The organism is Albimonas marina, assembly GCF_029223255.1.
Taxonomy (GTDB): Bacteria; Pseudomonadota; Alphaproteobacteria; order Rhodobacterales; family Rhodobacteraceae; genus Albimonas.
Genome location: NZ_JARHUC010000005.1, coordinates 112,286 through 225,219, shown reverse-complemented (window position 1 = coordinate 225,219; position 112,934 = coordinate 112,286). Strand labels below are relative to the sequence as shown.

Annotated in this window: 94 protein-coding genes and 1 other RNA gene (1 of these 95 cut by a window edge); 55 read left to right on the top strand and 40 right to left on the bottom strand. The window is 73.3% G+C overall.

Annotated features, from left to right (window positions below):
* Positions 1-98: 98 nt before the first annotated feature.
* Positions 99-728 carry a hypothetical protein gene (locus P2H44_RS15730; protein ID WP_275764860.1) on the bottom strand — a complete coding sequence of 210 codons (630 nt, stop codon included), beginning with the start codon at positions 726-728 and terminating at the stop codon, positions 99-101.
* Positions 729-812: 84 nt separating this feature from the next.
* Between P2H44_RS15730 and P2H44_RS15725 the strand changes: the two genes are divergently transcribed.
* The 20 genes from P2H44_RS15725 to P2H44_RS15630 all read left to right on the top strand — a co-directional run bounded on the left by P2H44_RS15725 (position 813) and on the right by P2H44_RS15630 (position 23,571).
* Positions 813-1,775: an N-acetylmuramoyl-L-alanine amidase gene (locus P2H44_RS15725; protein WP_345799004.1), complete on the top strand. Its 963-nt coding sequence runs from the start codon at positions 813-815 to the stop codon at positions 1,773-1,775.
* A gap of 71 nt (positions 1,776-1,846) precedes the next feature.
* Positions 1,847-2,258: RNase P RNA component class A (gene rnpB / locus P2H44_RS15720), an RNA gene on the top strand.
* Between the two features lie 599 nt (positions 2,259-2,857).
* The gene (locus tag P2H44_RS15715) at positions 2,858-3,334 is read left to right on the top strand and encodes a division/cell wall cluster transcriptional repressor MraZ (RefSeq protein ID WP_275764859.1); all 477 of its coding nucleotides are present in this window, start codon (positions 2,858-2,860) and stop codon (positions 3,332-3,334) included.
* Positions 3,331-4,422, top strand: coding sequence for a 16S rRNA (cytosine(1402)-N(4))-methyltransferase RsmH (gene rsmH, locus P2H44_RS15710; RefSeq protein WP_275764858.1), 1,092 nt, complete (start codon positions 3,331-3,333; stop codon positions 4,420-4,422). Before P2H44_RS15715 ends, rsmH begins: the two co-directional genes overlap by 4 nt.
* Entirely contained in the window at positions 4,419-4,940 is a 522-nt protein-coding gene (ftsL, locus tag P2H44_RS15705) for a cell division protein FtsL (protein ID WP_275764856.1), read from the top strand. Before rsmH ends, ftsL begins: the two co-directional genes overlap by 4 nt.
* A gap of 14 nt (positions 4,941-4,954) precedes the next feature.
* Positions 4,955-6,961, top strand: coding sequence for a peptidoglycan D,D-transpeptidase FtsI family protein (locus tag P2H44_RS15700; protein ID WP_275764854.1), 2,007 nt, complete (start codon positions 4,955-4,957; stop codon positions 6,959-6,961).
* Positions 6,958-8,487: a UDP-N-acetylmuramoyl-L-alanyl-D-glutamate--2,6-diaminopimelate ligase gene (locus P2H44_RS15695; RefSeq protein WP_462976302.1), complete on the top strand. Its 1,530-nt coding sequence runs from the start codon at positions 6,958-6,960 to the stop codon at positions 8,485-8,487. The genes P2H44_RS15700 and P2H44_RS15695 overlap by 4 nt, the downstream gene beginning before the upstream one ends.
* Complete coding sequence (locus tag P2H44_RS15690) at positions 8,484-9,950, top strand: UDP-N-acetylmuramoyl-tripeptide--D-alanyl-D-alanine ligase (protein WP_275764850.1); 1,467 nt, start codon at positions 8,484-8,486, stop codon at positions 9,948-9,950. Before P2H44_RS15695 ends, P2H44_RS15690 begins: the two co-directional genes overlap by 4 nt.
* Complete coding sequence (gene mraY, locus P2H44_RS15685) at positions 9,950-11,038, top strand: phospho-N-acetylmuramoyl-pentapeptide-transferase (protein WP_275764848.1); 1,089 nt, start codon at positions 9,950-9,952, stop codon at positions 11,036-11,038. The genes P2H44_RS15690 and mraY overlap by 1 nt, the downstream gene beginning before the upstream one ends.
* A gap of 7 nt (positions 11,039-11,045) precedes the next feature.
* Positions 11,046-11,606, top strand: coding sequence for an AAA family ATPase (locus tag P2H44_RS15680; RefSeq protein ID WP_275764846.1), 561 nt, complete (start codon positions 11,046-11,048; stop codon positions 11,604-11,606).
* Complete coding sequence (gene murD / locus P2H44_RS15675) at positions 11,603-13,036, top strand: UDP-N-acetylmuramoyl-L-alanine--D-glutamate ligase (RefSeq protein ID WP_275764845.1); 1,434 nt, start codon at positions 11,603-11,605, stop codon at positions 13,034-13,036. The genes P2H44_RS15680 and murD overlap by 4 nt, the downstream gene beginning before the upstream one ends.
* Entirely contained in the window at positions 13,033-14,196 is a 1,164-nt protein-coding gene (locus P2H44_RS15670) for a peptidoglycan glycosyltransferase FtsW (RefSeq protein WP_275764844.1), read from the top strand. Before murD ends, P2H44_RS15670 begins: the two co-directional genes overlap by 4 nt.
* Entirely contained in the window at positions 14,193-15,290 is a 1,098-nt protein-coding gene (locus tag P2H44_RS15665; protein ID WP_275764843.1) for a UDP-N-acetylglucosamine--N-acetylmuramyl-(pentapeptide) pyrophosphoryl-undecaprenol N-acetylglucosamine transferase, read from the top strand. Before P2H44_RS15670 ends, P2H44_RS15665 begins: the two co-directional genes overlap by 4 nt.
* A gap of 68 nt (positions 15,291-15,358) precedes the next feature.
* On the top strand, positions 15,359-16,798 hold the full coding sequence (gene murC, locus P2H44_RS15660; protein ID WP_275764842.1) for a UDP-N-acetylmuramate--L-alanine ligase: 1,440 nt from the start codon (positions 15,359-15,361) through the stop codon (positions 16,796-16,798).
* 160 nt (positions 16,799-16,958) lie between these two features.
* On the top strand, positions 16,959-18,242 hold the full coding sequence (locus tag P2H44_RS15655) for an APC family permease (protein ID WP_275764841.1): 1,284 nt from the start codon (positions 16,959-16,961) through the stop codon (positions 18,240-18,242).
* 43 nt (positions 18,243-18,285) lie between these two features.
* The gene (gene murB, locus P2H44_RS15650; RefSeq protein WP_462976301.1) at positions 18,286-19,248 is read left to right on the top strand and encodes a UDP-N-acetylmuramate dehydrogenase; all 963 of its coding nucleotides are present in this window, start codon (positions 18,286-18,288) and stop codon (positions 19,246-19,248) included.
* Between the two features lie 495 nt (positions 19,249-19,743).
* Entirely contained in the window at positions 19,744-20,664 is a 921-nt protein-coding gene (locus tag P2H44_RS15645) for a D-alanine--D-alanine ligase (RefSeq protein ID WP_275764840.1), read from the top strand.
* Between the two features lie 49 nt (positions 20,665-20,713).
* Positions 20,714-21,652 (top strand): cell division protein FtsQ/DivIB, encoded by a 939-nt coding sequence (locus P2H44_RS15640; RefSeq protein ID WP_275764839.1) that lies wholly within the window; start codon positions 20,714-20,716, stop codon positions 21,650-21,652.
* Positions 21,649-22,983: a cell division protein FtsA gene (gene ftsA, locus P2H44_RS15635; protein WP_275764838.1), complete on the top strand. Its 1,335-nt coding sequence runs from the start codon at positions 21,649-21,651 to the stop codon at positions 22,981-22,983. Before P2H44_RS15640 ends, ftsA begins: the two co-directional genes overlap by 4 nt.
* A gap of 123 nt (positions 22,984-23,106) precedes the next feature.
* Positions 23,107-23,571, top strand: coding sequence for a hypothetical protein (locus tag P2H44_RS15630; RefSeq protein WP_275764837.1), 465 nt, complete (start codon positions 23,107-23,109; stop codon positions 23,569-23,571).
* A gap of 46 nt (positions 23,572-23,617) precedes the next feature.
* Here P2H44_RS15630 and msrB read toward each other — a convergent pair whose 3' ends face one another.
* The gene (msrB, locus tag P2H44_RS15625) at positions 23,618-24,013 is read right to left on the bottom strand and encodes a peptide-methionine (R)-S-oxide reductase MsrB (protein ID WP_275764836.1); all 396 of its coding nucleotides are present in this window, start codon (positions 24,011-24,013) and stop codon (positions 23,618-23,620) included.
* Positions 24,014-24,119: 106 nt separating this feature from the next.
* Here msrB and P2H44_RS15620 point away from each other — a divergent pair, with 106 nt between their 5' ends.
* Complete coding sequence (locus tag P2H44_RS15620; RefSeq protein ID WP_275764835.1) at positions 24,120-24,884, top strand: GNAT family N-acetyltransferase; 765 nt, start codon at positions 24,120-24,122, stop codon at positions 24,882-24,884.
* A 295-nt stretch (positions 24,885-25,179) separates the two neighbouring features.
* On the opposite strand, the gene P2H44_RS15615 is transcribed toward P2H44_RS15620, so the two are convergent.
* A complete protein-coding gene (locus P2H44_RS15615) occupies positions 25,180-26,814 on the bottom strand; it encodes an alpha-D-glucose phosphate-specific phosphoglucomutase (protein ID WP_275764834.1) in 1,635 nt (544 codons plus the stop codon).
* A gap of 537 nt (positions 26,815-27,351) precedes the next feature.
* The gene (locus P2H44_RS15610; protein WP_275764832.1) at positions 27,352-28,218 is read right to left on the bottom strand and encodes an NYN domain-containing protein; all 867 of its coding nucleotides are present in this window, start codon (positions 28,216-28,218) and stop codon (positions 27,352-27,354) included.
* Between the two features lie 293 nt (positions 28,219-28,511).
* Between P2H44_RS15610 and P2H44_RS15605 the strand changes: the two genes are divergently transcribed.
* Complete coding sequence (locus P2H44_RS15605; RefSeq protein WP_275764831.1) at positions 28,512-29,939, top strand: alanine/glycine:cation symporter family protein; 1,428 nt, start codon at positions 28,512-28,514, stop codon at positions 29,937-29,939.
* A 193-nt stretch (positions 29,940-30,132) separates the two neighbouring features.
* Here P2H44_RS15605 and P2H44_RS15600 read toward each other — a convergent pair whose 3' ends face one another.
* On the bottom strand, positions 30,133-31,263 hold the full coding sequence (locus P2H44_RS15600) for an S-(hydroxymethyl)glutathione dehydrogenase/class III alcohol dehydrogenase (RefSeq protein WP_275764829.1): 1,131 nt from the start codon (positions 31,261-31,263) through the stop codon (positions 30,133-30,135).
* Positions 31,264-31,481: 218 nt separating this feature from the next.
* On the opposite strand from P2H44_RS15600, the gene P2H44_RS15595 reads away from it, so the two are divergent.
* Positions 31,482-33,422: a methyl-accepting chemotaxis protein gene (locus tag P2H44_RS15595; protein ID WP_275764827.1), complete on the top strand. Its 1,941-nt coding sequence runs from the start codon at positions 31,482-31,484 to the stop codon at positions 33,420-33,422.
* A gap of 411 nt (positions 33,423-33,833) precedes the next feature.
* Here the strand turns inward: P2H44_RS15595 and P2H44_RS15590 are convergent, their stop codons facing one another.
* The 11 genes from P2H44_RS15590 to argE form a co-directional block, all read right to left on the bottom strand.
* Positions 33,834-36,047: an adenylate/guanylate cyclase domain-containing protein gene (locus P2H44_RS15590; protein WP_275764825.1), complete on the bottom strand. Its 2,214-nt coding sequence runs from the start codon at positions 36,045-36,047 to the stop codon at positions 33,834-33,836.
* Positions 36,044-36,685 (bottom strand): FecR family protein, encoded by a 642-nt coding sequence (locus tag P2H44_RS15585; RefSeq protein ID WP_275764824.1) that lies wholly within the window; start codon positions 36,683-36,685, stop codon positions 36,044-36,046. The genes P2H44_RS15590 and P2H44_RS15585 overlap by 4 nt, the downstream gene beginning before the upstream one ends.
* Before the next feature lie 115 nt (positions 36,686-36,800).
* Complete coding sequence (locus P2H44_RS15580) at positions 36,801-37,769, bottom strand: branched-chain amino acid ABC transporter permease (protein ID WP_275764823.1); 969 nt, start codon at positions 37,767-37,769, stop codon at positions 36,801-36,803.
* The gene (locus P2H44_RS15575; RefSeq protein ID WP_275764822.1) at positions 37,766-38,647 is read right to left on the bottom strand and encodes a branched-chain amino acid ABC transporter permease; all 882 of its coding nucleotides are present in this window, start codon (positions 38,645-38,647) and stop codon (positions 37,766-37,768) included. Before P2H44_RS15575 ends, P2H44_RS15580 begins: the two co-directional genes overlap by 4 nt.
* A 16-nt stretch (positions 38,648-38,663) precedes the next feature.
* Positions 38,664-39,368 (bottom strand): ABC transporter ATP-binding protein, encoded by a 705-nt coding sequence (locus P2H44_RS15570; protein WP_275764820.1) that lies wholly within the window; start codon positions 39,366-39,368, stop codon positions 38,664-38,666.
* Positions 39,361-40,113 (bottom strand): ABC transporter ATP-binding protein, encoded by a 753-nt coding sequence (locus P2H44_RS15565; protein ID WP_275764818.1) that lies wholly within the window; start codon positions 40,111-40,113, stop codon positions 39,361-39,363. Before P2H44_RS15565 ends, P2H44_RS15570 begins: the two co-directional genes overlap by 8 nt.
* On the bottom strand, positions 40,114-43,383 hold the full coding sequence (locus P2H44_RS15560; protein ID WP_275764816.1) for an acetyl-CoA carboxylase family protein: 3,270 nt from the start codon (positions 43,381-43,383) through the stop codon (positions 40,114-40,116).
* A 138-nt stretch (positions 43,384-43,521) separates the two neighbouring features.
* Positions 43,522-44,724, bottom strand: a complete 1,203-nt coding sequence (locus P2H44_RS15555; RefSeq protein WP_275764814.1) for an ABC transporter substrate-binding protein — start codon at positions 44,722-44,724, stop codon at positions 43,522-43,524.
* A 64-nt stretch (positions 44,725-44,788) separates the two neighbouring features.
* Positions 44,789-46,369 (bottom strand): fatty acyl-CoA synthetase, encoded by a 1,581-nt coding sequence (locus P2H44_RS15550; RefSeq protein WP_275764812.1) that lies wholly within the window; start codon positions 46,367-46,369, stop codon positions 44,789-44,791.
* Positions 46,370-46,591: 222 nt separating this feature from the next.
* Positions 46,592-47,416 (bottom strand): TetR/AcrR family transcriptional regulator, encoded by an 825-nt coding sequence (locus P2H44_RS15545; protein ID WP_275764810.1) that lies wholly within the window; start codon positions 47,414-47,416, stop codon positions 46,592-46,594.
* Between the two features lie 135 nt (positions 47,417-47,551).
* Entirely contained in the window at positions 47,552-48,724 is a 1,173-nt protein-coding gene (gene argE, locus P2H44_RS15540; protein WP_275764808.1) for an acetylornithine deacetylase, read from the bottom strand.
* A gap of 283 nt (positions 48,725-49,007) precedes the next feature.
* On the opposite strand from argE, the gene P2H44_RS15535 reads away from it, so the two are divergent.
* From P2H44_RS15535 to P2H44_RS15515, 5 genes are all read left to right on the top strand, one after another.
* On the top strand, positions 49,008-50,057 hold the full coding sequence (locus P2H44_RS15535; protein WP_275765095.1) for an ABC transporter ATP-binding protein: 1,050 nt from the start codon (positions 49,008-49,010) through the stop codon (positions 50,055-50,057).
* Complete coding sequence (locus P2H44_RS15530; RefSeq protein ID WP_275764806.1) at positions 50,054-51,073, top strand: ABC transporter ATP-binding protein; 1,020 nt, start codon at positions 50,054-50,056, stop codon at positions 51,071-51,073. Before P2H44_RS15535 ends, P2H44_RS15530 begins: the two co-directional genes overlap by 4 nt.
* Before the next feature lie 70 nt (positions 51,074-51,143).
* Positions 51,144-52,853 (top strand): peptide ABC transporter substrate-binding protein, encoded by a 1,710-nt coding sequence (locus P2H44_RS15525; RefSeq protein ID WP_275764804.1) that lies wholly within the window; start codon positions 51,144-51,146, stop codon positions 52,851-52,853.
* A 160-nt stretch (positions 52,854-53,013) separates the two neighbouring features.
* Positions 53,014-54,024, top strand: a complete 1,011-nt coding sequence (locus P2H44_RS15520) for an ABC transporter permease (protein ID WP_275764802.1) — start codon at positions 53,014-53,016, stop codon at positions 54,022-54,024.
* Positions 54,017-54,973: an ABC transporter permease gene (locus P2H44_RS15515; RefSeq protein ID WP_462976298.1), complete on the top strand. Its 957-nt coding sequence runs from the start codon at positions 54,017-54,019 to the stop codon at positions 54,971-54,973. Before P2H44_RS15520 ends, P2H44_RS15515 begins: the two co-directional genes overlap by 8 nt.
* Positions 54,974-55,043: 70 nt before the next feature.
* Here the strand turns inward: P2H44_RS15515 and P2H44_RS15510 are convergent, their stop codons facing one another.
* Entirely contained in the window at positions 55,044-55,949 is a 906-nt protein-coding gene (locus tag P2H44_RS15510) for an acyl-CoA thioesterase (protein WP_345799002.1), read from the bottom strand.
* Positions 55,950-56,197: 248 nt separating this feature from the next.
* On the opposite strand from P2H44_RS15510, the gene P2H44_RS15505 reads away from it, so the two are divergent.
* The 8 genes from P2H44_RS15505 to P2H44_RS15470 all read left to right on the top strand — a co-directional run bounded on the left by P2H44_RS15505 (position 56,198) and on the right by P2H44_RS15470 (position 64,777).
* Positions 56,198-56,797 carry a TetR family transcriptional regulator gene (locus P2H44_RS15505; RefSeq protein ID WP_275764800.1) on the top strand — a complete coding sequence of 200 codons (600 nt, stop codon included), beginning with the start codon at positions 56,198-56,200 and terminating at the stop codon, positions 56,795-56,797.
* A gap of 179 nt (positions 56,798-56,976) precedes the next feature.
* Complete coding sequence (locus P2H44_RS15500) at positions 56,977-58,119, top strand: acyl-CoA dehydrogenase family protein (protein WP_275764799.1); 1,143 nt, start codon at positions 56,977-56,979, stop codon at positions 58,117-58,119.
* 167 nt (positions 58,120-58,286) lie between these two features.
* A complete protein-coding gene (locus P2H44_RS15495; protein ID WP_275764797.1) occupies positions 58,287-59,858 on the top strand; it encodes a long-chain-fatty-acid--CoA ligase in 1,572 nt (523 codons plus the stop codon).
* 74 nt (positions 59,859-59,932) lie between these two features.
* Positions 59,933-60,838 (top strand): crotonase/enoyl-CoA hydratase family protein, encoded by a 906-nt coding sequence (locus P2H44_RS15490; RefSeq protein ID WP_275764795.1) that lies wholly within the window; start codon positions 59,933-59,935, stop codon positions 60,836-60,838.
* A 54-nt stretch (positions 60,839-60,892) separates the two neighbouring features.
* A complete protein-coding gene (locus P2H44_RS15485) occupies positions 60,893-61,672 on the top strand; it encodes an enoyl-CoA hydratase-related protein (protein WP_275764793.1) in 780 nt (259 codons plus the stop codon).
* 38 nt (positions 61,673-61,710) lie between these two features.
* Positions 61,711-62,871, top strand: coding sequence for an acetyl-CoA C-acetyltransferase (locus P2H44_RS15480; RefSeq protein WP_275764791.1), 1,161 nt, complete (start codon positions 61,711-61,713; stop codon positions 62,869-62,871).
* Positions 62,872-62,875: 4 nt separating this feature from the next.
* Positions 62,876-63,655 carry an SDR family NAD(P)-dependent oxidoreductase gene (locus P2H44_RS15475; protein ID WP_275764789.1) on the top strand — a complete coding sequence of 260 codons (780 nt, stop codon included), beginning with the start codon at positions 62,876-62,878 and terminating at the stop codon, positions 63,653-63,655.
* 132 nt (positions 63,656-63,787) lie between these two features.
* On the top strand, positions 63,788-64,777 hold the full coding sequence (locus tag P2H44_RS15470) for an NAD(P)H-dependent flavin oxidoreductase (protein ID WP_275764788.1): 990 nt from the start codon (positions 63,788-63,790) through the stop codon (positions 64,775-64,777).
* A gap of 107 nt (positions 64,778-64,884) precedes the next feature.
* Here the strand turns inward: P2H44_RS15470 and P2H44_RS15465 are convergent, their stop codons facing one another.
* Positions 64,885-66,588 (bottom strand): putative bifunctional diguanylate cyclase/phosphodiesterase, encoded by a 1,704-nt coding sequence (locus P2H44_RS15465; RefSeq protein ID WP_275764786.1) that lies wholly within the window; start codon positions 66,586-66,588, stop codon positions 64,885-64,887.
* Positions 66,589-66,825: 237 nt separating this feature from the next.
* On the opposite strand from P2H44_RS15465, the gene P2H44_RS15460 reads away from it, so the two are divergent.
* The 6 genes from P2H44_RS15460 (at position 66,826) to P2H44_RS15435 (ending at position 72,976) form a co-directional block, all read left to right on the top strand.
* Positions 66,826-68,127 carry an extracellular solute-binding protein gene (locus tag P2H44_RS15460; RefSeq protein ID WP_275764784.1) on the top strand — a complete coding sequence of 434 codons (1,302 nt, stop codon included), beginning with the start codon at positions 66,826-66,828 and terminating at the stop codon, positions 68,125-68,127.
* Positions 68,128-68,302: 175 nt separating this feature from the next.
* Complete coding sequence (locus P2H44_RS15455; protein ID WP_275764782.1) at positions 68,303-69,184, top strand: ABC transporter permease subunit; 882 nt, start codon at positions 68,303-68,305, stop codon at positions 69,182-69,184.
* Between the two features lie 139 nt (positions 69,185-69,323).
* On the top strand, positions 69,324-70,112 hold the full coding sequence (locus P2H44_RS15450; RefSeq protein ID WP_275765091.1) for an ABC transporter permease subunit: 789 nt from the start codon (positions 69,324-69,326) through the stop codon (positions 70,110-70,112).
* On the top strand, positions 70,109-71,233 hold the full coding sequence (gene ugpC / locus P2H44_RS15445; RefSeq protein ID WP_275764780.1) for a sn-glycerol-3-phosphate ABC transporter ATP-binding protein UgpC: 1,125 nt from the start codon (positions 70,109-70,111) through the stop codon (positions 71,231-71,233). Before P2H44_RS15450 ends, ugpC begins: the two co-directional genes overlap by 4 nt.
* Positions 71,230-71,940 carry a DUF1868 domain-containing protein gene (locus P2H44_RS15440; RefSeq protein WP_275764779.1) on the top strand — a complete coding sequence of 237 codons (711 nt, stop codon included), beginning with the start codon at positions 71,230-71,232 and terminating at the stop codon, positions 71,938-71,940. The genes ugpC and P2H44_RS15440 overlap by 4 nt, the downstream gene beginning before the upstream one ends.
* Before the next feature lie 91 nt (positions 71,941-72,031).
* Positions 72,032-72,976, top strand: coding sequence for a 1-phosphofructokinase family hexose kinase (locus P2H44_RS15435; RefSeq protein ID WP_275764777.1), 945 nt, complete (start codon positions 72,032-72,034; stop codon positions 72,974-72,976).
* Between the two features lie 75 nt (positions 72,977-73,051).
* Here the strand turns inward: P2H44_RS15435 and P2H44_RS15430 are convergent, their stop codons facing one another.
* Positions 73,052-73,801: a tyrosine-protein phosphatase gene (locus tag P2H44_RS15430; RefSeq protein WP_275764776.1), complete on the bottom strand. Its 750-nt coding sequence runs from the start codon at positions 73,799-73,801 to the stop codon at positions 73,052-73,054.
* 331 nt (positions 73,802-74,132) lie between these two features.
* Here P2H44_RS15430 and P2H44_RS15425 point away from each other — a divergent pair, with 331 nt between their 5' ends.
* The 3 genes from P2H44_RS15425 to P2H44_RS15415 are packed head-to-tail and all read left to right on the top strand — an operon-like array spanning position 74,133 to position 76,131.
* Positions 74,133-75,338 carry an adenylate/guanylate cyclase domain-containing protein gene (locus tag P2H44_RS15425; protein WP_275764775.1) on the top strand — a complete coding sequence of 402 codons (1,206 nt, stop codon included), beginning with the start codon at positions 74,133-74,135 and terminating at the stop codon, positions 75,336-75,338.
* Entirely contained in the window at positions 75,335-75,757 is a 423-nt protein-coding gene (locus tag P2H44_RS15420; RefSeq protein WP_275764772.1) for an ATP-binding protein, read from the top strand. Before P2H44_RS15425 ends, P2H44_RS15420 begins: the two co-directional genes overlap by 4 nt.
* Before the next feature lie 35 nt (positions 75,758-75,792).
* Complete coding sequence (locus P2H44_RS15415) at positions 75,793-76,131, top strand: STAS domain-containing protein (protein ID WP_275764771.1); 339 nt, start codon at positions 75,793-75,795, stop codon at positions 76,129-76,131.
* Between the two features lie 52 nt (positions 76,132-76,183).
* On the opposite strand, the gene P2H44_RS15410 is transcribed toward P2H44_RS15415, so the two are convergent.
* The 5 genes from P2H44_RS15410 to P2H44_RS15390 form a co-directional block, all read right to left on the bottom strand.
* A complete protein-coding gene (locus tag P2H44_RS15410) occupies positions 76,184-77,491 on the bottom strand; it encodes an alanine racemase (protein WP_275764770.1) in 1,308 nt (435 codons plus the stop codon).
* Positions 77,488-78,243: a hypothetical protein gene (locus tag P2H44_RS15405; protein ID WP_275764768.1), complete on the bottom strand. Its 756-nt coding sequence runs from the start codon at positions 78,241-78,243 to the stop codon at positions 77,488-77,490. Before P2H44_RS15405 ends, P2H44_RS15410 begins: the two co-directional genes overlap by 4 nt.
* A 102-nt stretch (positions 78,244-78,345) precedes the next feature.
* Entirely contained in the window at positions 78,346-79,377 is a 1,032-nt protein-coding gene (locus tag P2H44_RS15400; RefSeq protein WP_275764766.1) for an ABC transporter substrate-binding protein, read from the bottom strand.
* A gap of 3 nt (positions 79,378-79,380) precedes the next feature.
* Positions 79,381-81,396 (bottom strand): MFS transporter, encoded by a 2,016-nt coding sequence (locus P2H44_RS15395; protein ID WP_275764765.1) that lies wholly within the window; start codon positions 81,394-81,396, stop codon positions 79,381-79,383.
* A 208-nt stretch (positions 81,397-81,604) separates the two neighbouring features.
* Positions 81,605-82,246 (bottom strand): hypothetical protein, encoded by a 642-nt coding sequence (locus P2H44_RS15390; protein ID WP_275764764.1) that lies wholly within the window; start codon positions 82,244-82,246, stop codon positions 81,605-81,607.
* Between the two features lie 431 nt (positions 82,247-82,677).
* Between P2H44_RS15390 and P2H44_RS15385 the strand changes: the two genes are divergently transcribed.
* The 3 genes from P2H44_RS15385 (at position 82,678) to P2H44_RS15375 (ending at position 87,992) form a co-directional block, all read left to right on the top strand.
* Entirely contained in the window at positions 82,678-83,418 is a 741-nt protein-coding gene (locus P2H44_RS15385; protein WP_275764763.1) for a hypothetical protein, read from the top strand.
* Between the two features lie 251 nt (positions 83,419-83,669).
* Positions 83,670-85,856, top strand: a complete 2,187-nt coding sequence (locus P2H44_RS15380) for a hypothetical protein (protein ID WP_275764762.1) — start codon at positions 83,670-83,672, stop codon at positions 85,854-85,856.
* A gap of 3 nt (positions 85,857-85,859) precedes the next feature.
* Positions 85,860-87,992: a SpoIIE family protein phosphatase gene (locus tag P2H44_RS15375; protein ID WP_275764761.1), complete on the top strand. Its 2,133-nt coding sequence runs from the start codon at positions 85,860-85,862 to the stop codon at positions 87,990-87,992.
* A gap of 318 nt (positions 87,993-88,310) precedes the next feature.
* Here P2H44_RS15375 and P2H44_RS15370 read toward each other — a convergent pair whose 3' ends face one another.
* From P2H44_RS15370 to P2H44_RS15335, 8 genes are all read right to left on the bottom strand, one after another.
* On the bottom strand, positions 88,311-89,144 hold the full coding sequence (locus P2H44_RS15370; RefSeq protein ID WP_275764760.1) for an enoyl-CoA hydratase-related protein: 834 nt from the start codon (positions 89,142-89,144) through the stop codon (positions 88,311-88,313).
* Positions 89,145-89,291: 147 nt separating this feature from the next.
* Positions 89,292-90,140 (bottom strand): enoyl-CoA hydratase, encoded by an 849-nt coding sequence (locus tag P2H44_RS15365; protein WP_275764759.1) that lies wholly within the window; start codon positions 90,138-90,140, stop codon positions 89,292-89,294.
* An 82-nt stretch (positions 90,141-90,222) separates the two neighbouring features.
* Complete coding sequence (locus tag P2H44_RS15360; protein ID WP_275764758.1) at positions 90,223-91,395, bottom strand: acyl-CoA dehydrogenase family protein; 1,173 nt, start codon at positions 91,393-91,395, stop codon at positions 90,223-90,225.
* 11 nt (positions 91,396-91,406) lie between these two features.
* On the bottom strand, positions 91,407-92,630 hold the full coding sequence (locus P2H44_RS15355) for an acyl-CoA dehydrogenase family protein (RefSeq protein WP_275764757.1): 1,224 nt from the start codon (positions 92,628-92,630) through the stop codon (positions 91,407-91,409).
* Positions 92,631-93,095: 465 nt separating this feature from the next.
* Positions 93,096-94,388, bottom strand: coding sequence for an NAD(P)/FAD-dependent oxidoreductase (locus P2H44_RS15350; RefSeq protein ID WP_275764755.1), 1,293 nt, complete (start codon positions 94,386-94,388; stop codon positions 93,096-93,098).
* Positions 94,389-94,704: 316 nt separating this feature from the next.
* Positions 94,705-95,820 carry an NAD(P)/FAD-dependent oxidoreductase gene (locus P2H44_RS15345; protein ID WP_275764753.1) on the bottom strand — a complete coding sequence of 372 codons (1,116 nt, stop codon included), beginning with the start codon at positions 95,818-95,820 and terminating at the stop codon, positions 94,705-94,707.
* A 9-nt stretch (positions 95,821-95,829) separates the two neighbouring features.
* Positions 95,830-97,188 (bottom strand): aminotransferase family protein, encoded by a 1,359-nt coding sequence (locus P2H44_RS15340; protein ID WP_275764751.1) that lies wholly within the window; start codon positions 97,186-97,188, stop codon positions 95,830-95,832.
* Positions 97,189-97,594: 406 nt separating this feature from the next.
* Positions 97,595-98,296, bottom strand: a complete 702-nt coding sequence (locus tag P2H44_RS15335) for a glutathione binding-like protein (protein ID WP_275764750.1) — start codon at positions 98,294-98,296, stop codon at positions 97,595-97,597.
* Positions 98,297-98,554: 258 nt separating this feature from the next.
* Between P2H44_RS15335 and mscL the strand changes: the two genes are divergently transcribed.
* On the top strand, positions 98,555-98,992 hold the full coding sequence (gene mscL, locus P2H44_RS15330; RefSeq protein ID WP_275764749.1) for a large conductance mechanosensitive channel protein MscL: 438 nt from the start codon (positions 98,555-98,557) through the stop codon (positions 98,990-98,992).
* Between the two features lie 186 nt (positions 98,993-99,178).
* Here mscL and P2H44_RS15325 read toward each other — a convergent pair whose 3' ends face one another.
* Positions 99,179-99,655: a hypothetical protein gene (locus tag P2H44_RS15325; protein ID WP_275764748.1), complete on the bottom strand. Its 477-nt coding sequence runs from the start codon at positions 99,653-99,655 to the stop codon at positions 99,179-99,181.
* A 245-nt stretch (positions 99,656-99,900) separates the two neighbouring features.
* Between P2H44_RS15325 and P2H44_RS15320 the strand changes: the two genes are divergently transcribed.
* Positions 99,901-101,433 (top strand): arylsulfatase, encoded by a 1,533-nt coding sequence (locus P2H44_RS15320; protein WP_275764745.1) that lies wholly within the window; start codon positions 99,901-99,903, stop codon positions 101,431-101,433.
* A gap of 135 nt (positions 101,434-101,568) precedes the next feature.
* Here P2H44_RS15320 and P2H44_RS15315 read toward each other — a convergent pair whose 3' ends face one another.
* The 5 genes from P2H44_RS15315 to P2H44_RS15295 form a co-directional block, all read right to left on the bottom strand.
* Positions 101,569-102,681 carry a zinc-binding dehydrogenase gene (locus P2H44_RS15315; protein WP_275764743.1) on the bottom strand — a complete coding sequence of 371 codons (1,113 nt, stop codon included), beginning with the start codon at positions 102,679-102,681 and terminating at the stop codon, positions 101,569-101,571.
* Positions 102,682-102,942: 261 nt separating this feature from the next.
* On the bottom strand, positions 102,943-103,833 hold the full coding sequence (locus P2H44_RS15310) for an HpcH/HpaI aldolase/citrate lyase family protein (protein ID WP_275764742.1): 891 nt from the start codon (positions 103,831-103,833) through the stop codon (positions 102,943-102,945).
* 10 nt (positions 103,834-103,843) lie between these two features.
* Positions 103,844-104,314 (bottom strand): MaoC family dehydratase, encoded by a 471-nt coding sequence (locus P2H44_RS15305; protein ID WP_275764741.1) that lies wholly within the window; start codon positions 104,312-104,314, stop codon positions 103,844-103,846.
* A gap of 34 nt (positions 104,315-104,348) precedes the next feature.
* A complete protein-coding gene (locus P2H44_RS15300) occupies positions 104,349-104,687 on the bottom strand; it encodes an AtuA-related protein (protein ID WP_275764740.1) in 339 nt (112 codons plus the stop codon).
* On the bottom strand, positions 104,684-106,078 hold the full coding sequence (locus tag P2H44_RS15295) for an acyclic terpene utilization AtuA family protein (protein ID WP_275764738.1): 1,395 nt from the start codon (positions 106,076-106,078) through the stop codon (positions 104,684-104,686). The genes P2H44_RS15300 and P2H44_RS15295 overlap by 4 nt, the downstream gene beginning before the upstream one ends.
* Positions 106,079-106,520: 442 nt before the next feature.
* On the opposite strand from P2H44_RS15295, the gene P2H44_RS15290 reads away from it, so the two are divergent.
* From P2H44_RS15290 to P2H44_RS15270, 5 genes are all read left to right on the top strand, one after another.
* Positions 106,521-107,702 (top strand): acyl-CoA dehydrogenase family protein, encoded by a 1,182-nt coding sequence (locus P2H44_RS15290; RefSeq protein ID WP_275764736.1) that lies wholly within the window; start codon positions 106,521-106,523, stop codon positions 107,700-107,702.
* The gene (locus tag P2H44_RS15285) at positions 107,702-108,817 is read left to right on the top strand and encodes an acyl-CoA dehydrogenase family protein (RefSeq protein WP_275764734.1); all 1,116 of its coding nucleotides are present in this window, start codon (positions 107,702-107,704) and stop codon (positions 108,815-108,817) included. The genes P2H44_RS15290 and P2H44_RS15285 overlap by 1 nt, the downstream gene beginning before the upstream one ends.
* A 279-nt stretch (positions 108,818-109,096) precedes the next feature.
* The gene (locus tag P2H44_RS15280; RefSeq protein ID WP_275764733.1) at positions 109,097-109,312 is read left to right on the top strand and encodes a hypothetical protein; all 216 of its coding nucleotides are present in this window, start codon (positions 109,097-109,099) and stop codon (positions 109,310-109,312) included.
* 149 nt (positions 109,313-109,461) lie between these two features.
* Positions 109,462-110,382, top strand: coding sequence for a PAS domain S-box protein (locus P2H44_RS15275; RefSeq protein WP_275764732.1), 921 nt, complete (start codon positions 109,462-109,464; stop codon positions 110,380-110,382).
* Positions 110,379-110,873 (top strand): protein-tyrosine phosphatase family protein, encoded by a 495-nt coding sequence (locus P2H44_RS15270; RefSeq protein WP_275764731.1) that lies wholly within the window; start codon positions 110,379-110,381, stop codon positions 110,871-110,873. The genes P2H44_RS15275 and P2H44_RS15270 overlap by 4 nt, the downstream gene beginning before the upstream one ends.
* A 25-nt stretch (positions 110,874-110,898) precedes the next feature.
* Here the strand turns inward: P2H44_RS15270 and P2H44_RS15265 are convergent, their stop codons facing one another.
* Both P2H44_RS15265 and P2H44_RS15260 read right to left on the bottom strand, forming a co-directional pair.
* Entirely contained in the window at positions 110,899-111,342 is a 444-nt protein-coding gene (locus tag P2H44_RS15265; RefSeq protein ID WP_275764730.1) for a DUF3830 family protein, read from the bottom strand.
* A 435-nt stretch (positions 111,343-111,777) separates the two neighbouring features.
* Positions 111,778-112,934: the 3' portion of an amidohydrolase family protein gene (locus P2H44_RS15260; protein ID WP_275764729.1), read on the bottom strand. The gene runs 82 nt beyond the window's last position; the window shows 1,157 of its 1,239 coding nt (coding positions 83-1,239); the start codon falls outside the window, past its right edge; its stop codon occupies positions 111,778-111,780.

The window sequence follows — 112,934 nt, the reverse complement described above, 5'->3', positions numbered from 1 at the left end:
GCCGCCCGCCCTGGATGTCCCCCCATCCGCCCAAGCCCGCCCGCAGGCGCCTGCGTCCGGGCTGGAGGCGCGCGCGCCTTGCGGGAGATGCGCGGCGCTCAGGCGCCGGCGGAGGGATGCAGGCGGGGACGCCAGCCGGCCGCGAGCACGCCTAGGATCGCGGGGGGCGTCAGCGTCTCGACCTCGCCGCGGGGCAGGGGAACGGGGGCTGCGTAGCCCTCCCATCCCCAGGGCAGGGCGGCGTCGGCGAGCTTCAGGGCCGGGCCCTCTTCCAGCCGCAGCATCGCGCCGTCGGGCAGCGCGCGGGCCTCGGCGCGCCGGCGCGGGCCGAGGCGCTGGGGGTGCAGGATTGCGTCCACCTCGGGGGCGCGGGGCCGCGCGGGCAGGGCGTGCGCGTCGGCCCAGGCCTCGGCGAAGGCCAGCGCCTCGGCGCGGCGGCACTCGAAGCAGGGGCGGTGCCCGGCGGCGAGCGCGGTGGCCTCGTCGAGGAAGAACAGCTCCGTGTACCCCGGCCCCATCACCTGCCGCCGTCGGCCCTTGAAGGACAGCACGCAGCAGATCCACTGGCGCGAGGCCCACCGCCGGCGCCCCAGCCGTGGGCCCTCGCCCGTCTCGGGATCCGCCGCCAGGTGGATGCGCCCGCCGCGGTTGCCCATCAGCGTGCCGCGCGCGCGAACCGCCCGGATCTCGCCGGACGGATCGACGCGGTTCTCGAGCGGTCTCGACATCGGGGCGCCCCGGTGATGTTCTCCCCCCTCGGGGGAACCGGAGCCGATCATGCCTGCCGCGCGCCATCGCGAAAAGACCGCCCGATGATGGATCACGACCGCCCGGACGAGCCGGGGCGCGACGACGACCGACCCGCGACCCGCCCGGGGCGCGAGGACGAGGCCCCCGCCGCGGGGAGCCCGCGCGCGCCCCTGCGCCGCGCCCCGACCCCGCCCGAGATCGTCGAGATCGCCTCCCCCAACCACGGTCCGCGCCGGGGCGTGGCCGCGCCCAACATGGTGGTGATCCACTACACCAACATGAGCTCGGCCGCCCTCGCGCTCGCGCGGCTGTGCAACCCGGCCGCGGAGGTCTCGGCCCACTACCTGATCGACGAGACCGGCGGGACCTTCCGCCTGGTCTCGGAGATGCGCCGCGCCTGGCATGCCGGCGTCTCGGCCTGGGGGCCGGTGGAGGACGTGAACTCCCACTCCATCGGGATCGAGCTCGCCAACCCCGGCCCCGAGGCGGGCCTGCCGCCGTTCCCCGAGGCGCAGATCGAGGCGCTGGAGCGGCTGCTGTTCGCCGTCCGCCTGCGCTGGGCGATCCCGCCGGCGCGGGTGCTGGGCCATTCCGACGTGGCGGTGGGGCGCAAGATCGACCCGGGCGAGAAGTTCCCCTGGGCCCGCCTCGCGCGCGCCGGCCACGCCATCTGGTCCGACGCCGAGGCGCCCGTCCCCGCCCCCGCTTTGCCGCCCGAGACCCTGCTGGGCGTCCACGCCCTGAAGCTCGGCTACCGCTGGGAGGAGACGGCCGAGGGCTTCGCCGACCTGGTCCGCGCCCTGCAGATGCGCTTCGCCCCCGACGAGACCGGCGCCCCCGCCAGCCCCCGCCTCGCCGCCCGGGTGGCCGAGATGGCCGGGCGCTTCCCGGTGGCGGACGGGGAGCGCCGCTCCTCCTACGCGCCGCCGGGGCCGTCGGGGCGGGTCCACGTGGCGCCGCCGCGGCCCGACGAGGCGCCCGACGACGACGGCTTCGGCCCCGACTTCGACCTCGACACCGAATAGCGCGGTCCCGCCCGGCCCCGCCCCTCGCGCGCGCTTGCGCGGCGGACGCGGCGGCGCCATAAGCGCCCCCGGCGGATGGCCGGGCGACCGCGGTCCTCAAAGGGGAAACCCAGGGGGCCGAGGAAGGTCCGGGCTCCACGGAGGCGCGGCGCCGGGTAACGCCCGGCCGGGGAAACCCGAGGGAAAGCGCCACAGAGAACAGACCGCCGTGGACCTCCCCCCTGGTTGGGGGAACGAAGCGGCAAGGGTGAAACGGTGGTTTAAGAGACCACCGCGCCCCTGGCGACAGGGGCGGCACGGCAAGCCCCGCCGGGAGCAAGATCAAGTTGGGCCGATCGCGCGCATCGACGCGCAGGGGGTCGCCTCCGCCCCCTCGGCCGTGGTGGATCGCGAGAACCCGCGCGCGAGCGCGGGTCCAGATGAATGGTCGCCCAGGGGTCTTCGGACCCCGGACAGAACCCGGCCTACAGGCCGTCCGCCGCCAAGCTCCGCCCCCGGGGTCCGCGTTCCGCGGCTTCGGGGGCGTTTCGGCCCTCCTGGGGCGCCGAATCCCGCGTCTTCGGCCCCGCCGCGCGTCGAATCGCAGTTTCCGGGAAATCGTGGGAATGGGCCGCTCCGACTCGTGGGGATTCGTCCCACCGGCCGGGGAAATCATGGAACACCTGCCCAGATTCCCGGGAATTCAGGGGGCGGAGGCCCCCGGCGTGTCCTGGGCGCCACGGCCGGAAAGCGCGTTCAGGGCCATATCTGGCGTCCGGACGGCGATTGCGCACCAGATTTTGCGGATGTCACGGATCGGTCCCAAAGTGGCGAGAGGTGGGTGAGTTTCCCGTTGCCGCCCATGGAATCCCATGTTAGAAAAATTTCCAGAGGCAGAGAGAACAAACAAAGAGCCCGCAAGCAGGTTCATACAGGCAACTCTCTAAAACAAAGTACTCAACCGGCGCGTGACACGGCGCACCAAAGTGACGGCGCGAAGCTGGAAGAACACCCGAGGGACGACGGGGCGGGCCGCGCGACAGGCAAGCGCGGCCCGCTTTTCCTTTTGGGCTGTCCTTCCGACGTGAGGGGACAAGCGGCCCATGTGGCAGCAGTTCACGTCCAGTTTCTTCAACAAGGTGGACACGAAGGGTCGTGTCTCCATTCCGGCCCTGTGGCGGAAAGCGCTCGAGCTGCGCAACGCCGAGGGCAACATCGTGCTCGTTCCCGGCTTCCGCGACAAGAACTGCGTCGAGGGCTACGCGCCCGATGAATACCAGCGCATGTCCGCCGCCGTCTCGCGGATGCACCCCTCCGATCCCAACCGCCGCAAGCTGGAATACCGTCTGATGGGCCGCGCGCTGCCGCTGCAGCTCGACGACAACGGCCGCATCGTGCTGCCCAAGGAGATGCGCGACCGCTTCGACCTGGGCGGCGACGTGGCCTTCGTGGGCACCGGCGACAGCTTCCAGATCTGGTCGAAGTCCCGCTACGACGAGCTGATCGCCCCGCTCGACGACGACGAGGACTTCGACGCGCTCTCCGCCATGCCCTGGGACGGGCCGGAGGCGTCGCCGTGACCGTCGCCCTGATGCTCCCCGCCGACCGCCCCCGCGGGCCGATCGCGCCGCCGCCGCCCTCCTCGGCGCCCGGGCAAGGCCACCTGCCGGTGCTGCTGGCCGAGGTGCTGGCCGCGCTCGATCCCGCGGTCGCGCCCGGCGCGATCCTCGACGGCACGCTGGGCGACGGGGGCTACACCCGCGCGATCCTCGACGCCGGCGCGCCGAAGGTGGTCGCGGTCGACCGCGACCCCTCGGCGCTGACCCGCGCGCAGGCCTGGGCCGGCGCCTACGGCGAGCGCCTGGCGCTGGTCGAGGGCCGCTTCGGCGATCTCGACGCGCTGGCCGAAAGCGTCGGCGCCGCGCCGCTCGCCGGCGTCGTGCTCGACATCGGCGTCAGCTCCATGCAGCTCGACGAGCCGGGGCGCGGCTTCTCCTTCCTGCGCGACGGCCCGCTCGACATGCGCATGGAGGGGACGGAGGCCGACGGTCCCTCCGCCGCCGACCTGGTGAACGCGCTGCCCGAGGCGGCGCTGGCCGACATCCTTTTCCAGTATGGCGAGGAGCGCGCCTCCCGCCGCATCGCCAGGGCCATCGTCGCGGCGCGCGAGGCGGGACCGATCCGCACGACGCTGGCGCTCGCGCAGACCATCTCCGCCTGCCTGCCGCGCGCAAAGCCCGGCCAGCCGCATCCCGCCACCCGCTCCTTTCAGGCGCTGCGCATCGCGGTGAACGACGAGCTGGGCGAGCTCGCCCGCGCGCTGGCCGCCGCCGAGCGGGCGCTGGCGCCGGGCGGCGTGCTCGCGGTCGTCACCTTCCATTCGCTCGAGGATCGCGTGGTGAAGCGCTTCTTCGCCGCCCGCTCCGGCGGGGCGGGGGGCGGCGGCTCGCGCCACGCGCCGGCGACCGAGGCCGACGCGCCCCGCTTCGACCTGCTCTCCCGCCGCCCCGTCGAGGCCGGCGAGGCGGAGCTCGCGCGCAATCCCCGCGCCCGCTCGGCGCGCCTGCGCGCCGGCCGGCGCACCGAGGCGCCCGCCGCGCCCCTCGATCCCCGCGGCCTGGGCCTTCCCGGGCTGACCGTCGCCACGCTCAAGGAGGTCGGGCGATGATGCGCTCGCTTCTCTACGTCTCGGCCCTCGCGCTCGTCTGCGTGGTGGCCATCTGGGCCTATCGCGTGATCAACGACACCCAGGACCTCGCCTCCGAGGTCGAGGCTCTGCATTCCCAGATCGCGCGCGAGCGCGAGGCGATCGCGGTGCTGCACGCCGAATGGGCCTGGCTGAACCGGCCCGAGCGGCTCGACCGCCTGGTCGCCGCCCATGCCGAGGAGCTGGGCCTCGCCCCCCTGACGCCCCTGCAGTTCGCCGAGGCCGCCGCCGTCGCCTTCCAGCCGCCCCCCCCGCGCGAGCCGGGCCCCGCGCCCGCGCCGGCGGTCGCCCCGCTGATCGCCGCGCTCGCCGCCCCGTTCGAGACCGCGCCCGCGCCGGAGCCCGCCGCCTCGGTCGCGCCGCCCGCGATCCCGGCGCTGGCCGCGGCCGAGACGCCGGTGACGCTGGCCGCCCTCGCCGGCGCCGACGCCGTCGCGCTCGGCATCTCGCCGCCCCCGCCCCGCCCCGTCCGACGCTGAGCCGGAGAGCCGTCATGTCCTCGTCCCACGTCGATCCCCACGATCCCGCCGCCGGCGCGCCCGTTCCCTACGATCCCGCCTCCGGCGCCCCCGGCCCCCGCGATCCCGCGTGGGGCCGCGACGCGTTCGGCGACGACCCCGCGGCCCCGGTCGAGGGCGTGGTCTACGGCGCCGGCGCCGGCCGCGAGGCGCTGGAGTTCGACGTCGACCCCGGCGCGCGGGAGCATTCCCACGGGCCCGAGGGCGCGCGTCTCGCCGACGTCATCGCCGCCCGGCGCGAGGGCGTGGACCCCAACGCCGAGGCAGCCGCCCGCCGCGCCGACCGCCGCCGCCGCACCGCCGCGCAGGAACGCGCGCGCGCCCGCTGGCGGCTGAACCTGCTGTGCTTCGCCTTCCTCCTCGCCTACGCCTCGGTCGCCGGCCGCATGGCGCTGATCTCGGCCTCCGAGCCCGAGGAGCCGCGCGCGGCCTACTCCGCGCCCTTCTCCGCCGCCCGCGCCGAGATCACCGACCGCAACGGCGAGCTGCTGGCCGCCAACATCCCCGTCTGGTCGCTCTACGCCCACCCCGAGGAGCTGCTCGACAAGCAGGGCGCCGCCGACAAGCTGGCGGCGATCTTCCCCGACCTCGGGGCCGACGAGCTGATGCGCCAGTTCAACGACGGGCGCCGGTTCATCTGGCTCAAGAAGGCGATCACCCCGGCCCAGCGCGTGCAGGTCCACGACATCGGCGACCCGGGGCTGCAGTTCGGCCGGCGCGACATGCGCGTCTATCCCGGCGGCAAGCTCGCGGCGCATATCCTGGGCGGCGCCTCCTTCGGCAAGGAGGGCGTGACCGCGGCCGAGATCGTGGGCGTGGGCGGCATCGAGGCCAAGCTCGACGAGGCGCTGCGCGACCCCGCCAAGGCCGCCGAGCCGATGCGCCTGTCGATCGACATGCGCGTGCAGCGCGCCTTCACCGACGTGCTGCGCGCCAACGTCGAGAAGTTCCACGCCCGCGGCGCCGCCGGCGTGCTGATGGACGCCAACACCGGCGAGGTGATCGCGCTCGCCTCGCTGCCCGACTTCGACCCCAACGACCGTCCCCCGCCCCCGACCAAGGGCCTGCCGGACGACTACGCCACCTTCAACCGGGCGGCGCAGGGGGTCTACGAGCTCGGCTCCACCTTCAAGATCTTCAACGCCGCCATGGCGATGGAGGCGGGGATCGCCACGCCCGAGACGATGATCGACAGCTCCGGGCCGATGTTCTGGGGGCGGTTCCGGATCTCGGACGCGCACAAGATGCCCGCCCGCATGACCCTGCGCGACGTGATCATCGAAAGCTCGAACACCGCCTCCGCCCGTCTCGCGCTGCAGATCGGCGCCAAGCGCCAGCGGGAGTATCTGGAGCGCCTGGGCCTGCTGGACCCGACCCCGGTCGAGCTGTCGGAGGCCGGGCGCGCCGACCCGCTGCTGCCGCAGCGCTGGTCGGAGATCTCGACCATGACGATCTCCTACGGGCACGGCGTGGCGGTGACGCCCCTGCACCTGGCCGCGGCCTACGCCACCGTCTCGAACGGCGGGCTGAAGGTGACGCCGACGCTGCTCGCCGGCGCGCCGGGCCCGACGGAGGCCGACCGCGTGATCTCCGAGCAGACCTCGGCCGCGGTGCGCGACATGCTGCGCGCGGTGGTCACCGAGGGCACCGGCAAGAACGCCGAGGTGAAGGGCTATTTCCTCGGCGGCAAGACCGGCTCGGCCGAGAAGCCGCGCCGCAACGGGGTCGGCTACGACAAGACCAAGGTGCTGGCCACCTTCGCGGGCGTGTTCCCCGCCCACGACCCCGCCTACGTCATCGTGGTGACGCTGGACGAGGGTTGGACCGAGAAATACGGCCGCCGCTGGCGCACCGCCGGCTGGACCGCCGCCCCCACGGTGAAGGAGGCGGTGACCCGCATCGCCCCGATCCTGGGGATGCGGCCGCAGACCGACCCGGCGGAGGGCGCGGAGCACGGCCCCCGCCAGGTCGCCAGCCGCTGAGGTCCGCGATGGCGACGCTGCGCGCGCTCGGTCTTCCCCCGGCGCCGGGCGCGGACCCGGACCAGGAGATCCTCGGCCTCGCCTCCGACAGCCGGAAGGCGGGGCCGGGCGTCGTGTTCTTTGCATTGAAGGGGAGCGTCGACGGCGCGGAGTTCGCGCCCTACGCGTTGCGTATGGGCTCCCCGCTCGTGGTCTGCTCGCCCGAGGGGGCGCGGACCATCCAGGCCGCCTGGGAGGCCGAGGGGCGGGAGGTTCCGCCCCAGGGCCTGCCGCTGGCGGTGACCGAGGCGCCGCGGCTGGCGCTGGCGCGGGCGGCGGCGGCGTTCCACGCGGCGCAACCCGAGGTGGTCGCGGCCGTCACCGGCACCAACGGCAAGACCTCGGTCGCGGCCTTCCTGCGCCAGATCTGGACGCGGCTGGGGCGGGCGGCCGTGAACGTGGGCACCATCGGGGTCGAGGGCGCGCTGGACCGCCCCGGCGGCCTGACCACGCCCGATCCCCTGTCCTTGCACGCCCTGCTGGCGGAGCTGAAGGGGCTGGGCATCGACCATGCGGCGATCGAGGCCTCCTCCCACGGGCTCGCGCAATACCGCGCCGACGGGGTGCGGCTGCGGGCGGCGGGGATGACCAACATCACCCGCGATCACCTGGATTATCACCCCACGCCCGAGGACTACCTGCAGGCCAAGCTCGGCCTCTTCGCCCGGGTGCTGCCGGCGGACGGGACCGCGGCGCTGAACGCCGACGACCCCTCCTTCCCCCGCGCGGCCGAGATCGTGCGCGCCCGCGGCCAGCGCCTGATCGCGGTGGGCCGGGCCGAGGGGGCGGACCTGCGCCTGCTCTCGGCCGACTATCACGAGACCGGCCAGACCCTGCGCTTCGCTTGGGCTGGCGAGACCTTCGAGGCCGAGCTGACCCTCGTCGGCGCCTTCCAGGGCGAGAACGCGCTGATGGCCGCGGCGCTCGCCATCGGCTGCGGCGAGGATCCGCGCGCCGTCTTCGCGGCCCTGCCGGCGCTGACCGGCGTGAAGGGGCGGATGGAGCACGTGGCGACGCGCGCCAACGGCGCGCGGGTCTACGTCGACTATTCCCACACGCCCGACAGCCTCTCGACCGCCATCGCCGCCCTGCGCCTGCACACCCCCGGCCGGTTGGTCGTGGTCTTCGGCGCCGGCGGCGACCGGGACGCGGGCAAGCGGCCGCTGATGGGGCGCGCGGCGCTGGCCGCCGACGTGGCCGTGGTGACCGACGACAACCCCCGCTCCGAGGATCCGGCCGCGATCCGCGCCCAGGTGATCGCGGGCTGCGAGGGCGCCGATCCGGCCCCGATGGAGATCGGCGACCGGGCCGAGGCGATCCTCGCCGCGGTCGACATGCTGGGGCCCCAGGATCGTCTTCTCATCGCCGGCAAGGGTCATGAAACGGGCCAGATCGTCGGTCAGGAGGTGATCCCGTTCGACGACGCCGAACAGGCGCGCGCCGCCGTCCAGGTGCTGGACGCGGAAGACGATACGGGGGACGCATGACCACGCTCTGGACCAGCGCGGAGGCCGAGGCCGCCACGGGCGGACGCGCCACGCGCGCCTTCGACGCCGCGGGCGTGACCATCGACAGCCGCGCGGTCGAGCCGGGCGACCTCTTCGTCGCCCTCAAGGACGTGCGCGACGGCCACGACTTCGTCGCCGCCGCGCTCGAGGCCGGCGCCGCCGCCGCCCTCGTCTCCCGCATCCCCGAGGGGCTGGACGAGCGCGCGCCGCTGCTGATCGTCGAGGACACGCTCGCCGGCCTCGAAGCCCTCGCCGCCGCCGCCCGCGCCCGCACGAAGGCGAAGGTCGTCGCGGTGACCGGCTCGGTCGGCAAGACCTCGACCAAGGAGATGCTGCGCGCGGCGCTGGCCCCCCAGGGCGCGACCCACGCGGCGGAGAAGAGCTACAACAACCACTGGGGCGTGCCGCTGACGCTGGCGCGGATGCCGAAGGCCACGAAATACGCGGTGATCGAGATCGGCATGAACCATGCCGGAGAGATCCGCCCCCTGACGAAGCTCGCCCGCCCCCACGTGGCGTTGATCACCACCGTGGCGCCGGTGCACATGGCGCACTTCCGCTCCGAGGCCGAGATCGCCTTCGCCAAGGCCGAGATCCTCGAGGGGCTGGAGCCGGGCGGGGTGGCGATCCTGCCCCGCGACAATCCCCACTACGACCGGCTGGCCCGGCGCGCGAAGCGCGTGGGGGTGAAGACGATCCTGCGCTTCGGCTCCTCGCCGCGCTGCACGGCCCGGATGCTCAAGGCCGCGCCCGGGCCGGGCGGCACCGCGCTGACCGCGCGCATCCACGGGCGCAACGCGCTGGTGAAGATCGGCGCGCCCGGCTCGCATTTCGCGATGAACGCGCTCGCGGTGCTGCTGGCGGTCGAGGCGGTCGGGGCCGACCCCGCCCGCGCGGCGCTGGCGCTGGGCGCCTGGCACGCCCCCGACGGGCGCGGCAGCCGCTGGCGCATCGCGCTCGACGCCGCCGGCCTCGACGGGGCGGTGCACCTGGTCGACGAGAGCTACAACGCCAACCCCACCTCGGTCGGCGCCGCGCTCGACGTGCTGGCGGCCTCGGCGCCCGAGGACGGGTTCGGCCGCCACATCAAGGGCCGCAAGATCGCGATCCTGGGCGACATGCTGGAGCTGGGGCCCGACGAGGTCGCGCTCCACCGGGGGCTGGCCGAGCATCCGGCCATGGCCGCGCTCGACCGCGTGCACACCGTCGGGCCGCTGATGAAGGCGCTGCACGACGCCCTGCCGGCCGAGCGCCGCGGCCGTCATGCCGCGGACAGCGAGGGGATGGCGCGCGAGGTCCGACGCCTGCTTGACGCCGGCGACGTGGTCATGGTGAAGGGCTCGCTCGGCGCGCGGATGGCGCGCGTGGTCGCGGCCGTGAAGGCGCTCGGCCGCCCCGCGCCCGAGACCCCCGAAGGCGACGACGAAGGACAGGACGCCTGATGCTCTACCACCTGCTGACCCCCCTTTCGCAGGGCGGCGACCTGTTCAACCTCTTCAACTACCTGACCTTCCGGTCGGGCGGCGCGTTCCTGACCGCGCTGTTCCTCAGCTTCGGCTTCGGCAACCCGATCATCAACACGCTGCGGCGGATGCAGAAGAAGGGGCAGCCGATTCGCTCCGACGGGCCCGAGGGGCACCTGCTGACCAAGACCGGCACCCCCACCATGGGCGGCGTGCTGATCCTGTTCTCGCTGATGCTGTCCACGCTGCTGTGGTCCGACCTGACCGACGGCTACGTCTGGGTGGTGGTGCTGGTGGTGGCGGGCTTCGGCGCCATCGGCTTCGCGGACGACTACCTCAAGGTCTCCAAGTTCGACGTGAAGGGCGTGCCGGGGCGGATCCGCCTGGCCGCGGGCTTCGCCATCGCGCTCGCCGCCGCGCTGACCTGCGTGTGGCTCCAGCCCGCGCCGCTCTCGGGCGCGCTGGCCATGCCGATCTTCAAGGACGTGCTGCTCGACCTCGGCCTGCTGTTCTACCCGTTCGCCATGCTGGTGATCGTGGGCGCGGCCAACGCGGTCAACCTGACCGACGGGCTCGACGGGCTCGCCATCATGCCGGTGATGATCGCGGGCGCGGCGCTGGGCTTCATCGCCTACGTGGTCGGCCGCGCCGACTTCACCGAGTACCTCGGGCTCTGGTACGTCCCCGGCACCGGCGAGATCGCGGTCTTCTCCGCCGCCCTGATCGGCGCGGGCCTGGGGTTCCTGTGGTTCAACGCGCCGCCGGCGCAGGTGTTCATGGGCGACACCGGCTCCCTCGCGCTCGGCGGCGGCCTCGGCGCCATCGCGGTGGCCACCAAGCACGAGATCATCCTGGCGGTGATCGGCGGCCTCTTCGTGGTCGAGGCGATGTCGGTCATCATCCAGGTCGGCTACTTCAAGATGACCGGCAAGCGGGTGTTCCTGATGGCGCCCATCCACCACCATTTCGAGAAGCTCGGCTGGCAGGAGCCCACCATCGTGATCCGGTTCTGGATCATCTCGGTGATCCTCGCGCTGGTCGGCCTCGCCAGTCTGAAGCTCAGGTAGGGAGATCATGGCGCGCGGGCCCCGTCTCTTCGTCATCTCGGGCTGCTCGGGCGGCGGCAAGTCCACGCTGCTGGCCGAGATGGCCGCCCGCGGCTGGGCCACGGCCCCCGAGCCCGGCCGAGAGGTGGTGCGCGAGGAGACGGAGCAGGGCGGCGACGGCCTGCCCTGGACGAACCTCGCCCGCTTCGCCGAGCTCTGCGTCGCCCGCGCCGCCGCCGATCACGAGGCGGCGCTGGCCCGCCCCGGCCCCACGCTCTTCGACCGCTCGATCCTCGACGCCGTGGCGGCGCTGGAGCGCATGGGCCTGCCGGTTCCCCCGGCCATGGCCGCCGAGCTCGCCGCCCGCCGCTACGACGGCCCCGTGTTCCTCGCGCCCCCCTGGCCCGAGCTGCACCGCCCCGACGCCGAGCGCCGGCTGGACCTCGCCGCCGCGCTGGCCGAGCACGACCATCTCGAAACCCGCTACCCCGCCGAGGGCTACGCGACCGAGCCGCTGCCCCGCCTGCCCGTGAGCGAGCGGGCGGACTGGCTGGAAGCCCGCCTCGGCGCGCTGGAGGCCGCCGCATGATCCCCGTTCCCGGCTTCGACGGCGCCCGGGTGGGCGTCCTGGGCCTCGGCCGCTCCGGCCTCGCCGCCGCCCGCGCGCTGGCCGCCGGCGGCGCGGTCCCGGTCTGCTGGGACGACGGCGAGGCCGCGCGCGCCGCGGCCGAGGCCGAGGGGTTCGAGATCGCCGACCTCGGGCGCGAAAGGGCCTGGGAAGCGGGCCTCGCGCTGCTCTGCGTCTCCCCCGGCATCCCCGCGCTCTATCCCGCGCCCCACAAGGCGGTGGAGCAGGCCTGGGCGCGCGGCGTGCCGGTCGACAACGACGTGGGCCTGCTGTTCCGCACGCTGGCCGAAAGCGACTTCGACGATTTCGACGTGCCTCCCCGCGTGGTCTGCATCACCGGCTCCAACGGCAAGTCGACCACCACCGCCCTGATCGGCCACATCCTCGAGGCCGCCGGCACCCCCGCCCAGGTCGGGGGCAACATCGGCGTCGGCGTGCTGGGGTTCGAGCCGTTCCACGACGGCGAGGTGCTGGTGCTGGAGCTCTCCTCCTACCAGATCGAGCTGGCGCGCACGCTGGCCCCCGACGTGGCGGTGTTCCTCAACCTCTCCGACGACCATCTCGACCGCCACGGCGGGCGGGGCGGCTACTTCGCCGCCAAGGCGCGCCTCTTCGAGGCCGGCGCCCCCGAGCGCGCCGTGGTCGGCATGGACGAGCCCGAGGGCCGCTTCCTCGCCGACCGGATGCGGGGCCGGACCGGCGAGGAGGACGGGATCATCGGCCTCTCGCTCGCCCGCAAGCTGCCGGGCGAGGCCTGGGCGGTGACCGCCCGCAAGGGCTTCCTCGCCGAGACGCGCCGCGGCAAGCAGGTCGCCTCGGTCGACCTGCGGGAGCTCGCGACGCTGAAGGGCGCCCACAACCACCAGAACGCCTGCGCCGCCTGGGCGGCCTGCCGGGCGCTGGGCGTCGCGCCCCGCGCCATCGAGGCCGCGCTGAAGACCTTCCCGGGCCTGCCCCACCGGCTGGAGCTGGTGGCGGAGAAGGACGGGGTGGCCTTCGTCAACGACTCCAAGGCCACCAACGCCGACGCGGCCGAGAAGGCGCTGCTCGCCTGGCCGCGCGTGCGCTGGATCGCGGGCGGGGTGCCCAAGGCGGGCGGGATCGCGCCGCTCGTCCCCCTCTTCGACCGGGTGGCCTGCGCCTACCTGATCGGCGAGGCCGCGGACGCCTTCGCCGCCACGCTCGGCGACACGCCCCACGTGCTCTGCGGCGACCTCGAGACCGCCGTCGCCCGCGCCGCCGCCGAGGCGCAGCCCGGCGAGGCGGTGCTGCTGTCGCCCGCCTGCGCCAGCTTCGACCAGTTCAAGAGCTTCGAGCATCGCGGCGACGTGTTCCGCGCCCTCGCCCGCAAGGCCGCAGGCCTGCCCGAGACCCAGGAGGAGACCGCATGACCGAGATGGTGTTCGGCCACGTCGCCGCCCGTTCGTCCGAGCCGATCCTCACCCGCTGGTGGCGCACCGTCGACCGCTGGACCGTGGGCGCGGTGCTGGGCCTGATCGTGATCGGGCTGGTGGTGGGCATGGCGGCCTCGGCCCCGCTGGCCGAGCGGCTGGGCCTGCCGCCCTTCTACTTCGTGATCCGCCAGGCCGCCTTCGCCACGCTGGCGGTGGCGCTGATGGTCGGCATCTCGATGCAGGACGTGCGCACGGTGCGCCGGCTCTCGGTCGTGGGCTTCGTGGGGGCGCTGCTGGTCTGCCTCGCGCTGCCGGTGATCGGCACCGACTTCGGCAAGGGCGCGATCCGCTGGGTCTCGCTGGGCGTGCTGACGGTGCAGCCCTCGGAGTTCCTCAAGCCCGCCTTCGTGGGGACGGCCGCCTGGATCATGGCCGCGACCTTCGACCGCCGCGGCCCTCCGGGCAAGTTCCTGAGCTTCCTGCTCGCCTGCGGCTGCGCGGCGATGCTGGCCCTTCAGCCCGACTTCGGTCAGGCGGCGCTGCTGCTGGCGGCCTGGGGGATCATGTATTTCGTCGCCGGCGCCTCGGTGCCGCTGATGGTGGGCATCGCCGGCGGCGTCGCCGCGGTCGGCGCCTTCGCCTACGAGAACTCCCAGCACTTCGCGCGGCGCATCGACGGGTTCCTCGCGGCCGAGGTCGATCCCCGCACCCAGATCGGCTACGCCACCAACGCCATCCAGGAGGGCGGCTTCTTCGGGGTCGGCGTCGGCGAGGGCTCGGTCAAGAACATCCTGCCCGACGCGCACACCGACTTCATCATCGCGGTGGCGGCCGAGGAATACGGCCTGGTGCTGTGCGTGCTGGTGATCGGCCTGTTCCTGTTCATCCCGATCCGCGCCCTCTACCGCCTGACCGAGGAGCGCGACCCCTTCGCCCGCCTCGCCGGCGCCGGCATGGCCGGGCTCGTGGGCCTGCAGGCCTTCGTGAACCTGGGCGTCGCCATCCGCCTGCTGCCCGCCAAGGGCATGACGCTGCCGTTCGTCAGCTACGGCGGCTCCTCGCTGCTCGCCGCCGGCATCGGCATGGGCCTTCTGCTGGCGATGACCCGCAAGCGCCCCCAGCGCGACGTGCTCGAGGCGCTGGAGCACTCGGCTTGAGCGCGCCGCACCTGGTGATCGCCGCCGGGGGCACCGGCGGGCACATGTTCCCCGCCCAGGCGCTGGCGCAGGAGATGCTGCGCCGGGGCTGGCGGGTGTCGCTGACCACCGACGACCGTGGCGCGCGCTATGCGGGCGGCTTCCCCGAGGCGGTGGCCCGCGTGCCCGTGCGCTCGGCCACCTTCGCGCGGGGCGGGGCGCTGGCGAAGCTCGCCGCGCCGGCGCTGATCGGCATGGGCGTGCTCGAGACGCTGCGCTGGTTCCGCCGCGATCCGCCCTCGGTGGTGGCGGGGTTCGGGGGCTATCCCTCGCTGCCCGCCCTCTCGGCCGCGGTGCTCTCGGGCCGCCCCCGGCTGATCCATGAGCAGAACGGCGTGCTGGGCCGGGTGAACCGCGTCTTCGCACCCCGCGTGGCGCTGGTCGCCTGCGGGACCTGGCCGCTGACCAACGCGCCCGCGGGCGTGGATGCGCGCCACGTCGGCAACCCGATCCGCGACGCCGCCCGCGCGCTCGCCGGCGCGCCCTACGCGGCGCCGGCCGACGGCCCCCTGAACCTGCTGGTCTTCGGCGGCAGCCAGGGCGCCTCCGCCCTCTCGCGCCTGGTGCCGGAGGCCGTCGCGGCCCTGCCGCAGGACCTCCGCGCCCGCCTGCGCCTGACCCAGCAGGCCCGCGAGGGCGAGGCCGAGGGCCTGTCCCGGGCCTACGCCGACCTGGGCGTCCCGGCCGAGGTCGCGCCGTTCTTCTCCGACATGCCCCAACGCATCGCCGAGGCGCAGCTGGTGGCGTGCCGGGCCGGGGCCTCGACGGTCGCCGAGCTGACCGCGATCGGGCGCCCCTCGATCCTGATCCCCTATCCCCACGCGATGGACGATCACCAGACCGCCAACGCCCGCCCGCTGGCCGAAGCCGGCGCGGCGATCGCGGCGCAGGAGGCGGGGTTGACGGCGCAGGCGCTCTCGGCGCACATCGCCTCCGTCCTCGGCGATCCGACGCGCGCCGCGGCCATGGCCGCCGCCGCCGCCGCCCTGGGGCGGCCCGACGCGGCCGAACGCCTCGCCGATCTCGCCGCCGCGACCGCGGAACAGGTCGCCTGACCCTGCGTCGCGCCCTAGGTTGAGGCCGACGTCCGACCCGACCCCTTCAGATCCCCGGAGCCCAGCCCATGTCCCCCGTCAGCCGCCAGCCGCAGGAGATCGGCCCGATCCACTTCATCGGCATCGGCGGCATCGGCATGTCCGGCATCGCCGAGGTGATGCTGAACCTCGGCTACGACGTCCAGGGCTCCGACGCCAAGGACAGCGAGATCGTGCAGCGCCTGCGCACCCTGGGCGCCCGGATCGAGATCGGCCAGCGGGCCGAGAACCTCGGCCGCGCCAAGGTCGTGGTGATGTCCTCGGCCATCAAGAAGGGCAACCCCGAGCTCGACGCCGCCCGCGCCGCCGGCCTGCCGGTGGTGCGCCGGGCCGAGATGCTCGCCGAGCTGATGCGCCTGAAATACAACGTCGCGGTGGCCGGCACCCACGGCAAGACCACGACCACCTCGATGGTCTCGGCCATTCTCGATGCCGGCGGGGTTGACCCGACCGTGATCAACGGCGGCGTCATCCATGCCTACGGCTCCAACGCCCGGATGGGCGAGGGCGAGTGGATGGTGGTCGAGGCGGACGAGAGCGACGGCACCTTCAACCGCCTGCCCGCGACCATCGCCATCATCACCAACATCGACCCCGAGCACCTGGACCACTACGGCGACTTCGAGGGCGTGAAGGCGGCGTTCGAGCGGTTCGTGTCGAACCTGCCCTTCTACGGCGCCGCCGTGTGCTGCATCGACCACCCCGAGGTGCAGGCCCTGGTCGGGCGCGTCGACGACCGCCGCAAGATCACCTACGGCTTCAGCCTGCAGGCCGACGTGGTGGGCGTGAACCTGCGCCACGAGGGGCCGACCTCGAAGTTCGACGTCATCGCCCGCCTGCGCGACGGCCTGGCGCGCGGCGAGCGGCGGATCGAGGGGATCGAGCTGCCGATGCCCGGCGACCACAACGTGCTCAACGCGCTGGGCGCGATCGCGGTGGGGCTGGAGCTGGGGCTCGCCGACGACGCGATCCGCGCGGGGTTGAAGAAGTTCGGCGGCGTGAACCGCCGCTTCACCCGGGTCGGCGAATGGAACGGCGCCCCGATCATCGACGACTACGGCCACCACCCGGTCGAGATCGCGGCGGTGCTGAAGGCCGCCCGCCAGGCGGTGGGGCCGCAGGGCCGGGTGATCGCGATCCACCAGCCGCACCGCTACTCGCGCCTGCATTCGCTGTTCGACCAGTTCTGCACCTGCTTCAACGACGCCGACACGGTGGGCATCGCCGAGGTCTACGCCGCGGGCGAAAGCCCGATCGAGGGCGCCGACCGCGACGCGCTGGTCGCGGGCCTCGCGCGTCACGGCCATCGCGACGCCTGCGCCGTCGACGACGCGGCCGGGCTGCCGGACTTCGTGGCGGCCCACGCGCGCCCCGGCGACATCGTGGTGTGCCTGGGCGCCGGCTCGATCAGCCAGTGGGCGCGCGAGCTGCCCGCCGCCCTCGAAGGGCGCGCCGCCGCCGCCGAGTGAACGCCGCGCGCCGCCGGGCGCGGGCCGCGGCGGGCGACGCCATGGGGGACGCGCCCGCCCGGCGCCTCTCCGCCGCCCGCGGCCTGCGCCGGCCCGGCGCGGCGCCAGACCCGACCCGCCGCGCAGCCCCCCGGGCCTCGGCCAGACGGAGCGACGCCCGATGACCGACCCGGTTTCCGCCGCCCCTCCCCCCGGACCGTCCGGCGACGGCCTCCACCGCCGGCTCGGCTTCTGGCTGCTGATGCTCTACGGGCTGGGGGTGATGGTGGGCGCCGGCATCTACGTGCTGGTGGGCGAGGTGGCGGGGCGCACCGGCCTCTTCGCCCCCGTCGCCTTCGTGATCGCCGGCCTCGTCGCCGCCCCCACCGCGATGAGCTACGCCGAGCTCGCCGGCCGCATCCCCGAGGCGGGGGGCGAGGTGGCCTGGCTGCGCGACGCCTTCGGCATCCGCCTGCTGCCGCCCGTCGCGGGCATCCTGATCGTCGGGGGCGCCACGCTCTCGGCCTCGGCGGTGATCCAGGGGGGCGCGGCCTACCTGTGGGCGCTGGCGCCGCTGCCGAACGAGCTGAAGGCGATGATCTCCTACACCTGGCTGATCCCGCCGCTGATCGCGCTGATGGCCTTCGCGGCGATCTGGGGGGTGGTCGAATCCCTCGCGCTCGCCGCCGCGCTGACGGTGATCGAGGTGGGCGGCCTGCTGCTGGCGATCTGGGCGGGGTTCGAGGCGCCCGCCACCGCCGAGTGGCGCGCGGGCCTCGCGGGCGCCGCCGCCGCCGAGGGCGGCTTCGCGGCGATGGGCGGCGCGCTGGCGGGGGCCTCGCTGCTCGCCTTCTTCGCCTTCATCGGCTTCGAGGACATGGTCAACATGGCCGAGGAGACGCACGACCCCGGCCGCACCATGGTCCGCGCGATCCTGACCGCGCTGGGGATCACCGCGGTGCTCTACTCGCTGGTGGCGATGGCGGCGCTGCATGCGGTGCCCTCGGCGCTGCTGGCCACCATGTACGATCCGCTGGCGGGCGTGGTGCGCGCGGGCGCCCCGGCGCTGGTCCCCGCCATCGCCCTGATCGGCGGCGCGGCGGCGCTGAACGGGGTGCTGGCGCAGATGGTCATGGGCTCGCGCATCCTTTACGGGACCGGGCGGCGCTACCCGGCGGTGGGCTTCCTCGCGCGCGTCCTGCCGGGGCGGGGCACGCCGGCGATCGCGACGCTGATCATGGCCGCGCTGGTCATCGCGGTGGCGGTGACGGTGCCTCTGGGCTCGCTCGCAGCCGGCTCCGCGGGCATCCTGCTGGCGGTCTTCGTGGCGGTGAACCTGGCGCTCCTGGTGCTGCGCCGGAAGGGCCCGGCGCCCGAGGGCGCCTGGACCGCCCCATTCTGGGCGCCTTGGGCGGGCATGGCCATGTCCGTGGCCGCCGTGGCCGCGGGCGTGTTTGGAGGATGAGCGGGGAATGGATGAGAGGGAAACGGCGGGGATGACGGCCGAGATGCACCCGGGCGCAGCGCTCGACGCCGAGGCGCTGCTCGCCCGCCTGCCGCAGGTCCGCGGCCGGCTGACGCCGATGCGCCCGCTCGCCGACCTGTGCTGGCTGCGCGTGGGCGGCCCGGCCGAGGCGCTGTTCCAGCCCGAGGACGCGGACGACCTCTCGGCCTTCCTCGCGGCCCTTCCCGCCGACGTGCCGCTGACGCCGCTGGGCGTCGGCTCGAACCTGATCGTGCGCGACGGCGGGCTGCCCGGCGTCGCGGTGCGGCTGGGCCGCGCCTTCATGGGGGCCGAGCCGCTGGAGGGCGCGCGGCTGCGCGTGGGCGCCGCGATGCTCGATTCCCGCGCCGCGATGGCCGCGGCCGAGGCGGGGATCGCGGGGCTCGAGTTCCTGCGCACAATCCCCGGCGCCATTGGCGGCGCGGTGCGCATGAACGCCGGCTGCTACGGGTCCTACACCGCCGACGTGCTCGAGGAGATCACCGCGCTCGACCGGCAGGGCAGGGCGCATCGCCTCCCCGCCTCCGAGATCGGCTTCGCCTACCGCAGCTCCGACCTGCCGGAGGACTGGGTGATCGTCGAGGCGATCCTGCGCGGCGCCCCCGGCGAACGCGCGGCGATCGAGGCGCGGATGGACGACTACATCGCCCGCCGCGAGGCGAGCCAGCCGACGAAGGACCGCTCCTGCGGCTCCACCTTCCGCAATCCCGCCGGCTATTCCTCGACCGGCGAGGACGGGGACCCGATGGACCTCAAGGCCTGGTCGCTGATCGACCGGGCGGGGATGCGCGGGGCGACGCGGGGCGGGGCGCAGATCTCGCCCAAGCACTCCAACTTCCTGATCAACGCCGGCGGCGCCACGGCCGCCGATCTCGAGGGCCTGGGCGAAGAGGTGCGCGAGAAGGTCCGCGAGGCCTTCGGCATCGAGCTGGAGTGGGAGATCAAGCGCATCGGCCTCCCCTCCTGAGGCCGCCTCACCGCCCGCCCGGGCGCATGGCGCCCCGACCCTGGGCCGGGGCCACCGCCCCAGGCGCCCGACGCCAACGCCCCCGCGACGCGTCAGCCTCGCCCAAGGCGCCCCGGGCCTGACCCGGGGCCTCGGCCGCGCGCGCTCCATCCGCAGGAGACGGCGGGCCCTCCCCGCCCCGAGACGTCGCGGCGCGCACGCTCCTCTCCCGCGGAACCCCTCCCCACCCAGCGGAAGACGCCCCCTGCGGCCGGGTTCCGCGGCGCCGGACCTGCATTCAGGGTTTCTTGCGCCTCCCCTTCGCGCTACACTCCAAAAACGCCCCGCTTCGCAACGGCCTGCGGACCGTTCCGCAGATCCGACCCGAAGTCGGGACGTGACCGGGCATCGGCCGCCCGATCGGGAAAACCCGGCGGCGGCCATACAGGCGGGCGCACCTCGAAAACGGGGGCGTCCAAGCAAGCCCCCGCAGAGGGGCGAGGGACTAGAGGCGGCATGTCGGGCAGGGCTTCCACCCGCGTGGCGGTGCTCATGGGCGGCCGTTCGGCCGAGCGGGAGGTCTCCCTCTCCTCGGGCGCCGAATGCGCCAAGGCCCTGCGCGCCGCGGGATACGCGGTGATCGAGATCGATGCAGGACCGGACCTGGTCCAGCGCCTCGCGGACGCGAGCCCCGACGTGGTGTTCAACGCGCTGCACGGCCGCTGGGGCGAGGACGGCTGCGTCCAGGGCCTGCTGGAATGGCTGGGCCTGCCCTACACCCATTCCGGGGTGCTCGCCTCCTCCGTCGCCATGGACAAGGTCAAGGCCAAGGAGGTCTTCGCCGCCGCCGGGCTGCCGGTGGCCGAGGGCCGGCTGGTGCCCAAGGCCGAGGCCGCCGTCTCCCACCCCCTGCCGCTTCCCTACGTGCTGAAGCCCTACAACGAGGGCTCCTCGGTCGGCGTCTACATCGTGCCCGAGGGCGCGAACGGCCCCGCGCGCCTCGCCCCCGACGCGCCCGACATCCTGCTGGCCGAGACCTTCGTGCCCGGCCGCGAGATGACCGTCGCCGTGATGGGCGACCGCGCGCTGGCCGTCACCGACATCATGGCCGCGGGCGGGGGCTGGTACGACTACGCCGCCAAGTACCAGGCCGGCGGCTCCTCCCACGTGATTCCCGCCCAGATCCCCGAAGAGATCGAGGCCGCCTGCCTCGACATCGCCGTGCGCGCCCACCAGGCGCTGGGCTGCCGGGGCCTGTCGCGCTCCGACTTCCGCTGGGACGAGAGCAAGGGCGTCGGCGGCCTGATCCTGCTCGAGGTCAACACCCAGCCCGGCATGACCCCCACCTCGCTCGCGCCCGAGCAGGCGGCCCATGCCGGCGTCTCCTTCCCCGACCTCTGCGCCTGGCTGGTGGAGGACGCCTCATGCCTGCGCTGACCGCCCCCGTCCTGGTCCTAGTCCCCATCCTGCGCCCGGAGCCGCGGCGATGAGCGCGCTGGGCCGCGCCCTCGCCCGCCGCATGCGGCGCATCCGGCCCGAGCCGCCGGGCCCGTTCGAGACGCCGCGCCGCCGCCGCGATCCCTCGCCCTCGCGCTGGCGCTACCGGCTCGACCGGCTGGGGCGGCGCGGCTACGTGCGCTTCGCCGTCCGCCGGCTGACCGTGCCGGTCCTGATCGCGCTCGCCGCGCTCTGGGCCTGGCGCAGCCCCACGGTGCAGGACCTGGCGATGGACCTCGCCCTCAAGGCCCGCGCCGTGGTGGTGGAGCGGCCGGAGTTCGCGGTCCTGCGCCTCGACATACAGGGCGGCAGCCCGGACCTGCAGAGCCGCGTCGCCGCGCGCCTCGACCTGCCGCTGCCCGTCTCCTCGCTGGAGCTGGACCTCGCCGAGCTGAAGGCCGAGGTCGAGACCATCCCCGGCGTCGCCCGGGCCGAGCCCAAGGTGATGGCCGACGGCGCCCTGCGCATCGAGATCGCCCAGCGCGCCCCCGCCGCCCTGTGGCGCTGGGACGGCCAGCTGCACCTGCTCGACCGCGACGGCGTGGTGATCGGCCCCGTCGCCTCGCGCGCGGACCGGCCCAACCTGCCGCTGATCCTGGGCGAGGGCGCCGACCGCGCCATCGACGAGGGCCTGCGCCTGTGGGACCTCGCCCAGCCCGTCAACGACCGCCTGCGCGGCCTCGTGCGGGTGGGCGAGCGGCGCTGGTCCCTCGCGCTCAGCTCCGGGATGGTCGTGCACCTGCCCGAGAAGGAGCCCGAGGGCGCGCTGCGCCGGCTCCTGCGGCTCGACCGCGACGACCAGCTTCTCGACCGCGAGGTCTCCATCATCGACCTGCGCGACCCCGAGCGTCCCACCCTGCGCCTGACCCCGCGGGCGGTGGACGTGCTCGAGGGCGCGCGCGAACTCCTGGAAGGACAGAAGGCATGAGGCACGCGCTTTTCGCCTCGCAGAGCATGATGCGCGACCAGCTCCGCTCCGCGCTGAAGCGGGGGCTGCTGGCGGTGCTCGACATCGGCACCTCCAAGACCGCCTGCCTGATCCTGCGCATCGACCCCGCCAAGCTCGCCGCCGCCACCGCCGAGGAGGGGCGCCAGGGCGGCTATCTCGCCATGCGCGTGATCGGCGTGGGCGTCACCCAGTCGCGCGGCGTGCGCCTGGGCGAGATCGTGGACATGGAGGAATGCGAGCGCGCCATCCGCACCGCGCTGCAGGCCGCCGAGAAGATGGCCGGCGTGCGCGTCGACCAGGTGATCGGCGCCGTCTCCGGCGCCCGTCCCGTCTCGTGGGGCTTCACCGGCGACGCCGAGGTGATGTCCGGCGAGGTGACGGACCAGGACGTGGCCGCAGCCCTCGCCGCCTGCCCCGAGCCCCCCGCCGAGGAGGGGCGCGAGATCCTGCACGCCCTGCCGGTGAACTTCACCCTCGACCAGACCACGTTCCTCTCCGATCCCCGCGGGATGACCGGGCAGAACCTCTCGGTCGACATGCACATCCTCTCGGTCGCCTCCGCGCCGCTTCGCAACCTCGCGCGCTGCGTGCGCCGCTGCGACCTGGAGCTGGCGGGCGTGGTGACCGCGCCCTATTCGTCGGGCCTCTCGTCGCTGGTCGAGGACGAGCAGGAGCTGGGCGCGGCCTGCGTGGACATGGGGGGCGGCGCCACCGGCGTCTCGATCTTCCTGCGCAAGCAGCTGATCTGCCTCGACGTCGCCCGCGTCGGCGGCGCCCACGTGACCCGCGACATCTCCGAGGCCTTCGGCATCGACACCGCCACGGCCGAGCGGATCAAGACCCTGCACGGCGGCGTCATGGCGACCGGGCTCGACGACCGTGAACTCATCACCGTCCCCGTGCTCGGCGGCGCCGAGGGCGAGACCCGCACCATCACCCGCGCCGCCCTGATCGGGGTGATCCGGCCACGCGTGGAGGAGATCTTCGAGGAGGTGCGCCACCTGCTGGACCGCGCGGGCTTCGCGGGCCTGCCCTCCCGCCGGGTGGTGCTGACCGGCGGCGGCAGCCAGCTCCCGGGGCTCGAGGACGTCGCGCGCCGGGTGATCGGCCAGCGGGTGCGCATCGGCCGGCCGCTGCGGGTCGCGGGCCTGCCGCAGTCGGCCGCGGGCCCGGCCTTCTCGGCCGCCGTGGGCCTCGCCGCCTACGCCGTGCGCCCCCACGACGAGTTCTGGGACTTCGAGGAGCCCGCCGGCCTCGGCGGCGGCACCCGCCTGCGCCGCACGGTGCGCTGGTTCAAGGACAACTGGTGAGCCTCGGCCGCGCCGCCTGACCGGCGGCGCGCGCACGACCCCGCGCGAAGTCGAATGCTTGATTTCGCCTGAGAAGCGACGTCTCCTGTCCCGAACGGCTTCAGACAGGGACGGAAGACGCTCATGATCCGCATCGCAGCCGCCATCGCCCTCGCCATCGCGGCGGGATCGTTCGGCATCGCCCACGCCGGGGAGCAGGACGCCGTCGACGCCTGCATCGACGGCGTGCGCGCCCAGGCCGGGGGCGCCGGCGGCCAGGTGCTGGGGGCCGACAAGATGGGCGCCCAGTGGTACGTGCATCTCGAGGACGCCTCGGGCGGCGAGTGGGACTGCTACGCCGGCGACGACGGCAAGCTCGAGCAGCTGACCGCCGTGACCCCGGCCGCCGCCGGCGGCGGGGCCGAGATGAAGGTGCAGCGCCAGGCCTGCCGCCGCGCCCTGCGCAAGGAGGTCGGCCGCGGCGGCATCAAGGTCACCGGCGCCGAGTTCTCGGAGGCGAACTCCCTGATCACGATGACCGACGACGACGGCGGCGAGTGGCGCTGCCTGACCTCGAACGACGGCAAGTCGGTGGAGCTGACCCGCTAGGCGGATCGCAGACGGCCGCGCGCGACGAACGCCGCGCGCGCGGCCCTCACTCCTCCGGCTCGAAGGTCATCGAGACGCCGTTCATGCAGTAGCGCAGGCCCGTGGGCTGCGGGCCGTCGGGGAAGACGTGGCCGAGGTGGGCGTCGCACTTGGCGCAGGTCACCTCGGTGCGGCGCATGAAGTGGCTCAGGTCCTCGTGCAGCTCGACTGCCTCCTGCTCGATGGGGGCCCAGAAGCTCGGCCAGCCCGATCCGCTCTCGTATTTCGTCTCGGCGTCGAAGAGGGGCGCGCCGCAGCACACGCACAGGTAGGTTCCCGGCCCCTTGGGGAAGCCGGGGTGGGCGCCGGGCCGCTCGGTCCCCTTCTCGCGCGTGACCTTGTAGGTCAGGGGGTCGAGCTGCGCGCGCCACTCGGCGTCGGACTTGATCACCTTGTCGGTCATGGTGTTCCTTCCCTGCGACAGTTCGGCCGCATCCTGCGGGCCCGTCATGCGTTCGTCATCGCTCCCACCCTATCTAGTCCGCGGGTCCCTGGCTGTGGAGGGGTGGATGCGCATGTTCTCTCGGGGTCGTTACACGGTCCGGCTCTCGCGCGAGCCCGCCGACGTCGAGGCCGCGCAGCGGCTTCGCTTCCAGGCCTTCATCGCCGCCCGCCCCGGCGCGGCGCTGACCGGCGACCGGGCGCTTGGGCTCGACCGGGACGGCTACGACGACCAGTGCCTGCATGCGCTGGTCGAGACGGCCGAGGGCGAGCTGGTCTGCTGCTTCCGGATGATGCCGCTGGCGAGCGGGGCGGAGATCGGGCGCAGCTACTCGGCCCAGTACTACGAGCTCTCCTCCCTCAAGGCCTTCGGCGGTCCCATCGTCGAGATGGGGCGCTTCTGCATGGCGCCGGGCCTGCGCGACCCCGACGTGATCCGCGCCGCCTGGGCGGCGATGACCTCCTACGTCGAGGCGGAGGGGGTGGAGCTGCTGTTCGGCTGCTCCAGCTTCGAGGGGGTGGAGGCCGAGACCTACATGGACGCCTTCGCCTATCTCAAGGAGAAGCACCTGGCGCCGAAGCGCTGGCTGCCGCGGCCCAAGGCGCCCTCGATCTTCCGTTTCGCGGCGAAGCTCAGGCGGATGCGGCCGGACATGAAGCTGGCGATGCGCCGGATGCCGCCGCTGCTGCGCTCCTACCTGCTGCTGGGGGGATGGGTGTCGGATCACGCGGTGATCGACCGGGACCTCAATACCCTGCACGTCTTCACCGGCGTCGAGATCAAGCGGGTGCCCCCCGCCCGCCGCCGCCTGATGCGCCCCGCCGCGGGTTGAGCCGCAGGCGTCGCCGGCTGGCGCGTGGGGCGGCCCCGGCCGCGCCTGCGGGTTCCCCGCAGGGTCCGCGCAGGCGCGGACGCCTCCGCAAGGGCGGAGGCGCGCGGCCTTCGCGCCCCCCTCCCGCGGTCCGGCCCGGCGGCAGGCGTCGCCTGGCGCCGGTCGCGTCCGTCGCAAACATGCCCTGCCTATGCGCTTGCGGCGCAGCCCTCGCGGGCGCGCCCCGGGCTTCGACCCGGGGCCTCTCCCCGTCCAGGAGGCTTGCGCCGGCGCGGGAGGAGCGCTCCTGCGCGCGTCAGGTGGTGACGTCGGGCTTCTCGCGCCCGGTGCGGGCGCGGATGCCGGCCAGCGCCTCGGCGGCCTCGATCACCGGGGCGAGCGCCACCTGGGGATCGGCGCCCGCGGCCTCGGCCGGGTCGGCGAGCCGACGCTCCATGTAGACGCGCAGCGTCGCGCCCTCGGTGCCGGTGCCCGACAGGCGCAGCACCAGGCGGGCGTCCTCGGCGAAGCGGATGCGGATCCCCTGCCTGGTCGCCACGTCGCCCGAGATCGGGTCGGTGTAGGCGAAGTCGTCCGCCGCCTCGACCGTCAGCGCGCCGGCCTTGGTCCCCGCGAGCCCGTCGAGCTTCGCGCGCAGGTCGTCCATCAGCGCCCCCGCCACGCCCGCGTCGATCGCCTCGTAGTCGTGGCGGGTGTAGACGTCGCGGCCGAAGCGGGCCCAGTGATCCTCGAGGATCTCCTTCACCGAGATCTTCCGCACCGCCAGGATGTTGAGCCACAGGAGCACCGCCCACAGCCCGTCCTTCTCGCGCACATGGTCGGAGCCGGTGCCGAAGCTCTCCTCCCCGCAGATCGTGCAGCGGCCGGCGTCGAGGAGGGTGCCGAAGAACTTCCACCCCGTCGGCGTCTCGTGCAGCTCCACCCCCAGCGCCTGCGCCACCCGGTCGGCGGCGCGCGAGGTGGGCATCGAGCGCGCGATCCCCTTCAGCCCGCCCGCATAGCCCGGCGCCAGGTGCGCGTTCGCCGCGAGCACCGCCAGGTTGTCGGAGGGCGAGACGTAGACCTCCCGCCCCAGGATCATGTTGCGGTCGCCGTCCCCGTCCGAGGCCGCGCCGAAGTCCGGCGCCTCGGGCCCCGTCATCAGGTTCCACAGCTCATGCGCATGGGCGGGGTTCGGATCGGGATGGCCGCCGCCGAAGTCGGGCAGGGGCGTGGCGTTCATCACCGTGCCGGTGGGGGCGCCGAGCCGGGTCTCCAGCACCTCGACCGCGTAGGGGCCGGTGGCGGCGTGCATCGCGTCGAAGCGCAGGGTGAAGCCGTGGGCGATCATCTCGCGGATGGCGTCGAAGTCGAACAGGCGCTCCAGCAGGTCGGCGTGGATCTTCACCGGGTCGATCACCTCGACCGCCATGCCCCCCAGCTCGAAGCTCCCAACCGTCTCGAGGTCGGGGTCGGGGACGTCGAGGGTCAGGTAGCGCTCGATCGTCTCGGTCTTCGCGTGGATGGCGTTGGTGATGCTCTCGGGCGCGGGACCGCCGGCGGCGATGTTGTACTTCACCCCGAAGTCGCCGTCCTCGCCGCCCGGGTTGTGCGAGGCCGAGAGGATCAGACCCCCGTCCGCCTTCAGCTCGCGGATCACCGCGGAGGCGGCGGGGGTCGAGAGCAGGCCGCCGCGCCCCACCACCACCTTCGCCGCCCCGTTGGCCGCGGCCATCTTCAGGATCGTCGCCGAGGCCTGCCGGCCGAAATAACGCCCGTCGCCGCCGAGCACGAGGGTCCGCCCCTCGATCCCGCCCAGAGCGTCGAAGACGGACTGCACGAAGTTCTCGAGGTAGTGCGGGCCCATGAAGGTCCGGGTGCGGGCGCGCAGGCCCGAGGTGCCGGGCTTCTGTCCGGGAATCGGCGAGGTCTTCACGACGGTCGGGGTCATCGGGGTCTCCGGCAGGTCCAGCGGCGGTCTCCGGGCGCGGGGCCCGGCGGCGGGGGGAGTAAGGCGCGGCGCGCGGCGGGGGTCAACCGCCGGCGAGCGCGCGCTTGGGGGCGGGGGGGAGGGACGCTCCCGACTCACCAAAGAACAGGGCCCGCGCCTGTCCTTCGGATCCGTCTCTCGCTGTTGATGCCTGAGCGACTCGCCCGCCGGGGTCAAGGACAAGCCCCCTTCGGGGGTCGCTTCGCGATCCCTGACCCCGGCGGACGAGTCGCTCTTTACGGCATCAGCGAGAGACGGCTCCGAAGAACAGGCGCTTCGCGAGGACCCCGGGGCGTCGCGCCGGGGCGCTCGGGGCGGGCGGCGGGACAGGAGGCCGACGGGGCGGCCGGGGGGCGCCGCGGGCGGGGCGGCGGCCCTCCGCGCGACGCCGGACGCGGCGCCTTCGCGGCGGGCGGGCGGGGGGATCCGGGGCCCTTGGGCGCGCGTGCGGGAGCGCCGTCGAGGGAGCGCCGGGCGGGACGGGCGGGGGCGGCCTGCTCAGCCCTCCGCGGCCTCGTCCTTCTTCTTGCGGGTCTTGGTCTTGGTTCCGTTCGCCTTGAAGCGCACGCGCACGTGGTTCGCGTCGTCCTTCTTCATGTCGAACGGCCCCGCCCGCCGGATCAGGTCCGAGAGCTTCGAGGAGCCGTAGGTGCGGCTGTCGAAATCCGGCGCCAGCGCGCCGATCCGCTGGCCGATCACCCCCAGCGAGACCCAGCCGTCCTCGTCCGTCATCCCCTCCATCGCCTTGCGGATCAGGGGCACCGCGCGCGAGGGCGCCTCGGGGCGGCGGGGCTTGGCGGCCTCTTCCGCCGCGGTCCCTTCGCCTGCAACCTCGGCCGCGCCCTCGCCGCCGGCGCTCTGGGCGGGGGCGTCGCCGGGCTCCTCCGCGGCGTCCTCGGCCGCGTGGGCGGCGGCGGCCTCGGCCTCGGCCATCAGGTTCTCGATGTAGAAGAAGCGCAGGCAGGCCTGGCGGAACGCCTCGGGCGTCTTGCGCTGGCCGAAGCCGTAGGCGTGCATCCCCTGCTCGCGGATGCGGCTCGCGAGCCGCGTGAAGTCGCTGTCCGAGCTGACCAGGCAGAACCCGTCGAAGCGCCCAGAGTGCAGCAGGTCCATCGCGTCGATCACCAGCGCGATGTCGGAGCTGTTCTTGCCCTGGGTGTAGGCGAACTGCTGGTGGGGGATGATCGCGTAATTGGCCAGGATCTTCGCCCAGCCCTTCAGCCGGTCGTCGGAGAAGTCGCCGTAGATGCGCCGCACCGAGGCCTCGCCCAGCTTGGCGATCTCGAGGAACAGGCCCTCGGCCACCTTGGGCGAGGTGTTGTCGGCGTCGATCAGGACGGCGAGGCGGGGAAGAGGCTCGGACATCGGCGGCTCCGGATCGGTCGCGTCGCCCCCCGTGTCGCCGCCCCGGTCATCTACGTCAAGCGTCGCGTTCATCTGCGCGCGCGGTCCGGCGCGCGCCGCCGCCGTCCTGCGGGGCCGGGTTGGGGGGAGCCCGGCGCGTCGCGCCCTGCCGGCGGGCCCGCGATCCCGCTGCGTGGAAAACCTCCCCGCGAAACCGTCGGGCGCCCCAAACTGACGCTGGCTCAATCGGCCCGTCTGTGGCCGACTGGAGGAGAGGCCCCCCGCCGGGGGCGATGCGAGAGGGTATTTCCGCGATGGCGTTCCTCGAACAATTGTTCAACTACATCGGCGATTTCACCTGGGGATGGTCGCTGATCCCCTTCCTGGTCGTGCTGGGCGTGTTCTTCACGCTGGTCTCCGGCCTGGTCCAGTTCCGCTTCTTCGGGCGCATGTTCGGGGTGCTGAAGCCCTCGACCGACCCCGGCGCGCAGGGGCACATCTCCTCGCGCGAGGCGCTGCTGGTCTCGGTCGGCGGGCGCGTGGGCGGAGGCAACATCGCGGGCGTGGCGGTGGCGATCACGCTGGGCGGCCCGGGCGCGGTGTTCTGGATGTGGATGATCGCCCTGATCGGCATGGCGACGAGCCTGTTCGAGTGCTCGCTCGCCCAGCTCTACAAGCGCAACGAGCCGGGCGGCACCTATCGCGGCGGGCCCGCGCAATACATCATCCACGGCCTGGGGCATGAGTTCCGCTGGCTGGCGATCCTCTACGCCGTGTGCCTGATCGCGGCCTTCGCGCTGGGCTTCAACGCCTTCCAGGGCAACACCGTCGCGGGCGCCGCCGAGGACAGCCTGGGCGTGCCGCGGACCTATACCGGGATCGCGCTGGCGCTGCTGACGGGCCTGGTGGTCTACGGCGGCATCAAGCGCATCGCCGCGGCCGCCGACGTGATCATCCCGGTGATGGCCATCGGCTACCTGCTGATGGCGGTCGTGGTGATCCTGATCAACATCCCCAGCCTGCCCGGCGTGATGTGGCAGATCGTGGCCAACGCCTTCGGGATCGAGGAGGCCGTCTCGGGCGGCGTCGGCGCCGCGGTGGCGCAGGGCCTGCGCCGGGGCCTGTTCTCGAACGAGGCGGGCCTGGGCTCGGCCCCCAACGTGGCGGCCACCGCCTGGGTGCGCCACCCGGTCAGCCAGGGCATCGTGCAGAGCCTGTCGGTGTTCATCGACACCATCATCATCTGCTCGTGCACCGCCTTCGTGATCCTGCTGGGCGACGTCTACGTGCCGGGGGCCGAGGACGTGAACGGCGTGGCCCTGACCCAGCAGAGCCTGGCGAGCCACGTGGGCGAGTGGTCCCAGTACTACCTCACCACGGCGATCCTGCTCTTCGCCTTCTCGTCGATCATCTACAACTACTACCTCGGCGAGACGGCGCTGACGGTGTTCACCGACAACCCGATCGCGGGCCACGTCCTGAAGATCCTGATCATGGGCCTGGTGTTCCTGGGCGCATACGCGCCCGAGGCGACGTCGGTGTTCTTCTTCTCGGACCCGTTGATGGGCATCCTCGCGCTGGTGAACCTGGTGGCGCTGACCATGCTGTTCCCCATCGGCATGCGCCTGCTGCGCGACTACCGCGAGCAGCTCGCCGCCGGCGTCGAGCATCCGACCTTCCACATTTACAAGTACGACGATCTCGACATCGACAAGGAGGCCTGGGCCGACGCCTCGAAGTGAGGCCCGCGCGCCCCGCGCCGACACGGCCCGTCCCCGCAAGGGGGCGGGCCTTTCCCGTTCCGGCGCCCGACGCGCGCGTCCCCGGAACGCGAAAGGGCGGCCCGCAGGCCGCCCCCCGTAGGGCGCATTTCAATGCGCCGCGCCGGCTCCGCCGCGCTCGATGCGCCGCGCCTGACGCGCGATCCCGTCGGGATCAGTAGACCACCACCGAGCGGATGCTCTCGCCCGCGTGCATCAGGTCGAAGCCCTTGTTGATGTCCTCGAGCTTCAGGGTGTGGGTGATCATCGGGTCGATCTGGATCTTCCCGTCCATGTACCAGTCCACGATCTTGGGCACGTCCGTGCGCCCGCGCGCGCCGCCGAAGGCCGAGCCCTTCCAGACCCGTCCCGTCACCAGCTGGAACGGCCGGGTGGCGATCTCGGCCCCCGCCGGCGCCACGCCGATCACGACCGAGACGCCCCAGCCGCGGTGCGCGCACTCCAGCGCGTCGCGCATCACCTTCACGTTGCCGGTGCAGTCGAACGTGTAGTCCGCGCCGCCGATCTGGTCGAAGGGCGTCTTGGTCATGTTGACGATGTAGGGGACCAGGTCCTCGCCGATCTCGGTCGGGTTGATGAAATGGGTCATGCCGAAGCGCTCGCCCCATTCCTTCTTCTCGTTGTTGAGATCCACGCCGATGATCATGTCGGCGCCCGCCAGCTTCAGGCCCTGGATCACGTTCAGCCCGATGCCGCCCAGGCCGAAGACCACCGCCTTGGCGCCGATCTCGACCTTGGCGGTGTTGATCACCGCGCCGATGCCCGTGGTCACGCCGCAGCCGATGTAGCAGACCTTGTCGAAGGGCGCGTCCTCACGGATCTTCGCCACAGCGATCTCCGGCAGCACCGTGAAGTTCGAGAAGGTCGAGCAGCCCATGTAGTGCAGGATCGGGTCGCCATCGAGCGTGGTGAAGCGGCTGGTCCCGTCCGGCATCAGCCCCTGGCCCTGGGTCGCGCGGATCGAGGTGCACAGGTTGGTCTTGCCGCTGAGGCACGAGGCGCACTGACGGCACTCGGGCGTGTAGAGCGGGATCACGTGGTCGCCCGGCTTGACGGAGGTGACGCCCGCCCCGACCTCGCGCACCACGCCCGCGCCCTCGTGGCCCAGGATCGCGGGGAACAGCCCCTCGGGGTCGGCGCCCGAGAGGGTGAACTCGTCGGTGTGGCAGATGCCGGTGGCCATGATCTCGACCAGCACCTCGCCGGCGCGCGGGCCTTCGAGGTTGACCTCGGCGATCTCGAGCGGCTTGCCGGCCTGAACGGCGATGGCGGCGCGGGTTTTCATGGCGATCCTCCTGGGGCGCTTCGGTCCGGGGCGGAAAGTGGACCGGCGGGGGCTTCGCTGTCCAGCGCGAAGCGACGCCGCATGGGCCGCGCGCGACCTCCCCGGGCCCGGCGGACGGCCGCGCCCGCGGCGGGGCGGGGCGCGGGGCGTCGAAACCGTCCTTTAACCCGGCCCGGGGCAGAAGGGCGCGGACTCAACCGGCTGCTCCGAGGAATGACATGGGCAATCTTCGCTCGCGCGCGGCGCTCGCCGCCGCGGCCATCGTGCTTTTCGCCGTCTTCGCCATGTCCGCCTCCATCGCCGTGCAGACGATGGAGCGGCTGGCCCGGGAGGCGCAGGCGCACCAAAGCCTGTCCCTGCGCGCCGCCGCGGCCATCGTCGCGGCCGAGACGCCGGGGTTCGAGGCGCGCTTCGGCGCCGACGGCCAGGTGCAGTCCCTGAGCTGGGAGGGGGAGCCGGACCTCGCCTCCCACGCCGTCATCGACCGCGTCGCCGCCGTGACGGGGGAGACGGCGACCGTCTTCGCCCTCGACCCCGCGCAGGGGGAGTTCGTGCGCCGCTCGACCAACATCATCAAGCCCGACGGCCAGCGCGCCGTGGGCACGGTGCTGGGCAAGGCCGGCCCGGTGCATCCGGTGGTGGCCTCGGGGCGCCCCTACCGCGGCGAGGCGACGATCCTCGGCAAGGACTACTACACCGTCTACTTCCCCATCCGCGGCGCCTCCGGCGGGGTCGAGGGGATCCTCTACGTGGGCGTCGAGAAGGCGGGCGTCGCCGGCGCGATGATGGGCCAGATGGCGGGCGTGCTGGCGACCGCCGCGCTCACCCTCCTCGCCGCCGTGGCGCTGGCCTGGGGCCTCGCCGGCCGCGCCACCCGCCCCCTCGCCGAGCTGACCGAGGCGGTCGGCCGGCTCGAGGCCGGGGACCGCGCCACCGGCATTCCCGCCCAGGACCGCAGCGACGAGATCGGCCTGCTGGCGCGTCGGGTGGAATCCCTGCGCAGCGTGCTGGCGCGCGCCGAGCAGGAAAGCGCGCAGGAACGCGCGCGGACCGAGGCCGCCTGCGCCGCCGCCGCCCGCACCCTGACCGAGCTGCGCGACGGCGTGAACGCGGTGGTGGGGGCGGCGGTGGACGGCGACTTCTCCCGCCGCGTCGACGTCTCCTTCGAGGCGCCGGAGCTGCGCGAGCTCGCCTCCGGCGTAAACCGCCTGGGCGAGAGCCTCTCGGGGTTCCTCGGCGACCTGGAGCTGACGCTGACCGCGATGGCCAAGGGCGACCTCTCCCGCCCGATGGAGGGGCGCTACGGCGGACGCCTGGCGCGGCTCGCCGACGCCTCGCGCAGCTCCCTGGGGGAGCTCGCCGCCGCCATCGCCGCCATGCGCGACGGGGCCGAGGGCCAGCGCGCCGAGCTCGCCCGCGTCGCCGACGCCATGCGCGCCCTCTCCGACCGGGCCGAGAGCCAGGCCTCGACCATCGAGGAGACGGCCGCCACGATGACCGAGATGTCCGAGACGGTCGCCCAGTCCGCCCGCAACCTGACCGAGGCCGAGCGGATGACCGAGACCGCCCGCCAGCGGGCCCGCCAGGGCGCCGAATCCGCCGACAAGGCGACCGGCGCGATGGAGCGGATCGAGCGCAGCTCGGCCCAGGTCTCCGACATCATCAGCCTGATCGACTCGATCGCCTTCCAGACCAACCTGCTGGCCCTGAACGCCGCCGTCGAGGCCGCGCGGGCGGGGGAGGCCGGCAAGGGCTTCGCCGTCGTCGCCTCCGAGGTGCGGACGCTGGCGCAGCGCTCCTCCGAGGCCGCGCGCGACATCTCGGAGCTGATCAAGGGCAGCGCGGCGGAGGTGGCCGACGGCGTCAGCCTGGTGAACGCCACCGGCGCCTCGCTCGCCCAGATCGTCGAGTCGATCGACCAGCTCAACACCGCCATCGCCGACGCCGCGGCCGCGGGGCGCGAGCAGGGGCAGGGGGTACAGGAGCTGAACTCCGCCGTCCAGCACATGGACGCCACGGTGCAGGAGAACACCCGTCAGACCGCCGAGGCCGCCGCCGCCGCCGCTCATGTCGCCGAGGACGTCGCCGCCCAGGCCCGCCGCCTGGAAGCCTTCGTCACCGCCCGCGACCCCCGCCGCGCCGCCCCGCGCGCCGCCTGACCGTCCGCGGCCTAGCGAACCGTCCGATCCGGGGCAACCTCGCGAACCGTCGACTGTGAAAGACGCCAAGAACCGGCTGGCCGCGCGCGGCCCCTCGAACGGCCGGATCGTGGGGACGCCTCGGGATGCAGGAGCGGTGGCTCGGTGCGGTCGGCACGGCCGCGATCCCGCCTGCCGGGGCTGGGCGGCCTGCCGACCGGACAAGCCTTCCAGCCTGACGGAGCCTGCAGGACCACGGTCCAAGGCGCGACGGCGCTGGATCTGGAGCGAGGCGCGCCTTCGTCGGGTCGCCGGGAGCCGGGCCTCGGCCGTGGACTTCACCACGCAGCCCGTTGGTCGGCGGCGTCCCGCCGAGACACGTCGCAGCGCCCGGGTCGCGTCCCGCGTGTCGTCGTCGCCTGCGTCGCGGCGCTAGGCCTCGTCGCGGGCGTGCGCGTCTCCGGGCTTACGGCTCCAGACCTCGGCGGGGGCGTCGCGGCCGCGGATCTCGGCGTGCTCCAGGAAGCGCCAGCCCTGCGCCGCGGGCCCGTCGCCGGCGGCGTCGAGCGCCTCGCGGGTGGCGACCAGGCCGCGGCCGTGGCGTCGGGCGATGTCCTGCAGGCGGGAGGCGAGGTTCACCGTGTCGCCCGCCAGCGTCACCACCGCCTGCCGCGCGCCCCCCAGCGCCGCCGCCGCGGTCGGTCCGTGATGCAGCGAGACGCGCAGCCGCAGGGGCGCCGCCGCCTCGACCTCCTCGCGCTCCTTCGGGGCGCCGCTCGACGCCTCCGTCGTCGCGCGCGACGGGCCGGGCGTGGGCGCCGCGCCCGGCGTCTCCGCCATTCCACCGCCCAGGGGCGTCGCTTCTCCGAACGGCGGGCGCGCTCCGGGGGGCTTCTGCGCGGCGCCGGTCGGGGCGGACGGCGGGGCGCCGGGGGCGCCCGCGCGATCCGGCTCGTCCGCCCGGCTCGCCGCAGCCTCCGCCGTCCGCATCCGCTCCGCCAGCCGTGCGGGGGCCTGTTCGGCCAGAGAGACGGCGCAGGCCAGGGCGCGGGCGGCGTCGTCGGGGGCGGGATCGGGCAGGCCGAAGGCGATCATCGCCCCGTCCCCCTGCCAGTCCACCACCACGCCGCCCTGGGCCGCGGTCTCGGCCTCGAACACCGCGTGCAGGGCGGCGAGGAAGTCGGCGACCTCCAGCGGGCTCATCCGTTCGGAGCGGGTGGTGAAGCCCTCGACGTCGACGAAGATCACCGAGGCGTCCTGCGCCCGGCGCACGAAGCCCTCGGCGCCGCCGCGGGCCAGCAGGTCGGCGAGCGCCGGCGGCACGAAGCCCGCGAGGTTCGCCCGCTCCCGCCCCAGCGCCGCCGCCGCCCGCCCCGCCGCGATCCGGCGCCGCGCCGCCCCTGCCAGAAGGCCCGCCAGCGCGCCGAAGACCAGGCTCGCCCCATCGAGCCAGAGGCCCGAGGCGAAGGCCCATTGCGCCGCCCCAGCCCCCGCCGCCGCGACCACGAGCCCCAGCGCCGGCCCCGACCGGCCGAGCCGGGGCGCATGGGCCGCCCAGACCGCGAGGCACAGGAGCAGCGCCAGGGCGACGGCGGCGGCCTCGACGGCCGCGTCGCGGCGGATCGTGCGCCCCTCGGCGAGGCCCGCGGCGAGGCCCGCCAGCACCGCGACGCCTGGCATCTCCGCCGCATAGGGGGTGACGAAGACGTCGCGCAGGCTCTCGGCCGTGGCGCCCACGAAGACCATCCGCCCCTGCAGCGCGCCGGGCGGAACCTCGCCGGCCAGCAGCGCGCCCAGCGGCCATTGCGGGATCGCGCCGGGGCCGCCGGGATGGTCGATGATCACCCGGTCGCCGGGCAGCAGCGCGATGCGGCGGTCGCCGAAGCGCACCTCCCGGTCGCGGTCGAGCTGCAGGGCGCCCCCCTCCGCCACCGCGGCCGAGGCGAGCGCGATCGAGGGCAGCAGCCGCCCGCCCGCCACCTCCAGCGCCATCGGCGCCTCCCGCGGGACCCGGTCGGCCCCCTGCAGCAGGTTCACGTGGCCCAGCCGCGCCGCCTGCGCCAGCCCGTCGACGGGCGCCAGCAGCGGCGCCGGCGCCGCCGCCGCGCGACGCGAGACCACCACCGGGATCGCGCTGCGGTCGATGGCGGCGGCGAGGTCGTGGGAAGGGGCCTCCGCCCCGCCCGGCGCGTTCAGCCCCGCCGCGGCCAGGAACACCGCCTCCCGCCCCGCAAGCGCCGCCGCCAGCGCGGGATCGGAGGGCGACCCCTCCACCAGCAGCAGGTCGAGCGCCACCGAGGCCGGCCCCTGCGCGAGGATCAGCGGCAGGGCGCGGGCGAGGGCGGAGCGCAGCTCGGCCGGCCGCCCGGCCTCGGCCAGCGCCGCCTCGTCGATGGCGATCACCGCCGCGCGCTCGCCCGCCGGCCAGGGGCCGCGGACCTGGAAGCGCAGGTCCGCCGTCCAGCGGTCGAGCGCGTCGGTCCAGGGATCCCCCGCCACGGCCCGCCACAGCGCGAACAGCAGGGTGACGAGCAGCGCCGCGGCGAGCGGCGGGACGCCCGCCGCCGGGCGCGGCTTTGGACCGGCGCCCGATCCCGGGCGCGGCTTTGGACTGGCGCCCGCCGCCGGGCGCGGGGCGCGGCTCATCGCCAGCCGGGGCCCAGCCGCTCGCCCAGCGCGGCGACGCGCGCGGCGCCCCAGCGCGCCGGGGGGCCCAGGGCGCCGTCGGGGGCGACGTCCACGCCCTCGCCCGCCTGCAGCAGCACGCCCGCGCCCGCCGCCGCCGGGCGCACCGCCACCGCGCCCGCGCGCACGAAGACGGCCGAGCCCTCCTCCGGCGAATGCGTCACCGCCCATTCGGTCGAGCGCACCGCGGCGATGGCGAGGGGGGTGCGCACCTCGAACCGCGGCCACGTTCCTGTCGCGACCGCGCCCAGCGCGCCGCGCAGCAGGCGCATCACCACCCCCTCGCGCGAGGGTTCGACCAGCGTGCCGAGGTCCACCTCCGAGGCGACGCCCACCGTCACCGCGACGCCGTCGTCGCACAGGACCAGGAGGCGCGCGTCGGGGCCGGTGCGCAGGATCGCGGCGGCCCGGGGCAGGGGCAGGGGCAGCGCGTCGGGGCTCAGGGCGCGCCAGCCGCGCTCGGTCCACAGCTCGGCCGAGGCGCCTTCCAGCGTCTCCAGCCGGCAGTCGCGGGCGGCGGCGGCCTGCGCGCCCAAGGCCAGGGCCGCGAGGCAGACGGCCGTCGTCGCGGCGCGACGTCGGAAACTCGCAGGCGACATGGCTTCCCCTCCATTGACGAAAGCGGAAGCCTAGCCGGCTCCGCCCCCGCCCGCCAGAGGAAGGCGCCGTCGCGGCGCCTGGGGCGCGCGGTGGCCCCGCGCGCCCCGGCGGCCCTCAGCCCTCGCGCCGGGCTCGCCGGCGCTCGGCCGCGGCCTTGATCTCGCCGACGATGCCGCGCCGGAAGACCGAGACGACCAGCACGAAGATGCAGCCCTGGATCACAAGCACCCACTCCCCGAAGGAGGCGAGGTAGTTCTGCATCATCACGATGATCGCCGCGCCGACCGCCGGGCCGAGGATCGTGCCCATGCCGCCGACGATGGTCATCAGCACCACCTCGCCCGACATGGTCCAGTAGACGTCGGTCAGCGAGGCGAGCTGGAACACCAGCACCTTGGTCGAGCCCGCCAGTCCCGCCAGCGTCGCCGACAGCACGAAGGCGACCAGCTTGTAGCGGTTGACCGAGTAGCCCAGCGAGATCGCCCGCGGCTCGTTCTCGCGGATCGCGCGCAGGACCTGCCCGAAGGGGGAATGCACGATGCGGTGGATCAGCGCCACGCCGCCCACGAAGATCACCGCCACGACGTAGTAGAGCGAGACGTCGTCGTTCAGGTCGATCAGCCCCAGGAAATGCCCGCGCGGCACGCCCTGGATGCCGTCCTCGCCGTTGGTGAAGGGCGCCTGGAGGCAGAAGAAGTAGAACATCTGCGCCAGCGCCAGGGTGACCATGGCGAAGTAGATGCCCTGCCGGCGGATCGCGAGCGCGCCCGCGACCAGCCCCAGCAGGGCTGCGAAGGCGGTGCCGGCGAGGATGCCGACCTCGGGCGGCAGCCCCATCTCCTTCACCCCGTAGGCGCAGATGTAGGAGGCGCCGCCGAAGAACATCGCGTGCCCGAAGCTCAGCAGGCCCGCATAGCCCGGCAGCAGGTTGAAGGCGCAGGCGAACAGCGCGAAGCACATCACCTTCATCAGCAGCACCGGGTAGAACCCGAAGGGCGCGGCCACCACCGCCACGGCGACGACGGCCGCGATGGCGAGCTTGGCGGGGGCGGAGAGGGCGGGGGTCATGGCTGCGGCGGTCATTTCGCGGTCCCGAACAGGCCGGCGGGGCGCACCATCAGCACCAGCGCCATGATGACGAAGATCACGGTGTTCGAGGCCTCGGGGTAGAACACCTTGGTCAGCCCCTCGACGACGCCCAGCCCGAAGCCGGTGACGATCGCCCCCATGATCGAGCCCATGCCCCCGATCACCACCACCGCGAACACCACGATGATGAGGTTCGAGCCCATGTTGGGGCTGACCTGGTAGGCGGGCGCGGCGAGCACGCCGGCCAGCGCCGCCAGCCCCACGCCGAAGGCGTAGGTCAGGGTGATCATGCGCGGCACGTCGATCCCGAAGCTCTGCACGATCTCCGGCCGCTCGGTCGCCGCGCGCAGGTAGGCGCCCAGCTTGGTGCGCTCGATCACGAACCAGGTGGCGAGGCACACCACCAGCGAGGCCGCGATGATCCAGCCGCGATACCAGGGCAGGTACATGAAGCCGAGGTTCACGCCCCCCGGCAGCGGGTTGCCGTAGGGCAGGCCCGCCGCCCCGAACTGCGAGCGCATGACGCCCTCGAAGATCAGCGCCAGGCCGAAGGTCAGCAGCAGGCCGTAGAGGTGGTCGAGGTCGTGCAGCCGGCGCAGCAGCGTGCGCTCGATCACCAGGCCGGTGGCGGCCACCACGATGGGCGCCAGCACCAGCGCCCCCCAGTAGGGAATGCCCAGCCAGTTCAGCAGCATCCAGGCCACGAAGGCGCCCAGCATGTACTGCGCCCCGTGGGCGAAGTTGATGACGTTCAAGAGGCCGAAGATCACCGCGAGGCCCAGGCTGAGCATCGCGTAGAACGACCCGTTGATCAGCCCCAGCATCAGCTGGCCGAACAGGGCCTGCGGCGGGATTCCGATCAGCTCCATCATGGCGCGCTTCTCCCCCTCAGACGCCCAGGAACGCCTCGAGGCGCTCCGCGTTGGCGGCGATCTCGTCGCTGGTCATGGAGTCGACCACGTGCCCGTGCTCGACGACGTAATGGCGGTCGGCGACGGTGGAGGCGAAGCGGAAGTTCTGCTCCACCAGCAGCACCGTCAGCCCGCGGCGCTTGAGCTCCAGCAGCGCGTCGCGGATCTGCTGGACGATGACGGGGGCGAGGCCCTCGGTCGGCTCGTCCAGCAGCACCAGCTGCGCGCCGGTGCGCAGGATGCGCGCGATGGCCAGCATCTGCTGCTCCCCGCCCGAGAGCTTGGCGCCGGAGTTGCCCCACCGCTCCTTCAGCCGCGGGAACAGCCGGTCGATCTCCTCGTCGCTCATCCCGCCCTCGCGCAGGACGGGGGGCAGGTGGAGGTTCTCCTTCACCGTCAGGGCCGAGAAGATGCCCCGCTCCTCCGGGCACAGCGCCACGCCCAGCCGGGCGATCCTGTGCGGCGCGAGGCCGATGGTCTCGGTCCCGTCGAAGACGATCGAGCCCTTGCGCTGCCGCAGCAGCCCCATGATCGCCTTCAGCGTGGTGGTCTTGCCCGCGCCGTTGCGGCCCAGCAGGGTCACCAGCTCGCCCTTGCGGACCTCGAACTCCATGCCGTGCAGGATGTGGCTTTCGCCGTACCAGCCGTGCAGGCCGCTCACTTTCAGAAGCGTCTCAGGCATGGGCGTCGCTCCCCATGTAGGCCTCGATCACGGCGGGGTTCTTCGAGACGTCGGCATAGGGCCCTTCGGCCAGCACCTCGCCGCGGGCGAGCACCGTGATGCGGTCCGACAGGTCCGCGACGACCGAGAGGTTGTGCTCCACCATCAGCACCGTGCGGCTCTGCGCGGCGCGCCGGATCAGCTCGGCGGTCATCGCGATGTCCTCGCGCCCCATGCCCGACGTCGGCTCGTCCAGCAGCAGCAGCCGGGGGTCGAGCGCCAGCGTCGTCGCCAGCTCCAGCGCCCGCTTGCGCCCGTAGGAGAGCTCCGCCGCCTGCCGGCGCGCGTCCCCCTCCAGTCCCACGTCGCGCAGCAGCGCCATGGCCTGGTCGTCGAGGACCGAGAGCGCCGTCTCCGGCTTCCAGAAGCTGAAGCTGTCGCCCCGCGGGCGCTGGAGCGCGATGCGCACGTTCTCCAGCACGCTCATGTGGGCGAAGGTGGCCGAGATCTGGAAGCTGCGCACCATCCCCATCCGCGCCACTTCCGCCGGCGCGGCGCGGGTGATGTCGTGCCCGTCGTAGACGATGGTCCCCTCGGTCGGGTCGAGGAACTTGGTGATCAGGTTGAAGCAGGTGGTCTTGCCCGCCCCGTTGGGCCCGATCAGCGCGTGGATCGTGTTGCGCTCCACCGCCAGGTCCACGTCGTTCACGGCCTTGAAGCCCTTGAACGACTTGGTCAGCCCCTTGATGTCGAGGATCGCGTCCATTCAGCCGGCCCTCCCCGGGCGCCAGTGGAAGTCGCGCGCCTCGACCGCCGCGGCGCGCAGTCCGTTCGTCACCCAGGCGCGGGTCTCGGCGGGGTCGATCACCGCGTCGATCTCGAGGAACCCCGCCATGGTGGTGGCCTTGCCGACCTCGTAGAGGTGGGCGAGCTTCTCCTGGTAGAAGGCCTCGCGCGCCTCGGGGTCCTCGATCGCCTCCATCTCGCGACGGTAGCCGAGCCGCACGGCCCCCTCCAGACCCATGCCCCCGAACTCCCCCGTCGGCCAGGCGACGGTGAAGACGGGCGCGTGGAAGCCGCCGGCGGCCATCGACTGCGCGCCCAGCCCGTAGCCCTTGCGCAGCACCACCGTGAACAGCGGCACCGTCAGCTTCGAGGCGATGGTGAACAGCGCCGCCGAGGCGCGCATCTGCCCCGCCGCCTCCGCCTCCGGCCCCACCATGAAGCCCGGCGTGTCGCAGAGCGACAGGACCGGCAGGCCCCAGCGGTCGCAGAGCTTGAGGAACTCGCCCGACTTGCGAGCGCCCTCGGCGTCGACCGCCCCGCCCAGGTGGCGGGTGTCGTTGGCCACGAGGCCCATCGCCCGGCCCTCGATGCGGATCAGGGCGGTGACCATGCCCGGCGCGTGGTCCGGCTTCATCTCGATCACGCTGTCCTTGTCGGCCAGCGTCTCGATCACCTCGCGCACGTCGTAGGCGCGGCGGCGGTTCTCGGGGATCTTCCAGCGCAGCAGGCGCTGGTCGGCGGCCTCCCAGTGCGCCGCGGGGCCCTGGACGTAGGAGAGCAGGCGCCGCGTCATCTCCGTCGCCGCCTCCTCGTCCTCGACCACCAGGTCGACGGCGCCGATGGGGGCGAGGGTGGAGACGGGGCCGATCTCGTTGGGCGCATAGACGCCCAGGCCCCCGCCCTCGACCATCGCCGGGCCGCCCATGCCGATGCAGGCGTTCTTCGTGGCCACGATCACGTCGCAGCAGCCCACCAGCGCCGCGTTGCCGGCGAAGCAGAAGCCCGAGACCACGGCGATCATCGGCACCTCGCCCGAGAGGTCCGCGAAGCGGCGGAAGCTGGGCGTGTCGAGGCCGTGGACCATCAGCCCGTCGGTCTCCCCCGGCCGCCCGCCGCCGCCCTCGCCGTAAAGCACCAGCGGCAGCTTCAGGCGGTGGGCGAGCTCCAGCAGCCGGTCCTTCTTCTTGTGGTTCATCCACCCTTGGGTGCCGGCGAACACGGTGAAGTCGTAGGCCATCGCCATGATCTGCGTGCGCTCGGGCCCGTAGAGGTCGGCGTTGACCGTGCCGATGCCCGCCACCAGCCCGTCGGCGGGGGCCATGTCGATCAGCTCCTCCATCGAGCGCCGCTGGCGCTGGGCGGCGAGCGCCAGCGCCCCGTACTCGGTGAAGCTTCCCGGATCGCAGAGCTGGTCGAGGTTCTCCCGCGCCGTGCGCTGGTTGCGCGAGCGTCGGCGCTCGACCGCCTTGGGCCGGTTCTCGTCCAGTCCGCGGGCGTGGCGCTCGATCACGGCGGCGAGGTCGGGGCGGATGGCGTCGAGGTCGATCTCCTCGGCCTCCACCACCGCGGCGCCGGCGGCGTCGGAGGGCTCGATCCACAGGATCGGATCGCCCTCGACCAGCGCCTCGCCGGGTTTGGCGGCGAGCGCGCGCACGATGCCGGCGGCGTCGGCCGTCACCACGTGCTCCATCTTCATGGCCTCGAGGATCGCCACCGCCTGACCCTCGGCCACCGCGGCGCCCTCGGCGATCTCGAGCGAGGCGAGCACGCCGGTCAGGGGCGCGGGCAGGGGAGCGGTTCCCTCCGGCCCCTCGGCCGCGGGCCCTTTCGCCGCCTCGGCGGCGAGGCCGGCGGGCAGGGCGGCGGGCGCCTCGGCCATCCCGGCGATGACGGCGCCCGCGATCTCCTTCACCCAAGACGTATGGACCTCGTTGCGCGCCACCTCCGGCCGGGCCAGCAGGCCGGCGAGGAAGGGCGCGTTGGTCTGCACGCCGGCGATGCGGAACTCTCCCAGCGCCCGGGCGGCGCGGGCGATCGCGGCGGGGAAGCCGGGCACGGCCGAGCGCACGATCAGCTTCGCCAGCAGGCTGTCGAAGCGCGGGTTGATCTTCATCCCCGCGAAGCCCTGGCCGTCGACGCGCACGCCGGGGCCGGTGGGGGGCTCGTAGAGCGCCAGCGTCCCGCCCTGCGGCCGGCTCTCGCCCGTCGGCGTCATCGTCTCGGCGTTCACCCGCAGCTGCACGGCGTAGCCGGGGCGCAGCGCCGGCGGCTCGCTCAGGCCCAGCGAGGCGAGGCTCTCGCCCCCCAGCAGCAGGATCTGCGTGGCGACGAGGTCGAGGCCGGTCACCTCCTCGGTCACCGTATGCTCGACCTGGAGGCGGGGGTTCGCCTCCATGAAATGGAACTTCTTGGGATCATCGAGGTCCACCAGGAACTCGAACGTCCCGAGCCCTCGGTAGCCCACCGCGCCGGCGATCCGCAGGGCGGCGGACAGGATCGCCTCGCGCAGGGCGGGGGCGAGGTCGGGGGCGGGGGCGATCTCGACCAGCTTCTGGCCCTGGCGCTGGAGGGTGCAGTCGCGCTCCCACGCGTGCACCACCGCCTCGCCGTCGCCGATGACCTGCACCTCGATATGGCGGGCGCGCTTCACCAGCTTCTCGGCGTAGAGCGCGCCGTCCCCGAAGGCGCCCGCGGCCTCGGAGGCGCAGCGGGCGTAGGCCTCGGCCACCTGCGCCGGCGTCTCGACCGCGCGCATCCCGCGCCCGCCGCCGCCGACCACCGCCTTGATCATCGTGGGCCCGTTCGCCTCGACGAAGGCGCGCACCGCGTCCTCGGAGGCGCCGCCCGCCAGCCCCGGCAGCAGCGGCACGTCGAGCTCGGCCGCCAGCGCCCGGGCGGCCGACTTGTCGCCCAGCCGCGAGAGCACCTCGGGCGAGGGGCCGATGAAGACCAGGCCCGCCTCGGCGCAGCGCGCGGCGAAGGCGGCGTTCTCGGACAGGAACCCATAACCCGGATGCACCGCGTCGCAGCCCGCCGCCTGGGCCGCCGCGATCACCGCCTCGATGTCGAGATAGGCGGCCGGCCCCGTGCCGGGCAGGGCGCGCACCGCGTCGCCGGCGCGCGCGTGAAGCGCCTCGGCGTCGTCGGCAGAGGCCAGCGCCACAGCCTTCAGGCCCAGGTCGGCGGCCGCCCGCGCGATGCGGATGGCGATCTCTCCACGGTTGGCGATCAGGATCGAGCGGATGGGCATGGCGTCTCGCATGGGCGCGTCGGCCCGGCGGCGCGCAGGGCCGTCGGACGGAGGCTGGGAACGGGGGGCGAAGGGAAAGGGGGGCGCGCGCAGGCGCGCCCCCGCAGGGTCCGTCGGACCCGGAACGTCAGGCGCGGATCACTGCACCAGCGGGCAGCCGCCCTCGGCCAGCGTCTGGAACGCCTCGCCCTCGGGCAGGGTGCCGATCCTGGTCAGCATGTCCCAGTCGCCCGAGGAGTCGCCCGGCGCCTTCACCTGGTAGAGCGAGAAGTCCCGCATCACCCGGCCGTCCTCGCGGATCTTGGCGCCCTTGGTGTAGAAGTCCTCGACCGGCATTTCCTTCATCTTGGCGGCCACCGCCTCGCCGTCGGTCGTGCCCGCGGCCTCGACCGCCTTCAGGTAATGCAGGACCGAGCCGTAGACGCCCGCCTGCATGCCGTTGGGCATCTCGCCGGTCTTGGCCTCGTAGCGCTTGGCCATGGCGCGGGTCTCGTCGTCCTGGTCCCAGTAGAAGGTCTCGGCCAGGTACAGGCCCTTCGCCGCGTTCAGGCCCAGGGCCTTGATGTCGTTGACGAAGATGATGAAGCCCGCCATCGCCTGGCCCTGCTCGGTCACGCCGAACTCGGAGGCCTGCTTGATGAAGTTCACCAGGTCGCCGCCGGCGATGGCGAGACCGATGGTCTTCGCGCCCGAGGACTGCGCCTGCAGGATGAAGGACGAGTAGTCCGCCGTCGACAGGGGCGCGTTCACCTGGCCCAGCACCTTGCCGCCGGCTTCCTCGGTGAACTTGCGCGCGTCGTCGGCCAGCGCCTGGCCGAAGGTGTAGTCGGCCGCGACGATGTACATGCTGTCGGCGCCCGCCTCGACCACCGACTTCGCGATCGTCTTCGACAGCGCGTAGGTGTTGTAGACCCAGTGGAACCCGGTCTTCGAGCAGTTGGCCCCGGTCAGCGCGTTGGTGCCCGCCGAGGTGGAGATGTCGACCTTGCCCTTCTCGGAGGCGATGCCGCGCACGGCCAGCGCCACCGAGGAGTTGCCCAGGCCCGTGATCATCTCGACCCCGTCCACGTCGAACCACTTGCGCGCGATCGAGGCGCCGACGTCGGCCTTGTTCTGGTGGTCGGCGGTGACCAGCTCGATCGGCCGGCCCAGCACGGTGCCGCCGAAGTCCTCGATGGCGAGCTCGGCGCCCGCGACCGAGCCCGCGCCGGTGATGTCGGCGTAGACGCCCGACATGTCCTCCAGCACGCCGATGCGGATCGGCTCCTGCGCGAAGGCGGGCGACCAGGCGCCCAGCGATAGCGCGGCCGCGGCCGCGCCCAGGATCATGCGACGATTCATGTTCGGATTTCCTCCCGGTGTTTCGGATCGATGTTTCGGACCGGCCCTCTTGCGGGGCCTTCGGTCAGCCCGCCGGCGCGACGGCGCCGGAGTGGACGGCGGTCTCTTCCCCGCCATGGACCCGGCGCAGCTCCCGCTTGAGGATCTTGCCCGAGGCGTTCCTCGGCAGGTCCTCGACGAAGATGATGCGCTTGGGGATCTTGTAGTGGGCGAGGCTCTTCTTCGCGTGCGCCAGCAGCTCGGCCTCGGTGGGGGCGTGGCCCTCCTTCAGCACGACGCAGGCGGCGATCGCCTCCAGCCACTTCTCGTCCGGCAGGCCGACCACGGCGACCTCGAAGACCGCTTCGTGGGTGAACAGCACGTCCTCCACCTCGCGGCTCGCGACCAGCACGCCGCCGGTGTTGATGACGTCCTTCACCCGGTCGACGACGTAGAGGAACCCCTCCTCGTCGAAGCGGCCCATGTCGCCGGTGTGGAACCAGCCGTTCTTGAAGGCCTCGTCCGTGGCGTCCTCGCGGCCCCAGTACTCGGTGATGACGTGGGGCGTGCGGTGCACGATCTCGCCGGTCTCGCCGACGGGGACGTCGTTGTCGTCCTCGTCCACCACCCGGGTCTCGACGTTCAGCACCGGGCGGCCGCACGAGGTCAGGCGGCCGTCATGCTCCTCGGGCTTCAGCACGGTCGCCAGCGGCCCCGTCTCCGACTGGCCGTAGCAGTTGAAGACGCGCGCGCCGTTCAGGCGGCGGCGCAGCTCCACCAGGATCGGCTCGGGCATGATCGAGGCGCCGTAGTAGACCTTGTTCAGGCTCGACAGGTCATGCGCATCGAAGCCGGGGTGGCGCAGCAGCCCCACCCACACCGTCGGCGGCGCGAAGAACGAGGTGATCCGGTTCTCCTCGATGCAGCGGAACACGTCCTCGGGCTTGGGCTGCTCGAGCAGCGCGCAGGTGGCGCCGACCATGATCTGCGGGTTCGAGAAGGTGTGGATCTGGCCCGAGTGGTAGAGGGGCAGGGACCACAGGCAGCGGTCGCTCTCGACATACTCCAGCGCGTGGATGCAGGAGTAGAACTCCGCCATCAGCGCGCGGTGCTTCATCAGCCCGCCCTTGGGCTTTCCGGTGGTGCCCGAGGTGTAGAGGATCTGGACGTAGTCCTCGTCGGTCACGTCCCACTCGCGCTCGGGCTCGAAGGCGCCGGTGGCGGCGGCCATGATGTCGATCTCGTCGCCGCCGTCGAAGGCCGACAGGAAGTCGAGCCCCGCGACCGGCCCCATGTCGTCGATCGAGCCCTTCAGCGCCCGGTCGTAGATCAGCGCGCGGGAGCCCGACTGCTCGACGATGTACTTCAGCTCCGGCCCGGTCAGGCCGTAGTTCGCGGGCACGTGGATCAGGCCGGACTGCGCGCAGGCGAGCCACAGCAGGTAATAGGCGTCGGAGTTGCGCGCGAAGGCGGCGACGCGGTCGCCCTTCTTCAGGCCGGCGTCGCGCAGATGGGTCGCGATGCGGAAGGCCGCGGTCTCCATCTCCTCGTAGGTCCAGGTGCGGTCGCGCCAGATCAGGGCGTCGCGCTTGGGGTTGCGCGCCACGGCGCGGCGCAGGCCGTCGCCGATGCCGTTGCGGCCGGCGCGAGCGCGGAGATCGGTCATTCAAATACTCCCATCGGTCCGCCCTCGCGGGACGGTTCGGGCGCGAGCATGACGGAAGGCGCCGTGCGCGTCACTACCCGCCGGCCGGCAAGATATCGGGAAAGGGCGCCGCATGGCGCGGCGGGGTCGACGGTCACGTCGAGGCTTCCTCCCTGGGGCGCGGGGCCGTGGCGCGATGCGCCCGTCCGCCGTCGTTCTGTCCCGCGGTCTTCGTAACCGCGATTAGGTTTTGCTAGCGGCGAGCATATTTCCGTGGCGCGAGTCGTCAAGCGTCTCGTTTCGCGACGGCCCGGGACCCTGGGGCCCCATCGGGCCGGCGGGGTCGTCCTCGCGCGCCGCGGCGACCTCCCACGGCACGCCCAGCGCGGCGAGCACCATCGTCTCCAACCGGTCGGCGACCTGCTCGGGGCTCTCGGGCCCGTCGGGGCTGAACCAGTTGAACGGCCAGGTGACCATGCCGGTGACCGTCTGGTTGGCGATCGAGGCGTTCTCGTAGCGGAACGCCCCCGCCGCGCGCCCCTCTTCCATCAGCTGGTGCAGGGCGCGGGCGAAGCGCTGGCGGTCGGCGCGCAGACGCTCGAAGATCTCGGGGGGCAGGTGCTTGCCCTCGACGAAGAGGATCGACAGGAACTCCCGCTCCTCGATCACCCTCTGGGACATGGCGCGCACGAAGCGGCGGAAGCGGACCAGCGGGTCGGGGCCGGCCTCGGGCGACAGCGCCGCCTCGGCGAGGTCGGCCGACATCACCGAGGTCTGCGCGCAGATCGCCGTCAGCAGGTCCAGCTTCGAAGGGAAGTGGTAGTAGATGAAGGGCGGCGTCACCCCCAGCGCCGCGGCGATGTCGGCGATCCGGGTGCGGGTGTAGCCGTCGCGGAAGAACAGCGAGGCCGCGGTCTTCAGCACCAGGTCCTTCTTGAACGCATAGGCGGCCGAGCGGGCGGGCGTGCGCTCCGCGGCCGAGGGCGCGGCGGCCTCCGGGGCCTCGGCGCCGCCGGCGCTGGGGGAGGGGGCGTCGGCGGCGGTCGTCTTGTCGGGATCGTCGGTCATGGGCTCCGCAGGGCGAGGCGCCCCTCGTACGCGGGCGCGCAGGCGCATGATCCCCGATCCCCCCGGGCGGCGCCAAGAGGGCGCGCGAAGGCCGGCGCGTCCCGGGGCTGCGGCCGGAGCGGTCGCGCCGCCGCCTCAGGCCGCCAGCATCTCCACCAGCCGCTTCATGAAGGCCTCGCCCTTGTGGAGCTGGTCGAGCGAGAGGAACTCGTCGGGCTGGTGGGCCTGAGCGATGTCGCCGGGCCCGCAGACGATGGTCGAGTAGCCGCCTTCCTGGAAGAACCCCGCCTCGGTGCCGAAGGCGACCGCGCGCTCGGCGTTGTCGCCGGTGATGGTGCGGGCCAGGCGCTCGGCCTCGCCGTTCTGCTCGCGCCGGCAGGGGGGGACGGGGATGCGCGGCTGCGGGTCGATGCGCGCCTCGGGGCGGATCCTGCGGATCTCCGCCTCCAGCCGGGCGCATTCCGCCTGGTAGCGGCGCGCCCAGTCGGCCGGGATCTCGGGCGGGACCACGCGGATGTCGGTGGTGAACCAGGCGTCCTTCGCGGTGATGTTGCCCGCGGTGCCGCCGTGGAAGATGCCCACGTGCAGCGTCGTCCAGGGCGGCTCGAACCCCGCCGCCTCGGCATAGGGCTCGGCCTCGGCCTTGGCGCGGTTCTCGGCCATGCGGTCCTCCAGCCAGGTGACCAGCCGGGCCGCCGTCATCACCGCCGAGACGCCCTTGTGCACCTGGCTCGAATGCACCTCGAAGCCGTGGACGTAGGTGGTGAAGCCCGCGCCCCCCTTGTGGGTCGAGACCACGCCCATCGAGGTCGGCTCCCCCACGATCACGGCCGAGGCGGGGGGCAGGACCTTGCGCATCTCCGCCACCAGCGGCGGCGCGCCGCGGCAGCCCAGCTCCTCGTCGAAGCTCAGCGCGATCTGGAGGGGGCGCTTCACGCCGGCCTTCGCGGCCTCGGCCGCCGCGCACAGGGCCAGCGCGTCGAATCCCTTCATGTCGCAGGTCCCGCGGCCGAAGAGCTTGCCGTCCCGCTCCACCATCCGGAACGGGTCGGTGCTCCAGGCCTGGCCCTCCACCGGCACCACGTCGGTATGGCCCGACAGGACCGTGCCGCCGGGAACCTCGGGGCCGATGTTGGCCAGAATCGCCGCCTTCTCGCCGGTCTCGTCGGGCATCAGGTGCACCCGCGCGCCATGCCCCTCGAGGTAGTCCTTCACGAACCCCACCAGCTCCAGGTTCGATTTCGCGCTGACGGTGTCGAAGGACACCAGCTTCGCCAGCATTTCGCGCGGGGTGTAGGTCTGGGGCATCCGGAGGGCTCCTGGGGGCGGGGGCGCGCGACAGCCTGCGCCGCCCCCGCCCGCGCGGTCAAGCGCGCCCGCAGGCGGGTGACGCAGGGTCCGCTGAAGATTATCGATAATTCGCTCCCGTCGCGTCGTTTTGCGTTGCGGCGCCAGCCGTATTGGTATTCTCTGATTCAATCAGAACCCGAAAAAACTGGGTCCGACAGGGAAGACAGAACCATGCGAACGGCCGACGCCTGCGCGGCGGAACGGAGCGCCCTTGGCTGACGGCGCGCCGGCGACCGCCGCCATGACGCAGGGCGCCGAAGATGCGCCCGTGCTCGAGGTCGATCGCCTCGAGACCGTCTTCGACACCCGCGACGGCGCCGTTCACGCGGTGAACGGCGTCAGCTTCCACCTGCGCCCCGGCGAGCTGCTGGGCGTGGTGGGCGAGAGCGGCTCTGGCAAGTCCGTCACCATGATGGGCGCGCTCGACCTGCTGCCGAGCCCGCCCGCCCGGCGCGTGGGCGGCACGGTGCGATTCCGCGGCCAGGACGTGGCCGCGATGACCCCCAAGGCCATGCGAAGGCTCAGGGGGGGCGAGATCGGCTTCGTCTTCCAGGACCCGATGACCTCGCTCAACCCCGTGTTCACGGTGGGCTTCCAGATCATGGAGCCGCTGCGCGCGCACCTCGGCCTGTCGAAGTCCGCCGCCCGCAAGCGCGCGGCCGAGCTGCTGGCCATGGTCGGCATCCCCAGCCCCGAGGCGCGGCTGAACGACTATCCCCACCAGTTCTCGGGGGGGATGCGCCAGCGGGTGATGATCGCCATCGCGCTCGCCTGCGAGCCGGCGGTGGTGATCGCGGACGAGCCCACCACCGCGCTCGACGTCACCATCCAGGCCCAGATCATCGAGCTGGTGAAGGACCTGCGCCAGCGGCTGGGCGCGGCGATCGTGTGGATCACCCACGACCTCGGCGTGATCGCGGGCATCGCCGACCGCGTCGCCGTCATGTACGCCGGCCGCATCGTGGAGGAGGGCGCCGTCCTCGACATCTTCGAGGATCCGCGCCACCCCTACACGCGCGCCCTGCTCGAGACGATGCCCCACCTCGAGGGCGACCGCCCCAAGCGCCTGCGCACCATCCCCGGCCAGCCGCCGGTGCTGATGGCGCGGCCCACGGCCTGCTCCTTCGCGCCGCGCTGCCCGCACGCCTTCGACAAGTGCCTCGCGGCCGATCCGGCGCTGGAGCCCGGCGGCGCCCCGGGCCACCGGGTCGCCTGCTGGTGGACCCCGCCCGAGGCCGACGCGCCCCCGCCCGACGCCCCCCCGCCCGACGCAGGGGAGGACCCCGCATGAGCGATCCCGCGACCCTCGACGCCCCCGCGCCCGCCGCGGCCCCGGCGGAGCCGCTGGTGCAGGTGCAGGACCTCTCGGTCCATTTCCCCATCCACAAGGGCCTGCTGCGCCGCCAGGTCGGCGCGGTGCAGGCGGTGGACGAGGTCAGCTTCGACGTCCTGAAGGGCGAGACGCTGGGCCTGGTGGGCGAATCCGGCTGCGGCAAGTCCACCACCGGCCGCGCCGTCCTGCGCCTGACCCCGATCACCCGCGGCCGGGTGATCCTCGACGGCGAGGACATCACCCACATCGAGGGGGAGGCGCTGCGCGCCCGCCGCCCCAAGATGCAGATGATCTTCCAGGACCCGCAGGCCAGCCTCAACCCGCGGATGAACGTGGCCGGCATCATCGCCGAGCCGCTGAGCGAGCATCTCTCGCTGACCCGCAAGCAGCGCGACGCCCGCGTCTACGAGCTGATGGACCAGGTCGGCCTGCGACGAAGCTTCGCCAACCGCTACCCGCACGAGTTCTCGGGCGGCCAGCGCCAGCGCATCGGCATCGCCCGCGCGCTCGCCCTCGATCCCGGCTTCATCGTCTGCGACGAGCCCATCGCGGCGCTCGACGTCTCGATCCAGGCCCAGGTGGTCAACCTGCTGGAAGAGCTCCAGGAACGCCTCGGTCTCACCTACCTCTTCATCTCCCATGACCTGTCGATGGTGCGCCACATGGCGACCCGGGTGGCGGTCATGTACCTGGGCCGGATGGTCGAGCTTGCGCCCCGCGACAAGCTCTATTCCGTGCCCAAGCACCCCTACACCCAGGCGCTTCTCTCAGCCGTGCCCGAGCCCGATCCGCGGCGCGAGGCCGACCGGCGGCGCATCATCCTCAAGGGCGACGTGCCCAGCCCCGCGAACCCGCCCTCGGGCTGCCGGTTCCGCACCCGCTGCCCCCTCGCCTTCGACCGCTGCGCGGTCGAGACCCCCGCTTTCCGACGCGTGTCGGACGGCCATTACGCCGCCTGCCACCTGTCGGACTGACCCGCCTCCACCTGCGGCACCCGGGCAAAAAATCCGGGGCCGCCTCCACCAACAGGGAGATCGAGAGACCATGAAACCGATGCACAGATTGCTCGCGGGAGCCTGCGCCGCGGCGCTGATCGCGGGGGCCGCGCCCGCGCAGGCCGAACGCGGCGCCGACGGCCAGCTCAACATCATCTACTGGCAGGCCGTCTCGATCCTGAACCCGTTCCTGTCGGGCGGCACCAAGGACGTCGAGGGCTCTTCCCTCGTGCTCGAGCCGCTGGCCCGCTACGACGAGACCGGGACCATGGTCCCCTGGCTGGTCGACGAGATCCCCACGCTGGAGAACGGCGGCGTCTCCGAAGACCTCAAGTCGATCACCTGGAAGCTGAAGCCCGGCATCAAGTGGTCCGACGGCACCGACTTCACCGCCGAGGACGTGGCCTTCACCGCCGCCTACTGCATGGACGAGACCGGCGGCTGCCAGCAGGTCGCCGCCTTCACCGACGTCGAGAGCGTCGAGGTCGTCGACCCGCTGACCGTCAAGGTCAACTTTGCGGTCGCCAAGCCCTTCCCCTACGGGCCCTTCGTCGGCGCCCTGTCGCCGATCATCCAGAAGGCCCAGTTCGCCGACTGCATGGGCGCCAAGGCCCCCGAGTGCACCGAGGCGAACTTCGGCCCCCACGGCACCGGGCCCTTCGTGGTCTCGGAGTTCAAGCCTAACGACGTGGTGGTCTTCGCCCCCAACCCCCACTACCGCGAGGCCGACAAGCCCGCCTTCTCGACGGTCGTCTTCAAGGGCGGCGGGGACGCCGCGGCCGCCGCGCGCTCGGTGCTCGAGACCGGGGAGTTCGACTACGCCTGGAACCTGCAGGTGGAGCCCGAGATCCTCACCCAGATGGCCGCGGCCGGGAAGGGCAAGGTCGTCTCGGCCTTCGGCACCTCGGTCGAGCGTCTGCATTCCAACTTCACCAACCCCGACCCGGCGCTGGGCGACAAGCGCTCGACCGCCGAGGGCGGGCCGCATCCGTTCCTGACCGATCCCGCCGTCACCAAGGCGCTCAGCCTCGCCATCGACCGCGAGATCCTGGTCGAGGCCGGCTACGGCGCCGCGGGGCAGGTGACCTGCAACGTGCTGCCCGCGCCGGAGGTCTACAACTCCAAGAACAACGACTGGTGCAAGACCCAGGACATCGAGGCGGCCAACAAACTGCTGGACGAGGCCGGCTACGCCATGGGCTCCGACGGGGTCCGCGCCAAGGACGGCGTGCGCCTGTCGATCCTGTTCCAGACCTCGACCAACTCGGTCCGCCAGGGCACCCAGGCGCTGATCAAGCAGATGTGGTCCGAGATCGGGGTGGAGACGGAGCTTCGCAACATCTCCGCCTCGGTGTTCTTCGGGGGCGACCCGTCCAGCCCGGACACGTTCCAGAAGTTCTACGCCGACATCGAGATGTACACGAACAACTTCGACGGCACCGACCCGGAAGCCTACATGGCCTCCTGGCGCTGCTCGGAGATCCCGTCGCCGAAGACCAACTGGCTGGGCGCGAACATGCCCCGCTACTGCTCGTCGGAATATGACGCGCTGGTCGCCGAGATGGCCGGCACGGCGGAGCTGGAGAAGCGCGCCGAACTGGCGATCAAGATGAACGACATGCTCATGGAGTCCGGCGCGATCATCCCCCTGATCCACCGCGGCGGCGTCTCCGCCCATTCGGTCACGCTCTCGGGCGTGAAGATGAACGAGTGGGACAGCGAGCTGTGGAACATCGCCGACTGGACCCGCGCCGAGTGAGCGATCCGCGCCCGGGCGCGCCCGCCGCGCCCGCGCGCCCCGCCGCCCCCCTCCTGCAGGGGGGCGGCTCTCCGTCGCGCGCCGATCTCCCCGCCGCACGCCCCCAGGCCGACGCCCCGTCGCCCCGCCTGCGCGCGCCGGCCGAGCCCCAGAGACGCCCATGCTGACCTACACCCTCAGACGGCTCGCGTTCGCGATCCCCGCGCTTCTGGCGATCAGCTTCATCATCTTCGCGATCCTCGACCTCGCCCCCTCGGACCCCACGGCGCAGCTGCCGCTGACCATCCCGCCGGAGGTGCGCGAGAAGATCCGCCTCAGCCTCGGCCTCGGCGAGCCCTTCGCGGTGCGCTACTGGAAATGGCTGATCCAGTTCTTCGTGAACGAGCCCCTGAACCTGATCGAGCAATGGACGGGCTGGAGCTTCGGCGACGGCGACCGGCTGCGGGTCCTGTCGTGGCAGACGCGGTCTCCGGTGGTCGACCTGATCGCCCAGCGCATGCCCCAGACCCTCTGGGTGGTCGGCATGAGCTACGTGATCGGCGCGCTGATCGCGATCCCGATCGGGGTGATCTCGGCCTACCGGCAATATTCCTGGTTCGACCAGTTCGGCACGCTGTTCTCGATGGTCGGCTTCTCGATCCCGACCTTCTTCACCGGCCTGCTGTTCATCGTGATCTTCTCGGTGAACCTCGAGTGGTTCCCCTCGATCTACGACACCACGCACGAGGTCACGGACTGGGACAGCTTCGTCTACCAGATCAAGCAGATGATCATGCCCACGATGGTGCTGGGCCTCTACAACGCCTCCCAGATCAGCCGGTTCATGCGCGCCTCGATGCTCGACAACCTCGGGCAGGACTACGTGCGCACCGCGCGCGCCAAGGGCATGACCGAGCGCGTGGTGGTGCTCGTCCACGTCATGCGCAACTCGCTGATCCCGGTGGTGACGGTGCTGGCGCTGAACCTGCCGCAGGTCTTCGGCGGCGCGATCATCACCGAGCAGATCTTCAAGGTGAACGGCCTGGGCCAGCTGCTGATCGGCGCCATCGAGGGCGGCGACATTCCCACCGTCCAGACCCTGACCTTCATCTTCGCCGTGCTGATCGTGCTGTTCAACCTGATCGCCGACCTGCTCTACGGCATCCTGGACCCGAGGATCCGCTATGACTGACCAGCCGATCCCCGCCGGCGGCGCGACCCCCGCAGGGGGCCCCGCCCTCGTCGCCGCCCCCGAGATGCCGCGCCACCGCTCGCAATGGGCGGACGTGTGGCGCCAGTTCGCCTCTCACCGCGGCGCGCTGGCGGGCATGGCGGTGTTCCTGTTCATCATCCTGCTGTGCACGCTGGGCGCCTTCATCCACGACGTGGACCCCCAGAAGCTCGACATCCGCGCCAAGAACCAGCTGATGAGCTGGGAGCATCCGCTGGGCACCGACAACCTCGGCCGCGACATGCTCGCCCAGATCATCGCGGGCGGGCAGGTCAGCCTCGCGGTGGGCGTCACCGCCATGCTGCTCTCGCTGCTGGTGGGCACGCTGATCGGGGTGCTGTCGGGCTATTTCAAGCGGCTCGACGGGCCCCTGATGCGCTTCACCGACCTGTTCCTGGCCCTGCCGCTGCTGCCGCTGCTGCTGGTCATCATCATGCTGTTCCGCGACATGCTGCGAACGGCCTTCGGACCCGAGAGCGGCATCTTCATCCTGATCGTGTTCGTCATCGGCATCACCAGCTGGATGCAGACCGCCCGCATCGTGCGCGGCGACGTCCTCGCCCTGAAGGAGCGGGAGTTCGTCCTCGCCGCCAAGTCCATCGGCACGCCGTCCCGCCGCATCATCCTGCGCCACATCCTGCCCAACGTGCTGAGCCCGATCATGGTCTCCGCCACGCTCGGCGTCGCCAACGCCATCATCACCGAGAGCGCGCTGTCGTTCCTGGGCCTCGGCTTCCCCTCCGACTTCCCCACCTGGGGCCGGCTCCTCTACGACGGCGCGAACTTCATGACCCTGACCCCCGACCGGGTGATCTGGCCCGGCCTCGCGATCTCGCTGACGGTGCTGTCGGTGAACTACATCGGCGACGGGCTGCGCGACGCGCTGGACCCGCGGATCCGGGGGCGGTGAGGACGACGGAAGGCTGAAAACGAAACGGGCGGCCCCGCGGGGCCGCCCGTTTCCGTTCCGAAAGGCCGCCTCAGCCCTTCTTCTTCATCGGCCGCATAAGCCCTTCCTGGGCGACCGAGCACACCAGCTCCCCCGAGGAGGTGAACACCTGGCCGCGGTTGAAGCTGCGGGCGCCGCCGGAGAAGGGGCTGTCCATCGAGTAGAGCAGCCAGTCGTTGAAATCGACCGGCTTGTGGAACCACATCGCGTGGTCCAGCGAGGCCTGCATCGCGTCGCCGCGCCGCCACGAGATGCCGTGACGCCGGGTGCCCGAGCTCAGCAGGTTCATGTCGGAGGCGTAGGCCAGCAGGCACTGGTGCACCTCGGGCGGCTGGTCCGCGGGGGCGGCGAGCTTCATCCACAGGCGGTTGAAATCCGACAGGACCTTGGGCTCCAGCAGGTCCTGCGGCTCCACCTCGCGCATCTCGATGGCGTAGATGTGGGTCGGGCCCAGGGTCTCGGGCTTGCCGGTGCGCCGGCGGATCTCCTCGCGGATCTCGTGGCGCGAGCGCAGGCCGCTGTCGGGGCCGGGCGTCTGGGGCGCGTCGTGCTGGTGGCTCCAGCTCTCCTCAGGCCGCTGGAAGGAGGCGGCGAGGTTGAAGATCTGCCGGCCGTGCTGCACCGCGATCACCCGCCGGGTGGCGAAGCTGCGGCCGTCGCGGGCGCGGTCCACCTCGTAGATCACCGGGATCGCCGGGTCGCCGGGGTGGATGAAGTAGGCGTGCAGCGAATGGCAGGCCATGCCCTCGACCGTCTTGTAGGCGGCCATCAGCGCCTGGGCGATGACGTGGCCGCCGTAGATGCGGATCGAGTCCTCGTCCGCCTCGGCGACCTGCCCGCGGAACAGGTTCATCTCCAGCCGCTCGACGTCCAGCAGGTCGATCAGCTCCGAGACGAGCTGGGGTCCGGGGATGGCATGGGGGTCGGGCTCGGACACGTCGGCTCCTCTGGCGCTGGCTGGGCGGCGGCGCGGGGCGCGCGCCTGTCGCGCGCAAGACTACTCCGCGCCGCGACGCGGCGCCATGGGTGCGGCGCAGCAGGAACGCCGCGGCCCGACCGGCCGGCCGGCCGACGACCGCTGCGTGACAACGGTTCTCTCCGCGATTAAGGTCCGGGAAATGAACCGAGGGACAGTTTAACTTGGCGATGAAGAGCGAGTCGGCCGCCGCGGCCGAGGAAGGACGCATGTCGACCCGCGACCTGCTGCTGACGGCGGCCAGCGAGCTGATGCGGCGGCGCGACACGCTGAACGTGCCGATCAGCGAGATCGCCGCCGAGGCCGGGGTCAACTCGGCCCTGGTGAAGTACTATTTCGGCAACAAGAACGGCCTGATGCTCGCCCTGCTCGAGCGGGACCTGGGCGCCTCGATCACCCAGCTCTCGGAGCTGGTCGAGATGGACATGAGCCCGTCCAAGAAGATGCGCTACCACCTGTCGGGCCTGGTGCGCATGTATTTTCGCTGCCCCTACCTGCAGCGGCTGCTGATCAAGACGATGCGCGACGAGAACGCCGAGATCGCGCGCGACATCGCCGAGAAGTACCTCGCCCCGATCTCCCACGCCTATGAGCGGATGATCTCCGAAGGCGTGGCGGCGGGGGAATTCAAGCCCATCGACTCGCGGCTGTTCTACTTCATCGCCATAGGGTCCGCGGACCAGATCTTCTCGGCGCGATTCGTGCTGAAATACGTCCACGGCATCGACCATATCGACGACGAGCTGCGCCGCGCCTACGTCGACACCACCATCACGCTGATCATGGACGGGCTGCTCGCAAAGCGCTGAGCGCCCCCGCGTTTCACGGCTGCCGAACGCTCTCGCCGGCGCGGTCCCCCGCGCCGGCGAGCGCCGTTCCGGGCCGCCCGGAACCGTGACGATCGGCGCCTTGCAAGCCGCTTGTCCGGCCCAAGTTAATTGGTTAGTTAATACCCCCAAGGCCGATTGAAGCCCATCGGGAGGATCATATGCTCGACGCCATGGACCGCCACGTCTACGAAGAGGAGCACGGGCTGTTCCGCGACGCCGTGCGCAAGGTCTTCGACCGCCACCTGGCTCCGCGTCTCGACGAATTCGAGCAGAGCGGCATCGTCGACCGCTCGGTCTGGCTCGCCGCCGGCGAGGCGGGCCTCCTGTGCCCGACCGTGCCCGAAGCCTACGGCGGCATGGGCCTCGACTACCGCTACAACGCCGTGGTCGCCGAGGAGCTCGCCTATCTCGGCTCGTCGGCCGGCTTCACGCTGCAGTCCGACATCGTCGCCGACTACCTGGTCGAGTACGGCTCGGAAGAGCAGAAGAAGAAGTGGCTGCCCAAGATGGTCACGGGCGAGGCGATCTCCGCCATCGCGATGACCGAGCCGGGCACCGGCTCCGACCTCCAGGGCGTCAAGACGACCGCGAAGAAGGACGGCAACCACTACGTCGTCAACGGTCAGAAGACTTACATCACCAACGGCCAGAACGCCGACTTCATCGTGGTGGTGGCCAAGACCGACCCGACGCTGGGCGCCAAGGGCATCTCCCTGATCCTGGTCGAGGCGGACCGCGAGGGCTTCTCCCGCGGGCGCAACCTCGACAAGGTCGGCCAGCACTCGGCCGACACGTCGGAGCTGTTCTTCCAGGACGTCCGCGTGCCGATCACCAACTGCCTCGGCGAAGAGGGCAAGGGCTTCGTCTACCTGATGAGCCAGCTGCCGCAGGAGCGTCTGTCGATCGCGCTCGCCGCCCAGGCCGGCGCGCAGCGGGCCTTCGACGAGGCGGTGAAGTTCACCAAGGGCCGCACCGCCTTCAAGCAGACCATCTTCGACTTCCAGAACACCCGCTTCACGCTGGCGTCGCTGAAGTCCAAGCTCCAGGTCGGCTGGGCGCATGTCGACTGGGCGCTGAAGCGTCACGTCGAGGGCAAGCTCGACGCCTACGAGGCCTCGGCCGCCAAGCTCTGGCACACCGAGATGCAGTGGGAGATGGTCGACGCCTGCCTCCAGCTCCACGGCGGCGCGGGCTACATGAACGAGTATCCGATCGCCCGCCTGTGGCGCGACGCCCGCGTGCAGCGGATCTACGGCGGCACCTCCGAGATCATGAAGGAACTGGTGTCCCGCTCGATCTGAGCCCGCTCGATCCGGGCCCGCCCCGGCGACCTCGAGTGCGCCGGGACCGCCCCGGCGACGTCGAGTGCGCCGGGACCGCCCCGGCGGCGCGAAGACCGCAGGGCGCACGACAATCCGGGCGATGCGGCCGGCACAGGCCGCCGCCCGTTCAGGGAGGAGACCACGGAATGATCGACCCCGCCGCGCTGAAGACGATGGGCACGCTGTGCCGCTCCAACGCGAAGCGCCGCCCCGACGTGATGGTCCATGAATTCGAGGGCCGCGTCACCACCTTCGCCCAGTTCGACCGCTACACCGACCAGGCGGCGAACGGGCTGCAGGCGCTGGGCGCCAAGAACGTCGCCTACTGGGGCAAGAACTCCGACGTGGCGTTCGAGCTGTTCATCGCCTCGTGCAAGGCCGGCTGCTTCTTCGGCCCGCTGAACTGGCGCCTCGCCCCTGCCGAGATCGGCCAGATCCTCGAGCGCTTCGTCCCCGACGTGCTCGCCGTCGGCCCCGAATTCCTGAGCGCGGTCGAGGAGATCCGCGACCAGCTTCCCAAGGACGTGACGATCATCGCGACCGAGGGCGGCTCCGAGGCATTCCCCGCCTATTTCGATTGGCGCGACGCGCAGGATCCGGAGTTCAAGGGCGACCTCGGCCAGCCCGACGACACCTGCCTGGTGCTGTTCACCTCCGGCACCACGGGCCTGCCCAAGGGCGTGATGCTGACCCATGCCAACCTGCTCGGCCAGCGCACGCTGATGTCCGAGGCGGGCATGAACTACGACACCATGGACGACGACGCGGTCATGCTGGTCTGCATGCCCTTCGCCCATATCGGCGGCATCGGCGTGTGGTGCCTGTCGTTCGCGAACTGCGCCAAGGCGATCATCACGCGGGAGTTCAACCCGCTCGAGGCGCTGGACCTGTTCATCAACCGCGGCGTCTCCCACGCCTTCCTGGTGCCCGCCGCGCTGCAGTTCATCGTGCGCACGCCCCAGGCGCAGGCCGCCGATTTCTCCCACGTGAAGAACATCGCCTACGGCGCGGCGCCCATGCCCGTGCCTCTGCTGGAGGAGTGCCTGACCGTCTTCGGCTGCGACTTCTGCCAGTGCTACGGCATGACCGAGACGACCGGCACGATCAGCCTGCTGCCGCCCGAGGATCACCGCTCCCGCGATCCCAAGCGCCTCAGCTCCGCCGGCAAGGCGCTGCCCGGCTCGAAGATCAAGATCATCGACGCGGACGGCAACGAGCTGCCCGTCGGCGAGATCGGCGAGATCGCGATCCTGTCGGGCAACAACATGGCCGGCTACTACAACAACCCCGAGGCGACCGCGAAGGCCAAGGACGCCGAGGGCTGGGTCCGCTCCGGCGACGCCGGCTACATGGACGCGGACGGCTACCTCTACATCCACGACCGCATCAAGGACATGATCGTGTCGGGCGGCGAGAACGTCTACCCGGCCGAGGTCGAGAGCGCCCTCTACGCCCACCCCGCCATCTCCGAGGCCGCCGTCATCGGCGTGCCCGACGACAAGTGGGGCGAGGCGGTGAAGGCCGTGGTCACCGTCAAGCAGGGCCAGACGCTGGACCCCGTCGACGTGATCAACTTCGTCCGCACCCGGCTCGCGCATTTCAAGTGCCCCAAGACGGTGGACGTGATCCAGGAGATGCCCCGCAACGCGTCCGGCAAGCTTCTGAAGCGGGAGCTGCGCAAGCCCTACTGGGAAGGCCAGGACCGCCAGGTCCACTGAGGGCCCCCGCCTCCGGGGGCGCGTGAACCGGCGCCCCCGGCCAACGACAAAAGAACCCCGGAGGAGACGCCCCCATGGTGGAGCGCAAGGACTACTCGACGATCTTCACGACCCTGGACGAGGGGATCTTCACGATCCACCTGAACCGTCCGGACAAGCTGAACGCGTTCACCCGCGACATGATGAACGAGATGATCGAAGCCTTCGACGTCTCGGACGCCGACGACCGGGTGCGCGTGGTCATCGTCACCGGCGAGGGCCGCGGCTTCTGCGCCGGCGCCGATCTCGAGCGCGGCAAGGGCGACGGCGCCAAGGTCTTCACCACCGGCGACTTCATCAAGAAGAACCCCGACGGCACCAACGACTACTCGGCCGAGGAGCTGCGCGACGGCGGCGGCCGCGTGACGCTGCGCATCTTCGACAGCCTCAAGCCGGTGATCGGCGCGATCAACGGCCCCGCGGTCGGCATCGGCGCCACCATGCAGCTGCCCATGGACGTGCGCATGGTCTCGACCAAGGCGCGCGTCGGCTTCGTCTTCCCCAAGCGCGGCATCGTGCCCGAGGCCTGCTCCTCGTGGTTCCTGCCCCGCGTGGTCGGCATCTCCCGCGCCGTCGAGTGGGTCACCACCGGCCGCATCTTCGACGCCGACGAGGCGCTGGCGACCGGCTTCGCGCGCTCCAAGCATGAGCCCGAGGACCTGCTCCCCGCCGCGCGCGCGCTGGCGAAGGAGATGTCGGAGAACACCTCCCCCGTCGCCGTGGCGCTCGCGCGCAACATGATGTGGAAGATGCTGGGCGAGCCGCATCCGATGATGGCCCACCGCGTCGACAGCCGCGGCATCGCCTCTCGCGGCATGTCGGCCGACGTGAAGGAGGGCGTGCAGAGCTTCCTCGAGAAGCGCGCGCCGAACTTCCCCGACAAGGTGTCCACGGACATGCCCGACTACTTCCCCTTCTGGGAAACGCCCGAGTACCGCTGACCGATCCCGCGCGGGCCCTCGCGGCCCGCGCGCCGGACCAAGCCGGAGACACCCATGTCCGACAAGCTCCTGGTTGAGACAGACGGCGACGTCGCCGTCATCCGCCTCAACGATCCCAAGACCATGAACGCCATCACCTCGGACCTCGCGACCGAGATGAAGGAGGCGATCGAGGCCGCGGGCAAATCCTCCCGCGCGATCCTGCTGGCCTCGGGCGAGCGGGCCTTCTGCTCGGGCGCCAACCTCTCGGGCGGCACCGTGCAGCCGGGCGACCCGAATTCCGACGCGGGCGCCACGCTGGAGAAGAACTTCAACCCGCTGATGATGGCGATCCGCGACTCCGAGGTTCCCATCGTCTCGGCGGTGCGCGGGGCGGCGGCGGGCGTCGGCTCCTCGATCTCGCTCGCGGCCGACATGATCGTGGCCGGCAAGTCGGCCTATTTCATGCTCGCCTTCGCGCGCATCGGCCTCGTTCCCGACGGCGGCGCCACCTGGCTGCTGACCCGGGCCGCCGGCCGCGCGCGGGCCATGGAGATGATGCTCCTCGCCGAGAAGATCCCGGCCGAGCAGGCGCTCGCCTGGGGGCTCGTCAACCGGGTGGTCGAGGACGACCAGATCGACGCGACCGCCATGGAGCTCGCTCAGCGCCTCGCCAAGGGCCCCCAGCCCTCGCTGCGCCTGATCCGCAAGCAGGCCTGGTTCGCCGCCGACGGCTCCTTCGCGGAGGTGCTGCAGGCCGAGCGCGACCACCAGCGCGACGCCGGCCGCTCGAAGGACTTCGCCGAGGGCGTCTCCGCCTTCCTCGAGAAGCGCGCGGCCAAGTTCGGCGGCTGACGCCGCCCCGACACCGAACAAAGACTCAGGAGGAAACCATGGCTGAAGCCTATATCTGCGCCGCCGTGCGCACCGCCGGGGGCCGCCGCGGCGGCAAGGTCGCCGACTGGCACCCCGTCGATCTGGCCGCCCAGTCGCTGAACGCGGTCGTCGACCGCTCGGGCGTCGATCCCGCCGCCATCGAGGACGTGGTGATGGGCTGCGTCGGCCAGGTCGGCGAGCAGGGCCTGCACATCGGCCGCAACGCCGTCCTCGCCTCGAAGCTGCCCGAGCACGTGCCCGCGGTCTCGATCGACCGTCAGTGCGGCTCCTCCCAGCAGGCGATCCAGTTCGCCGCGCAGGCGGTCATGTCCGGCTCGATGGACCTGGTGATCGCGGCGGGCGTCGAGTCGATGACCCGCGTGCCCATGGGCTCGTCGGGCCGCTTCACCCGCTCGTTCGAGCCGGGCTCGGCCAAGTCGCCGGGTCTCGACAAGAAGTACCCCAACATCGCCTTCACCCAGTTCGCGGGCGCCGAGATGATCGCGCAGAAGCACGGCTTCACCCGCGAGCAGCTCGACGCCTTCTCGCTCGAGTCCCACAAGCGCGCCGCGGCCGCCATCCAGGCCGGCGCCTTCAAGGACGAGATCGTGCCGCTGGAGCTGGCCGACGGCTCGTTCCACACCCAGGACGAGGGCGTGCGCCTCGACGCCTCGATGGAGGGCCTCTCCGGCCTGAAGACGCTGGTCGACGGCGGCGTGATCACCGCCGGCAACGCCTCGCAGATCTGCGACGGCTCGTCGGGCGTGCTGGTGGCCTCGGCCGAGGCGGTGAAGACCCACGGTCTCACCCCGCTCGCGCGGATCCACAACCTGACCGTGACCGCCGGCGACCCGGTGATCATGCTCGAGGAGCCGCTGAACGCCACCGACCGCGCCCTGAAGCGCGCCGGCATGAAGATCGACGACATCGACCTCTACGAGGTCAACGAGGCCTTCGCGCCCGTGCCCCTCGCCTGGCTGAAGCATGTCGGCGCGGACCACGCGAAGCTGAACGTCAACGGCGGCGCCATCGCGCTGGGCCACCCGCTGGGCGCCTCGGGCACCAAGCTGATGGCCACCCTGATCCACGCGCTGAAGGCGCGCGGCAAGAAATGGGGCCTGCAGACCATGTGCGAAGGCGGCGGCGTCGCCAACGTGACCATCATCGAGGTTGTGTAAGATTATGGATGTCAAAGGACTTTCCGCCGTCGTCACCGGCGGCGCCTCCGGCCTGGGCGCGGCCACCGCGAAGCGGCTGGCGGCCGCCGGCGCCAAGGTCGCGCTGTTCGACCTGAACGCCGAGCTGGGCGAGGCGCTCGCCAAGGAGATCGGCGGGACCTTCTGCCAGGTCGACGTGACCTCGGATTCCTCCGTCGACGAGGGCTTCGCCAAGGCCCGCTCCGCCCAGGGGCAGGAGCGGATCCTGGTGAACTGCGCGGGCATCGGCAACGCGATCAAGACCGTCGGGCGCGACCGCAAGACGGGCGAGATCAAGAAGTTCCCGATCGACGCCTACAAGAAGATCATCGAGGTCAACCAGATCGGCACCTTCCGCTGCATCGTCGGCTCCGCCGCCGGCATGCTCGAGGTCGAGAAGCTGGACTGCGGCGACCGCGGCGCGATGGTGATGACGGCCTCGGTCGCGGCCGAGGACGGGCAGATGGGCCAGGTGGCCTACTCCGCCTCCAAGGGCGCCATCGTGGCGATGACCCTGCCCATCGCGCGCGACTTCGCCTCCGAGGGCATCCGGATCAACACGATCCTGCCGGGCATCTTCAACACGCCGCTCCTGCAGGGCGCGCCCGACAACGTGAAGGCGGCGCTCTCGGCCTCGGTCCCCCATCCCCCGCGGCTGGGCGACCCGGACGAGTACGCCAAGCTCGCCATGTGCATGATCGAGACCGGCTACTTCAACGCCGAGGACGTGCGCCTGGACGGCGCCATCCGCATGGCGCCGCGCTGAGCCGCGACGTCAGGGGTTTCGCGCCCGTCTGACGTGCGCGTAAGCTTCGGGGAGGACACGGCCGGGCCGGGGGTTTCGCACCCTCGGCCCGTCCCGCAAAGGGCGCCCGACAGAGGCGCGGAGGAGGACGACATGAAGACCCGTTTCACCGAGCTGTTCGGCGTCGAGCATCCCATCGCCCAGGGCGGCATGCAGTGGGTGGGCACGGCCGAGCTGGTTTCCGCCGTGGCCAACGCCGGCGGCCTGGGCTTCCTGACCGCGCTGACCCAGCCGACGCCCGAGGCGCTGGCCAAGGAGATCGCGCGCTGCAAGGAGATGACCGACAAGCCCTTCGGCGTGAACCTGACGATCCTGCCGACGCTGACGCCCCCGCCCTACGCGGAATACCGCGACGCGATCATCCAGGGCGGCATCAAGGCGGTGGAGACCGCCGGCTACAAGCCGCAGGAGCATGTCGACGCCTTCAAGGCCGCCGGCGTGAAGGTCATCCACAAGTGCACCGCCGTTCGCCACGCGCTGTCGGCCGAGCGGATGGGCGTCGACGCGATCTCGATCGACGGCTTCGAATGCGCGGGTCATCCGGGCGAGGACGACATCCCCGGCCTGATCCTGATCCCGGCCGCGGCCGACAAGGTGAAGATCCCGATGATCGCCTCGGGCGGCTTCGGCGACGGGCGCGGGCTGGTGGCGGCGCTGGCGCTGGGCGCCGAGGGCATCAACATGGGCACCCGCTTCTGCGCCACCAAGGAGGCGCCGATCCACGACGCCTTCAAGCAGGCGATGGTCGAGCATGACGAGCGCGCCACCGACCTGATCTTCCGCAGCTATCGCAACACCGCCCGCGTGGCGAAGAACGCGATCTCCCAGCAGGTGGTCGAGGCCGAGAAGGCGGGCAAGCCCTTCGAGGAGGTGGCCCACCTGGTCAAGGGCGTGCGCGGCCGCGAGGGCCTGACCTCCGGCGACACCGACCACGGCGTGTGGTCGGCGGGCATGATCCAGGGCCTGATCCACGACGTGCCGACGGTGAAGGAACTGATCGACCGGATCATGGCCGAGGCCGACGAGATCATCGCCCAGCGCCTGGCCCGCTTCGCGGGCGGCGCGGCCTCCGCCGCCGCCTGATCCCCGGACGGGGCGACGGACGGGCGCTCGCGCTTCGCGCCTCGCCCCGCCCGCCGTCCCCGTCCCGCGCCCGGTCCTGCGGGCGAAGCCTTTCCCGCCGCGTCGGCTCAGCCGGCGCGGCGGATTTCGTCGGGGGAGGGGGGCGCCGGGGCGGCCCACGCCGTCCCGTCGCGGTCCCGGGCGATCACGGCCATCGCCGCCTCCGCCTCCACGGGGCGGCCGAGCAGGTAGCCCTGGCCGCAGGCGCAGCCCAGGTCCCGCAGGCGGGCGAGCTGGGCCTGGGTCTCGATCCCCTCGGCCGTGGCGCGCACGCCCAGCCCGCGCGCAAGCCCCATCACCGCCGCCAGGATCTCGTCCCCGTCGCCCTCGTCGCCGGCGCGCGAGACGAAGCCCCGGTCGATCTTGATCGCGTCGAAACTGAGCCGGGCGAGCTGCGCGAGGCTGGAATAGCCCGCCCCGAAATCGTCCAGCGCCACCTGCACCCCGGCCTCCCGCAGCCCGTCGAGGATCAGCGCCCCCATGTCCGGGCAGCGCATCACCGCGGTCTCGGTCACCTCGACCTGCAGGCGCTCGGGGGGCAGGCCCGAGGCCTCGAGCGTGGCGAGCAGGCGCCCCGCCAGCTCCGGGTCGCCCATCTGGGCGGGCGAGAGGTTGAAGGACAGGCGCACCTCCGCCGGCCATCGCGTCGCCTCGGCGCAGGCCTCGGCCAGCAGCCGCTCGGACAGGCGCATGATCTGGCCCGTCTCCTCGGCCAGCGGCACGAATTCCTCGGGCGAAGCGGCGGGCGCCCCGTCGGCGCCGGTCCAGCGGGCCAGCGCCTCGAACGCCGCCAGGCGCCCGGTCTCGAGGTCGAACATCGGCTGGTAGACCAGCGAGATCGCCGGGTCCTCGGCCGCCTTCTCGCCGGGGGCCAGCGCGCGGCGCAGCCCGGTCTCCAGCGCGGCGCGTCGGGTCAGCGCGTCGCCCATCTCGGCGCGGTAGCGCACGGTATGGCCGCGCCCGCCGTCCTTGGCGGCGTAGAGCGCGGCGTCGGCCATGCCCAGCGCCGGGCCGGGGCTGCGCGCATCCTCCGGCAGCAGCGCCACGCCGACCGAGGCGCCCACGCGCACGGTTCCGCCCGGCACCTCCATCGGCTCGGCGAGGGCCGCGCAGATGCGCGCGCCCAGAGCCATCGCGTCGGGCACCTGGACGCGGTCGACGAAGATCGCGAACTCGTCCCCGCCCAGCCGCGCGATCACCCCGCCGGGGACCAGCGCGCGCAGGCGCATCGCGGTCTCGCGCAGCAGCGCGTCGCCGCCGTCGTGGCCGACCAATGCGTTGACCTGCTTGAAGCCGTCGAGGTCCAGGGCCAGCACGGCGCCCCGGTCCAGTCCGTCCGCCCCCGGGCTCGCGGAATCGCGGCGGTCGCCGCCCGCGCCCCAGGGCCGCTCCCCCGTCCGGCGGTCGGGGGCCCGGCGCCGCTCGGCCCCCTCCCGCGCGATCATCTCGTCGACGAAGCGGCGGTTGAACAGGCCGGTCAGCGGATCGTGCCGGGCGAGCCAGGCGACCTCCCCCTCGGCCCGGTCGCGTCCGAACTCGGCCCGGCGCAGGTTCAGGCCGCGCCGCACCAGGGTCGCCGTCGCCAGCGCCCCGGCGACGGTGAAGCCGAGCACGAGCTCGTCGAGCTCCCAGTCCTCATGCGCTTCCATCAGGGTCAGGACGTGGTCCATCGCGTCCAGCTCGCTGGCCAGGACGTAGACGGCCAGCCAGCACATCGCGAAGACGCCCTCCGCGCTGCATGCCAACGCCATCGCGCGCGCCGGAAGCCGCATGACCCAAACTCCTCGAACCCAAGTCCCCAAGCTTAGGTCTGGCCGAGTCGTCCTAAAAAAGGATTAACGCGCCCGAGCGCGGCCCCCTCGCTACCCCCGCCGCCCCGGTTGATTGCAATGCAAACGACATGAAACCGTGATCGGCGCGACATCGACCGGCGCTAGGCATCGCCCCCGGTTCGCCCGCGGTCCCCTCCGGGATGCGCGGGCTCCCGACGTCCAACCGAGGGATGACGCATGTTCCGCAAGACGCTGCTCGCCGCCGGCGCGCTGGCCGCCTCCGCCGCCGCCGCCCAGGCCCAGACCGAAATCACCTGGTGGCACGCCATGGGCGGCAAGCTGGGCGAGGTGGTCAACGAGATCTCCACCCAGTTCAACGCCTCCCAGTCCGAGTACAAGATCACGCCCGTCTACAAGGGCGGCTACGAGGAGACGCTGACCAACGTCATCGCCGCCTTCCGCGCCGGCGAGCAGCCCAACATCGTGCAGGTGTTCGACGCCGGCTCGGCCACGATCATCGGCGCCAAGGGCGCGGTGCTGCCCGCCGAGGACCTGCTGAACGAGGCCGGCGCCGGCTTCGACGTCACCGACTACATCGACGGCGTGCGCTACATGTACGCCGACGCGTCGGGCAAGATGATCGGCATGCCGTTCAACTCCTCGACCCCGATCCTCTACTACAACACCGAGGCTTTGGAGAAAGCCGGCGTCGAGGCCCCCAAGACCTGGGAGGAGTTCGAGCAGATCGCGCCGAAGCTCAAGGCCGCGGGCTACGTGCCGCTGGCCCAGAGCCACATGCCCTGGATCTTCGTCGAGAACTTCTTCTCGCGCCACAACCTGCCCTTCGCCACGCAGAACAACGGCTACGACTCCGCCCAGAGCGTCGAGCTGCTGCTGTCCTCGACCCCTGAGATCCAGCATCACTTCGAGAAGCTGCGCGAGTGGCAGCAGGCGGGCCTGTTCGGCTACTACGGCCCCGGCTGGAACGACAACCAGCAGCCGTTCGAGAACGGCGACGTGGCGATGTGGATCGGCTCCTCGGGCTCCTTCGGCGGCCTGCAGCAGTCGATGAAGCATCCGTTCTCCTCGACCTTCCTGCCCTACTGGGGTTCGGTCGAGGGCGCGGGCGGGTCCACCTTCATCGGCGGCGCCGCGCTGTTCGCCCTGGCCGGCCATCCGGCCGAGGAGAACAAGGCCACCGCCGCGTTCTTCGAGTTCCTGACCTCGCCCGAGGTCCAGTACATGTGGCACCGCGAGACCGGCTACGTGCCGATCACCACCGCCGCCTACGAGATGGCCAAGGCCGACGGCTACTACGACGAGAAGCCCTCCGCCGAGACCGGCATCCTGCAGCTGATGCTGCCGGCGGGCGAGTGGACCAAGGGCTACCGCCTGGGCTTCTACCCGCAGGTCCGCGACGTCATCAACCGCGAGACGGGCAAGATCTTCTCCGGCGAGACCTCGGTCGAGGACGCGCTGAAGACGATCGACGCCGAGGGCGACAAGATCCTCGAGCGCTTCGCCAAGACCTCGGGCTGATCCCGGCCCCTCTCCCCGAACGGGGGCGCCCGCGCGGCGCCCCCGTCTCCACCTTGCGGGGACGCGCCATCCCGGCCCCTTCGTGGACGGTCGGCGCATCCCGGTCCCGGCGGCGCAGGCGCGCCGCGCCGATCCCCGCGTCCCGGCCCCCCTTCGATCTGACGAGCCCGAGCCCATGAAGAAGGCCCTCTTCGGCCCCTCCCCGACGCCGTACCTGCTGCTGCTGCCGCAGATGGCCATCGTCGCGATCTTCTTCCTGTGGCCCTCGGCCGAGGCGGCGATCTCCTCGTTCCATATCGAGGACCCGTTCTTCGGCACGCGCACCTTCGTGGGCGTCGACAACTACGTGGACGCGGTCACCAACGCCTCCTACGCGCGCGCCGCCTGGTTCACGGCGCTGTTCACCGTCGTGGTGGCGTTCGTGTCGCTCGCCGTCGCGCTGGCGCTCGCGGTTTCGGCCGACGCGGTGCTGCGGGGGCGGTCGAGCTACAAGACGGCGCTGATGTGGGTCTACGCCATCGCCCCCCCGGTGGCGGGGCTGGTGGGCTCGATGCTCTTCGACCAGCACATCGGCCCGCTGAAGACCTTCGCGGGCTGGCTGGGCTGGGACATGCGGGTGGGCTTCGACTACACCGACACCGCGATCGCGATGATGACCGTCGCCGCGTGGAAGCAGATCCCGGTGAACTTCATCTTCTTCCTCTCCGGCCTGCAGGGCGTGCCCAACAGCCTCAAGGAGGCCGCCTCGATCGACTGCCGCTCCCCGATCCGGCGCTTCTGGACGGTGGTGTTCCCGCTGCTCGCCCCGACCAGCTTCTTCCTGCTGATCATCAACATCACCTACGCCCTGTTCGAGACCTTCGGCCTCGTCGACGTGATGCTGAAGGGGGAGCCGGGCAACAACCCCGTCACCCTCGTCTACAAGGTCTTCCTCGACGGCTTCCGCGGGCAGGACCTGGGCGGCAGCTCGGCGCAGTCGGTGATCCTGATGGTCGCGGTGTTCCTGCTGACCGTCGTCCAGTTCCGCCTGATCGAGCGGCGCGTCCACTACGCCTGAGGACAGATCCATGACCGTCTCGACCGATCCCGCCCTCGCCGACTCCTGGTCGCGCGCCGCCGCCAGGGCGGGCGCGAAACGCCGCCGCGACCGGGTGCAGCTCTATCACCACGTCGTGCTGATCCTGGGCGTGCTGCTGATGGCGGCGCCCCTGCTGGTGGCCTTCGCCTCCTCGACCTACGACCCGATCGTGATCCACTCCGAGGGCCTCCAGCTCGGCTATGGCGGGCATTTCGCCGACACCTACGGCGCGGTCCTCTTCGACCGCGGCGGCTTCACCGGCGACATCACCGGGGTGCGGATGCTGTGGAACTCGGTCCTGCTGGGCCTGGGCTTCGCGGTGGGCAAGATCGTGATCTCGATGCTGGCCGCCTACGCCATCGTCTACTTCCGCATCCCCTTCGGCGCGCTCGCCTTCTGGATCATCTTCTCGACCCTGCTGCTCCCGCTCGAGGTGCGCATCCTGCCCTCCTACGAGGTGGTGCAGTCGATGGGCCTGCTGAACAGCTGGACCGGCATGATCCTGCCGCTGATCGCCTCGGCGACCGCGACCTTCTACTTCCGCCAGTTCTTCAAGTCCGTCCCGGACGAACTGCTGGAGGCCGCGCGCATCGACGGCGCGGGCCCGGTGCGCTTCTTCATCGACATCCTGGTCCCGCTGTCGAAGACCATGGTCGCCGCGATCTTCATCATCATGTTCGTGGTCGGCTGGAACCAGTACCTCTGGCCCGCGCTGATGACGACGGACGAGAGCCTGTTCACCATCGTCCGCGGCATCCGCCAGATCCTCCAGGTGTGGATCGGCGCCAACATCCCCGAGTACAACAAGGCCCTGGCCATGGCGATCCTGGCCATGCTTCCGCCCGCGCTGATCGTCCTGATCTTCCAGCGCGCCTTCGTGAAGGGCCTGGTGGAGACCGAGAAATGATCAAGATCCTGGAAGCCGCCGCGCACGACCACCTGTATTCCGAGCCCCCCGCCGCGGCCCCGCGCCCCGCCGGGCACGCGACGCTCGAGATCGAGGGGGCGGTGAAGCGCTATCCCAACGGCGCGCTCGCGGTGAAGGGCGTCGACATCCAGGTGGGGCAGGGGGAGCTGGTGGTCTTCGTCGGCCCCTCGGGCTGCGGCAAGTCCACCCTCCTGCGCATGGTCGCCGGCCTCGAGGACGTGACCGAGGGCGAGATCCGCATCGACGGCCGCCGCGTGAACGAGGCCGACCCGGCCGAGCGCGACATCGCCATGGTGTTCCAGAACTACGCGCTCTACCCCCACATGACGGTGCGCCGGAACCTCGCCTACGGCCTGCGCAACCGCAAGACCCCCAAGGACGTGATCGAGCGCAAGGTGGCCGAGGCCGCCGCCCTCCTCCAGATCGAGGAGTTCCTCGACCGCAAGCCCGCCCAGCTCTCGGGCGGCCAGCGCCAGCGCGTCGCCATGGGCCGGGCCATCGTGCGCGACCCCAAGGTGTTCCTCTTCGACGAGCCGCTGTCGAACCTCGACGCGCGCCTGCGCAACCAGATGCGGCTCGAGATCCGCAAGCTCCAGCGCCGGCTGGGCGTCTCCGCCATCTACGTGACCCACGACCAGGTCGAGGCGATGACCCTCGCCGACCGCATCGTGGTGCTGAACGGGGGCCTGGTCGAGCAGATGGGGACCCCGGCCGAGGTCTACGCCCGCCCCGCCACCACCTTCGTCGCCTCCTTCATCGGCGCGCCCGCCATGAACCTGGTCGCGGCGCGGATCGACCGCGGCGCCCTGCGGGTGGGCGAGGCCGCGATCCCCGCCCCCGCCGGCGCCCCCGACGGCCCCGTCACCGCCGGCCTGCGCCCGGAGAAGGCGCGCCTCGCCACGGACGCCCCGGGCCTGCCCTTCGCGCTCGAGGCGGTCGAGGAGCTGGGCGCCACCCGCCTCCTGCACGGGCTCGCCGCCGGCGCGCCGGTGGTGGTCGCGGCCGACGCCGCCCTGCCGATCCCGCGCGGCCCCCTGTCGCTGACCGCCGACCCCGCCGACCTGCACCTGTTCCACGCCCAGACGGGGGCGCGGCTGTGAGGCTCTCCGACGCCATCGCCGCCCGTCAGGGCGAGGCCCCGCCCACCTATCTCGACCTGCGCTTCGACGCCCGCGGCCACGCGCTGCCCGACCCGGGCTGCACCGTCGTCGCCCACGTCCGCGACCCCGCCGCCAACGCCGCGCTCGCCGCCGTGCGCGCGCGGATGGAGGATGCGGGCCTCGCCCGTTTCTGGGCCTGGCTGCCGCCGTCGTCGTTCCACATGACGATGTTCGACATCCTGCTGCACGGCCGCCGCGGCGCCGCCTGGCCGCAGGACCTCGACCCCACGCTCGACGGCCGCCTCGCCGACGCGCGGACGACCGAGCGGCTGCGCGGCTTCGCCCTCGACACCGCCCCCGTATTCCGCATGGCGCTCGACGGGCTCGCCCTCTCGCCCTCGGGCATGGGGGTGGCGCTGCGCGGCGAGACCCCGGCCGAGGACGCGCGCCTGCGCGCGCTGCGCGACCGGATGGCGGCGGCGACCGGCCTCTCGGCCCGCCCGGGGCATGCCGAGTACCGCTTCCACATCACGCTCGCCTACCTGATCGACTGGCCCGCGCCCCACGAGGCCGCCGCGGCCGACGCCATCCTGGCCGAGGCGGAGGCCGCGCTGCTCGACGCCCTCCCCGCCCTCGATCTCGGCCCGCCGGAGGTCTGCCTCTTCGACGACATGACCGAGTTCCGCCCCCTCTTCACCCTCGGCTGACGCGCGGCCCATGCTGCGTCGCCGCAGGGGGTTCAGCCCGCCCCCTCCGCTCCGCTAGGCTCCGCGCCGCAGCCAAGCGAACGGAGCGCGCATGTCCCGCATCCTGACCGTCACCCTGAACCCCGCGCTCGACCTCACCACGGGGGTCGAGCGGCTGGAGGAGGGCCACAAGATGCGGTGCGAGCCGCCGCAGATGGACCCCGGCGGCGGCGGCGCCAACGTCAGCCGCGCGATCCGCAAGCTGGGCGGCGCGTCTGAGGCCTTCATCTGCACCGGCGCCCCCCTCGGCCCCGCCTACCGCCAGCTGTTCGAGGCCGAGGGCCTGCCCGCCGTCTGGCACGACTGCGGCGTCCCCACCCGGCAGAGCATCGCCGTCCACGACCGCGAGAGCGGCGGCCAGTATCGCTTCGTCCTGCCCGGCGAGCCGTGGGGGGAGCCGGTCTGGCAGGGCGCCCTCGCCGCCCTCACCCAGGCGATGCGCCCGGGCGACCTGGTGGTCCTCTCCGGCTCCCAGCCCCCCGGCGTGCCCGAGGACTTCCCCCGCCGCCTCTGCGCGCTGGCCGGGCGCATCGGGGCGCGGGTGATCGTCGACACCTCCGGCCGCCCGCTGGCCGTCGCCGCCCAGCCCAACACCGGCGCCCATGTCCTGCGCATGGACCATTACGAGGGCATGGAGCTGATGGGCTGGACCGAGTTCGGCCCCCCCGAGGCCGAGCGCCTGGCCCGCGAGCTCGTCGACCGGGGCGCGGCCGAGATCGCCATCGTCACCCTCGGCGGCGACGGCGCCTGGGCCGCCACCGCGGACGAGGCCTGGCATTGCGCCCCCCCGAAGGTCGAGGTCCTGTCCTCCACCGGCGCCGGCGACAGCTTCGTGGCGGCGCTGGCCATCGGCCTCTCGGACGGGCGCCCCTTCGTCGAGGCGCTGGCCTTCGCCGTCGCCGCCGCCGCCGACGCGGTCACCACCGCGGGCACCGACCTGTGCACCCTCGACGGAACCCTCGCCAAGCTCGAGCAGGTGACGCGCGAGCGGTTCTGAGCGCCGCCCCCGAAACGCAAACCGCCGCCGCCGGGGCCCCGGCGGCGGCGGTCTCGATGCGTCGGCGGGCGGGCGTCAGGCCGCGGCGGGCTCCACCGCGTCGGTCACGAACACCGCCACCTGGTCCTCGCCGCCCAGCGCCTCGGCCGCGAAGGCGAACATCGAGCCGTAGCGGCGCGCCACCGCGTCGAGCGCGGTCTGCAGGTAATCCGCCTCGACCCGGCGCAGCGCCTCGCGCGCCATCTCCGGCACCGCGCTGACGGTGGAGTTGGCCGGCGGCGCCCACAGGTCGTTGGTGGCGAGGTAGTCGGCCATCACCGCCTCCTCCGCCGCGCCCAGCGTGCCCAGGATCATCGCGCCCGCGAAGCCGGTGCGGTCCTTGCCCGCCGCGCAGTGCCACACGATCGGGCGGCCGCCGCTCTCGTGCGCCAGGCGCAGCAGGTCGTGGAAGACGTCGGCGTTCTCCTCGACGTAATAGCGGTAGGTCTCGCGCATCGCCTCGCGCGCGCTCTCGCGGTCCAGCTTGCCGGCCTCGTGCAGCTCGCGCACGCGGTCGCCGGTCTTGGGCTCGATGGGCAGGGCCACGCGGCGGTCGCGGATCGAGTCCGGCAGCACGTAGGCGTTCGCCGCCGCCTCGTCGCGCCCGCGCAGGTCGATCACCGCGTAGGGGTCCAGCGCCTCCAGCGCCTCCAGGCCCGCGGGGCCGAAGGTGCGGGGCGAGGCGCAGCGGTAGAAGCGCTTCTGGCGCACCCGGCGGCCGTCCGGCAGCTCCAGGCCGCAGAAGGAGCGGAAGTTCGGCGCGTCGGGGTGCAGCAGACTGGCCATGATCGTGTTCCTTTGCTCTTGCCTGCGGAAGGGGCAGGGACCCTGCGGCGCGCCTGCCTGTCGGCAGGGAAGGTTCTAGACCCTTCCGCTCCGCCGCGTCCGGCGACGCGGGGTCGCGGGGCGCAGGGGGGACGGGACGGGAGCGCGGGGCTCCGCGCCGACCCCCACGTCATCGCTCCCCCCGCCGCCCGGCGCAACCCCGCGCCTCGCCGCGCCCCGTCCGCCCCCGCCTCTCCCCCCCGCCCGCCTCTCCCCCGCTCGCCGCTTGCGCCCGCGCCCGGCCGCCCCCTACAGTCCCCCCGACGTGCGTGAGGCGAGGGAGGACCGGCCGGTGACCGCCGAGACCGTGATCCTGTGCGCCGCCCCCTACGCCGCCGAGCCGGCGTGGCTGACCCCCGCCTGCGAATCCGCCCTGCGCGAGGAGATCGCCGCCGCCTTCCCGCCCGAGGCCGCGGTCGCCTACACCTGCCCCTCGGCCGGCCCCGGCCTGATCTTCGCCGAGGCGGCCCTCGCCCGCGGGGCCGAGCTGCACCTGTTCCTGCCCTGCGCGCCCGACGACTTCGCGCAATGGCACGTGGCCCCCGCCGGCCCCGGCCACCTCGCCCGGTTCGAGGCCGTGCGCGCCGCCGCCGCCCGCTTCGAAACCTCGGGGGAGGAGCGCCTGGCCGGCGACGAGATCCAGCTCCGCTTCAACAACCAGGTCCTGCAGGGCCTCGCCCGCCTCCATGCCGAGAACCGGGGCGGCGCCGCCCGCCTGCTGGCCTGCTGGAGCCCCTCGGCCCCGGCCGAGCCCGGCTCCCCCGCCGACTTCATGGACCAGTGGCCCGAGATCGAGCGGCTGTCCCTGATCGACCTGGACGATCCCCGCGGCGACGCCCGCGCGGGCGCGCCGGCGGACATCGACCCCGACCTCGGCGCGCTCGCCTTCGGCGCCAGCCCGCTGGTGGTGCGCGCGATCTTCTTCGCCGACCTCGCCACCTACTCGACCTTGCGCGACGAGCAGGTGCCGCTCCTGTGGGACTTCCTCGCCGAGGTGCAGACCCGCATCGAGGCGCGCGCGACCGCCCCGATCCTGATCAACACCTGGGGCGACGCGGTCCACGCCGCCGCCGAGACCGCCACCGACCTCGCCGGCTACGCGGCCGAGCTGACCGCCGGCGTGGCGGAGCTCGAGCTCGAGCGCTTCGGCCTCGAGGCCCGCCCCCGCTTCCGCGTGGCGCTTCACGCGGGCCCCGTCTACGTCGGCCTGCACCCGCTGACCGGCCGCTCGATGATCTTCGGCCACCACGTGAACCGCGCGGCCCGGATCGAGGCGGTGGCCGCGCCGGGGGAGATCTACGCCTCCCAGCATTTCGTTGCCCTGCTGCGCGCCGAGATGGACGCGGCCGAGCACGAGGCCCGCCTGACCGGGCGCCCCGTGCCGCCCGCCTTCGCGGTCGACTACGTGGGCGAGAAGGAGCTGCCCAAGAAGTTCGGCCGCGAGACGGTCTACCGCGTGCGCCCCCTCGCCCCCGCCCTCGCGGAGGCGCGGCGATGAGCGGGCCCGCCCTGCGCCTGGTCCTGGCCAACGATCTCGCCGAGGTCGGGCGCCTGGCCGAGGCGGTGGAGGCGTTCTGCGAGGCGCAGGACCTGCCGATGGGCGCCGCCCACGCGCTGGCGCTGTCGCTGGACGAGCTTTTGACCAACACCATCGGCTACGGCTATGAGGACGGCGCGACGGGGCGGATCGAGGTCTCGATCACGCTCTCGGACGGGGCGGCGACGGCGGTGGTGCGCGACGACGCCCGCCCCTTCGACCCCACCGGGGCCGAGGCGCCCGACGTGGACGCGGAGCTCGACGACCGCGCCGTGGGGGGGCTGGGCATCCACCTGGTGCAGTCGATGATGGACGAGGTCGCCTACGCGCGCCGCGACGGGATCAACGAGGTGACCCTGGTCAAGCGGCTGGACGGCTAGGCGACGCACGAGACGCAGGAGAGGGGAGAGCGACGGTGGAGATCCAGACGGAGACGGAGGGCGGGGTCGCGGTGATCCGCCCGGTGGGGCGGGTGGACAGCAACTCGGCCCGCGCGCTGGAGGAGGCGCTGCTGCCCCGCTTCGACGGGAGCGAGCCGGTGCTGGTGGACTTCGCCGCGCTCTCCTACATCTCCTCGGCGGGCCTGCGGGTGCTGCTGCTGGGTGCGCGCCGCTCGAAGGCGACCGGCGTGGCGCTGGGCCTGTGCGGGATGAGCGCCCCGGTGCGCGAGGTCTTCGACATCTCCGGCTTCGCCAAGCTGTTCCGCATCTGGCCCGACGCCCCCACCGCGCTGGCCGAGCTCTCCGCCGGCTGACCGGCTCCGCGGCCGACCCTCCGGAGCGGGGCGGTCCCTCGCCCGGCCGTCCTCACCCCCCGACGTAGACCTTGCGCACCGCGGCGCCGATCTGGGCGAGGGGGACGTTGGGGGCGCAGTCCATGGCCTCGGCCAGCGCCTCGACCGGGGCGCGGGCGTCGAGCAGGATCGCCTGCGCGCCGGGGCCGACCGCGCCCTCGGGCGCGTCGGTCGCATCCAGCATCGTGAGGTTCATCGCGACGCCCCCCACCACCGGGGCCGGGACCTCGCCGAAGCGGGGCCGGCCGGCCTGCGCATAGGCCTGCGGCAGCCCGTCGGCGTAGCCCGCCGCCACCGTGGCGATGCGCGAGGGCCGCGCCAGCACCCCCGCGCCGCGATAGCCCAGCCGCCGCCCCGCCGGATGCTCGGTCACCGCGACCACGGGGGCCGCCAGCGAATAGCAGGGCCGCAGCCCCGGCTGGAAGCGCACCGAGGTCTGGGTGCCGACCAGCGCGCTCCCCGCCCGGGCGAGGTCCAGCCGCCACTCCGGCCCCATGAACAGCCCCGAGGAGGCCGAGAGGCTCAGCGCCGCCTTCGGCAGCCGCCCCGCCATCCGCCGCAGCCGCGCCCGCTGCGCGGCGTTGCCCGGATCGTCGGGCAGGTTGTAGGCCGCGAGATGCGTGACCAGCGCCACGACCGAGAGCCCCGCGAGCCCTTCGGTCCCCAGCCGCTCCGCCTCCGTCTCCGACAGTCCCAGCCGTCCCAGCCCGGTGTCGAGCTGCAGCGCCACCTCCATCGCCGCCCCCGTGGCGGCGGCATGGCGGCCGCAGCGCGCGACCTCCTGGGGCGAGACCAGCGCCGGGATCGCCGGCAGCGCCGCGAAGTCCGCCGGCGCGCCGCCTGCCAGCCCCATCAGGCAGAAGACCCGCGCCCCGGGCAGGGCCGCGCGCAGGCGGGCGGCCTCGGCGAGGTCGTTGACCCAGAAATCCCGGCACCCGGCGCCGTCCAGCGCCCGCGCCACCGCGACCAGTCCCAGCCCGTAGGCGTCGGCCTTCAGCACCGCCGAGAGGCCCCCGCCCCCCGCCAGCCGCAGGCACGCCGCCCAGTTCGCCCGGATCGCGTCCAGATCGACCGTCAGCACCGGGCGCATCTCCGGCCGCGCCGCCTCGGCCGGCGGCGCGTCGCCGGATCGGGCCGGCGCCGGACCGAGGCCGCCTTCCCCGCCGCCGGTCCCCGCAGAGGCGCCCTCCGCCCCCGCGGCCTCGCGGGCGTCGACGGGCTTCTCCGTGGAGGGGCCGTGCGAGGACCCATGCCCGAGATCCGGGGGCGCGCCCTCGCTCCCGCCCAGCGCGCGGGCGTCGGGATCCTCGGCTCGGCTCATGGGCGGGCGTACCACAGGTCGCGGCCGCCGTCGGGGCGGCGGCGCCAGCGCAGGCCCAGGCGCCCGGCCTCCAGCGCGGCGCGCTGGGCGGGGGCGTCCTCGGCGGGCAGCCACAGGCCCTCGGCGCCCTCGGGCGGGGGCGCCTCGGCCGCGGTCGCGGCGGGCGTCGCCGCGCGCCGCCACATCAGGTAGCGCAGGTGGCCGCCGTATTTCTCCTCCAGCGCGCGCACCGCGAAGCCGCCGGCCATCAGGTTCGCCCAGCTCCGCGGATTGCCGGGCGCCGCGGTGGCGTAGAGATGCTCGATCCCCAGCCGCGCCCCCTCCGTCACCCGCCATTCGATGAACCGGTCGTGCAGCCCCGCCCCCCAGTCCCCCGGACGCACCCCCGCCCCGGCGAGCTTCGCCAGCCCCTCCGCCGCCGGGATGCCGAGGTAGGGCCGCGCATCCTCCGACGGCGGCAGGTGGAGCTGCAGCACGCCGTAGCCCAGCAGCTCCCCGTCGCGGAAGGCGCCCAGCAGCCGGCCCTCGCCGCCCAGCAGCCGCTCGAAGAACCCCCGGTCCTCGGGCTTCACCAGCTTCGGGTCGCCCACCGCGGCCATGGCCAGCAGATGCACCGCGTAGACGCGGTCCAGGTCCGCGGGTCCCAGCGCGCGGAACGTCGGCGCCGCCGCGGAGGCGCCCTGCGTCGCCCCCGGCCCCGGCGCGTCCTGCGTCGCCGCCTCGCGGCCCCTCTGGTCGCCCGGTGCGCTCATCCCGCGGTCTCTCCTGCATCGGGGGCGATCGAAAGGGCAGGGGGGCGATCCCCGGCCGCCCCCCGCCGGCGCCCGGATCCCCCCGCCCGTATCCCCGCGGCCTCAGCCCGTCAGGACCTCGGCGTAATTCAGCATCTCGATGGGCGGATACAGGTCCAGCGCCTCGGCCACCGGCAGATTGATGATCAGCGAGAACCGCTTCAGCGTCTCGATCGGGATGGTCCCCGGATCCTCCCCGTCGCGCAGCACCCGCGCCGCCTTCGAGGCCGCGAGCTGCCCCACCGAGTAATAGCGCGAGATCAGCCCCACCAGCGCGCCCCCCTTGCGGATCGCGAGCTCCGCCGCCCCGAAGGTCGGCAGCCGCTGGTCCAGCGCCGCCGGCACCACCCGGTCGTACTGGGTGCCGAGGAAGGTGTCCGGCAGCAGGTAGAGCCAGTTGGCCCCCGCCGCCTTGATCTCGGCGATCAGCTCCTCGATCCCGTCGGGCGTGGGGCGGGCGTCGCCGTCGATGCGGAACTGCCGCTCGACCAGGTCGAAGCCCATCTCCCCGCGCAGGCGGCGCAGCTCGTCCACGATGGCGACCGAGTTCTCCTCGGACGCGGTGTAGAGCACGCCCAGGCTCTCGATCGGGCGGTAGGAGTGCATGGCGCGCAGCTGCGTCTCGGGCGGCACGATGTGCACCGCGCCCGTGACGTTGCGCGCCGGCGCCTCGTTGCTCTCGACCAGGCCCGACTTCTCGGGGGCCGAGACCAGGGCGAAGACCACCGGGATGTCGTGGATATGCGCCGCGGGATCGGGGTCGTCGTGGCGCCCCGCGATGCCCAGCGTGACCGAGGTGCCCCAGGTCACCACCAGGTCCGGCTTCTCGGCGCGGATCTCCTCGACGAAGCCGGGGAGCTTGGCGGGGTCGCGGTCGGCGTCGCGCTCGATGAACTCGGCGGCGATGCCGTTGGCGGCGAGGTAGTCGTCGAACCCGTCCTCGACCTCGGTGCGCCCGCGGTAGGTGACGCGGTAAATGCGCCAGGGCCGCGCCTGCGCCCGGCCCGGCCCGGCGGCGCCGGCGGCCAGCAGGCCCGCGGCGCCGCCCAGGAAGGCGCGCCGGCCCAGGCCCGCGGGTGCATCGTTCGCGCTCATCGCTCAGCCCTCCACGCCGTCGGCTTCCAGGTCCCGCGGCCGCAGCGCCAGCGCGGCCAGCCCGAAGGCCAGGGCGCAGGCCATCACCGCGCCCCCCACGATCATCGCCGCGCCCGCGAAGCCGTAAAGCCCCAGCAGCGCCCCCGCGACCGGCGGCCCCAGGGCGTTGCCCGTGCGCTCCACCAGCCGGAAGATGCCGTAGACCGAGCCCTCGGTCACCTCGTGCGCGTGCCGGCGCCCGTAGTCCCCCACCAGGCCCGAGAGCGCGGCGATCGAGATCGCCTGTCCCAGCCCCAGCCCCAGCAGCATCACGGCGATGCGCGCCGGCTCCTGCGCGCCGCCGCCCGCCAGCGCGAAGGCCGAGGCGCCGGCGACCAGCCCGCCCGCCGCCACGAAGCCCGCCCGCGCCTGCCAGCGGTCGGCGAGCTTCGCGCAGGCCGGCACCAGCAGCACCATCACGATGGGATAGATCATCAGCATCCGCCCCGTCGCCGCCTGGGTGGAGCCCAGCGCCTCGAGCTGCAGGGGCACGAGGAAGAAGCAGAAGGCCACCAGGATGATCTTCGCGGGCATCGCGCACAGGAAGAACAGGGCGGCGAGCGAGGGCGAGGCGACAACGCGCCCGAACTCCCGCCAGCGGATCGCCGGTCCGCCCGCGCGCACCGGCCCCGCCTTCGGCATCACCAGCCAGGCCAGCAGCAGCGACAGGCCCGCGAAGAGCCCGGCCACCAGGAAGGTCCCCGGCACGCCCGCCCGGTCCACCAGGATGCCGCCGATGGGCGGCCCGCAGACACCCGCCACCAGGATCGCCGAGATGAACACCGCCATGCCGGAGGAGCGCTGCGCCGGCTCCGTCGCGTCGATCACGTAGCCCTGCGCCCCCACGAACACCATCGCGAAGCCGAACCCCGTCAGCGCCCGCAGCGCCGCGAACACCGCGAGCCCGTCGGCGAAGGCCGAGGCCGCGTACCCCACCAGCCCCACCGCCCCCCCGACGGCGAGCGAGCGCCGCCGCCCGATCCGCTCGGTCACCCCGCCCAGCAGCGGCTGGCAGATCGCGACCACGGCGAGGAAGGCCATCATCGGCAGGGCCGCGACGAAGGCCGGGTCCATCCCCGCCAGCGCGCCCTCGCCCTGCGCGGCCTGCGCCAGCGCGCGGACATGCACGGGCAGGAAGGGGCGGGTCAGCTCCTCGGCCAGCATGAAGACGAAGAGGGGCGCGCGCACCGCCATCACCTTGCCCGCGCCGCCCGCGCCCAGCATCTGGCCCAGGCCGAAGCGGTCCTGCAGCATCTCCAGCGCCTGGCGCGCGGCGCGGTCGCCGCTCTCGACCGCGCGGTCGCGGATCTGGGCGTAGGCCGCGTGCACCCGCTCGATCCGCCCGTCGAGCGCCCGGGCCAGCGCCCCGAACTCGCCCCGCGCCTCCACCGGCTGGTGGCTGCGCAGGTCCCCGCGGGAGATGTTGTGCAGCCGCCGCTCGACCCCCTCGATGGCGGCGTAGAGCCCGTCGCCGAAGCCCACGTAGATCAGCTCAAGCGCCACCACCGCGGTCACGAACATGACGATGGCGAGGTCGATCCACAGCGTCGAGACCACCTCCCGCGCAAAGGCGGGATCGAGCCCCACGGTCACCGTGTAGGCCGGCGCGTCCGGCCCCGCCCGCGGCACCGGGCGCGAGACGAGATCGCCGCCCGAGGTCTGCTCCTCGCCCTCGGCGAAGACGATCCGCAGCGGCGCGCCGTCCGGTCCCTCGAGCGCGATCCACGCCACGTCGTCGTTGGCCGCCACGAGGCGCGCGAAGTGCTCGTCGAGCCCGTGCAGCTTCTCCGCCGGGATGCCCAGCGCCAGCGCCTTGCCGATCAGGGCGGCGCTCGAGTCCGCCAGCGTGACGGCCTTGCGCTCGATCTCGGGCGAGAGCACGGCCTCCGCCCGGCGCACCGTCTCGAAGGAGATCGCGACCAGCGCCACCATCAGCGCCGCCAGCAGCGCGGCCGAGAGACGGACCCGAAGGCTCCTCATCGCGCCCCGCTCCCCCCAGCGCTGCTCAAGGCCGCGCCGCTCCCCGCCGCGCCCGCTCCGGCGTCCGGCGCCGCGCGCCCCGCTCCCCACGTCCCGCGCATCGCTCCCCCGTCTCCCCGGTTCCCGTCCTGCGTCGCCGCGGCGCCGGTCCCCCGGCGCCGGCCGTCCCCGTCCTGCGCCTCGTCCCGCCCCTCGCGGCCTGAGGCCCTCACCGCCGCGCGCCCGGGCGCAGGCCGGCCATCTCGTTCTCCGCCTGGGCGATCATGTCCGCGTGCTCGGCGTCGCTGGCGCGGCGGGCCTTGGCGCGCAGGCGGCTGAGCAGGGCGAGCGCCAGCAGGCAGCCGGTCAGCACCGCGCCCGCGCCCGCGGGCGCCGCGCCCCACAGCACGTCGCGGCGCAGCTCGGCCACGGTCGCGTCCATCGCGGCGTCGTCGAGGCGCACCAGCACCTCCCCCGCCGGCTGGCCCAGCGCGCCGATCACCGGCTGCGCCTGGCGGAAGGCGGGGTCCTCGCCCTCCGGCGGCTCGGTCTCGCCCACGCGGGTCGCGGCGCTCGAGAACAGGATGCGCCCGTCGGGGGCGGTCACGTCGATCGACAGGATCAGCGGGTCGGTCGCGGCCTGGCGGGCCAGCAGCTCGGCCAGCGTGCGCTGCTCGCTCAGCCGGATGCCGAAGCCCTGGGCGGCGGTGGCGTCGGCGGCGATGTCGGTGGCGATCATGTCGGCGCGGGCGCGCACCAGGTCGAGATAGGCGGTGCGCACGCCCGAGAAATTCAGGTAGGCCGCCAGCGCCATGGCGAAGCCGATGATGGCGGCGAAGACGGGAAGGGTGCGGGCTGCGAGCCGAATCATCGGGGGGTCCGCCGGGAGCAGGCGTTGCGACAGGGCCGGAACGGCTTGAAAACGCTACCACGCCGCTTCCCCAGCGCACAGGCCCCACCCCGCCCCGCCGCCCGGAAATGCACTCCCCCTCACGGCCCGCGCCCCCCCGGCGGCTCGCGCGACGGTCGCTGCCGCAGGCGCCGCGTCGACCGTCGCGCGGGCCCCGGCGTTCCGCCCGCGGCGCGAGGCGCCCGCCGCGCCCGGCCCGGCCGCCGCCCGGGGGCCGGCGCCGCGCCCCGCGCCCCGCCGCCCGGCCTCCCCCCGCGCCCGGGAAATCCCCGCCCCTCCCGCCGCTTCCGCGATTTCGGCGGGTGACAGGCCCCGGGGCGCGGGCTAGCGTGACGCGGTTCCGTCCCGCCCGCCCATTCCCGCGTCCCCCGTCGCCCGAGACCCCCCGCCCGATGGCCCCCAGCTCCCGGATCCTCCTGGCCCTGGCGGGCGTCACGGCCGCCGCGCTGGCGCTCGCCGCGGCGCTGGTCTTCGGCGGGCTGGACCGGCTGGGCCTGCGCTCGGCCGAGGCGAACATGGACTTCCTCCTCGCCCAGCTCGGCGGCTCGATCGAGGCGAACGTGGGCCTCGGCCTCGCGCTGCCGGACGTGCGCGTCGCCCAGGGCCTGGTCGAGCAGGCCAAGGCCGCCGACGACCGGGTGCTGGCGGTCGAGGTCTTCTCCCCCGCCGGCGTCTCGCTGTTCAACACCGACCGCGGCGCGGTCGGCGAGGCGGTGCCCGAGGCCTGGCGGCGCGCCGTCGCCTACCGCCTGGTCGACGACCGCTGGCGGGTCGAGGAGCTGGGCGCCATCGTGGTGGGCGAGGCGCTGCGCAACGATTTCGACGAGCCGGTGGGCTACGTCGCCGCCACCATCTCCGACGCCGCCCGCGCCCGCCATGCCGAGGGGCTGGCCGCGGTGCTCGCCGCCCGCGCCGCCTGGGCCGCGCCGCTGGCGCTGGCCCTGGCGCTGGCCGCCGTGGCCTGGGCCCTTTCCCGCACCACCCGCGACCTGCGCCGCCTGATCGAGGGGCTGACCGGCGCCGTCGAGCCCGCCCCCGGCTCCGCCGCCGCCCGCGTGCGCGCCGCCGCCGATCGCGCCGTGCGCGACCACGACCGCGCCGCGGCCGAGGTCCTCGCGGCCGACGAGGCCTGAGCGCGCATGGCCCGACCCGCGCCCCGTCCGGTCCACGCCCCCTGTCGGACCTCCGCCCGCGACCGGGCGCCCGTCCGAAACCTGCCCCTCGCCCGCCGCCCGGCCGCCGCCCTCCGCAAGTCCCTCGCCAGCGGCCCGGCCGTGGCATTCAACCAGGACCCCATCCGCCAACCGTTCCTCGCCTGCGGCCCGGTCTTCGACTTCCTCCCGTCTCCCTCCCGCCGCCCGGCCCGCGCCGGCGAGGCGCGCGCATGAGCCGGCCCGCCCTCCTCTCCGGGCGCGCGGCGCGCGGGCGGGTCTGGGGGCCGGCGCTCGTGGTGGCGCTGGCGGTCGCGCTCGCGGTGGGGCTGGCGGGGCGGCTGATGCTGGGGGCGGGGCTCGCCTACTCCGTCCCCGCGCTCGCGGATTCCACCCGGGCCGGCGCCGTCGCGGTGGGCCAGGCCGTGGCCGGCCAGTTCGCCCGCGCCCTCGACCTCGGCATCCCGCTCGCGCGGCTGCCCGACGTCGCCCCCTATCTCGAGCGCATCGCCCGCGACGCCCCCCAGGTGCAGGCGCTGGCGCTGCTCGACGCCGACGGCCGCCCCCTCGCCGCCACCGCCGAGCGGGTGGAGGGCGAGCGCATCGCCATCTCCGGCGCCGCCGGCGAGGCGACCCTGGTGGTCGCCGCCGCCTCGCCCCTGCTCGACGAGGCGATGGCGCGCCTGCGCGCGGCGCTGACGCTGACCGCGCTGCTCGCCGGCGCCGCGGCGGGGGCGGTGACGGCGGGGTTCCTCGGCCTCGCCCAGGCGCCCGCCCGCCGCCGCCTGCGCCGCGCGGTCGAGCGCGCCGCCGAAGGCGATTTCGCGCAGGCCCCGCCCCCCGGCGCCCGCGGCCGCTTCGCCGAGGCCGCCGAGGCGCTGGGCGCCCAGGTCGAGCGGGTGCAGGCCGCGCGCCTGCGCCTGATGGAGGCCGCCGCCACCATCCGCGCCATCGACTTCGACGGCAGCCTCGGCCGGCGGATCGAGCCGGTGCTCGCCGCCGTCGCCGCCCGCTGGACCCTGCCCGCGACGGAGGAGGAGGAGCTCGACCCCCGCCGCGCCCTCGCCTCGCCGGGCGCCGCCGTGCCGGGCTCCGCCGCTCCGGCCGTCTCATCTCCCGCCGAGCCGTCGCTCCCCTCGCCCGAGCCGGCCCAGCCCCAATCCGCTCAACCCCGCCCCGCGCCGATGCCCTCCGCGCTGCTGGCCGCCACGCCGGCCGCCGCGGCCTCGGTGGTCTCGGCGAGCCTCGCCGAGCCGCACGCCGACGATCCGGCCGCGTCCCGCCCGCCCGTGCGCGAAGCCGCGGCCCCCGGTCCCGCAGCGCTTGGGCCGCGGCCGTCCGAGACCGCCCCCCCCGCGTTCGACCCCGCCGCCGACGCCGGCGCCTGTCGGCTGGCGCTGACGCTGGCGATCTGGACGGGGGCGGCGCCGCTGGTCGCGAACTTCGCGCTCGACCGCGGGTCCGAGTGGGCCTCGCCCGCCTGGCAACCGGCGGTCCCCCTGCTGATCGAGCTCGCGGCCCTGCTGCTCGGCGCCCTCGCCGGGCGGGGCGCGGCGGGCCGGGTCGCGCTGCTGCGCGCGCTGGCGCTGGCGCTGACCGGCGCCTGCCTCGCCGCCACCTACTGGTGCCGCTCGTGGGAGCTCTTCGCGGCGCTGCGCCTCGGCGCGGGCCTCGGCGCGGGGTTCGCGGGCGCGGCGCTGGCCAAGGCCTTCGCGCCCGCCGCCTCGCCGCGCGCGGTGCGGGCCCTGCTGATCTTCGCGGCGCTCGTCGCAGGCCCCCTGCTGGGCGGCCTGCTGGGCGAGGCGGTCGGTCGCCGCGCCGCCTTCCTCGCCCTCGGCCTCGCGGCGCTGCTGGCGACGCCGGCGCTGGCCGCGGGCGCCCCCTCCGCCCGCCTGGCTCCCGCCCGGCACGCGCCCGAGCCGCCGGCGACGCGCGCGCTGGCGGCGATGGCGGCGGCGGCGGCCGCCGCCGCGGCGCTGGTCGCGCTGCCGCTGGGGGCGGGCTACGACGACTATCTCTCGGGAGGCGGCCTCGCGGCCGCGATCGGCCTCGCGGCCCTCCTCGCCCCGCGCCTGCCGACCGCCGCCGGCGCCGTGGCGCTGGGCCTCGCGGGGCTCGCGCAGCTCGTCGCGGCGCCGCCCGCCATGCTCGCGGCCGACCTCCCCGCGGCGCTCGCCTCCCCCGCGGCGAGCCTCGCCGCGCTCCTCCTCGCCAGCCTCGCCATGGGCGCGGCGCTGGGCGCGGCGGCGCCGGCGCGGGGCGGGCGCGGCGGGCTCGCCGCGCTTGCGCTGGGGGCGGCCGCGGGCCTCGCCGCCGCCGGCCTCGCCCGGGCGCTCGCGGCGCCGATGGGCGCGCCCACGCTGGTCTTCGCCGCCCTCGCCCTACTTGCGGCCCTGCTCCTGCGCCGGCGGGAGGGCTGAGCCATGCTTCTCTCCACCCGCATCGCCATCATCGTCAGCCTCGCCTTCGCGCTCGCCTTCGGCGCCCTCGTCGCCATCGGCCTGCAGCGCGAGTCCCTCGCCATCCAGCCCCACACCCGCGTCGCCATCGCCGGCGAGGCCGCGCTGTGGCGCAAGATCGTCGAGCTCGAGACCCTGCGCCTGTCGGAGCTGCGCGAGGCCATCGCCGGCGACGCCGCGGTGCAGGAGGCCGCCGCCGCCGCCGACCTCCCCCGCCTGCGCCGTCTCGGCTCGGTCCTGATGCGCGCGCGGCTGATGGCGGACGAGGTCTCCGACCTCCAGATCCTCGACGCCCAGGGGCGGGTGATCTACGCCTCCGCCGCCCAGGCCGAGCCGCCGCCGCTGCTCGACGTCGCCACCATCGGCGCGATCCTGAACGGGCGCCCGCTGGGGGGCGTGCGCCAGATCGCGCCGGGGGCGTTCCGGGTGATCTCGGCGGCCGAGTTCGGGGCCTGGAACGGCGCCCCCGCGGTGATCGCGGTGGGGGTGAACGCCGCCCGCCCCCTGCAGGACTTCGCCCAGGCCATGCAGGCCGAGGGCTACCTGCTCTCCACCCGCGGCCGCCTGGTCGAGGGCACCGACCCCCGCCTGTGGCGCGCGCTGGGCGTCGAGCTGCCCCAGCGCCAGGGCGTGGTGCGCCAGGCGCCGCTCGACGACCGGCTCTACTCGGTCACCGCCATTCCCATCGCCGACATCTCCTCGGGCACGGCGGGGCTGCTGGTGGCGGTGCAGGACGCCACCGACAGCCTGCGCGCGCTGGGCCGGCTGACGGCCGCGACGCTGGTGGTGATGGCGGCGGTGGCGCTGGCGACGGTGGGGGGGCTGTGGCTCTATCTCCGGGTCAGCTTCGCGCCCCTGCAACGCGCGGTCGGCACGCTCGGCGCGCTGGCGCGCGGGGACATGACCGCCCGCCTGCCGGCCGGGGGCGACGACGAGATCGGCCAGATCGCCTCCGCCGTCGCCCGCCTGCGCGGCAGCCTGCGCGCGCTCGACGACGCCCGCCGCCAGCGCGAGCTGCAGCGCCGCCGCCAGGAGCGCTTCGTGCGCCGCCAGATGGAGGCGCTGGCCGAGACGCTGGAGCCCGGCGCGCGCGAGGAGGTGCTCGCCGACCTCCGCCGCATCGTCGCCGCCACCCGCGGCGGCGCGCCCGCAAGCCCGACGCCGGTGCAGGCCTCGCCCGCCCCCGAGCCCGCCGCGCCCGAGGCCCCCGCCGACCCGATGGCCCGCCTGATCCGCGAGGACGACCAGCTCGGCCCCATCGCCGCGGTCCTCCAGCAGATGTCGGGCCGGGTGGTCGACCAGCACCGCCGCCTGTCGGAACTCGTCGCCCGCCTGCGCGAGGCGCTGGTGCGCGAGACCCGCCTCGCCTCCCTCCAGCAGGAGCTGGCGATCGCGCGCGACCTCCAGCACTCGGTCCTGCCCGCGGACATGGCCCACCGGCCGGGCTACGCGGTGAAGGGGGTGATGGAGTCGGCGCAGGAGGTCGGCGGCGACTTCTACGACTTCTTCGAGCGGCCCGACGGCCGGCTGGTCTTCGTGATCGCCGACGTCTCGGGCAAGGGCGTGCCGGCGGCCTTCTTCATGGCGATCTCGCGCACCCTGCTGAAGGCCATCGCTCTCTTCGAGCCCGACCCCGCGCAATGCGTGCGCCAGCTCAACGACCTGCTCGCCGTCGACAACGACCGCATGATGTTCGTGACGCTGGTCTTCGGCATCTTCGACCCCGCCACCGGCCGGGCCGAGATCGTCAACGCGGGCCACCTGCCGCCGGTGCGCCTCGGTCCCGCCGGCGCGGTCCTCGTGCCCTCCACCGGCGACATGGCCGTGGCGGTGGCCGACGGGCTGGAGTTCACCACGCTCGCCCTCGACCTCGCCCCGGGCGAGAGCCTCGTCCTCTACACCGACGGCGTGACCGAGGCCTTCGACGCCGGCGGCGACCAGTTCGGCGAGGACCGCCTGGTCGAACGCCTCGCGCCGCTGGGCGGGCAGAACCCCGAGGCGGTGGCGGCGGCGATGCTGGAGACGGTGAAGAGCTTCGAGGAAGGCGTGGAGCAGTCGGACGACATCACGCTGCTGATCGTGCGGCGCGCGGGCTGAGACGGGGGGCCTCCGAGGCGGGGCTCGTCGGCTGGCCGCTGCGCGGGGGCGCTTGCGCGCCCGGAAGGACGCTTCGGGAGCTCACCAAAGAACAGGGGCCGCGCCTGTCCTTCGGATCCGTCCGTCGCTGGTGATGCCTGAGCGAGTCGACGGGAGGGGTCAAGGACAAGCCCCGCTTGCGCGGGGTCGCTTCGCGATCCCTGACCCCTCCCGCCGACTCGCTCTTAACGGCATCAGCGACGGACGGCTCCGAAGAACAGGCGCTTCGCGCGGGCCTGCGGGCGTCGCGCGGGGGCGCCTGGTGCTGCGGCGGCGGGCTCAGATGTCGGGGTCGAAGGGCTTGTCGCGCTCGCGCACCAGGGAGGCGACGCTGGCGCCGTCGCGGCGGAAGCGGGAGAGATAGGCGCGGCTCGCCTCCGAGGCGAAGGCCAGCGCCTGGATCTCGGTTCCCGCCCGCAGGCCCGCGCGCATCCCCATCGCCTCCATCTGCCGGTGCACGGCGCGCTTGTTGAACTGCTGGATCTGCGGGGGCACCAGGGCGGCGCGCTCGGCGAAGGCCAGCGTCGTCTCCTCCAGCGCCTCGAGCGGGAAGGCGCGGGTGGCGTAGCCGTCCGACACCGCCTCGAGCCCCGAGATCGAGTCGCCCGTCAGGTACATCTCCATCGCCCGCCGCATCCCGTGCAGCCAGGGGTGGAACTGCATGTCCGGCGGCGACATCAGCCGCGTCGGCGGGTAGCCGATCTGCGCGTCCTCGGCCACGTAGACCACGTCGCAGGCGGCCGCGAGCTCGGACCCGCCCGCCAGGCAATGGCCGTGCACCTGGGCGATCACGGGCTTGGCCAGGTCCCAGACCCGGAACCAGCCCTCGACCACGTGGCGCGCCCAGTCGTTGCCGCCCGCGGCCGTGTGATAGGGCCGCCCTTGCGTGTTGTCCGCCGACAGGTCGTAGCCCGCCGAGAAGCTGGGGCCCGCGCCGCGGATCACGGTGACGTGGACGTCCGGGTCGAGGTCGGCGCGCTCCAGCTCCTCGAAGATCCGGCCGCGCAGCTCGTTGGACAGGGCGTTGCGCTTCTCGGGGCGGTTGAGGGTCAGGCGGCGGACCTTCGGGCGGGGATCGTCGACGAGAAGGACGTCGGGGCCGGAGACGGGCATGGCGGGGCCTTTCGCTGGAGAGGAGGAGGGCGGTCGCGGGGCGCGCCGGGGCGCGGCGCGCGCGCAGGCGGGCCCAGGGGGCGAGGCTTGGCGGCCAAAGCCGCCGCCAAGCTGCGAGGCGCGGCGGTCGGAACCGCCGCGGCGGCGCTACTTCGCCTTGGCTTCCCGGCGGATGATCTCGGCGCCCTTGGGGTCGACCAGCATGCCGTGGACGATCTGGTTGTGGGCGTGGCCCATCTGGTGGAGGCTCATCGCCGCCGCCTGCACGGTCTGGAAGCCCTGCGCGTCCTGCGCCTGGTTCATCGCCTGCTTGGCGAGCCGCAGGCCGAAGGCTGGCCGCTGGGCGATGCGCTCGGCCAGCGCCAGCGTCTCCGCCTCCAGCGCGTCGCGGGCGACGACCTTGTTGACGAAGCCCATCCGCTCGGCCTCGGCGGCGGAGAAGGCGGCGCCGGTGAACAGCATCTCCTTCGCCTTGCGGATGCCGAAGTCCCAGGGGTGGGAGAACCACTCGACCCCGTTCACCCCGAAGGCGACGCTGGGGTCGGAGAACTGCGCGTCCTCGCTCGCCACCACCAGGTCGCACACCGCGACCAGCATCAGCCCCCCGGCGATGGCCTTGCCCTGCACCTGCGCGATGGTGGGTTTCGGCAGATCCCGCCAGCGGCGGCAGAAGCCGAGGTAGATCTCCTCCTCCCGCGCCTGGCGGCCGGCGACGCCGGGCTCCTCCGCGGCGGCGCCGCCCCAGGAGGTGACGGGGGTGAAGCGGGTCATGTCCCGGGCGCCGCTCAGGTCGTGGCCCGAGGAGAAATGCGGATCGTCCCCCGCGAGGATGATCACCTTCACCGCCGGGTCGTGGGCGGCGGCGTCGAAGGCCGCGTCCAGCTCGTAGAGCAGCGTCTCGTTCTGGGCGTTGCGCATCTCGGGGCGGGCGAGGGTGATGCGGGCCACGCCCGTCGCCGGGGTCTCGTAGCGGATCGTCTCGTAGGCGTCGGTCATCGCGAGGGTCCTTCGGGGCGCGAGGAAGCCGCGGGCCGCCGCGATGGGCGGCCCGCGCGTCAGGCTCGGGGGAAGGGGCGGATCAGCCCGCGGCCATGCCCGCGGCGAGCGCCGCCGAGGCGGGGGCCGTGGCGCCCGCCGCGATCAGCCGGCGCAGGTGCCATTCGCCGTCGCCGAACTGCGCCTCGGTCACCGAGAGGCGCTTGTAGAAGTGGCTCGCCGCCAGCTCGTCGGTCATGCCCATGCCGCCGTGCAGCTGCACCGCCTGCCCGCCGATGAAGCGCGAGGCGCGGGCGCATTGCACCTTCGCCCGCCACACCGCCAGATGCGCGTCGGCCCGGCCCTCGTCCACCGCGGTCAGGGCGGAATGGACGGCGGCGCGGGTCTCCTCGCACAGGATGTTCATGTCGACGAGCCGGTGCTGGATCACCTGGAACTCCGACAGGGCGCGCCCGAACTGCTTGCGCTGCTTGAGGTAGTCGAGCGTGGTGGCCGTGGCCGCATGCATCGCCCCCACCGCCTCGGCGCAGGCCGCGAGCGTGCCGCGGTCGAGCAGGGCGTCGATGGCCGCCAGCCGGTCGGTCTCCGCCCCGCCCAGCAGGGCGTCCGCGCCCAGCGACACGCCCTCGAACGTCGCCGCCGCGCCCTTGCGCCCGTCCATGGCCGGCGAGGCGTTCAGCGACACGCCCTCGGCCTTGCCCGGAACCAGGAACAGGCCCACGGGGCCCGAGGCGTCGCCGATCCGGGCCGAGACCACCAGCAGGTCCGCCGCATGGGCGCCGATGGCGAAGGTCTTGGCGCCGGTCAGCGAGAAGCCCTCGCCCGAGCGGGAGGCCACCGCCTCGACATGGTCGCGCGCGAAGCCCGAGGCGGGCTCGGCGTGCAGGAAGGCCATCAGGCAGGCGCCCTCGGCGATCTTCCCAAGGGTCTCCTGCTGGGCGGGCGTGCCCATCTGCGCCAGCGCGCCGGCGCCCAGCACCAGGGTGGGGAGCAGCGGCTCGACCGCCAGGTGCTTGCCGGCGGTGGCCAGCAGGATCGACAGCTCCGTCAGCCCGCCGTCGGAGCCGCCGGCGTCCTCGGGCATCGCCAGGCCCAGCCAGCCCATCTCGGCGTAGGTCTTCCATTCCTCGCGGCCGAACCCGTCCTCGGTCTCGCGGGTCAGTTTCTTGGAATGTTCGGGGCCGTAGCGGTCCTTGAACCAGGCCTCGGCGGACTCGGACAGGAGCTGGCGCTCCTCGGTGGAGAATGCGGTCATGGTCCCCTCCCTCAGAGCCCCAGGGTGCCCTTGGCGATGATGTTGCGCTGGATCTCGGAGCTGCCCCCGTAGATCGTGGCGGCCCGGCGGTGCAGGTGCTCGGCCAGGATCCCGGCCATCTCGGCGGGGCCCATCAGCTCGCCGTTCCAGCCCGCCACCAGCGCGTCGGCCTGGTAGGCGAGGCCGTGGCGCGCGAGCGCGTCGGTCATGCACTGCAGGATCGCCTGCTGAAGCTCCGAGCCGCGGATCTTCAGCGCCGCGGCCCCGATCAGGCTGGGCTGGTCGGCGGCCGACTGGTGGGCGGCGTGCTGGTCGGCGACCAGCGCCTCGAGCGTCGCGTACTGCACCTCCAGCTCCGCTACGCGGCGCTGGAACTCGGGGGAGTCGGACAGGGGCCGGCCCCCCTCCATCGTCTGGGCCAGAACGCCCTTGAGCTGGTCGAGGTAGCGCACCATCGAGCCCAGTTCGGCCACGCCCACCCGCTCGTTCGCCAGCAGGAACTTGGCGTAGTCCCAGCCCTTGTTCTCCTCGCCGATCAGGTTCTCGGCGGGCACCCGGACGTTGTCGAAGAACACCTCGTTGACGTGGTGGCCCATGTCGAGCGTGATGATCGGGCGCACGGTGATGCCGGGCGTCTTCATGTCGATCAGCAGGAAGCTGATGCCCTTCTGGGGCTTCGCGTCGGGGTCGGTGCGCACCAGGCAGAAGCACCAGTCGGCCCAGTGGGCGAGCGTGGTCCAGATCTTCTGGCCGGTCACCATGTAGTGCTCGCCCGCGTCGTCCACGCCCTTCACGGCGCGGGTGCGGAGCGACGCCAGATCCGACCCCGAGCCCGGCTCGGAATAGCCCTGGCACCACCAGGTGGTGTTCTTCACGATCCCGGGCAGGTGCCGGGCCTTCTGCTCGGGCGTGCCGAAGGTGTAGATGACGGGCCCGACCATGGTGACGCCGAAGGGCACCAGCCAGGGCGCGCCGGCGCGCCCGGTCTCCTCGCGGAAGATCGCGGCCTCCTCGGCGGACCAGCCCAGGCCCCCGGCCTCCTTGGGCCAGTTGCCCGCCAGCCAGCCCTTCTCGCCCAGCGCCTGGAGCCAGCCGTTATACTCGTCCTTGGTCAGGTGCTGGCCCAGGTCGAGCTTGCGGCGAAGCTCGGGCCCGATGTTGGCGGCGCAGAAATCGCGAACCTCCTGCCGGAAGGACTCCAGCGAGGGGTCGCGGGCGAGGGCGTTGATGAACATGAGCCTCCTCCCGAGGGGCTGTCCCGTCCCAGCGGCTTCTGCGTCCGGGGATCGGGGGCGCCGCGCGCGGGAGATTCGCCCGCGGCGCGTTGCTGACTAACCAACCGGTTAAATCGGGACGGCCCCGCAGGCAAGGTTTCGATGGCGGCGGACGGGCGCCGCGTCGGGCCTCGCGCCCGCGGGGGCCGCCCGCCCGCGGCGCAGGGCCGGCGTCGGCGCGGGCGGGCAGGGGGCGGATCGGCGGGCGGGGCGCGGCAAGGGCGCCCGGGGTCCCGGGCGCGGGCGTCCCGCGCAAGGCGCCCGGCGGGGCATCGTCGTGGAAGCGGAGGCCCCCGCCCCTCCCCGGCGCGGGCGCCCCGACCGGGCCCGGAGCCCCTCGCCCCAGGCGCCATGGCCCGCCGTGCGCCGCGGGCGGGGCCTGCCCACGGGCGCGACGGCCGACGCGGCGCCTCCGCGGCCGGCGGCTCAGATCCCCAGCCGGTCCATCAGCCTGTACTTCTGGATCGTCGCCCAGATGCCGATGCCGCGCAGGCCGTGGAAGGGGATCGGGCGCAGCGGCGTGACCGGGGCGTCCAGCGCCTCGGCCGGCTTGCCGCCCGCCCATTCCGCCAGCACCCGGCCCATGGCCGTGGTCAGCGCCACGCCGCGGCCGTTGAACCCGCCCGAGCTCAGCACGTTCGGCGCCAGCAGGTGCAGGTGGGGGAAGTGGTCGAGCGTCATCGCGACCGAGCCGCCCCACGCATAGGGCCAGGCGAAATCCGCGAGATCCGGGATCATCCGGCAGGCGATGGCGCGCAGCGCCGCCTGGTCCCCGCCCACCCGCGCGTCGTCGAAGCGCCCCCGCCCCCCGATCACGAACCGCCCCTCCGGCGACAGCCGGAAATAGGTGGTCAGCCGCTGGGTGTCCGAGGCGTGGTGACCCTTCGGCATCAGCGTGTCGCGCAGGTTGCGCGGCAGCACCTCGGTCGCGACCTGGACCGAGCGCACCGGCACCACCGAGCGGCGCAGCGGATCGTGCACCCCGTCGCCGTAGCCGTTCAGGCACACCAGCGCCCGCCGGCCCGTGGCCGAGCCCGCGGCGGTGCGCACCACCACGCGCTCGCCCTGGGGCTCGATCGCCGTCGCCCGGCTGCGCGCGAAGATCCGCGCCCCCGCCGCCTCGGCCGCCGCCGCCAGCCCCAGCGCCAGCTTCAGCGGCTGCACCGTGCCCCCGGTCTCATGCACCACGCCGCCGGCATAGGCGTCGAAGCCCAGCAGCTCGGCGATCTCGTCGCGCCCGATGGCGCGCACGGGGCGGTCCAGCGCCTGCCACTGGCGCGCCCGCTCGCGCAGCGGCCCCAGCCCGGCGGCGTTCAGCGCCGTCTGCACGAAGCCGCCGCGCTGCGGATCGCAGTCGATCCCCAGCCGCTCGACCAGCGCGAAGAGATAATCCGCGTCGTCGCCGGCCAGCCGCACGAAGCGCCCGCCCATATCCTCGCCGAAGCGCGCGACCACCGCCTCGGGGTCCTCCTTCAGTCCGGGGTTCACCTGCCCGCCGTTGCGCCCCGAGGCGCCCCAGCCCGGCGTCATCGCCTCCAGCACCACGACCGAGAGCCCCGCCTCCGCCGCATGCAGCGCCGCCGAGAGGCCCGAGAACCCGCCCCCCACGACGACCACGTCCGCCTCCACCTCGCCCTCCAGCGCGGGCCGTTCGGGCGGGGTCGGCGCCGTGGCGGTCCACAGCGAGTTGGCGATGGCGGGATGTTCGTCGTGGATCATGGAAGGGGTCTCGGGACGGGAGGGGAGGGTGAGAGGTCGACGGAAACGGACGGGCGGGACGATGCGCCCGGGCGCCGGGGCAGGGCGGGCGCCCGGAAGACGAAGGACCGGGCGGGAGGCGGTCGCGCCCGCCCGGCGGAGGCGGATCCGGTCCTCTCCCCCCGGGGCCGGCGTCCGCCGCCCCCGCGCCGGAGGCGGAAGCCCCCGGAGGCGGAGGCGGACGAGTCGATGCCGGAGGGGGGCCGCCCCGGCGCCGATCCGGCCGGACCCGCAGCGGCGCCCGCCCGGCCCCTGCGCTGGTCCGGCGGCGGCCGCCTCAGGCGAAGCGGGCGGGGGAGAGGGCGGCGACCGTGCCCGCGTCCATCGCGGGGGCCCCTCCGGTCAGCAGCGCGCCCGCCAGGGCGGACAGCGCGGGCGAGGTCTGGATCCCGTGCCCCCCCTGGCCGGCGAGCCAGAAGAACCCCTCCGTCTCCGGCGCGAAGCCCACCACCGGGGTCTCGTCCGGGGCGAAGCTGCGCAGGCCGGCCCAGGCGCGCTCGACCCGCGTCACCTCGTAATCCATCGCCTGGGCGAAGCGGTCCAGCCCCTCGGCCAGCACCATGTCGTCGGGCCAGGCGTCCATCGGCGCCACCGGATCCTCGTCGGCGGGCGAGACCATCAGCGACCCCGACTGGGGCTTGGCGTACCAGTCGAAGGCCACCGGATCGATCAGCGGCCAGGCCGAGGAATCGACCCCCGCCGGCAGCGGCAGGATCGCGGCCGAGCGGCGCTTGGGCACGATCCCCAGCCGCTTCGCCCCCGCCATCTCCGCCACCTCGTCCGCCCAGGCGCCCGCGGCGTTCACCAGCGCCGGCGCCTCGAAGACGCCCGCCGGCGTCTCCACCCGCCACACGTCCCCGACCCGCTCGATCTTCCCGACCCGGGCGCCGGTCACGATCCGCCCCCCGGCGCGCCGCAGCATCCTCGCGAACCCCTGGAACAGGCGGTCGACGTCGATGTCCGAGGCGTCGGGCTCCAGGCTCGCCGCCGCCACCCGGCCCTTCTTCAGCAGGGGGAACAGCGCCTCCGCCTCCGGCCCCGTCAGCCGCTCCAGCCCCTTGGACTCGGCGAAGGAGGCCTCCAGCCCCTCCAACTCGTCGTCGGTGGCGATGGTCAGCACGCCCCGGCGGCTCAGCAGCGCCCCCTCGATGGCGCCGCCCGAGAAGCCCTCGGGGTCCATGAAGGCCGGGTGCGCCGCGTCGTTCACCGCCCGCAGCACCGGCCCGCCGTAGTTGCGGATGTAGATCGCGGCCGAGCGGCCGGTTGTGTGATAGGCGGGCGTCGCCTCGGCCTCGAGCACGCAGACGCGCGCGCCCGCGGCGGCGGCCATCGCGCCCGCGCCCACGCCCGCGATGCCCGCGCCGATCACCAGGATGTCGGAGGTCTCGGTCATGTCGTCCTTTCAGGCCCCGAGCCCGGCTTCCTCGGCGAAGCGGGTCAGGGCCGTGGTCAGCTTCTCGACGATCTCGTCGACATGGTCGGGCGTCGACGTCATCGGCGGGCAGACCAGGAAATGGTCGCCCTCCGTCCCGCGCGAGCGGCGCGAGTAGATGATCAGACCCTCGGCATAGGCCAGATCCACCAGACGCTCGAAGGCGTTCAGGTCCTTGGGCAGCGGCGTGCGCGTCTCGCGGTCGGAGACGAGCTCGAAGGCCAGCAGCAGCCCGATCCCGCGCACGTCGCCGATGAAGGGGAAGCGCTGGGCCAGCGCCTCGAGCCGCCCCTTCAGCGCCGCCCCGATGGTCGCGGCGTTGTCGAGCAGCCCGTCCTGCTCGATCACCTCCAGCACCGCCACCCCCGCGGCGCAGGCCAGCGGATTGCCGGCATAGGTATGCCCGTGCGGGAAGCCGCCCCCCGCCAGCACCGGCTGCACGATGCGGTCATGGGCGGTCACCGCGCCCAGCGGCGCGTAGCCCGCGCCGTAGCCCTTGGAGACGGCGATCAGGTCCGGCGCCGCGGCCCAGTTGTCGCCGCCCCAGAACTTGCCGGTGCGCCCGCCCCCCGACATCACCTCGTCGTGGATCAGCAGCACCCCGTGGCGGTCGCAGATCTCGCGCACCGCCTCCATGTAGCCCGCCGGCGGCACCAGCGCCCCGGTCGAGGCGCCGCCGACCGGCTCCTGGATGAAGGCGAGCACCGTCTCGGGCCCTTCCTCCAGGATCTTCTCCTCCAGCATCCGGGCGTAATGCGCGCCCGTCTCCGGATCGTCCAGCGCCAGCCCGTCCAGCCAGGCCCGCGGGGCGGGGACCTTGGGCATGGGCTTCATCATCGCCTCGAACGGCTCGGTCAGCGGCCGGTAGCCCGACAACGCCAGCGCCCCGAGCGTCGAGCCGTGGTAGGACGGCGCGCGGGAGATCACCTTCCAGCGCTCCCGCTGGCCGGTGACCCAGGCCCATTGCCGGGCGAGCTTGATCGCCCCCTCCACCGCCTCGGATCCGCCGGAGACGAAGAACACCTTCTCGAACCCCTCCGGCGCCAGCGCGCAGGTCATGTCGGCCAGCCGCTCGGCGGCGTCGGTCTCGAAATGCATGCGGTAGCCGAAGGTCCCCTGCTCCATCTGCCGGCGCATCGCGTCCAGCACGCGGGGGTCCGAATGGCCGATGTTCGACACCATCGCCCCGGAGGATCCGTCGAGATAGCGGTTCCCCTCCTGGTCCCAGACGTAGACCCCTTCGGCCTTGGCCATGCGGGGCCGGCGCACCCGGCTCTGGAAGAACAGGCGCGAGGGCGGGCGGGCGGCGGAGGGGGCGGCGTCGGGCATGGGCTCACCGGCAGGGGGAGAGGACGGGCCCCAACCGTCCACGCCCCGACGCCCGCCGTCAACGGCGACCGCGCGGCGCAGGCCGATGACCTCGTATCGCCTGGCGGCTCCGGGCGGGCTTGGTCCCGCCGTCCCGCAGCCCGTCCCGCCTCGCTTCTCGGCGGCGCCTCGTCCGGCGCCCGCCCGCGCCCGGGGAGGCCTCGCGCTCGGAGGCGGGAACGCGGGGACGGAGGCGCCCTGCGGGCGGGCTTGGGGAGGCGTCGCCCGGCGCCCCCGCGCCCCAGCCGTCGCGGCGGCGGGGGACGGGGGATCATCCGGCGCGGCGCAGGCGGCGGGCGACGCGGCAGGGCAGGCGGGGGGCCCGGGACGCGACCTGCGCCCCGGACCCCCCGCCCTCGTCGCGGCCTCAGTCCCGCGCCGGCACGTTCAGCGCGGTCTGGGAGGCGGGGCGCGCCAGGCAGCGGTCGAGCCAGGCGCCCACGTTGGGGAAGTCGTCCAGGCCCAGCCGCTCGCCCGCCTCGTAGAACCCGCCCAGGGTGCGCACCCAGGGCCAGGTCGCGACGTCGGCGATGGTGTAGTCCGCGCCCATGATGAAGTCGCGCCCCGCCAGGCGCCCCTCCAGCACGCCCAGCAGGCGGCGGCTCTCGTCGGCGTAGCGGGTCTCGGGGTAGGGGTCGCTCACCTTCTCGGCGGCGAACTTGAAGAAGTGGCCGAACTGGCCGAACATCGGCCCCACGCCCCCCATCTGGAACATCAGCCACTGCAGCGTCTCGTAGCGCGCGGCGGGCGCCTGGGGCATCAGCTTGCCGGTCTTGTCGGCCAGGTAGACCAGGATCGCCCCCGACTCCCACAGCCCCATCGGCCCCTCGGGCCCGTCCGGGTCCAGGATCGCGGGGATCTTGTTGTTGGGGTTCAAGGACAGGAACTCCGGGCTCATCTGGTCGTCGGTCCCGAAGCTGACCAGGTGCGCCTCATAGGGCAGGCCCGTCTCCTCCAGCATCGCGCCCACCTTGATGCCGTTGGGCGTGGGCAGGGAGTAGAGCTGCAGCCGCGAGGGATCCTGCGCGGGCCATTTCCGGGTGATCGGGAAGGCGGAGAGATCGGCCATGGGGGGCGCCTTTCGTGTCGGCTGGCGAGAGGAAGCCCGACCGCGGAGCGCGGCCGGCGAAGGAGGATCGAGGCGCCCTCCGCGGCGCCCCCGCGCAGGCGCGCGGGCCCGGGGGAGGGCGTCTCCACGGCGCAGGCCGCGTTCCCTTCACCTGTGGCCGCCTTCGCCAAACGCAATCCCGCGCAGATAAACGAATTGTCCACGCCGCCGCCCCGGCGTAGCCTCGCGTTCACGCGCGTTTGGCAGGGGAGCGTTGGGATGCTGAAGGAATTCAAGGAATTCGCCGTCAAGGGCAACGTGGTGGACATGGGCGTCGGCATCGTCATCGGCGCCGCCTTCACCACCATCGTGAAGAGCTTCGTCGACGACATCGTGAACCCGATCCTGGGGATCTTCACGGGCGGCATCGACTTCTCGGGCCTCTACCTCAACCTCTCGGGGCAGGAGGTCGCCTCGGCCACGCAGGCCAAGGAGGACGGGCTCGCCGTCATCACCTACGGCGTCTTCATCAACGCCTGCATCAGCTTCCTGATCGTGGCCTGGGTGCTGTTCTTCGTGGTGCGGGCGATCAACCGCCTGAAGAAGGAGCTCGAGCCCCCCACCGCCGACACCACCCCCCCGGGCGAGCCCGAGCCCCCCGCGGACGTGAAGCTGCTGTCCGAGATCCGCGACCTGCTCAAGGAGCGCTCGGCCTGAGGCCAGGGCGCCGCGGCGCCGTCGCGCAGGCCGCCCTGCGGGCGGGGCTCGCCCCTGCGGGGCGGATCAGACGTCGCCCCTGCGGGGCGGATCAGACGTCGCTCCGGTGGGGCGGACAAGACGTCTCCCCTTGAGGGAGGATAGGGCGTCCCTCCTACTGGGCGGGGAGGCCGCCGCCGCCCCGGTTCAGCCGTCGAACAGCCCGCCGAAGATGTCGCCGAAGGCGTCGCGCAGCGCGTAGACGAGCGTCGCGATCACCAGCGCGCCCACGACCAGCATCACCGTCCACGTGAAAAGCTGGAACCCCACGGCCAGCCCGCCCAGCGCGACGCCCGACAGCGCCGCCGCCTTCGGCTCGCGCCGCGCCAGCGCCGCGACGCCGGCGACGATCGCCAGCCCCGCCAGCAGCCCCACCCCGATCGCGAGAAAATCGTCCAGGTCGCGCACCGGCGCCTCGGGCGCCGGCTGCGGCCGTCCCGCGACCGAGCGGGCCGCGGATTTCGCGATCTCGGCCGCGAGCTCCCCCAGCCCGACGCCCGCGCTCGGCTGCGGCGCGAAGGGCCCCGCCCAGAAGACCACGATCCCGAGGACGAGCGCCGCCGCCCCCAGCGCGAAGCCCAGCCAGCCCAGCCGGGCGCCGCGCGCCGTTCCGTCCTGCGTCATACGCCACGCCCTCCTCACGCGACCGAAGCCGGGCGCAGTCTGGCACGGAAATCCCCCCGCGTCCCCCGCCGCCGCGCCGCGAACCCGGGCGCTCGTCCGCCGGGGCGCCGTCCGCCCCGCGCCCCCGCGGCGGACCCGGCCGGACGGCCCGGCGCGCCCCTCAACCTCAAGGCAAGTTCACCCAGAGGCCGGCGGGCCGATGGTAAAGTTTCCGCAACCAGCCACGAACCCGACGGGAGGGGACATTGTTCAGGATATTCGCACTCGGCGCATTCGCCGCCGCGGCGATCGCGGCCGGGGCCTCGGCCCAGGACGCGCAGCGCCCCAACATCCTCGTCATCTGGGGCGACGACGTCGGGATGTGGAACATCTCGGCCTACCATCGCGGCATGATGTGCTGCGAAACGCCCAACATCGACCGCATCGCCGAAGAGGGGATGCTGTTCATGGACCACTACGCGCAGGCCTCCTGCACCGCGGGCCGCGCCGCCTTCATCACCGGCCAGTACCCGCTTCGGGTGGGCCTCGCGACCGTCGGCCTGCCCGGCGCGCCGCAGGGCCTCTCGGCCGAGGACCCGACGCTGGCCGAGTTCCTCAAGCCGCTGGGCTACCGCACCGGCCAGTTCGGCAAGAACCACCTGGGCGACCGGGACGAGCACCTGCCCACCGCCCACGGCTTCGACGAGTTCTTCGGCATCCTCTACCACCTCAACGCGGGCGAATATCCCGAGCAGGCCGACTACCCCGCCGAGGCCTTCGCCGAGGCCGGGCTCGCCCAGCGCGGGATCATCCATTCCTTCGCCGCCCCCGACGGCGGCGAACAGCGGATCGAGGAGCTGGGCGGCTTCGGCGCCGAGGTGCAGCGCCACCTCGACCAGGACGTGCTGGAGGAGTCCAAGCGCTTCATCACCGAGGCGGCGCAGGCCGGCGAGCCGTTCTTCGTGTGGCACAACACCACCCGGATGCACTACCGCACCAACCTCGACGACCACTACGACGGCATCACCGGCACCGGAAACGTCTACGCCGACGGCATGGTCGAGCTCGACGACGACGTGGGCGAGCTGCTGGCGCTGCTCGACGAGCTCGGCATCGCCGACAACACGATGGTGATGTTCTCGACCGACAACGGCGCGGCGTCGAACTCCTGGCCCGACGGCGGCAACCAGCCGTTCCGCGGCGAGAAGGGCGTCGGCGGCTACGAGGGCGGCTTCAAGGTGCCGATGATGGTCAAGTGGCCCGGCGTGGTCCCGGCGGGCGAGACCACCGGCGAGCTGATGACGATGGAGGACTGGATCCCCACCATCATGTCCCAGCTCGGCCAGCCCGGCCTGAAGGAGGATCTGCTCGACGGCGCCGAGATCGGCGGCAAGTCCTACCGGGTGCACCTCGACGGCTACGACCAGACGCCGATGATCACCGGACAGGGCCCGAGCAACCGCAAGGAGTTCTTCTTCTTCACCGAGACCACCTTCCACGGCCTGCGTTTCGGCGAGTGGAAGTTCCTGTTCAAGAGCCAGGACAAGTGGTTCAACGGCGTCCAGGACGAGCTGACCACGCCCCTGATCACGCGCCTCGACCTCGACCCGTTCGAGCGCTTCCACGACTCCCGCGGCTTCGACGAGTGGCAGGAGAACCGCTCCTGGGCGCTCGGCCCCGCGGCGGCGATCACCGCGCGCTTCTTCCAGTCGTTCGAGGATTACCCGCCCCGCCAGGCGAGCCTCGACTTCGACATGGACGCGATCATGGACGAGATGATGAAGCCCGGCGCCCGCTGAGGCCCCGGACCCAGCCCGGAGCCGCCCGCCGGCTCCGGGCCCCCGCCGGCGGCCCGGTCCGCGATGCGGACGCGCCCGCACCGGCGAACCGGACCTCGACCCGTCCCGGCCGCAGGGACCGCGGCCGCGGGCCCCTCACTTCCAGGGCGTCACGAGGTACTTCTCCCCCGTCTTCATCGCGCGGTAGTCGGTGACCGCCTCCTTGGTCAGCATCTCTTCGAGGTCGACCCGCTTCTTGTAGCTGCTGGCGAAGGTCGTGGTCAGGTTCTCGAGCACGCGCTTGCGCATCCGACCCACGGTCTCCGCGCCCGCCGCCTGCAGGAAGGGGAACAGGAGCCAGCCCGACAGGGTCCAGCCGAAGCCGTAGCTGGGCGTCAGGATCGTCGCCCCGGTGTCCAGCCGCCCGTAGATGAACATGCGCTTCTTCTGGTTGGAGCCGTAGCGCGAATACTCGGTCATCTTGCCGACCGCGACCTGCTCCATGGCCTTGAACACGCTGTCGACCGTCTTGCCCCCGCCGATCGGATCGAAGCCATAGAAGGCCTCGGTCTCGTCGATCGCGGCGCGCAGCCGCTCCATGAAGTCATCGTCCGACGAGTTGACCACGTGGGTCGAGCCCAGCTTTTCGAGCAGCGCCGCCTGGTCCGGCTTGCGCACGATGTTGACCAGCCCGAGCCCGTCCTCCTGGCAGATGCGGGTCAGCATCTGGCCGAGGTTCGAGGCCCCGACCGTGTGCAGGATCGCGTTCTGCCCGTCCATCTTCGCGTTCTCGACGAAGCCGAGCGCGGTCATCGGGTTGACGAAGGCGCTGGCCCCGTCCTCGGACGAATAGTCGTCCAGCGGCAGGCACATGGCGGCGTCGGCGATGCAGTACTGGCTGTAGGCGTTCCCCGGCACGCAGGCGACGCGCCGCCCCATCAGCGCCTTGGCCTTGTCGCCCTCGCCCGTCGCCACGACGGTGCCCGCGCCCTCGTTGCCGGCGGGCAGCTTCAGCCCATGGCGCGCCTTCGATCCCGTGTTGAACGGCTCGGGCATGGTGGCGACGTACTTCCCGGGCGAGTAGTCCGCGTTCTCCAGGTCCGCCGCGCCGGCGAGGATGGCGAGGTCCGACGGGTTGATCGGCGCGGCCTCCATCCGCACGAGCACCTGGTTGCCGGTCGGATCGGGGAAGGTCACGTCCTCGATCGCCACGGTGAGCGTGCCGTCGCTTTCAAGCGTCGTGAAGAGCTGCTTGCCGGTGGTGGCCATGCCGATGTCTCCAGGTTTCCGTGATCGGGGTGCAGGGGCTCTCGGACCGAAGCTCCGAGGCGTCCGGCCTGCGGCGCCATCGAACACGAGACGGGCCCGGGCGGCAATGCCGACGCCGAGCCGTCGTCGCGGCGCCGAGGCGAATGGCGCGACGGAACGGCGGCTCCGTCCGCCTTGCGGACCACGGCTCGCCGGCGCCCCCCGACGAAAAAGGCGGCGCCGGGGCGCCGCCTTCGGTCGTGACGCGCAGTGGCGCGCGCGTCAGCCCTTCGCCTGGATCGCCTCGTGCAGCGCCAGCACGTGGCGGGCCTGCCGCAGGTGGGGGATGTCGATCATCTTGCCGTCGAGCCCCACGGTCCCCACGCCCGGATTGGCCTCGAACGCCGCGACCACCCTGCGGGCGTGGGCGACCGTCGCCTCCGACGGCGCGAAGGCCGCGTTGATCGGCGCCACCTGCGCGGGGTGGATGGCGAGACGGCCCAGGAACCCCTCGGTCGCCGCCTCCTCCGAGCTCGCGCTCAGCCCCGCCTCGTCGCGGAAGTCCACGAACAACGTGTCGATCGGCGCCACCCCGGCCGCCTTCGCCGCCAGCAGCAGGTTCGCCCGCGCCATGCGGAAGGTCAGCGTCCAGCGCCCGTCGGGGGCGAGGTTGGTGGACGCCCCCAGCGCGGCCGACAGATCCTCGGCCCCCCAGGTCAGGCCGATCACCCGCGGCAGCTTCACCTCGGTGAAGGTGATCAGGCGCAGCGCGGCCTCGGGCGTCTCGGTCATCACCGGGATGATCCGGGTCGAGCCGATCTCGAGCCCGCTCGCCGCCTCGAACGCATCGAGATACCGGCCGAGATGCACCAGGTCCTGCGCGTCGCGGGCCTTGGGCAGCATGATCCCGTCGGGCGCGGCCGGCATCACCGCCGCCAGGTCCTCCAGCGCCCCCTCGCCCAGCGCGTTCACCCGCACGTAGAGCAGCGGCGACCGCGAGCCCTTCGGCCGCGCGTCCAGGTGCGCCCGGGTCAGGGCGCGCCCCTCGGCCTTTCGCTCCGGCGCGACCGAGTCCTCCAGGTCCAGGATCAGCGCGTCGGCGCCGGTGGCGTCGGCCTTGCCCAGCTTCTTCTCGCTGTCGCCGGGGATGAACAGCCAGCTTCGCGGGGTCATCTCCACGGGCTCAGGCCTCCATCTTCGCGACCGGGCGCTTCAGCTGCAGGCCCGAGCGCTTGCAGATCCCCACCAGCTCGCCCTTCTGGTTGTAGGCGCGATGCTCGAAGGTCACGATCCCCTGCGTGGGGCGGGACTTCGACTCGCGCAGGTCCAGCACCTCGGTCTCCACCCGGATCGTGTCGCCGTGGAACAGGGGCTTGGGAAAGCGCACCTCGTCCCAGCCCAGGTTCGCGACCGCCGTCCCCAGCGTGGTTTCGTTGACCGAGATCCCCACCATCAGGCTCAGCGTGAAGCAGGAGTTCACGATCCGCTGCCCGAACTCGGTCTGCGTGCGGCAGTATTCCTCGTCGAGGTGCAGCAGCGCCGGGTTGTGGGTCATCGTCGTGAACAGGACGTTGTCCGTCTCGGTGATCGTGCGGCGGATCGGGTGGTCGAAGACCTGGCCCACCTTGAGCTCGTCGAACCAGACGCCGGGCATGGCGCTCTCCTCCTAGTCGGTTATGTCGTTGGATTCATGTCGCAGGATCGGGGGCGCGGTCCGGCAGGTCGATCTCCAGCTCCAGCAGCAGGAACGAGAACGACTTGCCGTGCGCGTCGAGGTTGAGCGAGGCGTTCACGCCCCCCTCCAGCCCCCGCTCGATCACGTAGTTCAGCACATGCAGGTGCGGGATCTCGTAGCGCCGCGCCGGCCCGCGGAACAGGCGCGGAAACGCCTCCGTCAGCCGCTCCGCCGGCACCTGCGCGCGCGCCGCCTCGAACACCTCCGGCCCGTCGCAGAACAGCGCGATCGAGGAGACGTCCCCCTTGTCCCCCGCCCGCGCCGAGGCGACCTCGTGCAGCTTCACCCTCATGCCGTGATCATCCGGACCGTGGGCCGCGCCAGCCCGCGCGGCAGCAGGGCCGAGCGCGTGGTCACCGCCGGCGTCACCCGCCCGCGCGCGCCGCCGCCCCCGGCCGGGCCAGACAGCCAAGCCCCCTCGACCTCCCGCGGCAGCGCCTCGGCGAGGTCCCGGTCGTGGGTGCGCAGCGCCATGCGAAGGCGCACCTCCGTCGGCTCGTAGGGCGGCGGCGCGTCGGGGTCGCGGGCCGAGCCATGCAGCGCCGACAGGCCGATCAGGTCCGCCCGGATCGGTCCCTGGTGACCGTGCACCTCCCGCATCCGGGTCTCGATCACCTCCCCCGCCAGCCGCGCCCGCGCCAGCGCGTTCGGCCCGGCGTAGGAGATCTCGCCCTCCGACAGGAACCCCCCGTCGAAGCCGATGGTCACCTTCAGCGTCTCCGGCCGCGCCCGCCCCGAGCCGCCGGAGACCGCCACCCGGTCCCTGCCGCTCTCCTCCAGCCGCGCCCCGGAGAAGTCCGCGGTCACGTCCGGCGTCAGGTAGGCGGCGGGGTCGTGCACCTCGTAGAGCATCTGCTCCAGCACCGTGCCCCGGCTGACCAGCCCGCCGGTGCCGTCCAGCTTGGTCAGCACCGCCGAGCCGTCCTCGGCCACCTCCGCATAGGGAAAGCCCAGATACGCCAGCCCCGGCACGTCCTTTCGCCCTGGATCGGCGTAGTACCCGCCGGTCACCTGCGTCGAGCACTCCAGCAGGTGCCCCACCAGCGTCCCGGCCCCGATCCGCGCCCAGTCGTCCGCGGCCCAGCCGAAGGCGTGCGCCAGCGGCCCCACGGCCAGCGAGGGATCGGCGCAGCGTCCGGTGATCACCACCTCCGCCCCCTCGGCCAGCGCCTGCGCGATGGGCTCGTGGCCCAGGTAGGCGTTGGCGCCGGTCATCCGCAGGGGCACGTCGCCCAGCCGCCCCTCGCCGTCCATCAGCTCCAGGTCCGGGGTCATCAGGGCCGAGACGTCGTCCCCCTCGACCACCGCCACCTTCAGCCCCTGCAGCCCGAGCGACCGCGCCACCTCCGCCACCGCCTCGCCGGCGGCGCCCGGATTGGCCGAGCCCATGTTCGAGACCACCCGCGTCCCCGCCTCCCGGCAGGGCCGCAGCACCGCCTCCATCCGCTTCCTCAGCCAGGGGTCGTAGCCCGCCTTCGGATCGGCCGCGCGCAGCGCGTGGGCGTTGGCCAGCGTCCGCTCCGCCAGGCATTCGAAGAACAGGAAGTCGAGCGCGCCGCGCTCCGCCAGGTCGCGCGCCGGGTCGATGCGGTCGTTGGAGAAGCCGGCCCCGCAGCCGATGCGCACCCGGCGCGAGGCGGAGGCGCCGCCGGCGGGCGCCGGAGGCTGGATCGGATCGGCCATGTCTCCTCCCTGGCTCTTTCCCCCCAGCGTTCCCACGGACCGGACCGCGCCGCAAGAGCGCCGCCCCTCTCCGCGGGCCGGACCGGGCGCCGGGCCCCCGCCCCCGCGCCTCCGCCCGCCCCCCCCCCCGGGGCCGCAGCCCCGGGCGCCCCGGCCGCCCCCCCTTCGGCGCCCCGCCACCATGACGCCGGATAAGCCCTCCCCCTCAGACCCCCACCGCACGCTCCCCCCACGCAACACCTGTCTGCACATCCGTCCGCACAAATCGTGCACGCCCTCGCCGCGGCCCGAGATGAACGCTTCCTCACCGAACCGTTGATTTTCGAGACTCCGGTACGGCAATTCGCCCCCGCCCCGCGCGCCCGTCTTCCCCTCCGCCCGCCGATGACATACTCTCGGGAATGTCACGCGCCCCGCAACCGGCGCGGAAGGGAGGAGACCCATGTTCGATCTGGAGGATTTCCGGGCCGAAACGCGCGCCTGGCTGGAGGAGAACTGCCCCGCCTCGATGCGCGAGCCCGTGCGCAGCGAAGCCGACATCTGCTGGGGCGGCCGCAACTTCGAGTTCAAGAACGAGGACCAGCGCCTCTGGCTCGACCGCATGGCCGCCAAGGGCTGGACCGCCCCCACCTGGCCCGAGCAGTACGGCGGCGGCGGCCTTTCCCCCGAGCAGGCCAAGGTCCTGCGCGAGGAGATGGCCCGCATCAACGCCCGCGAGCCCCTGAAAAGCTTCGGCATTTCCATGGTCGGCCCCGCCATCATCAAGTGGGGCTCCGAGGAGCTGAAGCAGCAGCACCTGCCCAAGATCTGCCGCGGCGAGATCCGCTGGTGCCAGGGCTATTCCGAGCCGGGCGCTGGCTCCGACCTCGCCGGTCTCCAGACCAAGGCCGAGGACAAGGGCGACCACTACCTGATCAACGGCCAGAAGATCTGGACCTCCTACGCCCACAAGGCCGACTGGATCTTCTGCCTGGTGCGCACCTCGTGGGAGGGCAAGAAGCAGGAGGGGATCACCCTGATCCTCTTCGACATGGAGACCCCCGGCGTCGAGGCGCGGCCGATCCGCCTGATCTCCGGCGCCTCGGTCTTCTGCGAGACCTTCTTCACCGACGTGAAGGCCGACAAGAAGCAGGTGGTCGGCGAGGTCAACAAGGGCTGGACCTACGCCAAGTACATCCTGACCCATGAGCGGGAGATGGTCTCGGCCATCGGCGGCGACGCCTCGGCGGTCGACGCGCTCGGCGTGCAAAGCCTTGATTCCGTGGGCGCCGACGAGCTCGGCCGCCTCGACGACCCGATCCTGCGCGGCGACATCGCGCGGTGGGAGATCGACCAGCTCGGCTTCCGCCTGACGCTCGAGCGCGCCAAGGACGAGGCCAAGGCCGGCGAGGGCGTGGGCCACTACTCGGCGCTGCTCAAGTACGCGGGCACCGAGCTCAACAAGCGCCGGCTGGAGCTGAAGGTCGCCGCCGAAGGCGCCGGCGGCCTCGCCTGGGAGGGCCAGGCCTGGCGCAACGGCGCGCTGGCCAAGGAGTGGCTGCGCTCCAAGGCCAACTCGATCGAGGGCGGGACCTCCGAGGTCCAGCTCGGGATCATCGCGAAGAACGTGCTGGGGATGAAGTGATGGCGACGCTCGTTCTGGACGACGAACAGAAGATGCTGCGCGAAGCGGCGATGCGCTTCATGGCCGAGAAGGCCCCGGTGGCGCAGCTCCGCGCCCTGCGGGACGGGGAGGGCGAGGCCTACGACCGCGCCACCTGGGAGGCGATGGCCGAGATGGGCTTTCCCGGCGCCCTGGTCCCCGAAGAGCATGGCGGCGCCGGCTTCGGCCATGTCGCCATGGGCCAGATCATGGAGGCGGGCGGCCGCACGCTCGCGGCCTCGCCCCTCTTCGCCACCGGCGTCGCGGGCGCCTCGGCGCTGATGCTGGCCGGCTCCGAGGCGCAGAAAGCCGAGCTGCTTCCGAAGGTTGCGGCGGGCGAGCTGCTCTGCGCGCTGGCCGTGGACGAGGGGATGCGCCACACCGGCAAGGCCCCCGCCACGACCGCCGCGCCCGAGGGCGACGGCTGGAAGATCACCGGCCAAAAGGCCAACGTCGCCGACGGCGGGATCGCCGGCCTGATCGTGGTCTCGGCCGTGACGCCCGAGGGCGCGACGGCCCTGTTCCTGGTCGAGGCCGGGGCCCGGGGCCTCGAGGTCGAGAAGGTGGCGATGGCCGACAGCCGCGACGCCGCCATCCTGCGCTTCGAGGGGACGCCGGCGGCGGCGCTGGGCGAGACGGGGCAGGGGGCCGCGGCGCTCGCGTCGCTGCTCGACATCTGCAACGCCCACCTGGCCGCCGAGCTGATCGGCATCGCCGGCCGCGCCTTCGAGGACACGCTCGCCTACGTGCAGGAGCGCAAGCAGTTCGGCGTGACGATCGCGAGCTTCCAGGCGATCCAGCACCGCGCCGCGCACCTGTTCGGAGAGATCGAGCAGGCCCGCTCCCTGGTCCTCGCCGCGCTCTCCGGCCTCGACGAGGGCGCCGAGGGCCTGCCGCGGCTGATCTCGGCCGCCAAGGCCAAGGCCGCCGCGGTCGCGGATCTCGCCACCAACGAGGGCGTGCAGCTCCACGGCGGCGTGGGCATGACCGACGCCTTCGACATCGGCCTGTTCATGAAGCGCGCCCGCCCCGCCGCCCAGCTTTTCGGCGACGAACGCTACCACGCCGCCCGCTTCGCCACCCTCAGCGGCTACTGATTCGGGGCCGGCGGAGGGCGGGGCCGCCCGTCTCCGCCCGTCTCCGCCCGTCGTCGGCGCCGAAAACCGTTCAGACTTGACGCAACGCCCCGCGCGCTCCGGCTCGCGGGGCGTTCGCGTTTCGGAAACATCGCGCGGGCGTTCATGTAAAATCCGGGCCGGCTGCGCAAAATGCGCAAACTCGAAAATCTGTGATTGAAAATACGTAAAATATGTAGGAAACCGTTTTCACAGGCGGCGCCGCTTCCCGGCGCGCCTCGACGAAGAAGGAGCGAGGACATGGGCCGATTTGCACGCATCTGCGCCAAGGCGAGTTGTGCGGCGCTGCTGGCGAATCCGGCCATGGCCTTCGAGGCGAAATGGGTTCGGGCCCAGGTGGAGGCCCCGAACCTGCTGGCGGGAATGGCGGATTCCCCCGGCATGGTCATGCTCGCCGCAACGCTGATCGGCGTCGCCACCGCGTCGGTCTGCGCCGCTCTCTTCGCCGGCCGCTGAGGCCCACGCCGCCGCGACGTCGGGACGCGTCGCGGCGGCGCTTGCGAAAGTCCCGAAATTCTGTAATTTCTGCGTCGGTCATCTGCTATTCAGACTCCGCGACGCCGGCCCCCTCCCGGGGCCCCGGGCGGCGGACAGGGAGCCCCGAGATGCCGCATCGGCAGGGCAAGGCCGACTCGTTCGAGCGGCTCAAGGTCGACCGCACCATCACCGCCGCCGAGGCGACCCGCCATTTCGGCCGCGTGCAGGAAGAGGTCGCCGGCGGCCCCATCACCCTGACCCACCACGGCCGCGCCCGCATGGTCCTGCTCTCGCAGGAGGACTACGAGGCGATGGGCGGCGGCGCGGGCGCAGCCGGCGCGCGCCCCGACGGCGCCGCCGCGGCGCTCGACGAGATGGAGGAGGCCTTCGTCGCCCTCGACGAGGTCGACCGCATCGCCGCGGTCAACCGGGTGGCCGAGTTCTACGTCGGCCAGTCCCGCCACGAACTGGTCGGCCGCCACTGGGCGGACGCGCTGCCCCCCCTCGCCTCCACCCGCTTCCCCGCGATCCTGGCGGACGTCCGCGCGCTCGGCCGGCCGCAGAAGTTCGCCTGGGACTCGGTGGTGCGGGAGCGGCGGCGCCTGCAGGTCAACATCTTCCCGATCCCCGACACCCGCGGCGGCGTCGGGATCCTGTTCTCCGACGTCGGCGAGATCGAGCGGCAGGCGGAGCGCCTGGCGATGGTCGAGGGGATGCTCGAGGCGATCTTCGCCGCCATGCCCGAGGTCGCGGCCGTGGTCTTCGACGCGGGCGGCCAGGTCCGCGCCTGGCGCGGCGCGGCCGCGTCCCTGTTCGGCTGGACCGACGCGGAGATCGAGGGGCGCGCCCTCGATGTGCTGCTGGTGGACCCCGAGCGCGACGTCGGCCAGGTCTGGGCGCACCTCGCCGAGGCGCGGCGCAACGGCGCCTCCCGCGCGGAATGCGAACGCCGCGCCCGCTCGGGCGAGACGCTGACCGTCGACTGCGCCACCCGCTTCCTGCCGGGCGAGGACCTGTTCGTCTGCATCATGCGCCGCATCGAGCCATGACCTGCGAGATCCACGCGGTGCTGGGCGTCGCGCCGGGGCGCCTTTTCATCGGCCCCGCCCCCTCCGGCGGCCGCGCGCTCGCCGCCGAGGTGGCGGAGATGCGGCGCGAGGGCGTGGACCTGCTGGTCTCGATGCTGCCGCCCGAGGAGGCCGAGCGCCTGGGCCTGGGGCAGGAGGCGCAGGTCTGCGCCGCCGCGGGCGTCGCCTTCCAGGGCTTCCCGATCCGCGATTTCGGCCTTCCGGGCCCCGCGCTCTTCGCCTCGCTGGTCGAGGACCTGGCGGCGCAGGTGGCCGCGGGGCGCGGCGTGGCGATCCACTGCCGGGCGGGGATCGGCCGCTCGGGCATGGCGACGGCCTGCGTGGCGGCCCGCTTCCTCGGCTCGGCCGAGGCCGCGGTCGCCGCCGTCTCGCAGGCCCGGGGGCTCGAGATCCCCGACACCCCCGCCCAGCGCGCCTTCATCGACGAGGTCGTGGCCCGCCTGCAGGGCTGAGGCCGGTGCGCCCGTCGCCCCGGGTTCAGTCGGCCTGCACCGGGCTCTCGGCCAGCTCGATCTTCAGGGTCTGCGCGCCCTTCCACAGCGTCATCGGCCCCAGCTCCTTGAGCTTGTCGAGCCCGCTGACGATGGTCGCGAACGGGTTTCCCGCCAGCTGCCCGGCCTTCGAGGCGAAGCTGCACGGCCCGTAGGCCAGCAGGATCTCCGTCTCCGACACCTTCCCCTTGCCGCCCGGGAACAGCAGAAACTGCCCCGGCGCGGGATGGGAGGTCGGATCCTCGTAGGGCACGCCGAAATCCAGGTCGCCAAGCGGCGCCCACACCGCCTCGCCCGACCAGCGCACGTGGATCACCTGCCCGTCGAAGGGCAGCGCCGCCTTGATCTTCGCGCAGGTGACCGGGCACTGATCCTCGTTGAGGACCCCGAGAAGCCGGAACGGGCCGGCGGTGATGGCGAGGGCGGTCATGGAGCTCTCCGAGGGTGGGGCAGGGGGCGGGCGGGATGACAGGGCGCCGGGAGGATGGGGTCAAGGGGGCGGGACGCTCCTGACTCACCAAAGAACAGGGGCCCGCGCCTGTCCTTCGGATCCGTCTCTCGCTGACGATGCCTGAGCGACTCGCCGGGAGGGGTCAAGGACAAGCCCCGCTTGCGCGGGGTCGCTGCGCGATCCCTGACCCCTCCCGACGAGTCGCTCTTTACGGCATCAGCGAGAGACGGCTCCGAAGAACAGGCGCTTTGCGAGGATCCCGGGCGTCGCGCCGGGCGACTGGGGCGGGCGGCGCGAGGGGGATGGGGCGCGCGGCGCGGGCCGGGAGGCGGCGGCCACGGGCGCGCGGCCGGGGCGCGCCGCGGGCGCGGGGCCGGCCATCGGCGGGACGGGGGACGCGGCGCCTGCGCCCGCTCAGGGGCGGTGCAGGACGGGGGCGTCGCGCGTCACGGTGCGGCGGCCGGCGCGGTAGACGGCGACGGGCGGGGCGAGCTCGGCCACCGCGGCCTCGGCGCTCGGCGCATCGAGGATCGCGAGGTCGGCGGCCTTGCCCGGCGCGAGGCCGTAGTCGGCGAGGTTCATCAGCGCCGCCGGCTGCTCGGTCACCAGCGCCAGGCAGGTGCGGAACGCCTCGGCCGAGCCGAGCTGCGCGGCGTTGGCGTAGAGGTTCGCCATGCGCAGCAGCGAGCCGTCGCCGAAGGGGGTGAACGGGTTCAGCACGTTGTTGGTGGCGAGCGAGCAGCGGCAGCCCTCGGCGTGGAAGGCGTGGGCCGGCGCCACGCCGCGGGGCGTCAGGTGGTCGTGCTCGCGCCCCATCAGGAACAGGTCGGTCGAGGGCAGCACCGTCAGCGCCACGCCCACGTCCGCCATGCGGCGCGCCCAGGCCTGCGTCTCGGACGGGGGCAGGGCGGAGAGGGCCGAGACGTGGCCCACCGCGACCCGGCCGCCCCAGCGGCGCGCCTCGGTCACGCGGCAGATCTCGCCCAGGTCCATGCGCGCGGGATCGAGGTGGAAGTCGAGGTGGAAGTCGACGTCGAGGTCGAACTCGCCCGCCAGGTCGAAGATCCGGGCGATCTGGGCGTGGGGGTCGTCGTCGGTGTAGGGGCAGCCGCCGATCACCTCGGCGCCCGTGGCGCAGGCCTCGACCAGCAGCGGGTCCGTGCCGGGATCGTTGGTCAGCCCCTCCTGCGGGAACACGCAGATCTGCAGGTCCATCGCCCAGGCGTAGTCGCGCTTCAGCGCCTTCACCGCGTGGAAGCCGCGCAGGCCGATGCGGGGGTCCGCCTCGACATGGGTGCGCATCCGGGTGGTGCCCTGGGCGATGCATTTCTCCAGCGTGCGGGCGCCGCGGGCGAAGACGTCCTCCTCCGACCAGCCGGACTTCGCGGCCGAGACGGCGGCGATGGCCGAGGGCAGGTCGGGCGCCCCGCCCACCCGGTCGAGCAGGCAGGACTTGTCGAGATGCACGTGGCTTTCCACGAAGCCGGGCACGGCGAGGCGGCCGCCGAAATCCTCCGACGGCGCCTCCGCCTCGATCCCGGGCGCGATCTCGAGGATGCGCCCGGCGCCGA

Bases quoted from the DNA above. Each gene is read 5' to 3' on its own strand.
- P2H44_RS15730 (WP_275764860.1), bottom strand. From the start codon at position 728: ATGTCGAGACCGCTCGAGAACCGCGTCGATCCGTCCGGCGAGATCCGG.
- P2H44_RS15725 (WP_345799004.1), top strand. From the start codon at position 813: ATGATGGATCACGACCGCCCGGACGAGCCGGGGCGCGACGACGACCGA.
- P2H44_RS15715 (WP_275764859.1), top strand. From the start codon at position 2,858: ATGTGGCAGCAGTTCACGTCCAGTTTCTTCAACAAGGTGGACACGAAG.
- ftsL (WP_275764856.1), top strand. From the start codon at position 4,419: ATGATGCGCTCGCTTCTCTACGTCTCGGCCCTCGCGCTCGTCTGCGTG.
- P2H44_RS15700 (WP_275764854.1), top strand. From the start codon at position 4,955: ATGTCCTCGTCCCACGTCGATCCCCACGATCCCGCCGCCGGCGCGCCC.
- P2H44_RS15690 (WP_275764850.1), top strand. From the start codon at position 8,484: ATGACCACGCTCTGGACCAGCGCGGAGGCCGAGGCCGCCACGGGCGGA.
- mraY (WP_275764848.1), top strand. From the start codon at position 9,950: ATGCTCTACCACCTGCTGACCCCCCTTTCGCAGGGCGGCGACCTGTTC.
- P2H44_RS15680 (WP_275764846.1), top strand. From the start codon at position 11,046: ATGGCGCGCGGGCCCCGTCTCTTCGTCATCTCGGGCTGCTCGGGCGGC.
- murD (WP_275764845.1), top strand. From the start codon at position 11,603: ATGATCCCCGTTCCCGGCTTCGACGGCGCCCGGGTGGGCGTCCTGGGC.
- P2H44_RS15670 (WP_275764844.1), top strand. From the start codon at position 13,033: ATGACCGAGATGGTGTTCGGCCACGTCGCCGCCCGTTCGTCCGAGCCG.
- murC (WP_275764842.1), top strand. From the start codon at position 15,359: ATGTCCCCCGTCAGCCGCCAGCCGCAGGAGATCGGCCCGATCCACTTC.
- P2H44_RS15655 (WP_275764841.1), top strand. From the start codon at position 16,959: ATGACCGACCCGGTTTCCGCCGCCCCTCCCCCCGGACCGTCCGGCGAC.
- murB (WP_462976301.1), top strand. From the start codon at position 18,286: ATGCACCCGGGCGCAGCGCTCGACGCCGAGGCGCTGCTCGCCCGCCTG.
- P2H44_RS15645 (WP_275764840.1), top strand. From the start codon at position 19,744: ATGTCGGGCAGGGCTTCCACCCGCGTGGCGGTGCTCATGGGCGGCCGT.
- P2H44_RS15640 (WP_275764839.1), top strand. From the start codon at position 20,714: ATGAGCGCGCTGGGCCGCGCCCTCGCCCGCCGCATGCGGCGCATCCGG.
- ftsA (WP_275764838.1), top strand. From the start codon at position 21,649: ATGAGGCACGCGCTTTTCGCCTCGCAGAGCATGATGCGCGACCAGCTC.
- P2H44_RS15630 (WP_275764837.1), top strand. From the start codon at position 23,107: ATGATCCGCATCGCAGCCGCCATCGCCCTCGCCATCGCGGCGGGATCG.
- msrB (WP_275764836.1), bottom strand. From the start codon at position 24,013: ATGACCGACAAGGTGATCAAGTCCGACGCCGAGTGGCGCGCGCAGCTC.
- P2H44_RS15620 (WP_275764835.1), top strand. From the start codon at position 24,120: ATGCGCATGTTCTCTCGGGGTCGTTACACGGTCCGGCTCTCGCGCGAG.
- P2H44_RS15615 (WP_275764834.1), bottom strand. From the start codon at position 26,814: ATGACCCCGACCGTCGTGAAGACCTCGCCGATTCCCGGACAGAAGCCC.
- P2H44_RS15610 (WP_275764832.1), bottom strand. From the start codon at position 28,218: ATGTCCGAGCCTCTTCCCCGCCTCGCCGTCCTGATCGACGCCGACAAC.
- P2H44_RS15605 (WP_275764831.1), top strand. From the start codon at position 28,512: ATGGCGTTCCTCGAACAATTGTTCAACTACATCGGCGATTTCACCTGG.
- P2H44_RS15600 (WP_275764829.1), bottom strand. From the start codon at position 31,263: ATGAAAACCCGCGCCGCCATCGCCGTTCAGGCCGGCAAGCCGCTCGAG.
- P2H44_RS15595 (WP_275764827.1), top strand. From the start codon at position 31,482: ATGGGCAATCTTCGCTCGCGCGCGGCGCTCGCCGCCGCGGCCATCGTG.
- P2H44_RS15590 (WP_275764825.1), bottom strand. From the start codon at position 36,047: ATGAGCCGCGCCCCGCGCCCGGCGGCGGGCGCCAGTCCAAAGCCGCGC.
- P2H44_RS15585 (WP_275764824.1), bottom strand. From the start codon at position 36,685: ATGTCGCCTGCGAGTTTCCGACGTCGCGCCGCGACGACGGCCGTCTGC.
- P2H44_RS15580 (WP_275764823.1), bottom strand. From the start codon at position 37,769: ATGACCGCCGCAGCCATGACCCCCGCCCTCTCCGCCCCCGCCAAGCTC.
- P2H44_RS15575 (WP_275764822.1), bottom strand. From the start codon at position 38,647: ATGATGGAGCTGATCGGAATCCCGCCGCAGGCCCTGTTCGGCCAGCTG.
- P2H44_RS15570 (WP_275764820.1), bottom strand. From the start codon at position 39,368: ATGCCTGAGACGCTTCTGAAAGTGAGCGGCCTGCACGGCTGGTACGGC.
- P2H44_RS15565 (WP_275764818.1), bottom strand. From the start codon at position 40,113: ATGGACGCGATCCTCGACATCAAGGGGCTGACCAAGTCGTTCAAGGGC.
- P2H44_RS15560 (WP_275764816.1), bottom strand. From the start codon at position 43,383: ATGCCCATCCGCTCGATCCTGATCGCCAACCGTGGAGAGATCGCCATC.
- P2H44_RS15555 (WP_275764814.1), bottom strand. From the start codon at position 44,724: ATGAATCGTCGCATGATCCTGGGCGCGGCCGCGGCCGCGCTATCGCTG.
- P2H44_RS15550 (WP_275764812.1), bottom strand. From the start codon at position 46,369: ATGACCGATCTCCGCGCTCGCGCCGGCCGCAACGGCATCGGCGACGGC.
- P2H44_RS15545 (WP_275764810.1), bottom strand. From the start codon at position 47,416: ATGACCGACGATCCCGACAAGACGACCGCCGCCGACGCCCCCTCCCCC.
- argE (WP_275764808.1), bottom strand. From the start codon at position 48,724: ATGCCCCAGACCTACACCCCGCGCGAAATGCTGGCGAAGCTGGTGTCC.
- P2H44_RS15535 (WP_275765095.1), top strand. From the start codon at position 49,008: ATGACGCAGGGCGCCGAAGATGCGCCCGTGCTCGAGGTCGATCGCCTC.
- P2H44_RS15530 (WP_275764806.1), top strand. From the start codon at position 50,054: ATGAGCGATCCCGCGACCCTCGACGCCCCCGCGCCCGCCGCGGCCCCG.
- P2H44_RS15525 (WP_275764804.1), top strand. From the start codon at position 51,144: ATGAAACCGATGCACAGATTGCTCGCGGGAGCCTGCGCCGCGGCGCTG.
- P2H44_RS15520 (WP_275764802.1), top strand. From the start codon at position 53,014: ATGCTGACCTACACCCTCAGACGGCTCGCGTTCGCGATCCCCGCGCTT.
- P2H44_RS15515 (WP_462976298.1), top strand. From the start codon at position 54,017: ATGACTGACCAGCCGATCCCCGCCGGCGGCGCGACCCCCGCAGGGGGC.
- P2H44_RS15505 (WP_275764800.1), top strand. From the start codon at position 56,198: ATGTCGACCCGCGACCTGCTGCTGACGGCGGCCAGCGAGCTGATGCGG.
- P2H44_RS15500 (WP_275764799.1), top strand. From the start codon at position 56,977: ATGCTCGACGCCATGGACCGCCACGTCTACGAAGAGGAGCACGGGCTG.
- P2H44_RS15495 (WP_275764797.1), top strand. From the start codon at position 58,287: ATGATCGACCCCGCCGCGCTGAAGACGATGGGCACGCTGTGCCGCTCC.
- P2H44_RS15490 (WP_275764795.1), top strand. From the start codon at position 59,933: ATGGTGGAGCGCAAGGACTACTCGACGATCTTCACGACCCTGGACGAG.
- P2H44_RS15485 (WP_275764793.1), top strand. From the start codon at position 60,893: ATGTCCGACAAGCTCCTGGTTGAGACAGACGGCGACGTCGCCGTCATC.
- P2H44_RS15480 (WP_275764791.1), top strand. From the start codon at position 61,711: ATGGCTGAAGCCTATATCTGCGCCGCCGTGCGCACCGCCGGGGGCCGC.
- P2H44_RS15475 (WP_275764789.1), top strand. From the start codon at position 62,876: ATGGATGTCAAAGGACTTTCCGCCGTCGTCACCGGCGGCGCCTCCGGC.
- P2H44_RS15470 (WP_275764788.1), top strand. From the start codon at position 63,788: ATGAAGACCCGTTTCACCGAGCTGTTCGGCGTCGAGCATCCCATCGCC.
- P2H44_RS15465 (WP_275764786.1), bottom strand. From the start codon at position 66,588: ATGCGGCTTCCGGCGCGCGCGATGGCGTTGGCATGCAGCGCGGAGGGC.
- P2H44_RS15460 (WP_275764784.1), top strand. From the start codon at position 66,826: ATGTTCCGCAAGACGCTGCTCGCCGCCGGCGCGCTGGCCGCCTCCGCC.
- P2H44_RS15455 (WP_275764782.1), top strand. From the start codon at position 68,303: ATGAAGAAGGCCCTCTTCGGCCCCTCCCCGACGCCGTACCTGCTGCTG.
- P2H44_RS15450 (WP_275765091.1), top strand. From the start codon at position 69,324: ATGGCGGCGCCCCTGCTGGTGGCCTTCGCCTCCTCGACCTACGACCCG.
- ugpC (WP_275764780.1), top strand. From the start codon at position 70,109: ATGATCAAGATCCTGGAAGCCGCCGCGCACGACCACCTGTATTCCGAG.
- P2H44_RS15435 (WP_275764777.1), top strand. From the start codon at position 72,032: ATGTCCCGCATCCTGACCGTCACCCTGAACCCCGCGCTCGACCTCACC.
- P2H44_RS15430 (WP_275764776.1), bottom strand. From the start codon at position 73,801: ATGGCCAGTCTGCTGCACCCCGACGCGCCGAACTTCCGCTCCTTCTGC.
- P2H44_RS15420 (WP_275764772.1), top strand. From the start codon at position 75,335: ATGAGCGGGCCCGCCCTGCGCCTGGTCCTGGCCAACGATCTCGCCGAG.
- P2H44_RS15410 (WP_275764770.1), bottom strand. From the start codon at position 77,491: ATGAGCCGAGCCGAGGATCCCGACGCCCGCGCGCTGGGCGGGAGCGAG.
- P2H44_RS15405 (WP_275764768.1), bottom strand. From the start codon at position 78,243: ATGAGCGCACCGGGCGACCAGAGGGGCCGCGAGGCGGCGACGCAGGAC.
- P2H44_RS15400 (WP_275764766.1), bottom strand. From the start codon at position 79,377: ATGAGCGCGAACGATGCACCCGCGGGCCTGGGCCGGCGCGCCTTCCTG.
- P2H44_RS15395 (WP_275764765.1), bottom strand. From the start codon at position 81,396: ATGAGGAGCCTTCGGGTCCGTCTCTCGGCCGCGCTGCTGGCGGCGCTG.
- P2H44_RS15390 (WP_275764764.1), bottom strand. From the start codon at position 82,246: ATGATTCGGCTCGCAGCCCGCACCCTTCCCGTCTTCGCCGCCATCATC.
- P2H44_RS15385 (WP_275764763.1), top strand. From the start codon at position 82,678: ATGGCCCCCAGCTCCCGGATCCTCCTGGCCCTGGCGGGCGTCACGGCC.
- P2H44_RS15380 (WP_275764762.1), top strand. From the start codon at position 83,670: ATGAGCCGGCCCGCCCTCCTCTCCGGGCGCGCGGCGCGCGGGCGGGTC.
- P2H44_RS15375 (WP_275764761.1), top strand. From the start codon at position 85,860: ATGCTTCTCTCCACCCGCATCGCCATCATCGTCAGCCTCGCCTTCGCG.
- P2H44_RS15370 (WP_275764760.1), bottom strand. From the start codon at position 89,144: ATGCCCGTCTCCGGCCCCGACGTCCTTCTCGTCGACGATCCCCGCCCG.
- P2H44_RS15365 (WP_275764759.1), bottom strand. From the start codon at position 90,140: ATGACCGACGCCTACGAGACGATCCGCTACGAGACCCCGGCGACGGGC.
- P2H44_RS15360 (WP_275764758.1), bottom strand. From the start codon at position 91,395: ATGACCGCATTCTCCACCGAGGAGCGCCAGCTCCTGTCCGAGTCCGCC.
- P2H44_RS15355 (WP_275764757.1), bottom strand. From the start codon at position 92,630: ATGTTCATCAACGCCCTCGCCCGCGACCCCTCGCTGGAGTCCTTCCGG.
- P2H44_RS15350 (WP_275764755.1), bottom strand. From the start codon at position 94,388: ATGATCCACGACGAACATCCCGCCATCGCCAACTCGCTGTGGACCGCC.
- P2H44_RS15345 (WP_275764753.1), bottom strand. From the start codon at position 95,820: ATGACCGAGACCTCCGACATCCTGGTGATCGGCGCGGGCATCGCGGGC.
- P2H44_RS15340 (WP_275764751.1), bottom strand. From the start codon at position 97,188: ATGCCCGACGCCGCCCCCTCCGCCGCCCGCCCGCCCTCGCGCCTGTTC.
- P2H44_RS15335 (WP_275764750.1), bottom strand. From the start codon at position 98,296: ATGGCCGATCTCTCCGCCTTCCCGATCACCCGGAAATGGCCCGCGCAG.
- mscL (WP_275764749.1), top strand. From the start codon at position 98,555: ATGCTGAAGGAATTCAAGGAATTCGCCGTCAAGGGCAACGTGGTGGAC.
- P2H44_RS15325 (WP_275764748.1), bottom strand. From the start codon at position 99,655: ATGACGCAGGACGGAACGGCGCGCGGCGCCCGGCTGGGCTGGCTGGGC.
- P2H44_RS15315 (WP_275764743.1), bottom strand. From the start codon at position 102,681: ATGGCCACCACCGGCAAGCAGCTCTTCACGACGCTTGAAAGCGACGGC.
- P2H44_RS15310 (WP_275764742.1), bottom strand. From the start codon at position 103,833: ATGACCCCGCGAAGCTGGCTGTTCATCCCCGGCGACAGCGAGAAGAAG.
- P2H44_RS15305 (WP_275764741.1), bottom strand. From the start codon at position 104,314: ATGCCCGGCGTCTGGTTCGACGAGCTCAAGGTGGGCCAGGTCTTCGAC.
- P2H44_RS15300 (WP_275764740.1), bottom strand. From the start codon at position 104,687: ATGAGGGTGAAGCTGCACGAGGTCGCCTCGGCGCGGGCGGGGGACAAG.
- P2H44_RS15295 (WP_275764738.1), bottom strand. From the start codon at position 106,078: ATGGCCGATCCGATCCAGCCTCCGGCGCCCGCCGGCGGCGCCTCCGCC.
- P2H44_RS15290 (WP_275764736.1), top strand. From the start codon at position 106,521: ATGTTCGATCTGGAGGATTTCCGGGCCGAAACGCGCGCCTGGCTGGAG.
- P2H44_RS15285 (WP_275764734.1), top strand. From the start codon at position 107,702: ATGGCGACGCTCGTTCTGGACGACGAACAGAAGATGCTGCGCGAAGCG.
- P2H44_RS15280 (WP_275764733.1), top strand. From the start codon at position 109,097: ATGGGCCGATTTGCACGCATCTGCGCCAAGGCGAGTTGTGCGGCGCTG.
- P2H44_RS15275 (WP_275764732.1), top strand. From the start codon at position 109,462: ATGCCGCATCGGCAGGGCAAGGCCGACTCGTTCGAGCGGCTCAAGGTC.
- P2H44_RS15270 (WP_275764731.1), top strand. From the start codon at position 110,379: ATGACCTGCGAGATCCACGCGGTGCTGGGCGTCGCGCCGGGGCGCCTT.
- P2H44_RS15265 (WP_275764730.1), bottom strand. From the start codon at position 111,342: ATGACCGCCCTCGCCATCACCGCCGGCCCGTTCCGGCTTCTCGGGGTC.